At 63.1% G+C, this 113,421-nt stretch carries 103 protein-coding genes and 1 pseudogene (1 of these 104 only partly in view); 51 read left to right on the forward strand and 53 right to left on the reverse strand.

What is annotated here, in order from left to right:
* Positions 1–398: 398 nt before the first annotated feature.
* Positions 399–1,739: a Rieske 2Fe-2S domain-containing protein gene (locus tag JQ558_RS06200; protein WP_212293119.1), complete on the forward strand. Its 1,341-nt coding sequence runs from the start codon at positions 399–401 to the stop codon at positions 1,737–1,739.
* Positions 1,740–1,907: 168 nt separating this feature from the next.
* On the opposite strand, the gene JQ558_RS06205 is transcribed toward JQ558_RS06200, so the two are convergent.
* On the reverse strand, positions 1,908–3,515 hold the full coding sequence (locus JQ558_RS06205) for a Na+/H+ antiporter (RefSeq protein WP_212293120.1): 1,608 nt from the start codon (positions 3,513–3,515) through the stop codon (positions 1,908–1,910).
* A 69-nt stretch (positions 3,516–3,584) separates the two neighbouring features.
* The gene (locus JQ558_RS06210; protein WP_211998201.1) at positions 3,585–3,959 is read right to left on the reverse strand and encodes a nuclear transport factor 2 family protein; all 375 of its coding nucleotides are present in this window, start codon (positions 3,957–3,959) and stop codon (positions 3,585–3,587) included.
* A 101-nt stretch (positions 3,960–4,060) separates the two neighbouring features.
* Between JQ558_RS06210 and JQ558_RS06215 the strand changes: the two genes are divergently transcribed.
* Together JQ558_RS06215 and JQ558_RS06220 are read left to right on the forward strand one after the other, a co-directional pair.
* Complete coding sequence (locus tag JQ558_RS06215) at positions 4,061–4,501, forward strand: GFA family protein (protein WP_212293121.1); 441 nt, start codon at positions 4,061–4,063, stop codon at positions 4,499–4,501.
* A gap of 206 nt (positions 4,502–4,707) precedes the next feature.
* Entirely contained in the window at positions 4,708–6,516 is a 1,809-nt protein-coding gene (locus JQ558_RS06220) for a caspase family protein (protein ID WP_212293122.1), read from the forward strand.
* 67 nt (positions 6,517–6,583) lie between these two features.
* Here JQ558_RS06220 and JQ558_RS06225 read toward each other — a convergent pair whose 3' ends face one another.
* A complete protein-coding gene (locus tag JQ558_RS06225) occupies positions 6,584–7,270 on the reverse strand; it encodes a DUF1345 domain-containing protein (protein ID WP_212293123.1) in 687 nt (228 codons plus the stop codon).
* Position 7,271: 1 nt separating this feature from the next.
* Positions 7,272–8,192, reverse strand: coding sequence for a polyprenyl synthetase family protein (locus tag JQ558_RS06230; protein ID WP_192736443.1), 921 nt, complete (start codon positions 8,190–8,192; stop codon positions 7,272–7,274).
* 199 nt (positions 8,193–8,391) lie between these two features.
* Here JQ558_RS06230 and mtgA point away from each other — a divergent pair, with 199 nt between their 5' ends.
* From mtgA to JQ558_RS06245, 3 genes are all read left to right on the forward strand, one after another.
* A complete protein-coding gene (mtgA, locus tag JQ558_RS06235; RefSeq protein WP_212293124.1) occupies positions 8,392–9,069 on the forward strand; it encodes a monofunctional biosynthetic peptidoglycan transglycosylase in 678 nt (225 codons plus the stop codon).
* Positions 9,070–9,226: 157 nt separating this feature from the next.
* The gene (gene rpmF, locus JQ558_RS06240; protein ID WP_027540899.1) at positions 9,227–9,412 is read left to right on the forward strand and encodes a 50S ribosomal protein L32; all 186 of its coding nucleotides are present in this window, start codon (positions 9,227–9,229) and stop codon (positions 9,410–9,412) included.
* A gap of 144 nt (positions 9,413–9,556) precedes the next feature.
* Positions 9,557–10,207, forward strand: a complete 651-nt coding sequence (locus tag JQ558_RS06245) for a hypothetical protein (protein WP_212274331.1) — start codon at positions 9,557–9,559, stop codon at positions 10,205–10,207.
* Positions 10,208–10,232: 25 nt separating this feature from the next.
* On the opposite strand, the gene JQ558_RS06250 is transcribed toward JQ558_RS06245, so the two are convergent.
* Positions 10,233–10,520: a hypothetical protein gene (locus JQ558_RS06250; RefSeq protein WP_249128095.1), complete on the reverse strand. Its 288-nt coding sequence runs from the start codon at positions 10,518–10,520 to the stop codon at positions 10,233–10,235.
* 254 nt (positions 10,521–10,774) lie between these two features.
* Between JQ558_RS06250 and JQ558_RS06255 the strand changes: the two genes are divergently transcribed.
* Positions 10,775–12,466, forward strand: coding sequence for a bifunctional diguanylate cyclase/phosphodiesterase (locus JQ558_RS06255; protein ID WP_212293125.1), 1,692 nt, complete (start codon positions 10,775–10,777; stop codon positions 12,464–12,466).
* Positions 12,467–12,658: 192 nt separating this feature from the next.
* Here JQ558_RS06255 and phaR read toward each other — a convergent pair whose 3' ends face one another.
* Positions 12,659–13,258, reverse strand: coding sequence for a polyhydroxyalkanoate synthesis repressor PhaR (gene phaR / locus JQ558_RS06260; RefSeq protein WP_212213804.1), 600 nt, complete (start codon positions 13,256–13,258; stop codon positions 12,659–12,661).
* Between the two features lie 314 nt (positions 13,259–13,572).
* Between phaR and JQ558_RS06265 the strand changes: the two genes are divergently transcribed.
* From JQ558_RS06265 to JQ558_RS06275, 3 genes are all read left to right on the forward strand, one after another.
* Complete coding sequence (locus JQ558_RS06265; protein ID WP_212213806.1) at positions 13,573–14,751, forward strand: acetyl-CoA C-acetyltransferase; 1,179 nt, start codon at positions 13,573–13,575, stop codon at positions 14,749–14,751.
* A 265-nt stretch (positions 14,752–15,016) separates the two neighbouring features.
* Complete coding sequence (phbB, locus tag JQ558_RS06270; protein ID WP_192736448.1) at positions 15,017–15,742, forward strand: acetoacetyl-CoA reductase; 726 nt, start codon at positions 15,017–15,019, stop codon at positions 15,740–15,742.
* Between the two features lie 162 nt (positions 15,743–15,904).
* Entirely contained in the window at positions 15,905–16,780 is an 876-nt protein-coding gene (locus JQ558_RS06275) for a DMT family transporter (RefSeq protein ID WP_212213808.1), read from the forward strand.
* A 76-nt stretch (positions 16,781–16,856) separates the two neighbouring features.
* On the opposite strand, the gene JQ558_RS06280 is transcribed toward JQ558_RS06275, so the two are convergent.
* Together JQ558_RS06280 and gloB are read right to left on the reverse strand one after the other, a co-directional pair.
* Complete coding sequence (locus JQ558_RS06280; RefSeq protein WP_212213810.1) at positions 16,857–17,306, reverse strand: cupin domain-containing protein; 450 nt, start codon at positions 17,304–17,306, stop codon at positions 16,857–16,859.
* Positions 17,306–18,073 (reverse strand): hydroxyacylglutathione hydrolase, encoded by a 768-nt coding sequence (gene gloB / locus JQ558_RS06285; protein ID WP_212274254.1) that lies wholly within the window; start codon positions 18,071–18,073, stop codon positions 17,306–17,308. The genes JQ558_RS06280 and gloB overlap by 1 nt, the downstream gene beginning before the upstream one ends.
* Before the next feature lie 209 nt (positions 18,074–18,282).
* Here gloB and JQ558_RS06290 point away from each other — a divergent pair, with 209 nt between their 5' ends.
* Entirely contained in the window at positions 18,283–19,026 is a 744-nt protein-coding gene (locus tag JQ558_RS06290) for a methyltransferase domain-containing protein (protein ID WP_212213815.1), read from the forward strand.
* Positions 19,027–19,089: 63 nt separating this feature from the next.
* On the opposite strand, the gene JQ558_RS06295 is transcribed toward JQ558_RS06290, so the two are convergent.
* The 5 genes from JQ558_RS06295 to JQ558_RS06315 form a co-directional block, all read right to left on the reverse strand.
* Positions 19,090–19,851, reverse strand: coding sequence for a DUF4167 domain-containing protein (locus tag JQ558_RS06295; protein ID WP_211998217.1), 762 nt, complete (start codon positions 19,849–19,851; stop codon positions 19,090–19,092).
* 530 nt (positions 19,852–20,381) lie between these two features.
* The gene (gene prmC / locus JQ558_RS06300) at positions 20,382–21,266 is read right to left on the reverse strand and encodes a peptide chain release factor N(5)-glutamine methyltransferase (RefSeq protein WP_312014963.1); all 885 of its coding nucleotides are present in this window, start codon (positions 21,264–21,266) and stop codon (positions 20,382–20,384) included.
* Positions 21,267–21,486: 220 nt separating this feature from the next.
* Positions 21,487–22,566: a peptide chain release factor 1 gene (prfA, locus tag JQ558_RS06305; RefSeq protein ID WP_212293127.1), complete on the reverse strand. Its 1,080-nt coding sequence runs from the start codon at positions 22,564–22,566 to the stop codon at positions 21,487–21,489.
* A gap of 53 nt (positions 22,567–22,619) precedes the next feature.
* The gene (gene ptsP / locus JQ558_RS06310) at positions 22,620–24,887 is read right to left on the reverse strand and encodes a phosphoenolpyruvate--protein phosphotransferase (protein ID WP_212213828.1); all 2,268 of its coding nucleotides are present in this window, start codon (positions 24,885–24,887) and stop codon (positions 22,620–22,622) included.
* A gap of 498 nt (positions 24,888–25,385) precedes the next feature.
* The gene (locus tag JQ558_RS06315) at positions 25,386–26,639 is read right to left on the reverse strand and encodes an aspartate kinase (protein WP_212274251.1); all 1,254 of its coding nucleotides are present in this window, start codon (positions 26,637–26,639) and stop codon (positions 25,386–25,388) included.
* Positions 26,640–26,827: 188 nt separating this feature from the next.
* Here JQ558_RS06315 and JQ558_RS06320 point away from each other — a divergent pair, with 188 nt between their 5' ends.
* The 3 genes from JQ558_RS06320 (at position 26,828) to JQ558_RS06330 (ending at position 29,190) form a co-directional block, all read left to right on the forward strand.
* Positions 26,828–27,295: a PH domain-containing protein gene (locus JQ558_RS06320; protein ID WP_212213834.1), complete on the forward strand. Its 468-nt coding sequence runs from the start codon at positions 26,828–26,830 to the stop codon at positions 27,293–27,295.
* 16 nt (positions 27,296–27,311) lie between these two features.
* On the forward strand, positions 27,312–28,070 hold the full coding sequence (ubiG, locus tag JQ558_RS06325; RefSeq protein ID WP_212213837.1) for a bifunctional 2-polyprenyl-6-hydroxyphenol methylase/3-demethylubiquinol 3-O-methyltransferase UbiG: 759 nt from the start codon (positions 27,312–27,314) through the stop codon (positions 28,068–28,070).
* 220 nt (positions 28,071–28,290) lie between these two features.
* Entirely contained in the window at positions 28,291–29,190 is a 900-nt protein-coding gene (locus JQ558_RS06330; RefSeq protein ID WP_212274250.1) for a DMT family transporter, read from the forward strand.
* A gap of 104 nt (positions 29,191–29,294) precedes the next feature.
* Here the strand turns inward: JQ558_RS06330 and JQ558_RS06335 are convergent, their stop codons facing one another.
* From JQ558_RS06335 to JQ558_RS06350, 4 genes are read right to left on the reverse strand one after another with little or no spacing between them, the layout of a single operon-like run.
* Complete coding sequence (locus JQ558_RS06335) at positions 29,295–29,774, reverse strand: DUF1178 family protein (protein ID WP_212274249.1); 480 nt, start codon at positions 29,772–29,774, stop codon at positions 29,295–29,297.
* The gene (locus JQ558_RS06340; protein WP_212213846.1) at positions 29,771–30,649 is read right to left on the reverse strand and encodes a carbon-nitrogen hydrolase family protein; all 879 of its coding nucleotides are present in this window, start codon (positions 30,647–30,649) and stop codon (positions 29,771–29,773) included. Before JQ558_RS06340 ends, JQ558_RS06335 begins: the two co-directional genes overlap by 4 nt.
* Positions 30,646–30,921 carry a glutaredoxin 3 gene (gene grxC, locus JQ558_RS06345; RefSeq protein WP_212293128.1) on the reverse strand — a complete coding sequence of 92 codons (276 nt, stop codon included), beginning with the start codon at positions 30,919–30,921 and terminating at the stop codon, positions 30,646–30,648. The genes JQ558_RS06340 and grxC overlap by 4 nt, the downstream gene beginning before the upstream one ends.
* A 59-nt stretch (positions 30,922–30,980) precedes the next feature.
* Positions 30,981–31,790, reverse strand: a complete 810-nt coding sequence (locus tag JQ558_RS06350; RefSeq protein WP_212213852.1) for a ComF family protein — start codon at positions 31,788–31,790, stop codon at positions 30,981–30,983.
* A gap of 78 nt (positions 31,791–31,868) precedes the next feature.
* Here JQ558_RS06350 and JQ558_RS06355 point away from each other — a divergent pair, with 78 nt between their 5' ends.
* On the forward strand, positions 31,869–32,711 hold the full coding sequence (locus JQ558_RS06355) for a methyltransferase domain-containing protein (protein WP_212274329.1): 843 nt from the start codon (positions 31,869–31,871) through the stop codon (positions 32,709–32,711).
* A gap of 24 nt (positions 32,712–32,735) precedes the next feature.
* On the opposite strand, the gene JQ558_RS06360 is transcribed toward JQ558_RS06355, so the two are convergent.
* Positions 32,736–33,275, reverse strand: coding sequence for an ester cyclase (locus tag JQ558_RS06360; RefSeq protein WP_212293129.1), 540 nt, complete (start codon positions 33,273–33,275; stop codon positions 32,736–32,738).
* Between the two features lie 48 nt (positions 33,276–33,323).
* Here JQ558_RS06360 and JQ558_RS06365 point away from each other — a divergent pair, with 48 nt between their 5' ends.
* Positions 33,324–33,791, forward strand: coding sequence for a MarR family winged helix-turn-helix transcriptional regulator (locus JQ558_RS06365; protein WP_249142378.1), 468 nt, complete (start codon positions 33,324–33,326; stop codon positions 33,789–33,791).
* A 102-nt stretch (positions 33,792–33,893) separates the two neighbouring features.
* Here JQ558_RS06365 and JQ558_RS06370 read toward each other — a convergent pair whose 3' ends face one another.
* From JQ558_RS06370 to JQ558_RS06385, 4 genes are read right to left on the reverse strand one after another with little or no spacing between them, the layout of a single operon-like run.
* Positions 33,894–34,889 carry a nitrilase-related carbon-nitrogen hydrolase gene (locus JQ558_RS06370; RefSeq protein ID WP_212293131.1) on the reverse strand — a complete coding sequence of 332 codons (996 nt, stop codon included), beginning with the start codon at positions 34,887–34,889 and terminating at the stop codon, positions 33,894–33,896.
* A 34-nt stretch (positions 34,890–34,923) separates the two neighbouring features.
* The gene (locus JQ558_RS06375) at positions 34,924–35,391 is read right to left on the reverse strand and encodes a carboxymuconolactone decarboxylase family protein (RefSeq protein WP_212293132.1); all 468 of its coding nucleotides are present in this window, start codon (positions 35,389–35,391) and stop codon (positions 34,924–34,926) included.
* 30 nt (positions 35,392–35,421) lie between these two features.
* Complete coding sequence (locus JQ558_RS06380) at positions 35,422–35,949, reverse strand: YkgB family protein (protein WP_212293133.1); 528 nt, start codon at positions 35,947–35,949, stop codon at positions 35,422–35,424.
* Positions 35,950–36,008: 59 nt separating this feature from the next.
* Entirely contained in the window at positions 36,009–36,830 is an 822-nt protein-coding gene (locus JQ558_RS06385; RefSeq protein ID WP_212293134.1) for an SDR family oxidoreductase, read from the reverse strand.
* A gap of 123 nt (positions 36,831–36,953) precedes the next feature.
* Here JQ558_RS06385 and JQ558_RS06390 point away from each other — a divergent pair, with 123 nt between their 5' ends.
* Positions 36,954–37,913 carry a LysR family transcriptional regulator gene (locus JQ558_RS06390; protein WP_212293135.1) on the forward strand — a complete coding sequence of 320 codons (960 nt, stop codon included), beginning with the start codon at positions 36,954–36,956 and terminating at the stop codon, positions 37,911–37,913.
* A 199-nt stretch (positions 37,914–38,112) separates the two neighbouring features.
* On the opposite strand, the gene JQ558_RS06395 is transcribed toward JQ558_RS06390, so the two are convergent.
* From JQ558_RS06395 to JQ558_RS06410, 4 genes are all read right to left on the reverse strand, one after another.
* The gene (locus tag JQ558_RS06395) at positions 38,113–39,390 is read right to left on the reverse strand and encodes a glycoside hydrolase family 130 protein (RefSeq protein WP_212293136.1); all 1,278 of its coding nucleotides are present in this window, start codon (positions 39,388–39,390) and stop codon (positions 38,113–38,115) included.
* A 50-nt stretch (positions 39,391–39,440) separates the two neighbouring features.
* Complete coding sequence (locus JQ558_RS06400) at positions 39,441–41,723, reverse strand: glycosyltransferase family 4 protein (RefSeq protein ID WP_212293137.1); 2,283 nt, start codon at positions 41,721–41,723, stop codon at positions 39,441–39,443.
* Entirely contained in the window at positions 41,720–42,655 is a 936-nt protein-coding gene (locus JQ558_RS06405) for a class I mannose-6-phosphate isomerase (protein WP_212293138.1), read from the reverse strand. Before JQ558_RS06405 ends, JQ558_RS06400 begins: the two co-directional genes overlap by 4 nt.
* Before the next feature lie 1,845 nt (positions 42,656–44,500).
* The gene (locus tag JQ558_RS06410; protein WP_212035802.1) at positions 44,501–44,911 is read right to left on the reverse strand and encodes a (deoxy)nucleoside triphosphate pyrophosphohydrolase; all 411 of its coding nucleotides are present in this window, start codon (positions 44,909–44,911) and stop codon (positions 44,501–44,503) included.
* 170 nt (positions 44,912–45,081) lie between these two features.
* Here JQ558_RS06410 and JQ558_RS06415 point away from each other — a divergent pair, with 170 nt between their 5' ends.
* Positions 45,082–46,407, forward strand: coding sequence for a TadE/TadG family type IV pilus assembly protein (locus tag JQ558_RS06415; protein WP_212293139.1), 1,326 nt, complete (start codon positions 45,082–45,084; stop codon positions 46,405–46,407).
* A gap of 141 nt (positions 46,408–46,548) precedes the next feature.
* Here the strand turns inward: JQ558_RS06415 and argJ are convergent, their stop codons facing one another.
* On the reverse strand, positions 46,549–47,808 hold the full coding sequence (argJ, locus tag JQ558_RS06420; RefSeq protein WP_212293140.1) for a bifunctional glutamate N-acetyltransferase/amino-acid acetyltransferase ArgJ: 1,260 nt from the start codon (positions 47,806–47,808) through the stop codon (positions 46,549–46,551).
* A 173-nt stretch (positions 47,809–47,981) separates the two neighbouring features.
* Positions 47,982–48,896, reverse strand: coding sequence for a peptidylprolyl isomerase (locus JQ558_RS06425; protein WP_212213893.1), 915 nt, complete (start codon positions 48,894–48,896; stop codon positions 47,982–47,984).
* A 364-nt stretch (positions 48,897–49,260) separates the two neighbouring features.
* On the opposite strand from JQ558_RS06425, the gene secA reads away from it, so the two are divergent.
* On the forward strand, positions 49,261–52,098 hold the full coding sequence (secA, locus tag JQ558_RS06430; protein ID WP_212213909.1) for a preprotein translocase subunit SecA: 2,838 nt from the start codon (positions 49,261–49,263) through the stop codon (positions 52,096–52,098).
* Positions 52,099–52,256: 158 nt separating this feature from the next.
* Here secA and JQ558_RS06435 read toward each other — a convergent pair whose 3' ends face one another.
* From JQ558_RS06435 to JQ558_RS06455, 5 genes are all read right to left on the reverse strand, one after another.
* Entirely contained in the window at positions 52,257–53,771 is a 1,515-nt protein-coding gene (locus JQ558_RS06435; protein WP_212215218.1) for a murein L,D-transpeptidase family protein, read from the reverse strand.
* Between the two features lie 289 nt (positions 53,772–54,060).
* Complete coding sequence (locus JQ558_RS06440; protein ID WP_192736474.1) at positions 54,061–55,023, reverse strand: acetyl-CoA carboxylase carboxyltransferase subunit alpha; 963 nt, start codon at positions 55,021–55,023, stop codon at positions 54,061–54,063.
* A 187-nt stretch (positions 55,024–55,210) separates the two neighbouring features.
* Positions 55,211–56,167 carry a site-specific tyrosine recombinase XerD gene (gene xerD, locus JQ558_RS06445; RefSeq protein ID WP_212293141.1) on the reverse strand — a complete coding sequence of 319 codons (957 nt, stop codon included), beginning with the start codon at positions 56,165–56,167 and terminating at the stop codon, positions 55,211–55,213.
* Positions 56,168–56,210: 43 nt separating this feature from the next.
* A complete protein-coding gene (locus JQ558_RS06450; RefSeq protein WP_212274232.1) occupies positions 56,211–56,621 on the reverse strand; it encodes a nuclear transport factor 2 family protein in 411 nt (136 codons plus the stop codon).
* A gap of 31 nt (positions 56,622–56,652) precedes the next feature.
* On the reverse strand, positions 56,653–57,693 hold the full coding sequence (locus tag JQ558_RS06455; RefSeq protein ID WP_249142362.1) for an SDR family oxidoreductase: 1,041 nt from the start codon (positions 57,691–57,693) through the stop codon (positions 56,653–56,655).
* A 112-nt stretch (positions 57,694–57,805) separates the two neighbouring features.
* Between JQ558_RS06455 and JQ558_RS06460 the strand changes: the two genes are divergently transcribed.
* Positions 57,806–58,381 carry a TetR/AcrR family transcriptional regulator gene (locus JQ558_RS06460; RefSeq protein ID WP_212215214.1) on the forward strand — a complete coding sequence of 192 codons (576 nt, stop codon included), beginning with the start codon at positions 57,806–57,808 and terminating at the stop codon, positions 58,379–58,381.
* Here JQ558_RS06460 and JQ558_RS06465 read toward each other — a convergent pair.
* Entirely contained in the window at positions 58,371–58,517 is a 147-nt protein-coding gene (locus JQ558_RS06465; protein WP_212215212.1) for a histidine kinase, read from the reverse strand. The two genes, JQ558_RS06460 and JQ558_RS06465, sit on opposite strands and share 11 nt — an antisense overlap.
* A gap of 191 nt (positions 58,518–58,708) precedes the next feature.
* On the opposite strand from JQ558_RS06465, the gene JQ558_RS06470 reads away from it, so the two are divergent.
* The 3 genes from JQ558_RS06470 (at position 58,709) to JQ558_RS06480 (ending at position 61,933) form a co-directional block, all read left to right on the forward strand.
* Positions 58,709–59,383: a shikimate kinase gene (locus JQ558_RS06470; RefSeq protein WP_212293142.1), complete on the forward strand. Its 675-nt coding sequence runs from the start codon at positions 58,709–58,711 to the stop codon at positions 59,381–59,383.
* A complete protein-coding gene (gene aroB / locus JQ558_RS06475; protein WP_212215209.1) occupies positions 59,380–60,522 on the forward strand; it encodes a 3-dehydroquinate synthase in 1,143 nt (380 codons plus the stop codon). The genes JQ558_RS06470 and aroB overlap by 4 nt, the downstream gene beginning before the upstream one ends.
* A gap of 64 nt (positions 60,523–60,586) precedes the next feature.
* Positions 60,587–61,933, forward strand: coding sequence for a hemolysin family protein (locus JQ558_RS06480; RefSeq protein WP_212215207.1), 1,347 nt, complete (start codon positions 60,587–60,589; stop codon positions 61,931–61,933).
* 59 nt (positions 61,934–61,992) lie between these two features.
* Here the strand turns inward: JQ558_RS06480 and JQ558_RS06485 are convergent.
* The 4 genes and pseudogenes from JQ558_RS06485 to JQ558_RS06500 all read right to left on the reverse strand — a co-directional run bounded on the left by JQ558_RS06485 (position 61,993) and on the right by JQ558_RS06500 (position 64,611).
* Positions 61,993–63,107: pseudogene (locus JQ558_RS06485) on the reverse strand (IS630 family transposase).
* A gap of 87 nt (positions 63,108–63,194) precedes the next feature.
* The gene (locus JQ558_RS06490; RefSeq protein ID WP_249142363.1) at positions 63,195–63,638 is read right to left on the reverse strand and encodes a hypothetical protein; all 444 of its coding nucleotides are present in this window, start codon (positions 63,636–63,638) and stop codon (positions 63,195–63,197) included.
* Positions 63,639–63,783: 145 nt separating this feature from the next.
* On the reverse strand, positions 63,784–64,299 hold the full coding sequence (locus tag JQ558_RS06495; RefSeq protein WP_212293143.1) for an ATP-binding protein: 516 nt from the start codon (positions 64,297–64,299) through the stop codon (positions 63,784–63,786).
* Positions 64,300–64,332: 33 nt separating this feature from the next.
* Positions 64,333–64,611 (reverse strand): BolA family transcriptional regulator, encoded by a 279-nt coding sequence (locus tag JQ558_RS06500; protein ID WP_212209772.1) that lies wholly within the window; start codon positions 64,609–64,611, stop codon positions 64,333–64,335.
* A 108-nt stretch (positions 64,612–64,719) separates the two neighbouring features.
* Between JQ558_RS06500 and JQ558_RS06505 the strand changes: the two genes are divergently transcribed.
* The gene (locus JQ558_RS06505) at positions 64,720–65,376 is read left to right on the forward strand and encodes a J domain-containing protein (protein ID WP_212037041.1); all 657 of its coding nucleotides are present in this window, start codon (positions 64,720–64,722) and stop codon (positions 65,374–65,376) included.
* Between the two features lie 172 nt (positions 65,377–65,548).
* Here the strand turns inward: JQ558_RS06505 and JQ558_RS06510 are convergent, their stop codons facing one another.
* Positions 65,549–66,640, reverse strand: a complete 1,092-nt coding sequence (locus JQ558_RS06510) for a citrate synthase/methylcitrate synthase (protein ID WP_212293144.1) — start codon at positions 66,638–66,640, stop codon at positions 65,549–65,551.
* 74 nt (positions 66,641–66,714) lie between these two features.
* Between JQ558_RS06510 and JQ558_RS06515 the strand changes: the two genes are divergently transcribed.
* Positions 66,715–67,929 (forward strand): citrate synthase family protein, encoded by a 1,215-nt coding sequence (locus tag JQ558_RS06515; protein WP_212293145.1) that lies wholly within the window; start codon positions 66,715–66,717, stop codon positions 67,927–67,929.
* On the opposite strand, the gene JQ558_RS06520 is transcribed toward JQ558_RS06515, so the two are convergent.
* A complete protein-coding gene (locus JQ558_RS06520) occupies positions 67,922–68,578 on the reverse strand; it encodes a DedA family protein (RefSeq protein WP_212293146.1) in 657 nt (218 codons plus the stop codon). The genes JQ558_RS06515 and JQ558_RS06520 overlap by 8 nt on opposite strands.
* Positions 68,579–68,891: 313 nt before the next feature.
* On the opposite strand from JQ558_RS06520, the gene cobS reads away from it, so the two are divergent.
* The 6 genes from cobS to JQ558_RS06550 all read left to right on the forward strand — a co-directional run bounded on the left by cobS (position 68,892) and on the right by JQ558_RS06550 (position 75,779).
* A complete protein-coding gene (gene cobS / locus JQ558_RS06525) occupies positions 68,892–69,890 on the forward strand; it encodes a cobaltochelatase subunit CobS (protein ID WP_212209768.1) in 999 nt (332 codons plus the stop codon).
* A gap of 3 nt (positions 69,891–69,893) precedes the next feature.
* The gene (locus JQ558_RS06530) at positions 69,894–70,304 is read left to right on the forward strand and encodes a GNAT family N-acetyltransferase (RefSeq protein WP_212293147.1); all 411 of its coding nucleotides are present in this window, start codon (positions 69,894–69,896) and stop codon (positions 70,302–70,304) included.
* Positions 70,301–72,202, forward strand: coding sequence for a cobaltochelatase subunit CobT (gene cobT / locus JQ558_RS06535; protein WP_212209766.1), 1,902 nt, complete (start codon positions 70,301–70,303; stop codon positions 72,200–72,202). The genes JQ558_RS06530 and cobT overlap by 4 nt, the downstream gene beginning before the upstream one ends.
* A 4-nt stretch (positions 72,203–72,206) precedes the next feature.
* Entirely contained in the window at positions 72,207–73,277 is a 1,071-nt protein-coding gene (locus JQ558_RS06540; protein WP_212293148.1) for an esterase-like activity of phytase family protein, read from the forward strand.
* 156 nt (positions 73,278–73,433) lie between these two features.
* On the forward strand, positions 73,434–74,546 hold the full coding sequence (locus tag JQ558_RS06545; protein WP_212293149.1) for an NADH:flavin oxidoreductase/NADH oxidase: 1,113 nt from the start codon (positions 73,434–73,436) through the stop codon (positions 74,544–74,546).
* 132 nt (positions 74,547–74,678) lie between these two features.
* A complete protein-coding gene (locus JQ558_RS06550; RefSeq protein ID WP_212293150.1) occupies positions 74,679–75,779 on the forward strand; it encodes an LLM class flavin-dependent oxidoreductase in 1,101 nt (366 codons plus the stop codon).
* 180 nt (positions 75,780–75,959) lie between these two features.
* On the opposite strand, the gene JQ558_RS06555 is transcribed toward JQ558_RS06550, so the two are convergent.
* The 4 genes from JQ558_RS06555 to rpmB form a co-directional block, all read right to left on the reverse strand.
* Entirely contained in the window at positions 75,960–77,084 is a 1,125-nt protein-coding gene (locus JQ558_RS06555; protein ID WP_212293151.1) for a DUF2336 domain-containing protein, read from the reverse strand.
* Positions 77,085–78,089: 1,005 nt separating this feature from the next.
* A complete protein-coding gene (locus tag JQ558_RS06560) occupies positions 78,090–79,370 on the reverse strand; it encodes a DUF2235 domain-containing protein (protein WP_212293152.1) in 1,281 nt (426 codons plus the stop codon).
* 146 nt (positions 79,371–79,516) lie between these two features.
* Positions 79,517–83,950 carry a hypothetical protein gene (locus tag JQ558_RS06565; RefSeq protein WP_212293153.1) on the reverse strand — a complete coding sequence of 1,478 codons (4,434 nt, stop codon included), beginning with the start codon at positions 83,948–83,950 and terminating at the stop codon, positions 79,517–79,519.
* A gap of 220 nt (positions 83,951–84,170) precedes the next feature.
* Positions 84,171–84,479: a 50S ribosomal protein L28 gene (gene rpmB / locus JQ558_RS06570; RefSeq protein WP_192736494.1), complete on the reverse strand. Its 309-nt coding sequence runs from the start codon at positions 84,477–84,479 to the stop codon at positions 84,171–84,173.
* 391 nt (positions 84,480–84,870) lie between these two features.
* On the opposite strand from rpmB, the gene JQ558_RS06575 reads away from it, so the two are divergent.
* The 8 genes from JQ558_RS06575 to JQ558_RS06610 all read left to right on the forward strand — a co-directional run bounded on the left by JQ558_RS06575 (position 84,871) and on the right by JQ558_RS06610 (position 93,628).
* Complete coding sequence (locus tag JQ558_RS06575) at positions 84,871–85,686, forward strand: DUF3108 domain-containing protein (protein ID WP_212293329.1); 816 nt, start codon at positions 84,871–84,873, stop codon at positions 85,684–85,686.
* 463 nt (positions 85,687–86,149) lie between these two features.
* A complete protein-coding gene (locus tag JQ558_RS06580) occupies positions 86,150–89,737 on the forward strand; it encodes a helicase-related protein (RefSeq protein ID WP_212293154.1) in 3,588 nt (1,195 codons plus the stop codon).
* An 18-nt stretch (positions 89,738–89,755) separates the two neighbouring features.
* Positions 89,756–90,025 carry an RNA-binding S4 domain-containing protein gene (locus JQ558_RS06585; protein ID WP_212209758.1) on the forward strand — a complete coding sequence of 90 codons (270 nt, stop codon included), beginning with the start codon at positions 89,756–89,758 and terminating at the stop codon, positions 90,023–90,025.
* Positions 90,026–90,172: 147 nt separating this feature from the next.
* Positions 90,173–90,511 (forward strand): ferredoxin FdxA, encoded by a 339-nt coding sequence (fdxA, locus tag JQ558_RS06590; protein ID WP_192736497.1) that lies wholly within the window; start codon positions 90,173–90,175, stop codon positions 90,509–90,511.
* Between the two features lie 440 nt (positions 90,512–90,951).
* On the forward strand, positions 90,952–91,734 hold the full coding sequence (locus tag JQ558_RS06595) for a CarD family transcriptional regulator (RefSeq protein WP_212209757.1): 783 nt from the start codon (positions 90,952–90,954) through the stop codon (positions 91,732–91,734).
* Positions 91,735–92,045: 311 nt separating this feature from the next.
* On the forward strand, positions 92,046–92,579 hold the full coding sequence (locus JQ558_RS06600) for a host attachment family protein (protein WP_312014964.1): 534 nt from the start codon (positions 92,046–92,048) through the stop codon (positions 92,577–92,579).
* Positions 92,580–92,861: 282 nt separating this feature from the next.
* Positions 92,862–93,296 (forward strand): CBS domain-containing protein, encoded by a 435-nt coding sequence (locus JQ558_RS06605; protein WP_212209755.1) that lies wholly within the window; start codon positions 92,862–92,864, stop codon positions 93,294–93,296.
* 38 nt (positions 93,297–93,334) lie between these two features.
* On the forward strand, positions 93,335–93,628 hold the full coding sequence (locus tag JQ558_RS06610; RefSeq protein WP_212209754.1) for a hypothetical protein: 294 nt from the start codon (positions 93,335–93,337) through the stop codon (positions 93,626–93,628).
* 125 nt (positions 93,629–93,753) lie between these two features.
* On the opposite strand, the gene JQ558_RS06615 is transcribed toward JQ558_RS06610, so the two are convergent.
* From JQ558_RS06615 to JQ558_RS37810, 3 genes are all read right to left on the reverse strand, one after another.
* The gene (locus tag JQ558_RS06615) at positions 93,754–95,250 is read right to left on the reverse strand and encodes a M48 family metalloprotease (RefSeq protein ID WP_312014965.1); all 1,497 of its coding nucleotides are present in this window, start codon (positions 95,248–95,250) and stop codon (positions 93,754–93,756) included.
* A 28-nt stretch (positions 95,251–95,278) separates the two neighbouring features.
* Entirely contained in the window at positions 95,279–96,007 is a 729-nt protein-coding gene (locus JQ558_RS06620; RefSeq protein WP_409410489.1) for a thermonuclease family protein, read from the reverse strand.
* Between the two features lie 226 nt (positions 96,008–96,233).
* Positions 96,234–96,362, reverse strand: coding sequence for a hypothetical protein (locus JQ558_RS37810; protein ID WP_283814155.1), 129 nt, complete (start codon positions 96,360–96,362; stop codon positions 96,234–96,236).
* Between the two features lie 157 nt (positions 96,363–96,519).
* Here JQ558_RS37810 and JQ558_RS06625 point away from each other — a divergent pair, with 157 nt between their 5' ends.
* The 4 genes from JQ558_RS06625 (at position 96,520) to JQ558_RS06640 (ending at position 101,687) form a co-directional block, all read left to right on the forward strand.
* A complete protein-coding gene (locus JQ558_RS06625; RefSeq protein WP_212293157.1) occupies positions 96,520–97,737 on the forward strand; it encodes an ABC transporter substrate-binding protein in 1,218 nt (405 codons plus the stop codon).
* A 138-nt stretch (positions 97,738–97,875) separates the two neighbouring features.
* Entirely contained in the window at positions 97,876–98,670 is a 795-nt protein-coding gene (locus tag JQ558_RS06630; protein ID WP_212293158.1) for an enoyl-CoA hydratase, read from the forward strand.
* Between the two features lie 9 nt (positions 98,671–98,679).
* The gene (locus JQ558_RS06635) at positions 98,680–99,444 is read left to right on the forward strand and encodes a hypothetical protein (protein WP_212209750.1); all 765 of its coding nucleotides are present in this window, start codon (positions 98,680–98,682) and stop codon (positions 99,442–99,444) included.
* Positions 99,445–99,572: 128 nt separating this feature from the next.
* The gene (locus JQ558_RS06640) at positions 99,573–101,687 is read left to right on the forward strand and encodes an acetate--CoA ligase family protein (RefSeq protein ID WP_212293159.1); all 2,115 of its coding nucleotides are present in this window, start codon (positions 99,573–99,575) and stop codon (positions 101,685–101,687) included.
* A gap of 178 nt (positions 101,688–101,865) precedes the next feature.
* On the opposite strand, the gene JQ558_RS06645 is transcribed toward JQ558_RS06640, so the two are convergent.
* From JQ558_RS06645 to JQ558_RS06655, 3 genes are read right to left on the reverse strand one after another with little or no spacing between them, the layout of a single operon-like run.
* Positions 101,866–102,684 carry an enoyl-CoA hydratase/isomerase family protein gene (locus JQ558_RS06645; RefSeq protein WP_212209748.1) on the reverse strand — a complete coding sequence of 273 codons (819 nt, stop codon included), beginning with the start codon at positions 102,682–102,684 and terminating at the stop codon, positions 101,866–101,868.
* A gap of 39 nt (positions 102,685–102,723) precedes the next feature.
* Positions 102,724–103,884, reverse strand: coding sequence for an acyl-CoA dehydrogenase family protein (locus JQ558_RS06650; protein ID WP_212209747.1), 1,161 nt, complete (start codon positions 103,882–103,884; stop codon positions 102,724–102,726).
* 34 nt (positions 103,885–103,918) lie between these two features.
* Entirely contained in the window at positions 103,919–104,983 is a 1,065-nt protein-coding gene (locus JQ558_RS06655) for an acyl-CoA dehydrogenase family protein (protein ID WP_212293331.1), read from the reverse strand.
* 277 nt (positions 104,984–105,260) lie between these two features.
* Between JQ558_RS06655 and JQ558_RS06660 the strand changes: the two genes are divergently transcribed.
* The gene (locus JQ558_RS06660) at positions 105,261–106,043 is read left to right on the forward strand and encodes an SDR family NAD(P)-dependent oxidoreductase (RefSeq protein WP_212276860.1); all 783 of its coding nucleotides are present in this window, start codon (positions 105,261–105,263) and stop codon (positions 106,041–106,043) included.
* Between the two features lie 51 nt (positions 106,044–106,094).
* Here JQ558_RS06660 and JQ558_RS06665 read toward each other — a convergent pair whose 3' ends face one another.
* Positions 106,095–106,373, reverse strand: coding sequence for a GlsB/YeaQ/YmgE family stress response membrane protein (locus tag JQ558_RS06665; protein WP_212209745.1), 279 nt, complete (start codon positions 106,371–106,373; stop codon positions 106,095–106,097).
* Positions 106,374–106,433: 60 nt separating this feature from the next.
* Positions 106,434–107,036, reverse strand: a complete 603-nt coding sequence (locus JQ558_RS06670) for a YidB family protein (RefSeq protein ID WP_212275304.1) — start codon at positions 107,034–107,036, stop codon at positions 106,434–106,436.
* Positions 107,037–107,186: 150 nt separating this feature from the next.
* On the opposite strand from JQ558_RS06670, the gene JQ558_RS06675 reads away from it, so the two are divergent.
* On the forward strand, positions 107,187–108,188 hold the full coding sequence (locus JQ558_RS06675; protein WP_212293160.1) for a 2-dehydropantoate 2-reductase: 1,002 nt from the start codon (positions 107,187–107,189) through the stop codon (positions 108,186–108,188).
* Positions 108,189–108,260: 72 nt separating this feature from the next.
* Positions 108,261–108,467 (forward strand): hypothetical protein, encoded by a 207-nt coding sequence (locus JQ558_RS06680; RefSeq protein ID WP_249142365.1) that lies wholly within the window; start codon positions 108,261–108,263, stop codon positions 108,465–108,467.
* Positions 108,468–108,638: 171 nt separating this feature from the next.
* Here JQ558_RS06680 and JQ558_RS06685 read toward each other — a convergent pair whose 3' ends face one another.
* Positions 108,639–109,256, reverse strand: a complete 618-nt coding sequence (locus JQ558_RS06685; protein WP_212293161.1) for a hypothetical protein — start codon at positions 109,254–109,256, stop codon at positions 108,639–108,641.
* A 528-nt stretch (positions 109,257–109,784) separates the two neighbouring features.
* Here JQ558_RS06685 and JQ558_RS06690 point away from each other — a divergent pair.
* The 5 genes from JQ558_RS06690 to JQ558_RS06710 form a co-directional block, all read left to right on the forward strand.
* Positions 109,785–110,423, forward strand: a complete 639-nt coding sequence (locus JQ558_RS06690) for an RraA family protein (protein ID WP_212293162.1) — start codon at positions 109,785–109,787, stop codon at positions 110,421–110,423.
* Positions 110,424–110,469: 46 nt separating this feature from the next.
* Entirely contained in the window at positions 110,470–110,841 is a 372-nt protein-coding gene (locus JQ558_RS06695; RefSeq protein WP_212209740.1) for a cupin domain-containing protein, read from the forward strand.
* A gap of 46 nt (positions 110,842–110,887) precedes the next feature.
* A complete protein-coding gene (locus JQ558_RS06700; protein WP_212209739.1) occupies positions 110,888–111,856 on the forward strand; it encodes a tripartite tricarboxylate transporter substrate binding protein in 969 nt (322 codons plus the stop codon).
* A 219-nt stretch (positions 111,857–112,075) separates the two neighbouring features.
* Positions 112,076–112,345 carry a hypothetical protein gene (locus JQ558_RS06705; protein WP_212275313.1) on the forward strand — a complete coding sequence of 90 codons (270 nt, stop codon included), beginning with the start codon at positions 112,076–112,078 and terminating at the stop codon, positions 112,343–112,345.
* Positions 112,346–112,534: 189 nt separating this feature from the next.
* Positions 112,535–113,421: the 5' portion of a heme peroxidase family protein gene (locus tag JQ558_RS06710; protein ID WP_212209737.1), read on the forward strand. Its footprint extends 667 nt past the window's final position; only the first 887 of its 1,554 coding nucleotides appear in the window; the start codon lies at positions 112,535–112,537; its stop codon lies beyond the right edge, outside the window.

Below are 113,421 nucleotides of genomic sequence, written 5' to 3' on the forward strand. Positions count from 1 at the left end.
TAAGCCGTAAAGCCATTGCGCAGGGAAGGCCGGGTGTTCTCCGCTGCCCTGTATGCTCGTGTGCAGCTTTTTTAGTGCAAATCGCACACGAGACCGCGGGTGCAGCGCGCACCCGGTCTTCCCTGCGCCCTCTCATTTCGGGGCAAGGAATTTCTGACAAAGCTCGGGCGCAATGCGTCGCGAGAAGGTAAACACACATTCAGCTGTCATCACCCGCGCATGCGGGTGATCCAGTATTCCAGAGGCGCTGATGATAGAACCGAGAAGCCGCGGCGTACTGGATCCCCGCCTGCGCGGGGATGACGACCGTTGTACCCACTCAATACCCACGTTGACGCCTCGTTTGACCTGCGCCAATCTCTGTCAAAAGCAATAAACAAAACTCCGGAGGTCACGCCATGCTCCGCGCCGAAGACAACAGGTTCCTGACCGAAAGCGGTGCGGGAACGGGAATGGGCGAGTTGCTTCGCCGGTTCTGGATGCCGGTGCTGCTGTCGGCGGAACTGCCTGATGCCGATGGCACCCCGAAGAAGATCATGGTCATGGGCGAGGAGCTGCTCGCCTTCCGCGACTCCAGAGGCGTCGTCGGCGTTATCGATCAGTATTGTCCGCACCGCGGCGCCAATCTCTGGCTCGGCCGCAACGAGGAGTGCGGCATCCGCTGCGTCTATCACGGCTGGAAGTTCGACACCGATGGCAACTGCGTCGACATGCCGACCTCCTATCCCGATCTGAATGCCAAGGACCTGATCAGGATCAAATCCTATCCGGTGCGCGAATGGGGCGAGATGATCTGGGCCTATATGGGCCCGGCGGATCAGATGCCGGAACTGCCCGCGCTGGAAATGGCGCTGGTGCCGGCCTCGCACCGCTACGTCACCAAGAAATGGCAGGACTGCAACTGGGTGCAGGCGCTCGAAGGCTCCATCGACACCGCGCATTTCACCTTCGCGCACCTCAGCTTCGAGAAAGAAGAGAACGAGATCCTCGACATCAAGAAGCATTTTGTGAACCCGCTGACGCGCGTTGCGACCGACCACATGCGCTGGATCGCCGAGGACCCGCGCCCGGTGATCAAGATCAGCCCGCACGCGGCCGGACTGACCGTCGCCGGCGGGCGGCTCACCGGGTCCGACAACATCTATTGGCGCATCGCCCAGTTCCTGATGCCGGTGCATGCCTATGCGCCGAGCTCGATGCCGGGCGAGAACATTTTTGGCCAAAGCTTCGTTCCGGTGACCGACACCAGTTGCTGGATCTACACTTACGCGTGGAATCCCGAGCGTCCGTTGACGCAGGCCGAGCGCGACGGCTACGATCGCGGCAACGGCGTGATGTCGGAAGTCGACGAGAACTACATTCCGCTGCGCAACAAGGCCAACGACTATCTGATCGACCGCAAGCTGCAGAAGACCAAAAGCTACACCGGCATCAAGGGCGTCTCCGAACAGGACGCCGCGGTGCAGGACAGCCAGGGCCCGATTGCCGACCGGACGCGAGAACATCTCGGCCCGACTGATTTGGGCATCATGCATTTCCGCAAACTGGTGATGGAGGCCGCCCGCGCCCTGCAGCAGGGCGAGGCGCCGCCGCATGCCCGGCATCAGGACCGCTACACGGTGCGCTCCGGCGCCTGCGTCACCAGCAAGACGAAAGACCTCACCGCCGTGATGATCGAGCGCTTCGGCGATCCGGCGGGGTTCGTCGGTGGCTCGGGGCGGAATGTTGCGGCGGAGTGACGTGTCGTCCCGGCCTTGAGCTCAGATGCGCAATTGCGCATCGGGGGACCCATCCGCCGCGGCCGGCGTTGTGAGCAAAGGAAGACAACGATCAGCGTGTAAAACAATGATCGCCGGTGGTTATGGGTCCCGGCTCAAGGCCGGGACGACGTGTGGATGGATGCGGGCCTACAACGGAATCCTTCGATACTCCCGGTTGCTCAAACTCGCTTCCTCCAGATCGAGGTCGCGCTCGATCCGGCGCCGGGTCTCGTCGGTGATCTTGCCGTCGCGCAGCAAGGCGTGAATGAATTTCCGTTCCGTCGCGATCAATTCGCGCGTCAGTTCGGTGCCGGCCGCCGAGGCGTCGTCCACATCGGGATTGAACGAATCGGGCAGCTGGTTGGTGCGGGACTCGTGCCGTGCGCGGAGCAGCTTGACGACTTCGTCGGTCAATTCGCGGTCGTTGGTGATGGCATCGAGCGATTTGAGCGCGGCATCGAGCGCCTCGCGCCGCGCCGCGATTTCGGCTTCGTGCTCGGCGATGTGTTCGTCGCGGCCGGCCTGCGTCAGCCCGAGCCAGCGCACCACCAGCGGCAGGCCCGACCCCAGTCCGACCAGGGTGATGAAAATGACGCCGAAGGACACGAACAGGATCAGGTCGCGATGCGGGAACGCGTCGCCATTCGGCAGTGCAAGCGGCAGTGCCAGCGCCGCGGCAAGCGACACCGCGCCGCGCACGCCGGTGAAGGCGATCACGAAGGTGTTTCGCCAGGGAGGACTGGGATCGCGCGCCCGCAGGCGCGGGTTCAAGAGGCGCGGCAGATAGATGGCGGGAAAGACCCAGGCGAACCGCGCGACGATCACGATCACCGTGACCAGCGCGGTGGCGAACAAGATCTCGTCCAGCGGAAACGCCTTCGACTTCTCGTACAGCGAGCGCATCTGGAAGCCGGTGAGCAGGAACAGAAGGCCCTCGACCAGATAGATCACGAGGTCCCAGAAGAAGATGCCCTGCAGGCGGGTGGCCGATGAGATCAGCAGCGGCCCGTTCCAGCTCATATAAAGCCCGCACGCGACGGTCGCGATCACGCCGGAACCGCCGAGATGGTGCGGAATCCAGAAGGCGAGGTAGGGCGTGATCAGCGACAGCGTGATCTCGACCTGCGGATCGCGGGCGCGGTGGCGCATGCGCAGGCTGAGCCAGCCCACCGCAAGACCGAACAGCAACTCGCCGACGACGATGACAGCAAACGTGCCGGTCGCTTTCGGCAGCGAGAACATGCCGGTGAGGATCGCCGCGACCGCGAAGCGATAGAGGATCAACGCGGTCGCATCGTTGACCAGGCCCTCGCCCTCGAGCACGACCAGGATCCGGCGCGGCATGCCGAGCTTGCGGGCAATCGCCAGCGGCGCCACCACGTCCGGCGGTGCGACGATGGCACCCAGCAGGAAACCGACGGTCCATGGCAGCCCGATCAGATAATGCGTGGCGGCGGCGACCGCGAAAGCGGTGAAGATCACGCAGCCGACCGCCAGCAGCGTGATTGGGCGGAGGTTGAATTTGAACTCGCGCCAGCTCATGGCGACGCTGGCCGAATAGATCAGCGGCGGCAGCACCACCACCAGCACCAGTTCCGGCGGCAGTTCGATCGACGGCATGCCCGGCACGAAGGCGAGCGCGATACCGACGAGCATCATCAGGATCGCCGACGCGACATTGACCCGCCGCGCCAGCAGGGCGGTACCGGCCAGCACGGCGAGCAGGATCAAAAAGATCTGAAATTTGGTCTCCATGATCTCCCCAATTCGCAGGGAAACCCCTCGGACGTCAATCCGTTCAGATCGACCCGCGGACGGAGACGGCTACTCGCGCAGATCGTAGCGGTAGGATTTTGAGACGATCTTCCAGCCGTCCGAGAGCTTCATCGCCACCAGATAGTCGGTGAAGTAACGCGGCGGCAACTGGCAGCGCACCTTGATGAAGGCGGTGGACTCGTCCGAGCGGTCGATGGTGACGATGAAGTCCTCGCGCGGCTTGCCTTCCGCCTTCGCCGACGGGCGCTTGCGCACGCGGTCCAGCCAGTCCGGCACGGTCAGCACCTGCAATTCGCCCTTCTCCACCCAGCGCAAATCGGCGGTGGGATCGAAGATCGCGCCGAGCTTGTCGGCATTGCCTTCATACAGGCCGTCGAAATAATTCTGGACGACGGCTTCGACGCTCGATCGGTCTTCGCTCACAATAGTCCTCCCCAGGATGCAGGATTGTTCGAATTGAAGTAAGCCACGAACAGATGCATTGCGCTATGGATGAGTTCAAGACCGCAGCAGGGAATTGAATCATGACGGGTTCAGCGAATTCGAATGCTCGCATTCTGGCCGGAGAATGCTTCTGCGGCGCGGTGCATTACGCCGTGGCCGATTCATTCGAATATGCCTTCAATTGCCATTGTTCGAATTGCCGGCGGACCACCGGTTCGGCGTTCAAGCCGTTTGCCGGAATCGCGCGCGACAGGCTCAGTATCACCGCGGGTGACGATATCGTGATGATCCATGGCGACGATGCCGGTCACAACGCGCACTGCCGGCGATGCGGCTCGTTGCTCTATTCGGTGGTGCGCGATGGCGCCTTCGTCCATGTCGCGATGGGGACGCTGGTCGATGCTCCCTTGATCCGCCCGTCCGCCCACATCTTCGTGGGTTCCAAGGCGCCCTGGTTCTCCATCACCGACGATTTGCCGCAGTACCAGGGTCACGTTGTCCGGGCTGAACGCCCGGAATAGGCGTAGCAATTGGCGGGACGAGGCCGGCCGGACGAGCCTGGCTCAAACACGACCGGCCAACGGGCGGACCCGTGGCCTGTTTGCCGGATTGGCGGTAAAATGCCGGCGCGATCCGGGTCGATGCGGTTCGTGACCCAACTCACAAAGCCGGCCCTATGCCCATGATAGGTATACCCGGTGCGAAAGAGCGAGGCTCCGGAAGCGTCATGATCAGGTCTGGATCTCTAAAATTGCATCGATGGGTGCTTGCCGCCGCGGCGCTGCTGGCGGTGTGCCAGCCGGCGTTTGCCGAGAAGCGCGTCGCCCTGGTGCTTGGCAACTCCGCCTACAGGAATGTCCCGCAGCTTGCCAATCCGGTTAACGACAGCGCCAAGATCGCCGCGACACTGAAGGAGGCCGGCTTCGATGTCGTCGATTCCCGCCGCGATCTGCCCGCGGCCGAAACCCGGCGCGCGCTGCGCGACTTCGCCGACCGTGCCCGGGACGCCGACATCGCCGTCGTCTATTACGCCGGCCATGGCATCGAGGTGGACGGCTCGAATTATCTGATTCCGGTGGATGCAAAACTGGAACGCGATACGGACGTTTACGACGAGGCCCTGTCGCTGGATCGCGTGCTGATCGCGATCGAGCCGGCCAAGAAATTGCGGCTCGTCATTCTCGATGCCTGCCGGGACAATCCGTTTGCCAAGACCATGAAGCGGACGGTTGCCTCGCGCGCGATCGGGCAGGGCCTGGCCAAGGTGGAGCCGAGCAGCCCGAACGTGCTGATCGCCTATTCGGCCAAGGCCGGATTCACCGCGGCCGATGGCGATGGCCAGAACAGCCCGTTCACGGCAGCGCTGTCGCGCCATATCGCGACGCCGGGGCTCGACGTGCGCCGCGCGTTCGGATTTGTCCGCGACGAAGTGCTCAAGACCACCGGCAACCGGCAGGAGCCGTTTGTCTATGGTTCGCTGGGCGGCGAAGACGTGCCGCTGGTGCCGGCCCCTGCCAAACCGGCGCCCGCCGCAGCGGCGCCAGCGCCCGCACTCAGCGCGCAGGCCGAAGCCCGCCGCGATTACGAACTGGCGCTTCAGCTCGGCAACAAGAACGCGCTCGATGCCTTCCTCAAGCAGTATCCTGACGGCTTCTACGCCAGCCTCGCCAAGCTGCAGCTCGACAAGATCGCCGCCGAGGAAATCCGCATCGCTGCCACCGAGAAGGCGCGGCTGGCCGAGCAGGAGCGGGCGCGGCTCGTCGCCGAAGGCGCCCAGCGATCGGAGCAGTCGAAGGCCGAGGCCGATGTCAGGGCGGCCGAGCAGGCGCGCATCGCCGCCGAAAAGGCCAAGCAGATTGCGCAGGACCAGGCCACGGCGGCCGAACAGAAACGCCTCGCGGCTGAAGCACCCGCGCCCGCCAAGGAACAACCTGTCAAGGAAAAGGCCGTCAATCTCGCGGCCCTGCCCCCCGCATCGGCCCCGGCCGACGTCACCAAATCGGTGCAGGCCGAACTGCGCCGTGTCGGCTGCCTGACCGGCGCTGCCGATGGCGACTGGAACGCGGCTTCGCAGCGCTCGCTGACGCTGTTCAACCGCTACGCCGGGACCAGGCTTGATGCCAAAGTGGCCAGCGTCGACGCGCTGGATGCGATCAAGCTGAAACCGTCACGCGTCTGTCCGCTGGTCTGCGAACATGGTTTCAGGGCCGATGGCGACCGCTGCAGCAGGATCACTTGCGCCCAGGGTTCGGTGCTCAACGACGACAATGAATGCGAAAAGCGCCGCGGCAACAAGCCGGTGGCCAAACGCGATACCGATGATCGCCCGGAGCGTCCGGTGCGGGAACGGCCGCGGCCCGAGGTCAGCGCGCCCAGGCCTCAAGGATCGCCTCAGGCATCCGGCCGGGCATCTGGCCAGCTCGTATGCGATCAGTCCGGCTGCCGTTCCGCGAGCGCCGGTTGCCGCGTCGAGTTCAGGACGTTTGAGGCGGGCGGCCCATATCCAAGCGGCGGCAATATCCAGGTGTGCCGCTGACGCGACATAGCGTTTTCGAGCGAAGTGGATACCGGTTCGCGTGAAGAAAACGCGTCAAAACAAGAGTCTAGATCGCGCTCGCGGCGATATTGACCATCAGCGCGACCAGCGCGGTATTGAACACGAACGCGATGATGCCGTGCACGGTAGCGGTGCGGCGGATGATCTTGTCGGTGATCCCGACATCGGAAACCTGCGCGGTCATCCCGATCACGAACGAGAAGTAGACGAAATCCCAGTAATCGGCGTCCTCATGCCGGTCGCCGCTTGGAAACTGCAGGCCGCCGGGTTTGCCGCCGCGGTAATATTCATGCGCGTAGTGCAGCGAGAACGCGGTGTGTACCGCCGCCCATGACAAAACGATGGTCACCGTCGCCAGCACCAGTCCCGGCGCGCTGCGGTTGGAGGCACCGAGTTCGAACACGATGGCCGCGATGCTGGCAAACGCGCCGAGCGCCGTCAGCAGCAGGATCAGGAAGCGGCCGTCGTCCTGCAGCGCCGCGTTGCGGCGGATGTGCGCCATGCCGCTGCGAAACACCATGGTGAAAACCAGCACCAGATACAACGCGACGAAAATATCCCAGCTGACCAGCAACCGCGTTACCAGCCTTAGCGAGCCCGGCAGCGAGAAGAACGCAACGATACCGACTGCGATCGCGATGAAGGTGCGTGGCCGCCCATAGACCACACGGAGCAGAACCGGCTTTTTCCTGAACCGGTCGACGAGCTCGTCGAGTTCCTTCTGCGATGGCACGTCAGCTCTTGCGATCGGCGACGAAGCGCGACGCGGCCTTCAGCACGTCACCCTTGGCGCCGAAGATCGACAGCGCGGAATCCGCGCGCGCCAGCAGATCGCGCACGCGCTGTTTGGCGCCGTCGATGCCGAGCTGGGTGACGAAGGTGGTCTTGCCGAGCGCCGCATCGGCGCCGGCCGGCTTGCCGAGCGCGGCGGCGTCGCCCTCGACGTCGAGCAGATCGTCGGCGATCTGGAACGCCTCGCCGAGCGCGCGGCCGTAATCGTCGAGCGCCTGATATTCCTGTTGCGTGGACTGGCCGAGGATCGCGCCCGCGATGCAGCCATAGCGCAGCAGCGCGCCGGTCTTCATCTGCTGCAGCCGCGCCACGTCGACCGGCTCGCGGTCGCCGAATCGGCCTTCGCCGGCGAGGTCGAGTATTTGTCCACCGACCATGCCGCCGATCCCCGAGGCGCGAGCGAGCGCACGGGTCAGCAGCAGGCGCACGGTGGGATCCGAATGAATCTCGTCGCGGGTCACGATGTCGAACGCCAGCGTCAGCAAACCGTCGCCGGCGAGGATCGCGGTGGCGTCGTCGGTCTTCTTGTGCAGCGTCGGCCGGCCGCGGCGCAGGTCGCTGTTGTCCATCGCCGGCAGATCGTCATGGATCAGTGAATAGCAGTGGATGCATTCGAGCGCGGCGCCGGCGAGCAGCGCCGCGTCGCGCGGAACCCCGAACACGGCCGAGCTCTCGACCACCAGAAACGGCCGCAGGCGCTTGCCGCCGCCGAGGCTTGAATAGCGCATCGCATCCATCAGCCGCTTCGGCCGCGCGATCTCGTCTGATAACAGCGTATCCGACAGCAGCTTGGCCAGCAGGGCCTCGGTATCTTCGGCGGTCTGATCCAATCGTTTGGTAAAATCGGCAGTGGCGGTCGTCATTTAAGAATGGCTCCAGGTCAATTTCGTCGTCAATTTTGCCGGACAATCGTTGATGGCACGGCGTCAGTCAATTCCGCCTCCCGGCTTGAGACGCCTTAAAAGCGCTGGAAAACCCACGAAATATCATGGTGATGTCACCTATTAAGGGGTCTCTTGACCGATCCTCGACCCGGCTGGGCTGAACCGGAAGCATTCGAATTTGCGCTTTGTCCGAATCTTATTGCTGATTTTGCTGGCGCTGCTGCTGTTGCCGTATCTGGTGACGCCGTTCTATCGCACCGGCCATCCGGTCTCGACGCTGATGGCCTGGCGCTGGCTCAAGGGCGCGCCGGTGTCGCGGCAATGGATCGATTTCAAGGCGATTTCGCCGGCGCTGCCGCGTTCGGTGGTGGGCTCCGAGGACGCCAAATTCTGCGGCCATCGCGGGGTCGATTGGAGCGCGCTGCAGGATGCGATCGAGGATCACGAGGAAGGCGAGGTGTCGGGTGGCGGCTCCACCATCACCCAGCAGGTGGCCAAGAACCTGTTCCTGTGGCCGGGCCGCAGCGTGGTCCGCAAAGCGCTGGAGCTGCCGCTGGCGATGTGGATCGACCTGGTGCTGTCCAAGCAGCGGATTCTCGAGATCTACCTCAATATCGCCGAACTCGGCCCCTCCGGGCAGTTCGGCGCCGAGGCAGGGTCCCAATACGCGTTCGGTCGTTCGGCTGCGACCCTGTCGCCGCGCGAGGCGGCCCTGCTGGCGGCGATCCTGCCCAATCCGGTCAGACGCAGCGCCCGGAATCCCGGGCCCGGGGTGCGGCGTCTGGCCGGCACCTACATGGCCCGGGCGAATGCCGCGGCCTTGCAGCGCTGCTGGAGCGAAAATCGTGCATTTTGAGCCAATTTTCGGCCGATTTAACCCTGGCAAAGCCTAGCTTTACGTCATCCCTTCCTCTATAAGCGCGGCCTTATCGGCATCGCAGCCCGTGCTTTGAAGCGCTGGGCGGTCCGCTACCTAGCACGATGCCCTCCGACAACACCCCTAGAGGACCGTTATGGCCGTTCCCAGAAGAAAAACATCGCCCTCGCGGCGTGGCATGCGCCGCTCGGCGGACGCCCTGAAGAAGCCGACCTATGCCGAAGACAAGGATTCGGGCGAATTGCGCCGTCCGCACCACCTCGACCTGAAGACCGGCATGTACAAGGGCCGGCAGGTTCTGAAGGCCAAGAAGGAATCCTGATCGGGCCCAGGCTTGGCGCGGCGGTTCAGCCGTGCCTGCCTGAATTCGGCCAACGGATGGGGTAAGACGGTTCCCGGTGGCGAAGCGTGAAGCTTCGCCTTAGGAGCGTTCAAGTTTCCTTTAGTTAAGGCCTTGCCGATGTCCATGGTCGGATTTCCGCTACTCCTGATTCCGCTCGCGATCTACAACATCATCGCCTTCCTGATGCCGGAAGTCGCTTTCGGCACGCCGCTGCTGAAGCTGATGCTGATGTCGGGCGTGGAATGGCAGGTGACGCTGAGCGACGTTCTGGTCGCGGTCGGCATCTTCCTGTTGATGTTCGAAGTCATCAAAGGCGCGCGTCCCGGCGCGAAATATCTCACCGACCATCTGCTGTCGCTGATCGTGTTCGGCGCGGCCGCTGCCGAATTCGTGCTGTGGCCGAAGTTCGGCACCTCAACCTATTTCCTGCTGACGTCGCTTGCGCTGGTCGACTTCCTGTCCGGCCTTGCCTTGCGCACGCGGCGGCGTGCGGTCGTGGCGCCTGCGGTGTCCGCCAAGGGCACCAGAAGAGCTGAACCGGAGGCCGAGCCGCCAGTGGCCGAGCCGAAGCCAGAGCCTGCGCCGGCAAAAGCGCCAGCGCCGCCCGCGGCATCGGTCGCTGAATCAGTGCTGCTGGATCGCCCGGAACCGGCACCCGCACCTGCGGTCGCGCCCCATGCGGCTTCGCCGGAGGTCCCCTCGCCGGAAGTCCCCTCGCCGGGGATACAGCCGGGTAGCGGTACGACTCCGTCCCCGGACAAGCCGCCGCGCTGACCGGTCGTCGGATCAGGTTTCTTGCTCAGATGACCTGCCGGGTCCGCCGTGCCACGCTGCGGCGTTCCTGTGGGTGTGCGCCATAGGCCGCCTGCGCATCCTCGATCGAGGCACGTCGCATGCAGCGCGTTTGTGGGGCCTGGTCGGCGGTCGCGATCAGTTGAGTCAGAAAGGTCGGGTCGGGTCGCGCCATGGTCGCTTTCCGCGACCAGTGCACCGGTTGGGTCACCGGCACGAGCGCGACACAGGCCGGCGCGTCGGCGTCGGAGACGTCTACGTCCAGGATATCTTCTGATCGTTCGGTATCCAGCATCGCACACCGCAACCGGCTAAAACTGTCACGTTTTGGGACGTGAAACCCTACTTCGATCTGCTCCTCGCAAGGCCTATGCCGATACGTGGCGGTTGGTTCCCGAAGGTTTGCGACAGCCGCAAAACGTGGTTTCCAGATTATTTATCAACTTTGCCTAGCGTCAGATTCGATAGAACCACTATCCTCAGGCTAGCCAGAATCACCTTGCTTGTCTTTGGCCTGTCTTTGGGCTGTCCCGAATCGAGGCGACTTTGATGTCCGCTGTCCCGCAAGCCTCCAGCATCCTCGCTTCGCTCGGGCAGGCCAGTTTCGTCTGGGATCTCGCCGCCGACAGCATCGTCTGGAGCGATAACGCCGCCTCCGTCTTTACCGACATCGCCCCGGAAGCGCTGGCCAGCGGCGCCGCGTTCGCCAAGCTGATCGAGCCGAAAGGGTCGATCCGGTCAGACGCGCTGGGTCACACGGCCCCGGCACGCGGCGGCGAGGGCACAGCCTACCGGATCGAATATGGCGTGCGGGCCTCGACCTCCGCGCCCGTGATCTGGATCGAGGAAACCGGCTGCTGGTTCGCCGGCGCCGACGGCAAGCCGGCGCGCGCGCAAGGCGTCGTCCGCGTCGACAATGAGCGCCGCGCCCGCGATGAGCAGCTCGTGCGGCTCTCGCGGCACGACCCGCTGACCGGCGAACTCAATCGCACCCATTTGATCGCGGCGCTCGCCGAGGCGATTGAGGAAGCCGCGCGCTTCCGCTCGTCCTGCACCTTCATGCTGATTGGCATCGACCATCTGGCGCGCGTCAACGATGCTTTCGGCTTCGATGTCGCCGATGGCGTGATCGCGGAAGTCGGAAAACGCATTCGTGCGCGGCTGCGCGGCGGCGACGTGCTCGGGCGATTCTCCGGCAACAAATTCGGGCTGATCCTGCGTAACTGCACCGTCGACGACACCAATGTCGCGGCCGAGCGGTTTCTGGCCGGCATTCGCGACGAGGTGGTGCCGACCGTGTCCGGCCCGGTGTCGGTGACCGCGTCGATCGGCGCGATCAGCATCCCACGTTACGCCCGCAGCGCCGATGAGGCCGTCACCCGCGCCCAGGAAACGCTGGACGGCGCCAAGAGCCGCCGCGCCGGATCATTTTCGCTGTGGAAGCCCAATGTGGAGCGCGACGCCCAGCGCCGCGTCAACATCCGCGTCACCGACGAAATCGTCACCGCGCTGAACGAGCGCCGGATCGTGACCGCGTTCGAGCCGGTGGTCGAAGCGCGCTCGCGCCAGCCGACGTTCTACGAATGCCTGGTGCGGATGGAGCAGGCCAACGGCCAGGCGTTGCTGGCACCGGATATCGTCCCCGTCGCGGAACGACTTGGCCTGATCCGGCTGGTCGATCACCGCGTGCTGGAGCTCGCGGTCGCCGAACTCGCGGCGTCACCGAACGTGCAGCTCAGCCTCAACATCTCACCCGACACCACGATGGATCCGGACTGGTCGGCCTCGATCGAATCCCTGATGCGTGCGCATCCGGGCGTGGCCGAACGGCTGATCGTGGAAATCACCGAGACCGTGGCGATCCAGGATATCGACGACATCAGGGGCTTCGTCACCCGCTTGAAGAATTTCGGCAGCCGGATCGCGATCGACGATTTCGGCGCCGGCTACACCTCGTTCCGGAATCTGCGCAAGCTCGGCGTCGACATCGTCAAGATCGACGGCGCCTTCGTGCAGAACATCGCGCGCTCGGCCGATGACCGCGCCTTCGTACAGACGCTGATCGACCTGGCGCGGCGGCTGCAGATCAAGACGGTGGCGGAATGGGTGCAGGACGAAGAGTCCGCGGTCATGCTGCGCGAATGGGGTTGCGATTACATCCAGGGCCGACTGATCGGCCTCGCCTCGCCGGAGCGGCCGTGGGCCGTGCCGGCCGGGACGGTGTTGCCGGCGGCGAGTTGAAATTTCTTGCGCTGAACTATCAGCCGTCGTCCCGGACAAGCGAAGCGCGATCTCAGATGCGCAATGCGCATCGGGGGACCCATACGCCGCGGCGCTGATGGTTATCGAAGGTATCTAACGCCAACGTGCTCACCGATGGGCCGCGGCGTATGGGTCCCGGTCAAGCCCGGGACGACGTGGAGAGAGCGTACGCTACTCTTCCTTCTTCGGCTCTTTCGACATGCGCTCGAGGCGGTCCTGCATGTCTTTCATCTGACGGCGAAGGTCGTCGATGTTGTCTTCGGTGGCCGCCGGCTCCGGCGCTTTCTCGGGTTCGGCTGGCGTCACGCCGCCGCGCGGCGGCACGAACGGCTTGAACATCGAGAACGTCTGCTGAAACAGTTCCATGTTGCGGCGGACGTGTTCTTCGAGCGGCGCGAACGGCGTTCCCGAGAATGTGTTGGTGAGCTGCTTGCGGAACTTTTCCTGTTCGCGCGTCAGCGTGTCGATCGATTGTTCCAGATATTTCGGAACCACCATCTGCATGCTGTCGCCGTAGAAGCGGATCAGCTGGCGCAGGAACGTGGTCGGCAGCAGATTCTGCCCCGCCTTGTTTTCCTGCTCGAAGATGATCTGCGCCAGCACCGAGCGGGTGATGTCGTCACCGGTCTTGGCGTCATAGACGAGAAAATCCTCGCCATCCTTCACCATCGCTGCGAGATCCTCGAGCGTCACATAGGTGCTGGTGCCGGTATTATAGAGCCGCCGGTTAGCGTATTTCTTGATCGTGGTGGGTTGGTCTGACTTGGCCATGGCCATGGGGCTCACACATCCATACCGAGAGCGGGGAACCCGACGGGCATCACCGGCGGGCAGACGAGCAACGCAACGCAACAAAGTAAGCATTTTCAATGCGGCTCGGCTACCGTTTTGTGCGGCACGGTTAATTCCAAGGCATGGAGACTGCTTCGGAAACTGCCAGGGACGCTACTTTGAATGCGCCGCGGCGTGATTTTCCCCTCTGGCCGATTGACACAAGATGCCTAGGTTAACAGGATGGTCCCAAGAGACAGGCCCGCCATCCGGCCGCCCGCCGTCGAGAAACCTCAAGCCCACAGGAGATGTCCATGTCAGACGATGTCGTCATCGTCAGCGCCGCCCGCACCCCGGTCGGCAGCTTCAACGGCGCGTTCGCCACCACCCCGGCCCATGATCTCGGCGCCATCGCCATCAAGGCCGCGCTGGAGCGGGCTGGCATCGAGCCGGGCCGCGTGTCCGAAGTCATCATGGGCCAGATCCTGACCGCGGCGCAGGGCCAGAACCCCGCCCGCCAGGCCTCGATCGCGGCCGGCATCCCGGTGGAAAGCCCGGCCTGGGGCGTCAACCAGCTCTGCGGCTCGGGCCTGCGCACCGTTGCGCTCGGCTATCAGGCGCTGCTCAACGGCGATTCGGAAATCGTCGTCGCCGGCGGCCAGGAATCCATGAGCATGGCCCCGCACGCGCAATATCTGCGTGGCGGCGTCAAGATGGGCGGCCTCGAACTGGTCGACACCATGATCAAGGACGGCCTGTGGGACGCCTTCAACGGCTACCACATGGGCAACACCGCCGAGAACGTCGCGCGGCAGTACCAGATCACCCGCGCGCAGCAGGACGAGTTCGCGGTTCATTCGCAGAACAAGGCCGAGGCTGCGCAGAAGGCCGGCAAGTTCAATGACGAGATCACCCCCGTCACCATCAAGTCCCGCAAGGGCGACATCATCGTCAGCGCCGACGAATATCCGCGCCATGGCGCCACCGTCGACGCGATGGCCAAGCTGAAGCCTGCCTTCGAGAAGGACGGCACGGTCACCGCCGGCAGCGCCTCCGGCATCAATGACGGCGCCGCCGCTGTGGTGCTGATGACCGCCAAGCAGGCGGCCAAGGAAGGCAAGAAGGTTCTCGGCCGCATCGTCTCCTGGGGCCAGGCCGGCGTCGATCCCAAGATCATGGGCACCGGCCCGATCCCGGCTTCCCGCGCCGCGCTGAAGAGGGCCGGCTGGAACATCGCTGATCTGGACCTGATCGAGGCCAATGAAGCGTTCGCGGCACAGGCCTGCGCGGTCAACAAGGACCTCGGCTGGGATACCTCCAAGGTCAATGTCAATGGCGGCGCGATCGCGATCGGTCATCCCGTCGGCGCTTCCGGCGCCCGCGTGCTGGTGACGCTGCTGCACGAAATGCAGAAGCGCGATGCCAAGAAGGGCCTTGCCACACTGTGCATCGGCGGCGGCATGGGCATTGCCATGTGCATCGCACGCGACTGAACCATAGTGTTTTCAAGCGAAGTGGGTACCGGTTCGCGTCAAGAAAACGCGTACAGATAAAAGGCAGTTGGGATGCGTTGTTGATGAAAACTTCATCTGTCAACCACGGTTCAAATCGATAAAACTGAAATGCCCGGTCTTGCGCCGGGCATTTTCATCTCTGGTACGTTGTCGAGTGAGAGAACGCGCCGCACTTTGAAGAGCAGGCTTCGTCAATGACCGGGACAATTCCGGCTCGTAAAAAGACCACCAAGGAGGACTACGCATGGCACGTGTTGCATTGGTTACGGGGGGCACGAGGGGCATTGGCGCTGCGATCAGCAAATCGCTGAAGGCGGCGGGCTACAAGGTTGCGGCGAGCTATGCCGGCAATGACGCCGCGGCGGAGAAATTCAAATCGGAGACCGGCATTCCCGTTTACAAATGGGACGTCAGCTCGTTCGACGCCTGTGCGGCCGGCGTCAAGCAGGTCGAGGCCGATCTCGGCCCGGTCGACGTGCTGATCAACAATGCCGGCATCACCAAGGACGGCGCCTTCCACAAGATGACGCTCGAGCAGTGGAACGCGGTCATCAACACCAATCTCGGCTCGCTGTTCAACATGACCCGCCAGGTGATCGAAGGCATGCGCGCCCGCAAGTTCGGCCGCGTCATCAACATCTCCTCGATCAACGGCCAGAAGGGACAGTTCGGCCAGGTCAATTACTCGGCGGCCAAGGCCGGCGACATCGGCTTCACCAAGGCGCTGGCGCTGGAGAACGCCAAGGGCGGCATCACCGTGAACGCGATCTGCCCCGGCTACATCAACACCGAAATGGTGCAGGCGGTGCCGAAGGACGTGCTGGAGAAGAGCATCCTGCCGCTGATCCCGGTCAATCGCCTCGGCGAGCCCGAAGAAATCGCCCGCGCGGTGGTCTTCCTCGCCGCCGACGAGGCCGGCGCCATCACCGGCTCGACGCTGACGATCAACGGCGGGCAGTACATGGTGTGACTGCTGGGGTCCCACCGGATCGCTCGCAGCCACAATCTATCAAGAAGTCGTCATGCCCGGCCTTGTGCCGGGCATCCACGTCTTTACAACGACGTTAGAAAAACTTGGATGGCCGGGACAAGCCCGGCCATGACGGAAAAATTTCGCACCGTTGCCGGCCTCATGACCCCCCGTACCGCCACACTTATCGGACTGACCGCGATCCTGATGTGGTCGCTGCTGTCGGTCCTGACGGTTGCGACCGGGAAAATTCCGGCGTTTCAGCTCGCGGCGATGACGTTCGCGATCGGGGCGGCGGTCGCTTTCATCAGCTTCATCTGGCGGCCCGCGGCCTTCGCCGCGTTACGGCAATCGCCGACCGCGTGGGTGGTCGGCGTCGGCGGGCTGTTCGGCTATCACGCGCTGTATTTCCTGGCGCTGCGCTTTGCACCGCCGGCCGAAGCCGGTCTCTTGAATTATCTCTGGCCGCTTTTGATCGTGCTGTTCTCCTCGCTGCTGCCGGGCGAGCGGCTGGCGGCGCATCACATCGTCGGCGCGCTGCTCGGTCTCGCCGGCACGGTGTTGCTGTTGTCAGGCAACAGCGGCGGCGGCTTTGCGCCGGCGCAGATTCCGGGACTGGCGGCGGCCTTCGTCGCCGCCTTTGTGTGGGCGGCCTATTCGGTGATGTCGCGCAAGCTCAAGGCGGTGCCGACCGATGCGGTGGCCGGATTCTGCCTCGCCACCGCACTGCTCGCGGCTCTCGTCCACCGCATGGTCGAGACCACGGTCTGGCCGGAAACGTCAGGGCAATGGCTTGCCATTATCGCACTCGGCGTCGGCCCGGTCGGCGCCGCGTTCTTTACCTGGGACATCGGCATGAAGCGCGGCGACATCCGCGTGCTCGGCGCTGCGTCTTACGCAACACCGTTACTGTCGACCGCGTTTTTGATCCTCGCAGGCTTTGCCACGGCGAGTGCTACGATTGCGATTGCCGCGATCCTGATCGCCGGCGGCGGCCTGATCGCGGCAAAGGATATGGTGTGGAGGAAAGGACCGTAGGATGGGTGGAGCGCAGCGATACCCATCATCTCACCGCACGGACGCAATTGATGGGTATCGCTTCGCTCCACCCATCCTACGAAGAAGGCTCCCAATCCTTCGGCGCCATCTCGAATGTCGCAAAATCGAATCCCGGCGCCACCGTGCAGCCGACCAATGTCCAGTCGCCGGTGCTCTCGGCGGCTTGCCAGGTGTCGGGCGGCACGATCGCCTGCGGCTGTTCGCCGGCGGCTAGATTCGGGCCGAGCCTGAAACTCCATTGCCCGTCATCGTCGGCGATTTTCAACGTCAGCGCGCTGCCGGCATAGTAATGCCAGACCTCGACGGCATCGATGCGATGCCAGTGCGAGCGCTCGCCGCGCGCCAGCAGGAAATAGATCGCGGTGGATCGCGAACGGCCGCTCGCATCGGTGCGGGAATCGCGAAACGTCTCGCGATAATGCCCGCCTTCCGGATGCGGCTTCAGGTCGAGCCGCGCGATGATCTCGGCGGCACTTGTCTCGGCAGTACCTGCCGGGAGCGTCATCAGGACTTGTTCTTGCGTTCGCGCAACTCGCCGAACACGTCGGCGGCGTTGGCGCCCTTCATGTGCAGCTTGGCGGCGACCGACGGCTCGTCGGCGCGCAGGAACACGTTGGCCTTCTTTTCCTCGCCAAGCAGCGTCGGAATCGTCGGCTTGTTCTCCGCGCGCAACTTCGTCACTTCCGCGGCCCGCGCGACCAGCGCGGCATTGTCGGGCTCGACCGTGAGCGCGAATTTGACGTTGGAGGCGGTATATTCGTGGCCGCAATAGAGTTTGAAATCATCCGGCAGCGCGCGCAGCTTGAGCAGCGAATCCCACATCATGGGATAGTCGCCTTCGAACACGCGGCCGCATCCGATCGAGAACAGCGTGTCGGCGGCGAATAGCGCTTTTTCGCTGTCGAACACATAGGAGATGTGGTCGAGCGTGTGGCCGGGCGTTTCCAGCACGCGCACCAGGAGGCTGCCTACCTTGATGACGTCGCCATGGGCGGCGCGCAGATCGACATTGGCGATCGCTGCGGATTTGTCGTGCGGGGCGACGACGCGGCAATTGTACTTCTGCTTCAGCTCACTGACGCCGCCGACATGGTCGTGGTGGTGATGGGTGATCAGAATATCCGTCAGCGTCCAGCCCTCGCGTTCCAGCGCCTTGAGGATGGGGCCTGCTTCCGGCGCGTCGATCGAGGCGGTCGCTTTGGTCGCGGGATCGTGGATCAGATAGCCGAAATTGTCGTTGAGGCAGGTAAAGGTGCGAATTTCCGAAGCCATGGTATCTCCACGAACAGTATGAGTGATTTCTTGCTTGAGCATGATCTCTTCGGAAAACCGGGGCCCGTCCCGCCATCGAAGTGCGGGGCGCGCCTTTCCCGATCAAGCTCTAACACGCCACATATGGGCAGGAAATATGGCGTTAACGCTCCTGCGGCAATGCAAATTTCCGCACCCCGCGGGGAACAGCGGCGTGATAGATTGAACCCATGACCATCGACGTCATCGACCTCCGCGATTTCTATTCGCGCCGCCTCGGCATCGTGGCCCGGCAGCTGATCAATCGCGGCATCCGGGCGCGATGGCCTGATGCGGATGGGCTGCGCGTGCTCGGGCTGGGTTATCCCACGCCCTATCTCGGCCTGTTTCGCGAAGATTCCGAACGCTGCATCGCGTTCATGCCGGCGGCGCAGGGCGTGCTGAAATGGCCGACGGCGCGGCCGGCGCTGGCGACCCTGATCGATGAATTCTCGATGCCGTTGCCGGACGCCGCCGTCGATCGCATCCTGCTGGTGCATGCGCTGGAAATGTCCGACGATCCGGAACGTTTGCTGCGCGAAGTGTGGCGTGTGCTGGCGCCGTCGGGGCGTTTGATTGCAGTGATTCCCAATCGCCGCGGCGTGTGGACCCGCACCGACAACACGCCGTTCGGCCATGGCCGGCCCTATTCGCGCGCGCAGATCACGCAATTGCTGCGGCAGACCTGGTTCACGCCGACGGCGTGGGGCGAGGCGCTGTTCCTGCCGCCGGTCGGCAAAGGCTGGTTCCTGCGTTCGGCGATGGCGTGGGAGCGCGTCGGCGCGGCGCTGTCGCTGCCGTTCGCCGGCGTGCACATCGTGGAGGCGACCAAGCAGGTCTACCGTGCGATTCCCGCGCACCGCGAACGCACGCGACTGATTCCGTCGCTGCAGCCGGTGCTGGTGCCATCCTCGACAACAGCAACGCGGGCATGAAAAAGGGCAGGCACGCTTGCGCGATGCCCACCCTTCGAAAACAGCAGATTGCGCTGACGCTAGCTACTCATTCCCCGGATTGAAATCTTCGCTCGGGACCGGCGCGGCGGCTGCGTTGTCGGGACGCGGGCCGTGCGGCCGGCGGCGCCGGCGCGGGAAGCGTTCACCGCCACCATTGCCTTCGAAGGCGCCGGGCGCGGCGTTCACCTGCGGCTGCGGCCCGGTGATGAAAGACGGCAGACGGTCGACGCCGCCGGTATCGGCAATCACCGGCTGCGGCTGGGGCTGCGGCTGATATTGCGGCTGCGGACGATGTTCGCGTTGCTCGCGATGATGCTCACGCGGCTGCTGGTCGCGGTCGCGCTGGAAGGGTTGCCCCTCACGCGGCTGGAAATCGCGCTGCTGATTGTTCTCGCGCGGCACGAACGGCTGTTGCTGCTGCGGCACGAAGCCCGGCTCCTGGCCGAAATGGTTGAAGTTCTCGCCCTCGTCTTCGTGCTCCTCGGGCGGCATTTCGTTTTCGGTGCGCGGCTGCGGCTGGTTCTGCCGGAATTGCTCCTGGGCTGCCGCGATCAGGCGGAAATAATGCTCGGCGTGCTGGTAGTAATTCTCGGCCGCAACCGGGTCGCCGGATGAGCGCGCATCACGCGCCAGCTGGACGTATTTCTCCGCAACGTGGGAGGCGGTGCCGCGAATCTTGATGTCGGGTCCGTTCGATTCGAACACCCGGGTCATCGGGTTTTGACCGCGCCGGTTATTATTATTGTTGTTATTATTGTTGTTATTCCGGTTACGCATCCGCTTGTTGTTCTGACCGTTTCTCATGTCTTGCCTTTATTCCAGCCCTGAAGTTGCCGTTGCCGTCGTAGCCTCACCGGACCGGGCGCACGACTGTGCGCACCGATTCACGGTGTCGTTCAAATTCATGACGTCGATTTCGCCAACCCTCGCGTTCAACAAGGACGCGTTCCCCAACCGCCGGCGTTCACAGCCAGCCGGACCAAATTACTTAGCCTGCCAAAACCAGCCCAACAGAAACACGCCCGACCGAAACAAGCTCAACAGCCGCTGGAGCACAGGCTCTACGTAACTGTTTTGCGTGACTGTTTCTTGCGTAGGTCTTCAAGCGCAATATCAGGCTTTCGTTCGCTTTGCGGTCGAGAGCAGCACAGCTCAGGCTATTGCGCTCGATTGGACCTGCGTTTTGGAACCTTTCACTCGGCGGGCTCTCGTTTCGAGAATTCAGGCCCCCACCCGTTATTACGGGGGGCGGCAACCCTGGACCGATGTTGTGAGCGGAACGTAGTCGCTCCCGGGCAATATTCCAAGAGGTTTTTTTGCGTTCCAATAGGGCCTTATCGGGGCATTTTGCCGCCCGCGACCGCCCGCGGAATGCCCGCCAGATCGGCTTTGGGGACGCCTGCCGGGATTAGCCCCGCCGCCGCCATCAAGGCCTGGATTTGCCCGCTTTGGCCCTCTCCGGCCTCCACAACCAGGGCCGCGCCCGGCGCCAGAAGGGATGCGGCCTGCGGGATCAGCGCGCGGTAGGCATCCAGCCCGTCGGCGCCGCCATCGAGCGCCGCCGGCGGGTCGTATTCCCGGACATCGATGGCGAGACCGGCGATATCCACTGAGCGGATATAGGGCGGGTTGGACACGATCAGGTCGAACGCCCCGGTCAATCCGGACGCGTAATCGCAGGCGATGAACGTCGTCCGATCAGAGAGCCCTGCCGACGCGGCATTCGCATCGGCGGTCTGCAGGGCGGCTGACGAAATGTCGGTGCCGAACCCATGCGCGTTCGGCAGCTCCGACAACAACGCCAGCAAGATCGCCCCGGAGCCGGTGCCGAGGTCGGCGATACGCAATTTGCGGCTGAGCGCGCCGCCGGCACGCAATAATTCCAGCGCCAGCTCGACCACCGTCTCGGTGTCGGGCCGCGGCACCAGTGTCGCGGCCGAGAGCTTTAGCGGCAGCCCCCAGAATTCCTTGTGGCCGAGAATACGCGCGACCGGCTCGCCGAGCAGGCGGCGATGCGCGAAATCTTCCAGCCGCAGTGATTGGTCTGCCGTAAGTTGCTGCTGCGCGGCCGTGATCAGGCCGGTGAGATCAAGGTCAAGCACCGCGCCGACAAGCAACCGCGCGTCGAGTTCGCCGGATTCGATCGCATTGGATTTGAAGCGTGCAGTGAGCGTGCGCCGCGCGGTCTCGACGGTTTGTCCGGCGAAGGAATCTGTCACCTGACGACCTCGCAAAAATCTATCCATCCGTCGTCCCTGCGAACGCAGGGACCCCCAGCGTGAGCGCAATTGCGCTCATCGCGGCGCCGCGGCTTCTCGGTGTGGGCGGTAAAAGTTGATATCTCGCGCAACAACCAAGGCCGGTGGTTATCGGTCTCTGCTTTCGCAGGGACGACAGCGAGATTGTAGGAGCGACTCAGCAAGAGCCGGAGCAGGGCACTCACGCCGCGGCGCCCTGGGCGGCGAGTTGGGCGGCCTGATGCTCGGTCGTCAGTGCGTCGATCAGTTCGCCCAGCGCTTCGCCCGCGATCACCTGCGGCAATTTATAGAGTGTCAGGTTGATGCGGTGATCGGTGACGCGGCCTTGCGGGAAATTATAGGTGCGGATGCGCTCGGAGCGGTCACCCGAGCCGACTTTTTCGCGGCGGTCGGCCGAGCGCGCCGCATTGATGCGCTGCTGTTCGGCATCATAGATGCGCGAGCGCAGGATGTTCATCGCCGAGGCGCGATTCTTGTGCTGCGAGCGGCTGTCCTGCATCATGACCACGATGCCGGTCGGGATGTGGGTGATGCGGATCGCGGATTCGGTCTTGTTGACGTGCTGGCCGCCGGCGCCCTGTGCGCGCATGGTCTCGATCCGCAAGTCCTCGTTCTTGATGTCGACATCGACATCCTCGACCTCGGGCAAGACAGCAACGGTTGCCGCCGAGGTGTGGATGCGGCCCTGCGTCTCGGTGTCGGGCACGCGCTGCACGCGGTGCGCGCCGGATTCGAATTTCAGTTTGGCGAACGCGCCGCGGCCCTGCACTTCGGCGATGATTTCCTTGTAGCCGCCCATGGTGCCCTCGCTGGCGGAGATCACCTCGACCTTCCAGCCCTGCAGCGCGGCAAAACGCTCATACATCCGGAACAGGTCGCCGGCGAACAGCGAGGCTTCGTCGCCGCCGGTGCCGGCGCGGATTTCCAGCATCACGTTGCGGTCGTCCATCGCGTCTTTCGGCAACAGCGCGACGCGGATCTTCTGCTCGAGTTCGCCAACGCGCGTCTGCAGCGTTTCGAGCTCGGCTTCCGCCATGCCGCGCATGTCAGGATCGGCGGCGGAATCCGCCAGCAACGTCTCGGTGTCCGTTATCTCGGCGCGCGCCGCGCGATAGGCCTTGACGGCATCGATCAGCGGATTGAGCTCGGCGAGCTCGCGCGTGATCTGGACGTATTTCTCCGAGCTCAATTGGCCGAGCAGCTCCGCCTCGAGCGAGGCGTGATGGGCGAGCAGGATATCGAGTTTGGCTTCGGGTAACATGTCGGAGTTCTCATTGGCGCAAAGGGACGGGGCGTTGCCGGGGCAGAGCCTCGCTACAACGACAACCCCTCGGCTTCGGCGAATTCCGTCAGCTTCTGCCGGATCGAGACGCTGCCGGCCGGCGCTTCGAGCAGCGGCATCATGACGGCCTCGGCCTTCCTGGCATCGAGATCGAGGATCAGCGCTTTCACCGGGCCATGCGCGGTCGCCGACAGCGAAAGCGAGCGGTAACCAAGCGCGATCAGCGCCAGCGCGCCGAGCGGTTTTGACGCCATCTCGCCGCACAGCGAGGCGCTTTTCTTTGCCGCATCGGCCTTGCGCACGATGTCGCGCAAGGCCCGCAAGATCGGCGCCGACATGGTGTCGAACCGTTCGGAGACCTTGGCATTGCCGCGGTCGACCGCGAACATGAACTGGAACAGGTCGTTCGATCCGATCGAGATGAAATCGACCTTCTTCAGGAGTTCGTCCATCTGGTAAAGCAGCGCCGGCACTTCGACCATGGTGCCGACGTCGATGCGTTCCGGCAGCGCGTGGCCGTGCTGACGCAGATAGGTCAGCTCGCGCTCGACGATGGCCTTGGCCTGATCGAACTCCGCGACTTCCGAAATCATCGGGAACATGATCTTCAGCGCGCGGCCGCCGCCGGCGCGCAATAGCGCGCGAATCTGGCCGCGCAAAAGGCCGGGCCGGTCGAGCCCGAGCCGGATCGCGCGCCAGCCGAGCGCGGGATTTTCCTCGATCACGGTTTCCATATAGGGCAGCGCCTTGTCGCCGCCGATGTCGAGCGTGCGGAACGTGACCGGTTTCGATCCCGCGGCGTCCAGCACGGTGCGATACAGCGCGAGCTGGTCAGAGGTGCGCGGCAGGCTTTGGCCGACCATGAACTGCAGCTCGGTGCGGAAGAGGCCGATGCCGGCGCTGCCGGTGTCGTCGATATGCGGCAGGTCGATGACGAGGCCGGCATTGATCATCAGCTCGATCTTCTGGCCGTCCCTGGTCACGCAGGGTTTGTCGCGCAGCGCCGAATATTGCGCCTGCCGCCGCGCGCGGAATCTTACCCGCTCGGCATAGGCCGATTCGATCTCGGCCGAAGGGCGCACATAGATCGAGCCCGAGGTGCCATCGACGATGATGGCGTCGCCGGGATCGGCGAGCCCCGGCGCGTTGGGGATTTCGCCGACCGCGGGAATGCCGAGCGCGCGCGCCACGATCGAGACGTGCGAATTGGCGGTGCCTTCCTCCAGCACGAGGCCGCGCAGGCGCTTGCGGTCATAGTCGAGCAGGGCGGCCGGGCCCATCGCGCGCGCGATCAGGATCGCATTGTCGGGCAGCTGTTCGCGTGACGGCGCGTGGTCCTGGCCGACCAATTGCCGCATCAGGCGGTGGCCGAGGTCCTCGAGGTCGTGCAGGCGATCGCGCAAATAGGGATCGGTCGAGCGCAGCATGCGCGCGCGGGTGTCGGACTGGACGCGCTCGACGGCGGCTTCCGCGGTGAGGCCGGTGGCGACCGCCTCGTGCAGCTTGTGCGACCAGCCATGGTCGTTGGCGAACATGCGGTAGGCTTCCAGTACCTCGCGGTGCTCGCCGCCCTCGGCGACGTCGCCGCGCTCCAGCATGCGGTCGAGATCGGCGCGCAGCTTGGTCAGCGCCGCGTCCAGCTTCTTGATTTCCTTCGGCAGGTCTTCGGCAATGTAATTGGTGATGACGACGCGCGGCTCGTGCAGCACGACGTGGCCGAGCGCGATGCCGTCGGACAGGATCGCGCCGGCCTTGTGCATGGAATGCCGCGCCGCGGGTTCCGCGCCGGGCTGCGCCAGCGCCGCCAGCTCGCCGGAGGCGATCATCTCGGCGAGCACCATCGCGGTGGTCTGCAGCGCCTCGACCTCTTCCTCGACGTAAGTACGCTTGGCGCGGTTCTGCACGACCAGCACGCCGAGCGTGTTGCCGGCGCGCAGGATCGGCACGCCGAGGAACGAATGATAGATTTCTTCGCCGGTTTCCGGGCGGAACGAGAACGCCGGGTGGGTTTGCGCGTCGGAGAGGTTGAGCGGGGTGGCCTCGCTGGCGACCAGGCCGACCAGGCCCTCATGCGCGCTCAGAACCGTTCTATGGACGGCGTCGCGGTTCAGACCCTCGGTGGCGTAGAGCTCGAGCGTGTTATCGACGCGCAGCACGTAGGTCGAGCACACCTCGGCCACCATGTTGGCCGCGATCAGGACCACGATCTTGTCCAGCCGCTCCTGAGCGGAGACCTGCTCCGCCATGGTTTCGCGGAGCCGTCTCAACAAGACGCGGGGGCCTCCCGACGTGCTCCGCATCTGCCAAAATCCTCCCCCGCGAGGCCAGCGTGCCGGGTGGCCGGGCACTGGCGTGAAACTCAACAATAGCAACAATTTTATTCATTCGGCGCCGCCGCAAGCCGCCACCAAAACCATCGTTCCCGGCCGAATCGGGATCGCCAAACTGTGGCACAGTTTGCGGCAGCGCACCTGTCAGGCCGTATAACCAATCGAGGCTTGCTTTGCCAAGCAAAACGCCTGCCAGTAGCAATAACGTCTGTGTCAGGCCAATGCTGCGGCAGCTAAGAGAAAATCTAACTCCGCACGGTGGCTGCTTGAGCGGGACCGTTCCGATCACGATTCGCGCTCTATCCCCGCGTCGTTCCGGGGTGCGCCCTCTTGGCGCGAGCCCGGAATCCGTTGGGCAGCGGACCTCGTGGTGAGATGGATTCCGGGCTCGTGCTACGCACGCCCTCAGGTGCGCAATTGCGCACCTGAGAATGACGAGGAAGGGTCATCCGCCGCCGTAACGTCGCCCTACGCCTGGTCGAGCCCATAGAGCGTGTGCAGCGTGCGCACCGCAAGCTCGGTATAGGCGGCGTCGATCAGCACCGAGAACTTGATCTCGGAGGTGGTGATGGCGCGGATATTGATGTTTCGCGCGGCAAGTGCGGTGAACGCCTGGGCGGCGACGCCGGCATGGCTGCGCATGCCGCTGCCGATCACCGACACCTTGGCGACGTCGGTGGCACTGTCCAGCCGCTTGTAGCCGATCTTGTCCTTGGCCGCGGTGATGGTGTCCCTGGCGCGGGTATAGTCGGAGGCCGGCACCGTGAAGGTCAGGTCGGTGGTCTTGCCGTCCTCGGAGACGTTCTGCACGATCATGTCGACATTGATGTTGGCGTCCGCGAGCGGTCCGAAGATCGCGGCGGCAACGCCCGGCTTGTCCTCGATCTGGCGCACGGAAATCTGGGCTTCGTCCTTGGAGAAGGCGATGCCGGTGACGACGTGGTTTTCCATGATTTCCTCCTCGCTGCAGATCAGCGTGCCCGGCGGCGTGGCGTGCGGGTCGATATCCTCGGGCTTGTCGAAGCTGGAACGGACGAAAACCGGCATACTATGCACCATGCCGAGTTCCACCGAGCGCACCTGCAGGACCTTGGCGCCTTGGGAGGCCAGTTCCAGCATGTCCTCGAAGGCGATCTTGTCGAGCCGCCGCGCCTTGGGAACCACGCGCGGGTCGGTGGTATAGACGCCGTCGACGTCGGTGTAGATGTCGCAGCGGTCGGCATGGATGGCGGCGGCGATCGCCACCGCCGAGGTGTCCGAACCGCCGCGCCCCAGCGTGGTGATTCGGCCCGTCTGCGGGTTGATGCCCTGGAAGCCGGCGATGACGGCGACTTCCTTGCGGTCCTTGAAACGGTTGATGATCTCGGTGCCGTCGATGTCGAGGATCCGCGCCGAGGCGTGCGCGTCCGAGGTCCGGATCGGGATTTGCCAGCCCTGCCAAGAGCGGGCCTGAATGCCGAGCGCCTGCAGCGCGATCGCCAGCAGTCCGGACGTGACCTGTTCGCCGGAGGCGACCACCGCGTCATATTCGCGGGCGTCGTGCATCGGCGAGGCGTCGCGGCACCAGTCCACCAGTTCGTTGGTCTTGCCGGACATCGCCGACACCACCACGGCGACGTCGTGTCCGGCATCGACTTCGCGCTTGACGTGACGCGCGACGTTGCGGATTCGGTCGATATTGGCGACGGATGTACCGCCGAATTTCATCACGAGGCGGCCCATGACGACGCGTGCATTCCCTGTGAGGATAAGTATGGTGGCCCGCACGAAAATGGAGCGTCCGGGCCGAAAGCGGCGTATACATAGCGGCGCGTCCCGGGGCAAGCATCCGGGTGCATTTTCGGTCTAAAATGGCGCAAAATGCTGTGGTAGCGGGTTAATTCAGGTCAGGCGCAATTTAGGTCAGGTGGATGGGGCGTTATATCGACGATATCCTGCAGCCCGATGAGAAGGTGCTGTATTCCAGCAATGCGCACTGGATTTTCTTCCTGCCGGCGATTGTGGGCTGGGTCGTGGCGATTGCGCTCTTCGTGGCCTCGGGTCTGGTCCCGCCGGGACCCCTGGCGCTGGTCTGCATGTCGCTCGCGGCGATCGTCGCGATTTTCGCGGCGTACAAGACCGTGACCGCCTGGTTCCACCGCTGGATCACCGAGATCGACGTCACCAATCTGCGCGTCGTCCACAAGACCGGATTCATCCAGCGGAAGACGTTCGAGATGAGTCTCGACAAGGTCGAGAGCGTCGACGTCAACCAGAGCATCCTTGGCCGCCTGTTCAACTACGGCGACGTGGAGATCTTCGGCGTCGGAGAAGGCGGCAAGATCATCAAAATGATTGCCTCGCCGCTGGAATTCCGCAATGCCATCACCGCGCGATAGGAGCGGCGCGCCATCCATGGCCATGCAAACAAATCACGCCGGCGCATCGGGGAGCACGGTCGACCCGGCCGAAGTCGCAAAATTCTCAAAACTGTCGGACGAGTGGTGGGACCCCAAGGGCAAGATGGCCCCGCTGCACAAGATCAATCCGCTGCGGCTGACCTATATCCGCGACGCCGCCTGCCGCAAGTTCGAGCGCAATGTCAAAAGCCTGAATTGCCTGGGCGGCCTGCGCATCCTCGATATCGGCTGCGGCGCCGGCCTCTTGTGCGAGCCGTTCACGCGGCTGGGCGCGCAGGTGATCGGGATCGATCCCTCCGCGACCAACATCGCCGCCGCCAAGCTGCACGCCGACAAGGGCCATCTGTCGATCGACTACCGCTGCACCACGGCCGAGGAGATGGACGTGCGCGAGCGCTTCGACATCGTGCTGGCGATGGAAGTGGTCGAGCACGTCACTGACGTGGGCGTCTTCCTCGACCGCTGCGCGGCGATGCTCAAGCCGGGCGGGATGATGGTGCTCTCGACGCTGAACCGCAACTGGAAGAGCTTCGCGCTGGCGATCGTCGGCGCCGAATATGTGCTGCGCTGGCTGCCGCGCGGCACCCATGAGTGGAACAAGTTCGTCACCCCCGACGAACTCGCGCAGCACCTCGCCAACAACCGCCTCGCCATCACCGAACAGGCCGGCGTGGTCTATAGTCCGCTCGCCGACAAATGGAGCATCTCGTCCGACATGGACGTGAACTACATGGTGGTCGCCGAGGAGATGTAGATGCGCGTCATTGCCGGGCTTGACCCGGCAATCCATACTCTTCGAAGATGATGGATACGCGGGTCAAGCCCGCGTATGACAACCGAATTTGTTGGCCCCTTACTCAACTCTCCCGCAGCGCAGCTAAGACTCGGATCACACGCAATCCTGTCATGCGCCGTTTCGGTTGACCCCGTGCGCCGCGACCGGCACGGTGCGGCACCCTTCCGCCGGTATTTTCATGTTCACGATTGCCTCGCTCTGGATTCCCTTCACCATCATTGCAGCCCTCGGCCAGGTCGCGCGCAATGCGATGCAGCGGTCGCTGACGGGGCCGCTCGGGACCTGGGGCGCGACCAATATCCGTTTCCTGTTCGGCTTCCCGTTCTCGATCATCTTCTTCACGGTCGTGATCGCCGTGACCGGCGACCCCATCCCGTGGCCGACCGCCGCGTTCTGGCCGTGGCTGTTGCTCGGCGCGCTCAGCCAAATTGTCGCTACGGGCCTGATGTTGCTGGCGATGAACGACCGCTCGTTCGTGGTGACGACGGCGTACCTCAAGACCGAGGCGATCCAGACCGCGATCTTCGGCTTCATCTTCCTCAGCGATCATCTCACCGTGCTGAAAGTGGTCGCGATCCTGATCGCGACCATCGGCGTTGTCATCACCGCGCTGCGGCCGGGTGGTGAAAAGGGCTTTGCCGAGTTAAAGCCGACCATCATCGGCCTGGTCGCCGCCGGCTGCTTTGCGCTGTCGGCGATCGGCTTTCGCGGCGCCATCATCACGGTGCCTGACGTTTCCTTCGTCACGGCGGCGTCCTACACGCTGGTGTTCGGCCTGTTCGTGCAAACGCTGGTGCTGACGGTCTATCTGCTGTTCCGCGCGCCCGACGTGCTCCGAAAGATCCTGGGCTTATGGAGGCCCTCGATGCTGGCGGGCTTCATGGGCGCATTCGCGTCGCAATTCTGGTTTCTGGCGTTTGCGCTGACGGCGGCCGCCAATGTCCGCACGCTGGCGCTGGTCGAGGTGCTGTTCGCGCAAGCCGTGGCGTATTATTCGTTCAAGCAGCCTATGTCGGCGCGGGAATTGTCGGGGATTGTTTTGATCGTGGCGGGGGTGGCGCTGCTGGTGGCGGCGTAGCTACCGTCATTGCGAGCGAAGCGAAGCAATCCATCGAGCAGCGAAGTAAGTGTGGATTGCTTCGCTACGCTCGCAATGACGGAAAAATAGTTACAGAAAGCGCGTCAATTCCGATCGTCCGGCAGCACCGGCAGCGGCGAGACCTCGACGCCTTCGTCGATCAGGGCGCGGGCTTCGTCGGGTGACGCCTCGCCATAGATCGGGCGGTGCTCGATATCGCCGTAATGCATCTTGCGCGCTTCGTTGGGAAAGCGCTCGCCGACATTATCGGCGTTCTTGGTGATGTGATCGCGCAATTCCTTGATCTTGGCGCGCAGCTCGAGCTCCTGCGCCATCAACAGCGGCGTGGCCTCGGTGGGCGCACCTTCCGGGCCTGCGACTTCCGCAGCGGGCACGCGACGCGAATCTTCACGGCCCTTCTTGCTGACGACCTGCGGGGCCATGATGGCGCGCTCGACCTTGACCGAGCCGCACGACGGACAGCTCACCAGCCTGCGCTTTTCCTGGCTCTCATAGGCCGTCGAGCTCTGAAACCAGCTTTCGAAAGCATGGCCCCGCTCGCAGCGCAGGTTGTAGCGGATCATGCCGAGCCCCGGACCAGATGCAGATGTTCCGGGCCGGCCTTGGGATCGGCGATGCCGAAGCGCCGGCCGTGCTGCAGCGACGGCACGGTTTTGCGTGCGGTCTCGACCCTTGAGGTGTCAATTTCGGCCAGGAACACGCCGGGCTCGGCGCCGCCCTCGGCGAGGATCTCGCCCCAGGGCGCGATGATCAGTGAGTGTCCGTAGGTCTCGCGCTTATTCTCATGCATGCCGCATTGCGCGGCGGCGAACACGAAGCAGCCGGTCTCGATGGCGCGGGCGCGCAGCAGGATATGCCAATGCGCCTCGCCGGTCTTTTTGGTGAAGGCGGACGGCACTGACAGGAACGACGCGCCGCTTTCGGCGAGCGCACGGTAGAGCGCCGGAAAGCGCACGTCGTAGCAGATCGTGAGCCCGATCCGGCCCCACGGCAGGTCCGAGATCACGGCGGTTTCGCCCGGCTGGTAATTGGCGGACTCGCGGTAGCTCTCGCCGCCGGGCAGGTCGATGTCGAACATATGGATCTTGTCGTAGCTGGCGAGCAGATTGCCGTCAGGCCCGATCAGGAACGAGCGGTTGACCGCGCGCTCCGGCGAGAAGCGCAGCGCGAGCGAGCCGACATGCAGATGGATCTTCAGCTCCGCCGCCAGCGCGCGATAAGCCTTCAGCGACTTGTCGTCCTCTTCGCTGGCCAGATGCTCGAACAGCGCCTTGCGGTTCAGCTGCATCATGTTGCTCACCTCGGGGGTTTGCACATAATCAGCGCCCTGCGCCACAGCTTCCCGGATCAGCTTCATGCCCTGCTCGAGGCTCGGCTCCGGCAGCAGGGAGGTGCGCATCTGCACCATCGCGGCGGTGAAGGTCGTGGCAGCGCTCATGACGAGGCCTTTTCTCCCGCCAGCAATGCATCGAGCCTGCCCGCGCGGTCCAGCGCGTAAAGCTCGTCGCAGCCACCGACATGGTTTGCGCCGATGAAGATTTGCGGAAACGTCGCGCCGGCGCCGGCCCGATCGTACATCTGTTCGCGATAGGAAGGGTCGTTGGATACGCTGAGTTCGGTAAACGCGGCATTCTTGCGCGTCAGCAGCGATTTGGCCGCGGTGCAGTAACCGCAGCCCGGGCGGGTGTAGATTTCAACGGCAGCGGTCATGGAGCGCTCTGGTTCGCAAGTTCCGGAAATGGCAAGTCTTTGGATTACAAGTCTTTGAATTATATGGGAGCCCGGTGGGTGTCCACAACCCGCGCGAATACCAGCACGTCGACCTGCGCGGCCTTGGCGCGCAATAAGGCACGGGCGCAGGCGTCGGTCGTGGCGCCGGAGGTCAGGACGTCGTCGATCAGGACCACGCGGCGGCCCTGGATGTCGGCGCTGCGGTCGGGGGCGACCTTGAACGCGCCCTGCACGTTGCTGGCCCGCTGCGAGCGCGACAGCCCGATCTGCTGTTCGGTTGCCCGGACCCGCCGGAGTGCCTCGCAGGCCAGTTTGACCCCGGTTTGACGCGAAATCACCCGCGCCAGCGCACCGGACTGGTTGTAGCGGCGGCTCCAGCCACGCCGCCAATGCAGGGGAACCGGGACCAGCGCGTCGGCCTCGTCGAGCAATTCCTGGCCCGCGCGGGCCATCCAGCGCCCCATCGCGGGCGCCAGATCGGTGCGGTCCTGATATTTCAGCGAATGGACCAGCGTGCGCGCGACATCGTCGTAGCGCACGGCAGCGCGGGCGCGCTGGTAGGCCGGCGGATTGGCAATCGCCTCCATCGACAGCAAATCGGGCCCGGGGTCGTACACAAAGGGAATGCCGAGCCGCGGGCAGTAGGGCGGTTCGATGAACGACAATTTGGCCCAGCATTCGGCGCAGACACCCTCGCCATCGACCGGCTCGCGGCAGGACACGCACAGCGATGGCAGCGCAATGTCGAGCGCCAGCCTTGGAATATGCGCGAACACCGCGCGGCACGCGCTCAACGCGCCGCGCAAATGGCCGGAAATGGAGCGTGGTGGTGATGCCTCGGCGTCCATGGGGTGAGGCTAGCGCTGCTGAACAAACTGCTCAAGCACCGGATTGCCAGAGACTGGGCGATCGGCGTACCAACCGGCATGTCCTCGCACCCGACCACCGCACCCATCCTGTTCGACCGCGCGCTGTTGCGCGCCCGGCAGGATCGTGCGCAGCGCCTTGGGCCAGCGACGTTCCTGCTCGATCGCGTCACCGAGGACATGGAAGAGCGGCTGGCGGCGGTGATGCGAAATTTCTCCGACGCCACCGAAATCTGGACGCCGTGCGAGCTGCTGCGCAAGCCGCTGGCCGATCGTTTCAAATCCATCACCCGGATCGATCCGGATGAAACGGAAACGCTGCGGCTCGCGCCGGAATCGCTTGATCTCGCGGTGTCCGCGCTGGCCTTTCAATTCGTCAACGATCTACCTGGCGTGCTGGCGCAAATCAGGCGCGCGCTGCGGCCGGATGGATTGCTGCTGGCGACGATGATCGGCGGCGATACGCTGACCGAACTCCGGCAATCCTTTGCGGCGGCGGAGGCCGAATGCGAGGGCGGGGTGTCGCCGCGCGTCGCACCCTTTGCCGATCTGCGCGATGTCGGCGCGCTGCTGCAGCGCGCGGGCTTTGCGCTGCCGGTCACCGACGTCGATCGCCTCATAGTGCGCTACGACAGCGCGTTGGCGCTGATGGCCGATCTGAGAAGGATGGGCGCGACCAACATCCTGGTCGAGCGGCGGCGGGTGCCGACCCGCCGCGCCACGCTGCTGCGGATGGCAGAGATCTACGGCGAACGCTTTGCCGATTCGGACGGCCGCATCCGCGCCACCTTCGACGTGATCTGGCTGTCCGGCTGGGCGCCGCATGAGAGCCAGCCCAAACCGCTGCGGCCGGGTTCGGCGAAAGCGAGCCTGGAGGCGGCGGTGAAGGGGAAGACGAAGTAGAATTGTGATTCGTGGTCCGTCTGGTCAGGCTGCGATGGAGGACAGCATCAGCGTCGAAATCACCCCCGCAAGCAGGCCGACGCCCGCCGCAAACCACACACGGTATCCGGCAAGCCACATCAGCATGAGATGCCTGGCAGGAAATGCGCCGATCTGGGTCAGGATCGTCAGCATGTCGGAGCAGATCCATTCCTCGGCGATCTTGCCATCGGCAATGCGGTACAGTTCGTAGCTTTGGTAATCGACGCGCTTTCCGGTCGGCTGATTTCCCAGGAACTCGCCGGTGTGCGTTCCGGTAAAGCGAAGACGCACCGCCACCTTGTCGTCGGCCGCAAACATGTCCTGCGTTTCGATCTGAATGTCGGGAAAAGAGTTGAAGAAGGCTTCCGAATTCCTGCGCCATGTGCGCCGGCCGCGCATTTGATGCGGCACCCCGGCCAAGTTAATGATGAAGTCCGGCGACAGGAACTCGGCGGCAGCCGCAATGTCCCTGCGGCTCAAGGCGGCGAAGGCGTTACGCATCAATGCGATATTTCCCTGGGAAGCGGTATTGGTGGCGAGCACGACAGGACTCCAAATGACAATCGAATTGGTATAGAGCATATCGTGAATATGGTACACAATGTAGATAATGCATCACTTTGCCGCGACGTGCTGTCGCAGCTGTTTCTGGTCACAACGCTCATGTCGGCGGATATGCAGCGTGGCCTGGCCGAGCGCGGCCTGACGCAAACAAGGGCGCAAGTGTTGTGGGTGCTGGGTGGGGCCGAGCGGATGACGCAGGCGGAATTGGCCGCGGAACTGAAGGTCACGCCGCGTAACGTAACCACGCTCATCGATGCGCTTGAGGAGACCGGTTTTGTCCGTCGCACGGCACACCCGACGGATCGGCGCGCTGCCGTCATTGTTCTGTCGGCGAAAGGGCAAAAATCCTTCGCAAGATTGCAATCGGAGACGACCGAGTTTGCCAAACTGCTGTTCGGCAACCTGTCCGAACGCGATCTGAAGACATTCCAGGGGATACTTCACGACGTCGGTACGAAGCTGACCGAACTGGCGAAGGAAACTGGCGGCCGCTAGCGCCACCAATCGCTGCGGCCGGGCTCTGCGAAAGCGAGTCTGGAGGCGGCGGTGAAGCGGACGCCAAATGTCCGCCCTCGGCGCCAGGTGGCAAACCGGTCCTCATGCGGCGTCGGAGATACTTTCTTTCCCGCCAACGGCGCGCGATCCCTCGATCTTCGGGTGTCCCGCGCGCTCGTGAGCGTGGGCCGTCGGCGTCCGGTCGATCAGCAGGCTAAGCAGTTCAGGACGGCTGTAGTGGCCGCGCGCGTCCATCAGTCGCTTGCGGGCGTCGATCTGCGCGAAGTCCAGATCCGCGATCACCGCGCCTTCGCCGGCCTTGAGCGGTTCGCCGATGATCTGACCATCGGGGCCGATGATCGCCGTGAAGCAGCCGCCGGAAATCGGCCCGACAGGACCGCCGGTATCTTTTGCAATCTGCGCCTGCTGCTCGGCATCGAGCCACCCTGTGGCGCTGACAACGAAGCAGCCCGATTCGAGCGCGTGCTGGCGAACATTGATTTCGGTCTGCTGCGCGAACAGGGGACCGAAGATCGACCCGGGATACATCGCCGAGTGGATCTGCTCGCCGTCGGCCATCAGCGCATAACGCGCCAAGGGAAGATAGTGCTCCCAGCAGGCGAGCTGTCCGATGCGCCCGACGGCGCTGTCGACGGCGCGCAGCCCCGAGCCGTCGCCCTGGCCCCAGATCATCCGCTCGTGATAGGTCGGCGTGATCTTGCGGCGGCGCTGGACCAGCGTGCCGTCGGCGTCGAACAGCAGCTGGGTGTTGTAGATCGTGCCGCCGTCGCGTTCATTGACGCCGATCGAGACCACCATGCCAGCCTCTCGCGCCGCCTCGCCGATCGCATCGGTCTCGGCGGACGGGATCGTCACCGACTGCTCGAGCAGACGCTGATGCTCCTTGCCGAGGGCATAGGCCGGCTGCACGAAGGAGAAATACGGGTAATAGGGAATGATGGTTTCGGGGAAGGTCGCGAACCGGACACCCTGCTTGCCGAGTTCGCGGATCTTCCTGATGACCTTCTCCACGGTCCCTTCGCGGCTGTACAACACGGGGCTGATCTGCACGGCGGCGGCTCTGACGATGACGCTCATGTTGCTGGTCCTTCTGTTCTGACTTGTTCGCGGACTATGCCGCCTTCAAACTCTCGATTGCTACCTGCGGCGTGTTGCGAAAGCTGATGGCGAGGCGGTTGTAGGCGTTCATCAGGCCGATCGCGATCGTGAGGTCGACGAGCTCCCGCTCCTCGAACACGGCGCGGGCGGCCTGATACGCGTCATCCGGCACGCCGGTATCGGCGACACGGGTCACGGTCTCGGCCCATGCCAGGGCGGCGCGTTCGCGCGCATCGAACAGATTGCCGGCTTCCGCCCAGGCCTGCAGCAGCGCGAGCTTCTCGATCTTCTGCCCCTTCTTGAGCAGGTCGCGCGTGTGCATGTCCAGGCAATAGGCGCAGTTGTTGATCTGGGAAATCCGCAAGTAGACCAGGTCGACCAGCGTGGAGGAAAGGCCACTCTGCATGACGTAGCCATAGACGCCGCCCAGCGCTTTCACGCCTGCCGGTGCAATCTGATTGTAGTCCAATCGCTTGCTCATGTTCGTGCTCCTTCTGTCCGGAATGGCAGATCAATTGCGAATGATGGTCTTCAGCGAGTCGACGAGCACCCAGAAGGAGGCGGCGAACAGGCCGACATCTTTCAGGAGGAACTGACCCGGCGCGACCGAGATCGCGGGGAAGCCGAGCTCGGGCACGACGACGCCGGGCGTCGAGATCATGAAGCTCAGGGTCGTGACGAAGAGCCCGGCCGAGAGCAGGCCGCCGGCCGCGGAAAAGATCGGGCTCGCCAATCTGAGGGCGATCAAGAGCCCGATGCTGAGCTCGACAAAACCGAGGAAGGTGGAGAAACCGCGGACCGAAAGCAGGGCATAGAACCAGCCGACGAGCGGACTGTTCTCTACCAGCGGCACCAGCCCGTTGGCCTCGTATTCGGTAAACTTCATCCCGCCGAACCAGGCGTAGATGACCGCGAGCGAAACATAGAGCCCGGCGCGGCTGACCGGCTCGGCGTAGGCGAGCAGGTGTTCGGCATGATCACGCCAGCGGACAAATGGGCTTAGTGCCGGGGTCGGAAGCTGAGTTGCAATGTATGACATGGTGAACTCCGTTGTCAGGGTGCTGCTGGTTTCAATTCAATGTTCGGCTGAATTTGTTGCTAGGCGCTGATGCGCTCGTGGTTGCGCAGGTTGTAGCGGGGGGCCGCGATGGCGCTCGAAATCTTGTCCGACATCGCGCGGCGCGCCGCCTCATAACGATCCCATTCCGCCTGGTTGGGCAGCGACGGGATGGTCACGGTCTCGCCAAGGTCGAGGCCCGCGAGGGCGGCGTCGACCAGGTCGTTGGCCGACATCACCATCTGCTGCGGCAAATGATGAACCGGCATGCCGGCGACATCCCAGAATTCGGTGGCCGTCGCGCCCGGCAGCACCGCCTGCACGCGGACGCCCTTGCCCGTGAGCTCGTGAACCAGCGAGTGGTTGAACGCGAGCACGAACGCTTTCGTGCCGCCGTAGACACCGTTCAGCACCTCCGGCGCGATCGCGACGATCGATGAAATGTTGATGATCGTGCCGTTGCCGCGGGCAACAAATCCCGGCGCCGCCGCATAGGTCAGCCGCGTCAGCGCGGTGACGTTCAGGCTGATCATGTCCTCCATCTTGTCGATGTCGGAGGAGACCAGCGGCCCCGTGGCGCCGACGCCGGCATTGTTGACGAGCATGGAGATGCCGGCGTTGGTCCGCAGGATGTCCCCGACGCGCCCAAGATCCGCAGCGACGGTGAGATCGGCTTCGACCGTCTCGACGTTGCGGCCGGTATCGCCGGCGATCCGGCGCGCCAGGGAGGCGAGCCGGTCCTTGTTGCGGGCGACCAGAATAAGGTCGTGGCCGCGCTTGGCCAGCCGGTCGGCGTAGATGGCGCCGATGCCCGTCGATGCGCCGGTGATGAAGGCGATGCCTTTGGATTGGATCGAGGTCATGTCGGTCTCCTGGAATTCGGGTTGGGGCCAGTCCGTTGCTGTGCGTCCGTAACTAGACCCTTCCGAAAACGATGGGTATCTGGTAAAATCGAGAAAGACCCTTCCACAAAATGGAAACATCCAATGGACCGCTTCGAAGCCATGTCGGTGGTGCTGGCGGTTGCCGAGGCCGGCAGTTTGTCGGCGGCGGCGCGCCGGCAGAAAACGCCGCTCGCAACGGTCAGCCGGAAAGTCTCCGAGCTCGAAGCGCACCTGGAGACCAAGCTGTTCAACCGCTCGAGCCGTGCGCTCGTGCCGACGGATGCGGGACGCTCCTACATCGCCGCAGCGAAGCGGATTCTCGCCGATGTGGCGGAAGCCGAACGCGCCGCCTCCGGCGAGTACACGACGCCGCGCGGCGATCTCTGCGTATCGGCGCCGGTCGCCCTCGGCCGCATGTATCTACAACCGGTCCTGGCGGAGTTTCTGGCGACATTTCCGGAGGTCGACGTCCAGCTCTCGTTGCAGGACCGCGCGGCCAATCTGCTGGAGGAGCACGTCGATGTTGCCCTCCGCATCGGCGCCCTTCACGGCACCTTTGCCGACAGCAGTCTGATCGCAGTGCGGATCGGAGAAATTCGGCGCGTGATGTGCGCGAGCCCCGCCTACCTGAAATCTCGCGGGACGCCCAGATCGCCCGAAGACCTGTCGAGGCACGACTGCATCAGCTATCCGCCGCTTCAATCGCCATCGTCGTGGAGATTTAGCCGGGACAAGGCTGAATACGTCGTGCCCGTGCGGTCGCGGCTCGTCGTAAGCAACCTCGAGTCGGCCTGCGATGCCGCGCGTGCCGGCATTGGAATCACCGAAGCGTTTTCCTACCACGTCGCCGAAGCGATCAAATCGGGAGATCTCACGCCGCTGCTTCAGGATTTTCAGCCGCCACCGCAGCCCGTTGGCTTTGTCTACTCGCCAAATCGCTTCATGCCGGTCAAATTGCGCGCTTTCCTTGACTTCATGATACCGCGCCTCAGGGCGCGGCTCGGCGACCCGCCGAAACGCGCCGCGCCGCGCGGGCGAACGGGGTCAGCGCCAGCGGGTTGAGGAGAGTTCAATCTTCGTTGCCGCGAGTGTTTGGCCAATCCCGACGGCCGGATCCAGGCCGCCTTCGACGTGATCGGGCTGTCCGGCTGGGCACCGCATGAAATCCAGTCAAAACCGAGCTAGGCCCGGCGGAAGCCTCGAGGCAGCGGTAAAGTGGACGTCGAAGCAGGCCTGCCGTACGAATAGCTCTGCCGCGCCATCAGGACATTGCTTGCAGCAGGGCTGCGATCTTGATGGTCGCAAAGTTGGAGTAGGTGTCGGAGATGGCGTAGGGCAAAATGATCTGGTCATTGTGGCGCATCGCGCCGCAGGTATAGACCACGTTGGGAACATAGCCCTCACGCTCGGACGCCTCCGGATGCAGCAAAGGTTCGCTTGCGCGCGCCAGCACCCGGGATGGATCATTCTTGTCGAGCAGGGCCGCGCCGATCGAATATTTCCGGACCGGCCCGACGCCGTGGGTGAGCAACAACCACCCTTCATCCAGTTCGATCGGTGACCCGCAGTTTCCGATCTGCACGAACTCCCAGGGAAATTGCGGCTTCAGGATCGCCTGACCGCCGTCCCACCGGTGCAAATCGTCCGAATAGATCAGATAAAGATTCTCGTTGTCCTGGCGCGCGATCATGGCGTATTTGCCCTCGATCCTGCGCGGGAACAGCGCCATGCCCTTGTTGTGCGCGGCCGTCCCTTGCAGCGGCGACATTCGAAAGGACTGAAAGTCACTGGTCTCGATCAACTCGGATCGGATCGCCCTGCCGCTATAGGCGGTATAGGTGGCATAGTAGGTTTTCCGGCCGCCATCGCTGAACTCGACAAACCGGGCGTCTTCAATACCGTTCGACTGGGAATCCGTGATCGGAAAGATGACACGCTCGCTGAGTTCCTCGTGCGGATTGAACGTCAATTCTACCTCGTCGCCATGTGGGCTGGCTGCGCGGAGCTTGATCCGGGGGCTGGAAGCGAGACGGACCGTTGGATCGACAGTCAGGCTGCCATCGGCTGCGACCGTGCCGGTGCGAAACGTCAGTGACGATACATGGCCCTCGCCGACGGCGCGCAGGCTGAGAACAAAGCGCAAGCCGCCGGTCGGGGCGTCCGATTGGTCAGGGTGCGGCACGATGCTGGGATTGAACAGCGCCGAGGCTTCGAACGAATATTCGTTCAGAAAATAAGCGCCGATCAACTGGCGCTGAATCTTGGAAAACGCGCCGTGAGCCGCCAGCGCCTGTTCCATGACGTCGGCTCGGGCCTCGAACGTCTCCAGCAGGTTGCGATGCCGGCCCTGAAAATTTTCCAGCACGTCGGCCAGCACATGGGCTGCGACCTTCGGGTCGAGTGCAAGGACGCGCTCGACGATATGATTGGCGCGGGTCTTGTCGGTCGGGTTGAGATCGCGTGGCTCAGTCGCGGGCTTGAACGGGCGTACAATCACGCGCGCGGGGTCGGGGCGCAGATAGAGCGCCTGCCGATTCATGAAGGAGGCTTGCGACAAGATGTCCTCGGTTCGCTGGAGGGAAAATGTACTCAGGCGCCGATGGCGCGAAGCGCCGCGGGCGGTGTCACGCTGACGTTGACGCGCGCCAGCTGACGAATATCGGCAAGACCGAGCAGATAGGACACGACCGACTCGCCGCCGCGGTTTTCGTTGGCGCGGTCGGGATGCAGGCCATCCCGGCAACTGCCGGTCTCGGGATCGACCAGCGCGATCGATAAATCGTTGCGGCCGAGAAACCAGGCGAAAACGTTGCTTGCGATTGTCTTCCATTCCGCGTCGCCCTCCGCGCGCCACGCGGTCAGGCAGGCCGCGATCGTCGCCGCTGCCTCTACCGGCTGCTGGTCGAACGCGCGCGGCGGTTGGCGCCGTTCGCCAAAGCCGGTGGTGCCGACGGGACGGAAATGTCCCGTCGAAGCCGTTTGTTGTGTCATCAGCCAACGCAGGGATCGCAATCCGGCAGCGAGGTAATCGGGACTTTGCGTGGCCATGCCTGTCAGCATCAAGGCTTGCGGCAGGCGCGCGTTGTCATACGCCAGGCCTTCCTCGAACCAGGTCCAGTCCGGCGTCTCGACCGACGCGAGCCCCGCCATCAACCTGTCGGCGAGAAAATGTCGGATTTCCCGGGCGCGCGCATCATCGCGAACAACGGCGCAATAGCCGTCCAGACCCAGCAGGGTGAAAGCCAATGCGCGCGGCGAACTGAAGGCCTCGACGGCCGGCAATGCCTCGGCAAACAAGGCGGCGGCCCATCGGCGTCGCGACGGGCTTGCGTCCCTGCGCGCGCACTCACCCAGCGCCCATAATGTTCGCCCATGACTGTCTTCGGAGCCGCGATCTTCGAGCCAGGTTCGATTGAAGCCCATGAAATTGCGAAAGCGTTTGGTGTCCGGATTCCACGCATGCTGCACGAAGGCGGCAAACCGGGCCGTCAAAACTTCGGACAAGCGCGTTTCGCCCGGATTGTTAAGGGCGCACGCCAGCAGCAAGGCGCGGGCATTGTCATCCACGCAATAGCCGTGGGCGCGATCGGGCACCGAATGCACCGCATGCTGGAACAGGCCGGTATCGTCGCACATGGAAAGAAAATGATCCAATTGCATGTCCGACGCCGCAGGGCTGTGCGCGATCGCGACCGGCCCGGTACGCGCCACCACCTTGAGCCAGTCACCATGGCGCGCATGTTCGAAGGTGGCCATGTAACGTTCGGCCGTACGTTCCCATGTCATCGATCGGCTGATGGTGTAGGCACGCTCGCGCATTGCCTGCCGACGCGGGGCATTGGTGAGCAATTGCGCAATTTCCTTGCCGATCGCGACCGCGTTGCCGAAGGGAACGATGACGCCACGGCCGTCATCCAGCAGCTCCAGCGCGTGCCAATACGGCGTCGACACCACCGGCTTGCCCAATCCGAAGCTGTAGGCCAGCGTCCCCGACGTCATCTGCGCCTCGTTGAGATAGGGCGTGACGTAGACATCGCACATCGAAATGAACTCTAACAATGTTGCCTGATCGACGAACTGGTCGAGGAAGACGACATGGTTCTCGACGCCAAGTTCGCGCACGCGCGTCATCAGGCTCTCGCGATAGGCTTCGCCCTGGTCGCGCACCAGATTTGGATGCGTCGCGCCGAGCACGACATAGACTGCGTCCGCGCGACGTTCCAGGATCAAGGGCATGGCGTCGATCATGACCTCGATGCCCTTGCTGGGGGAGAGCAGGCCGAACGTCAGAATGACGGAGCGGTCGCTGAATCCGAGTTTGGCCTTTGCCGCGTCGGGCTCGACAAACGGAAAGTCGGGAATGCCGTGCGCGATCACCTCGATCTTGTTGTCCGGTACGCGATAAACGCTGCGCAGCATCTCGCGGCCCTTGTTGGCCATCACGATGATCTTCGAAGAAGCATCGACGATGCGCTCCATGACCGCACGCTGGGCGGCGGTCGGCTTGGCCAGCACCGTGTGCAGCGTGGTGATGACAGGCATGCTGAGGCGTGAAAGCAGCTCGAGGATGTGGCCGCCGGCTTCGCCGCCGAAGATTCCGAATTCATGTTGCAGGCAGACGACGTCGAACCGGCCGGCATTCAGGAACGCCGCGGCACGCACATAGTCTTCAATGGTGTCATCCTTGATCTGCAAGGCAACCGAAGCGGGATAGTCATAGGCTTGTCCGTGGTCGTTCATTGCGACAATGCTGACCTCCAGATCCGGCCGTGAACTGGAAAGCGCGCGTTCCAGATCGGTCGTGAAGGTGGCGATACCGCAGCGGCGGGGCAGCGAATTGCCGATGACGGCGATGCGGCGAAGCGGCGTCATGTTCGCGGCTCCTTGGCGCCTTCAAACTGCGGAACAGCAGGAGCAGTCGGATTGGCAGCATTGCCCGGCGTTTCACCAAGCCGTTGCAACAGGGAATCGATCGGCCGGCTCGCCGGATACGCGATCAAGGCACTCAATCCATGGCTGCCGACCTCGATGCTGGTGCGTCCGCCGGCAACGAAGACGGCTTCCCCGATCGAGGCCGCGGCCAGTCCAATGGCGGCGTGACCGCTGAGAACGAGAATCCAGGTTTCCGGTTCGGCAACCAGCGCCCAGCTTGAACCCTCGGGGAGTTCAGCGCGCTCGAGAACGAAATGCCGGCTGGCGACGAGGACCGTTCGGTCCGCGGTAAGGCGGGTCGGATTGCAGGGCATTCGAAGCGGCCATGGGTGAGCGACCGCGACCCCGTCGTCTTCGTGCAATTCGCGCTGCCGGCCATAGTCGAACAGGCGGAATGTCGCGTCACTGCGCTGCTGAATTTCTGCGAGCACAATACCGGCGCCGATGGCGTGGATGGTGCCGGCCGGGATGTAGATGACGTCGTCTTTCGCAACCGGTCGCCAGTGCATCAGTTCGGCGATCGAACCGTCCTGGATGGACGCACGCAATTGCTGTGGCGTTATTTGGTGCTTTAGTCCCGCGCCGATCTGCGCATCGGGCTGAGCCGAGAGGATATACCACGCCTCGCTCTTGCCGTTCGGCATCCCCATCGCGCGTGCGAAAGTGTCGTCCGGATGGACCTGGATCGACAAGGGTTCGCTGGTGAATAGCAGCTTGAGGAGCAAGGCCGGGGCAGGCGCATCCTTGGCCGCCCGCTCGAACCACAGCTCGCCGATGGCGTCACCAGACCCGTCAATAGTGCTCCAGGGGTGCAGATCACGGGCCCCCCAGGGCTTGTGGACGACCCGCACGGCGGCATGTTCGGTAGGCATAGGATGTCCTGACCCATGACGCGCACGTCAGGGCGACGTGCCGTTGGCCGCTATCGTCGTTAGGATTTGGCATGGCTAAGGCGTCGCGTATCCGGACTTAATGCGGATCGGACGCTGCGTGTTCCTTAGGTGGCTACTTCATCACGCGATTACAACCTGCCGCGGCCTGTTTACTCTCCTTCTCCTCAACCGGGGGCGGTCGCGAAACGCAGCATCGATTGCCGAAAGACGCTGTCAATGCGTCTAACAAGGGAACCGGCACCGTTAGGATTGGTCGAGTGTCGATGGGGCGCCAGACTTCGGTCCCCAGGAGGGACGAGGTCCGGTCCATGCCGGGAGAGCATCCCATTCGGCCCATCGCATGCGACGCTCCTCATTTCCAACCCTGACAAAAACGAAGGCAGCGTCATCGCTGCCTGTTTTTGATCCGGCGAACATGGCCGGCACGCCATACGCGTTCCTGACAGTTGCTTTGTTGGCCATTGCGACTTTCTGACGGGTTTTGTTCTGCGGTCTCGCGTGGACGGATCAAACTTGAAAAATGACCGCGGCGGCGATCAGCATGACGAAAAAGTTCGGCAGCAGCACCGGAGGCACCAGCCACTCACGGAAGTCGGATGTTGGAGAATTTGACAATGGACCGCCTGCTTGGTTGAGGCGGGAGCGCAACGCTCTCAGTCATCGATAACTGCCGGGGGCGCGCGATGATGTTCCACATATAGTCTCATTTTCCCAAATAGCGAGATGACAACCGGTGTATTTCAACATTTGTTTGGACGATGCCTGCGGCGCCGTCGGATATTCGTTAACTGCATGTGCTTACAGTTTCTGCACATGGCCACGATTTGTGTTCGTGAACGGATTGGCGGGATACGTGCAGCAGATCGAAACCAATGACCCCACCGAGGCCCGACGCAGCCGCTACGCCCAGTATCGAGGACTCTACCTCATTGGCTTGAGGAAGGACCAATCCTCGTTTCGGCTGCAACGGCGCTTTCGCTTGCTATGACCGTGATCGGCAGGCCTTCGTAGGGCGGGTTCGCTTTAACCCGCCGGCTTGATTGCGGGATGGCGGGTTAAAGAGAACCCGCCCTACGGACTACGCGTGTCGGAATTGCTTAGCTGGATTGCCAACGCCAACTGCGTTGCCTCGCCCGCAAGCGCAATCTTGCGGTCCGGGTGCGGCAAATCAACCCGACGGGCAAATCACTTACGATTTGCAGAAATCGTGTCAAGTCCAAAATTTCCGTAAATCAAAAATATTTCTGTTGTCGTCCGGCCCAAATCAGTGCGCATCTATCGCCATCCCGTCCCATTCAGAGGGGCGTTGGCCATCGTCACGACGAGGGGCGGGTTGCGGTGGACGTAACAGTTGCGATTGACGGTCGCGGCTGAAGCGTACGGCGAAAGCGTGTGGTCCTGGCGCCCGTAACGGCGTCAAGTCCTGCGGGAGCCAACGCTTCCGGGGGCGACGGTGGCAATAGAGGCCGTCTCACCGGGGAGAGCGCGTCATAAGCCGTAAAGCCACTGCGCAGGGAAGGCCGGGTGTTCTCCGCTGCCCTGTATGCTCGTGTGCAGCTTCTTTAGCACAGAACGCACGCGAGACCGCGGGTGCAGCGCGCACCCGGTCTTCCCTGCGCCCTCTGATTTCGAGGGCAAGGAATTTCTGGCAAAGCTCGGGCGCAATGCGTCGCGAGAATGCTAACGCACATTCAACTGTCATCGCCCGGCTTGACCGGGCGACCCAGTATTCCAGAGGCCGCAATGGTTGAATCGAGAGACCGCGGCGTACTGGGTCCCCCGCTTTCGCGGAGGACGACAGCTGTGGGTGACCGCGCGCTCACCTCACAACAGCAAATCCAGCAGATGCGGGATCAGCGGAATGTCCGCGGGCGGCATCGGGTAGTCGCGCAGTTTGCCCGCGCGCACCCAGGCCAGTTGCTGGCCTTCGCGGGCGATCACCTGGCCTTCCCAGCGCCGGCAGATATAGAGCGGCATCAGGAGATGGAAGGTCTCGTAGGCGTGGCTGGCAAAGGTCAGCGGCGCCAGGCATGGCTCGCTGACGTCGATGCCGATCTCTTCATGCAGTTCGCGGATCAGCGTCTGCTCGGGTCGTTCGCCGGGCTCGACCTTGCCGCCGGGAAATTCCCACAGGCCCGCGAGCGCCTTGCCTTCCGGACGCTGCGCCAGCAGCACCCGTTTGTCGGCGTCGACCAGCGCGCAGGCGACGACGAGGGTGAGTTTGATGTCAGCCATGCACAAGAACTAATCAGAAAACCGCGGGGGTGCCGCACGCCATTCATTAACCAGCAATCGTCGCGAGGCCAAACGGTTTGTTCAGCGTAGCGAAGGATAGATGCTTATAAGTTATAAGTTAATCTCTCGATGGCAAGATGTGCGCAAGACCGGCCCAGAACAGGCATCCTATGCGCGCTTTCACTTCTCTGCTCAACCGCTTTCGTTGCGACCGCTCCGGCAATATCGCCGTAATATTTGCGATTGCGTCGCTGCCCATCATATCGGCGGTCGGATGTGCGGTCGACTATTCGCGGGCCACCCAGCTGCGCAGCAAATTGCAGGCGGCGATCGACGCGGCCAGCGTCGGCTCGGTCGCCAAGAGCGCGCCCGGCTTCATCGCCGCGGGATCGATGACCTCGGATGGGCCGATCCCGGCCGGCGTCACCGACGCCACCAATATCTTCAACGCCAACATGAACGGCGTGGTCGGCTACACACTCACCAGCATGACGCCGGCAATGACGAAGGCCGGGAACATCATCACCTCGAAGGTTCAGTTCTCCGCCACGGTCCCGATGATGTTTCTCGGCGTGATCGGCAAGACCAGTGTCACCGTAACCGGCTCGTCGACCGCCACCACGAGCATGCCGCTCTATATCGATTTCTATCTGCTGATGGACAATTCGCCGTCGATGGGCGTCGGCGCGACGCCGGCCGACGTCAGCAAGATGGTCAACAATACCTCGGACAAGTGTGCGTTTGCCTGTCACGATCTCAATAACAAAAATAACTACTACAAGCTTGCCAAAACCCTCGGCGTGACCACGCGGATCGACGTGCTGCGCAGCGCGACCGAGCAGCTGATGGACACGGCGGCCGCGACCCAGACCTATTCGAGCCAGTTCCGGATGGCGATCTACGATTTCGGCGCATCGGCGGGCTCGGCCGGGCTAAGAGCCCTGTTTTCGCTGTCGTCCAGCCTGTCGAGCGCCAAGAGCGCGGCCGGCAACATCGACCTGATGACCGTCAAGGGCCAGAATGAGAACAACGACCAGGATACCCAGTTCACCAATATCATGCCCGCGATCAACAGCGTGATCAGCGCGCCCGGCGCCGGCACGTCCTCGGCGCCGCTGAAGTATCTGTTTTTCGTGTCGGATGGCGTCGCCGACGAGTACAATCCGGGAGGATGCATCAAGCCGACCACCAGCAGCGGGCGCTGCCAGTCGCCGCTCAACGCGGCGCTCTGCACGGCGATCAAGGCTCGCGGCATCAAGATCGCCGTGCTCTACACCACCTATCTCGCGCTGCCGACCAACGCCTGGTACAATACGTGGATCGCGCCGTTCAATGCCGGGCCCTACGGGCCGTCGCCGAACAGCCAGATCGCGCAGAACATGCAGAGCTGCGCCTCGACCGGATTGTACTTCGAGGTCAGCCCGACGCAGGGCATTGCGGAAGCGATGAACGCGTTGTTCAAAAAAGCGATCGCCGACGCGCGGATCAGCAGCTGACGCGGGCTCGACTGGTCAATCCGTCATTGCGAGCGAAGCGAAGCAATCCATGGTGCGGCGTAACGGATAGATGGATTGCTTCGTCGCTTACGCTCCCTTGCGCAAACGCTTCGCGTTGGTCGCAGGCAATGACGGCAATGTCTACGACCGGTAATCGCCGTTGATGGCGACGTATTCCTTGGTGAGGTCGCAGGTCAGCACGCGGTCGCGGCCCTTACCGAGGCCGAGCGCGACCTTGATCTGAATCTTCGGAGCCTTCATCGCCTCGGAAACCTCCGCCTCGTTGTAGGACGGATCGCGCGCGCCGCTTTTGGCGACGCGGATGCCGTTGAACGAGATCGACAGCTTGTCGCGGTTGGCGGGCTCGCCGGCCTTGCCGACCGCCATCACCACGCGGCCCCAATTGGCGTCCTCGCCGGCGATCGCGGTCTTGACCAGCGGCGAATTCGCAATCGACATCGCGATCCGGCGCGCGGAGATGTTGGTGGTCGCGCCCTCGACGATGACCTCGACCAGTTTTCGCGCGCCTTCGCCGTCGCGGGCGACTTGCTCGGCAAGATCGGCGAGCACCGCGCGGAACGCCTTGGTGAAGGCCTTCAGCCTCGGGTCGCCGGCGCGGGTGATTTTGGGCGCGCCGGCGGCGGCGGCCGTCCCGGTTGCAAACGCCAGCAGCGTGTCCGATGTCGAGGTGTCGCTGTCGATGGTCAGCGCATTGAAGGTATCCTGGACGCCGCTCTTGAGTAGCGCTTGCAGCACGGCCGACGACAGCGGCGCGTCGGTGAACACGAAGGACAGCATGGTCGCCATGTCGGGCGCGATCATGCCGGCGCCCTTGGCCATGCCGTTGATGGTGACCTTGGCCTTGCCGAGTTTCACGGTCGCGGTCGCGACCTTCGGAAAGGTGTCGGTGGTCATGATCGCCCGGGCCGCGCCCATCCAGTCCGCAGGCGCAGCGCTGTCGGCCAGCGTGCCCAGCACGCCGTCGAATTTGCTGGCGTCAAGCGGCTCGCCGATCACGCCGGTGGAGGCGAGAAACACCTCATTTGGTTTGCACCCCACAGCCTTGGCGGCAATCGACGCCGTCAAGGTCGTGGCCTGCCGTCCGGTCTTGCCGGTGAAGGCATTGGCATTGCCGGAATTCACCACCAGCGCGCGCGCAAGTCCTCCCTTGGAAGAACCTGCGCCTTTGAGCTGGGCGCGGCACCATTCCACCGGGGCGCTTGGGCATTTCGATTGGGTGAAGACACCGGCCGCATTCGTCCCCTTGTCCATGATCGCGAGCAGCACGTCGGTGCGCCCCTTGTAGCGGATGCCGGCGGCGGCCGTGGCAAGCCGCACGCCCCCGATCACGGGCATGTCGGGGACTTCGGTTGGTGCGAGGGGGGAAACGGCTGATGACATGGGGGCGCCTTATCGACAGGAAGATTGGAAGCGATGGGGCCGGATCCAGCAGGATTCGCGGCCAGCCACGTCTTCAGCATCCGTTGATGAAGGCCCTAAGACATGGATGCCCGGCACACCTGAGTGGGCCGGGCATGATGCCTAAATACTGAAGTCGGGCGGCGAAGTCGATTTTATTTCTTCGCCGGCGCCATCTTGGAGGCGTCGGGCTTAGCAGCCTCGGCCGGCTTCGCCGCCGGCTCGGCCGGCTTGTCCATGCGCTCGACCTTGGCGGCCTCGCGCAGCTTGGCCACGTAATCGGCCTGCGCCTTGCGCGTCACGTAGGTTTCGATCTGGGGCTTGACCTGCTCGAAGTCGGGCGCCTTGCGGTTGCGCTTTTCCTCGACCTTGATGATGTGCCAGCCGAACTGCGACTTGACGGGATCGGAGATCTTGCCGGGCTCGAGCACGAACGCCACGGCCGAGAATTCCGGCACCATCTGCTCCTTGGTGAAGAAGCCGAGGTCGCCGCCGTCGGAGGCGCCGGGGTCCTTGGACTTTTTCTTGGCGAGATCGGCGAAATCGGCGCCCTTTTTCAGCTCTTCCGCGATCGCCTTGGCCTCGTCCTCGGTCTCGACCAGGATGTGCCGGGCGCGAACCTCGGCTTCGCCGGTGATCTGCTTGGAGGCCTCCTCATAGACCTTTTTCATGGCCTCTTCGGTGGTTGCCGCCTTACCTTCGGTGGCCAGCAGGCTGTCCATCAACAGACGGCTGCGCGTGAACGCCATGCGCCGCTTGAAGTCCTCGGAATTCTCGACCTTTTTGTCCTCGGCGGCCTTGGCGACGATCTTGAGGTCGATCAGGAAGGCCAGCACGTTGTCCTTCTTGGTCGCCGGGTCCATCTGGGCGAGGCTCGGGCCAAGTTCCTCTTCGGCCAGCGCGACGTCGCTCTGACGGATCTCCACGCCGTTAACCTTCGCCAGAACGGGGTTGTCCTGGGCGCGGGCCGGCACGCCGGCGGCCAGAACCGCAGCCAGGCAGGTCGTCAGGGCCAGGGAGGCCAAGCCGAAGCGCAGGCCGGTTTTCGTTTCCGGGAACGGGGAGGTCATGCAAAATCCTTGTCTTGAAGATGGGAATGCCAAAAGGCGGCGGGACACTCGCCCAATCATGGCACCTTGGCAACGCGAAAAGTCTGTCAAAATGATGAATTCCTTGACATCTTGGCGGCGTTGACAAGGCTCAAGCCCAGCCATATCTCTGCCGGAACCAATCGATGGCGATAGCGCTTATTTTACTGGGCTTTTTGCCGTTGAACCTTAGCTTGCCTGAATCCCACTCACTTGGCGGATGACCCCCGGATCGGGGCGTTTGCCGCGACGCGTCACGGTGAGTTGATAGGCAATCTGGTGGATCACGTCACGGCCGCAACGCAAGACACGGCATAGCAAGACACGGCACAGACAGGAACTCGGCATGATCGGCGCGCTCGCCCGCAAGTTTTTCGGCTCCGCAAACGACCGGCGGGTGAAGGGATACCAGTCCCGCGTCAACGCCATCAACGCGCTCGAGCCCACGCTCACCGCGCTGTCGGACGAGGCGCTGAAGGCCCGCACCGCCGAATTCCGCGAGCAGATCGCCAACGGCAAGACGCTCGACGACCTCCTGGTTCCGGCCTTTGCCACCGTGCGCGAGGCGGCCAAGCGCACCCTCGGCCAGCGCCATTTCGACGTCCAGCTGATTGGCGGCATGGTGCTGCACGAGGGCGACATCGCCGAGATGAAGACCGGCGAAGGCAAGACGCTGGTCGCGACGCTTGCGGTCTATCTCAACGCGCTGGCCGGCAAAGGCGTCCACGTCGTCACCGTCAACGACTACCTCGCCCGCCGCGACTCCGAATGGATGGGGCAGATCTATAATTTCCTCGGCCTTTCCGTCGGCGTGATCGTCCACGGCCTCGACGATGCCGAGCGCAAGGAAGCCTATTCGCGCGACATCACCTACGGCACCAACAATGAATACGGTTTCGACTATCTGCGCGACAACATGAAGTACCGGCTCGAGGACATGGTCCAGCGCAGCCACTTCTACGCCATCGTCGACGAAGTCGACTCGATCCTGATCGACGAGGCGCGCACGCCCCTGATCATCTCCGGCCCGCTCGACGACCGGTCGGAGTTCTACAACACCATCGACACCTTCCTGCCCAAGCTCGACAAGACCGATTACGACGTCGACGAGAAGCAGCGCACGGTGACGCTGACCGAAGCCGGCATGGAGAAGATCGAAACCCTGCTGCGTGACGCCGGCCAGCTCAAGGGCGAGTCGCTCTACGACGTCGAGAACGTCTCGGTGGTCCATCACATCAATCAGGCGCTGCGCGCCCATTCGCTGTTCAACCGCGACAAGGACTACATCGTCCGCGACGGGGAGGTCATCATCATCGACGAATTCACCGGCCGCATGATGCAGGGCCGGCGCTATTCCGAAGGCCTGCACCAGGCGCTGGAAGCCAAGGAGCATGTCCAGGTCCAGCCGGAAAACCAGACGCTGGCCTCGATCACCTTCCAGAACTATTTCCGGATGTACGCCAAGCTCGCCGGCATGACCGGCACCGCGCTGACCGAAGCCGACGAACTGTTCGACATCTACAAGCTCGAGGTCGTTGAAATCCCGACCAACGTGCCGGTGGCGCGTCTCGATGAGGACGACGAGGTCTACCGCACCCAGAACGAGAAATACGCCGCGATCCTGGCCGAGATCGAACGCGCCAATGCGCGGCTGCAGCCGGTGCTGGTCGGCACCGCCTCGATCGAGAAGTCGGAAGTGCTGGCCGACTATTTGAAGAACCACGGCTACAAGCAGATCGATTTCGGTTCTGAATCCGGCATGGAGAAGCTCTATGCCGCGGCGCGCGCGGGCAAGCCTGCGAAACTGTTCGCGGTGCTGAACGCGCGCTTCCACGAACAGGAAGCCTATATCGTTGCGGAAGCCGGCGTCCCCGGCGCGATCACGATCGCGACCAACATGGCCGGCCGTGGTACCGACATCAAGCTCGGCGGTTCGCTCGAGATGCGGATCCTGCAGGAGACCGCGCACATCACGGACGAGGCCGAGAAGGCCGCCAAGATCGAACTCATCAAGGCCGACATCGAGCGTTTCCGCGAGATCGTGCTGAAGGCCGAAGACGTCGTCGAAATCGAACCTGCCAAGGGTTCGAAGCCGGCCAAGACCATCACCAAGCCCGGCGGGCTCTACATCATGGGTTCGGAACGCCATGAATCGCGACGCATCGACAACCAGCTGCGCGGCCGCTCCGGCCGTCAGGGCGACCCCGGACGCTCGAAATTCTTCCTGTCGCTGGAAGACGACCTGATGCGGATCTTCGGGTCCGACCGGCTCGATACCATGCTGACGCGGCTCGGCCTCAAAGAGGGTGAGGCGATCATCCATCCCTGGATCAACAAGGCGCTGGAGAAGGCGCAGCAGAAGGTCGAGGCCCGCAACTTCGACATCCGGAAGAATTTGCTCAAATTCGACAACGTCCAGAACGACCAGCGCAAGGTGATCTTCGACCAGCGCGTCGACCTGATGAAGGACGACAGTGTCGCCGAGACCGTCGCCGACATGCGCCATGCCTTCGTCGACGATGTCGTCGCCAAGCATGTGCCCGAGCATGCCTATGCCGAGCAGTGGGACGTTACCGGCCTCAAGGACGAATTGAAGCGCGTGCTCGACGTCGACCTTCCGGTCGATGAATGGGCCAAGGAAGAGGGCATCGCCGACGAGGAATTGCTGGCGCGCATCGAGAAGTATGTCGACGAGCGCATGGCGGCCAAGGTCGCGCAATGGGGCCCCGACGTGATGCGTTACGTCGAAAAGACCATTCTGCTGCAGACGCTGGATCATCTCTGGCGCGAGCATCTCGTGATGCTCGACCATCTGCGCCAGGTCATCGGCCTGCGCGGCTACGGCCAGCGCGATCCGTTGCAGGAATACAAGTCGGAAGCCTTCAGCCTGTTCGAGGCGATGATCGCGCATCTGCGCGAGGCGGTGACGGCGCAGTTGATGCGCGTCGAGATCGTTCCGCCGGAAGAGCAGCAGCCGGCATTGCCGGTGATGGAAGCGCACAAGCTCAATCCGGATACCGGCGAAGACGAGATGGCGTTCGCCAATGCGTCCCTGGTGCCTTCGGTCGCCGCCGCCGACCGCGATCCCAAAAATCCCGCCACCTGGGGCAAGGTCGGCCGCAACGAGGATTGTCCTTGCGGCTCCGGCAAGAAGTTCAAGCACTGCCACGGCAAATACGGCTGAGCTGCTTGTGATCGTGCGCTGACATCCGTGAAGGCGGTGTCGTAGGGTGGGCAAAGGCGCGATGGCGCCGTGCCCACCATCTTCTCTCCCGATAAGTTCAGCTTGATTGGCGGGCACGCTTTCGCTTTGCCCACCCTGCGCTTCAGCGTGACGAAAGCTTACTTCATCGCCCCGAAACGGCTGTCGAACGAGTTCGACGAGATGATCGGCGCCGATCCGGCGACCTGCGCGGGAGCGGCCGGAGCAGCTGGCGCCGCGGTATCGGTCACCGACGGTTTCAGCGGCGGCCGGGCTGCGGCCTGCTTGGGTTCGGCCTTCGGGGCTGACGTCTTGGGTGCCGCGGCTTCGTGACGCGGTGGCTCGGTTCGCTTGGCCTCGATCACCTTCGGCTTCGCCGACGCGGGCGGCGGTGTGCTTGAGGTGCTCGCGGTCGCATCGCCGCCGCCAATGCCGACCTTGCGGGCCAGGCTGGAGAACCATCCGTCGGATTGTGCGGCCGGCGCGGCGTTGGCGACCCGTGTCGGGGCCGGGGTCGAGGCTGTCGGTCCGGCTGTCGGCGCGCTGGCGACCGCAGCAAGCTTCGGCTCCTGCGGCGCGCCGAGCAGGAGATTGTCGGAGGGCGCGCGCGGCGGGTTGACGTGGGAGGGGATGGTGCCGGGCGCGCGGGCCAGCGAGAGCGCCGCCAGTCCCTGGCTGTCGCCGCCTTCCGACAGCCCGGTGCTGGCTTCAGGAACGCGTGCGGCGAATATTTTGTGCATGCCGCCGTCGATACCGGTGTTGAGCCGCGCGACCGGCGTGCCCTTCGAAATCAGCTTGGCGGTTTCAGCGGCCTCGGCCTGCTGCTTCTCGCGTACGGCGTCGGCGACTTCATCGGGAATCGCATAGGCCGGGCATTTGCCCGACGCGTCGAACACCGGGTCGCGCGTGGCGTTGGGCGCCCTGATGGCGTCGAACACGTATTTCTTCTCGCAGAAATCGACCTTCGGCTCGTGCTTCGTCACCTCGAAATGATCGTAGCCCTGCTTGATCATTCGCCAGAACGGCATGTTCGGATTGTTGCGATGCTTCGCCATGTTGATTGGCGTCATCTTGAACGGATAGGCCTGTAGCTGGAACGACTTCTGGCCACCGAAGAAGGACTCGCGGCCCAGCGAATAAATTTCCGCGATCTGCTCGTCGGTCATCGCGTAGCAGCCGCGCGAGGAGCAGTCGCCATGCACCATCAGCTGCGATCCGGTGCGGCCGAGCGCCTTGTCGAATGCGTTGGGGTAGCCGGTGTTGAACGACAGATAATAGGCCGACTGCGGATTCATCTGCGCCGGCGAGATCGAATAGAAGCCTTCCGGCGCCTGGCGGTCGCCCTCTTTGACCTTCGGTCCGAGATCGCCCGACCAGCGGCAGATCGGATAGGTCTTCAGCAGCGCAAAACGCCCGGCGCGATCCTGCTTCCAGATTTCGAGTTCGGCTTCCTGCTTGAAGATCCGGACCAGAATCGGCGAGTTCAGGTCCATGTCCTTTTCGACCATGGCCTGGATCAGCTTCGGCGGGACCGGCTGGTTGGCCTTGGCATTGTTGGCCAGCGAAATCTCGTCGCTGTTGCAGCCAGTCAACAAAACGCCGGCCGCGAGGGCAGCCGACGTGATGAGCGCGCGTACCAGCGTGCGATAAATCAAAAGCTAAGCTCCACACCCATCGGGCAATTTTCGCACCCCAACCACAGCGTCATGCCCTGAAGCCGATGTATAAAATCTTACCCTTTAGGCCGATTTGTCGCAACTCGAACCCGCCGCGCAAGCCGGTACCTTGGCGGGCATGGTCAACAGACCATAAAGAACGAGGTCGGGGCATAATTGCGGCTAAATTCAACGATTTGGCGAAAAATCGGCGATTTTGCGATGGGGCTGCGGCTTTCGTGGCTCGCAGCCCCTCGATCTCCCCCAAAAGGCGAGGAATCGAAGCCGTTCAGCCCAGTTTGCGGCCGATATCGAGGAATTTCTGCCGCCGCTGCTTGCGCACCGCATCCGCATCGAGATTGCGGAAGTCGTTGAAGGCCTGGGCGATGGCATCGCCGGTGGAGGCGATGATGGCGGCGGGGTCGCGATGGGCGCCGCCGGGAGGCTCTTTCAGGATCTGGTCGATGACGCCGAATCGCAGCATGTCCTGGGCGGTGATCTTCATGCTGGTGGCGGCTTCCTGGGCCTTCGTGCCGTCCCGCCACAGGATCGAGGACGCCGCTTCAGGCGAGATCACACTGTAGATCGCGTGCTCGAACATCAGCACGCGGTTGGCGGTGGTGATCGCAATCGCCCCGCCGGACATGCCCTCGCCGGTGATGATCGCGACATTGGGCACGCCGAGCGACAGGCAGGCATCGGTGGACCGCGCGATGGCTTCCGCCTGTCCGCGTTCCTCGGCGCCGATGCCGGGATAGGCGCCGGCCGAATCAACGATCGACAGCACGGGGATGCCGAACCGGTCGGCCAGCTCCATCAGGCGAACGGCTTTGCGATAGCCTTCCGGGCGCGCCATGCCGAAATTGTGCTTGATACGGCTTTCGGTGGTGGCGCCCTTTTCCTGGCCGACCACGCAGATGGCTTCGCCGCGGAAGCGGCCGAAGCCGCCCATCAGCGCTTCGTCCTCGCCGAACTTGCGGTCGCCCGCCATCGGCGTGAATTCTGTGATCAGTGTGTTGATGAAATCGGTGAAGTGCGGCCGCTGCGGATGGCGCGCCACCAGCGTCTTCTGCCACGGCGTCAGGCTGGCATAGAGGTCGGTCAGCGCCTGCGACGCCTTGTCCTCGATTCGCGCAATCTCATCGCCGATGTCGCTGCCGGTCGCAGCCAGCGCGCGCAACTCGTCGACCTTGGCCTCGAGTTCGGCGACGGGTTTTTCGAAGTCGAGGTAGCTGCGCATCTGATCCGGCATCAAACCAATATAGGGAGGAACTTAGCTGCGGGCGAAGTGGTTTCGTCTTTGATAAAGAAGATTAGTCTCTTCAACGATTTAGCTGACGGTCGGGGCGGAGGCCCATGGCGGGTAGCGATCGAGTGAGGCTGTTTCGGGGGAGAAGGCGTCGAAGTCAAGGCGGCATACTTGCTGGATACGCGGAAGTCTACTTCTCCGCCAGCGGATGCAGGTCGCGCACCAGGCTCTTGAGCCGCTCCTCGACCACATGGGTATAGATCTGCGTGGTCGAAATATCGGTGTGGCCAAGCAGGGTTTGCACGATGCGCAGGTCGGCGCCGTTGTGCAGGAGGTGACTGGCGAAGGCGTGGCGCAGCACATGCGGCGAGACCAGCCGCGGCGCCAGCCCCGACGCGGATGCAAGCTCTTTGAGGTCGCGCGCGAAATGCTGTCGCGTCAGATGTCCGCTTTCGCCGAAGGAGGGAAACAGCCATTTCGAGGCGGGGACGTTTTTCTTCTTCTCGGGCTTCAGCGCTTCCATCGCGGCGAGGTAATCGGCCATCGCCTGCCGCGACGCCTCGTTCAGCGGCACCAGCCGTTCCTTGTTGCCCTTGCCGCGCACCACGATCATCCGGGCGTCGCGGCGCGCCGCCGACAGCGGCAACGCCACCAGTTCGGAAACGCGCAAGCCCGTGGCGTAGAGCACTTCGAGCAGACAATGCAGCCGCAGCGCGCGAAGCCGCTGCTGAGGTGTGGCGTCGGTTTCGGTGAGCTCCTTCGACCGGGTCAGCATGCGATCGACATCCGCGATCGAAAGCACCTTGGGCAGGCCGCGGCCGCGCTTCGGACCGGACAGGATCGCGGCGGGATCGTCGGTTCGCATCCGTTCGTTGAGCAGAAACCGGAACAGATGGCGCAGCGCAGAGAGACGCCGCGCAACGGTCGTGGACTTGAAGCCGCGGCAATCGAGATCTTCAAGGTAATCGCGCAGCAACTGGGTGTTGGCAGCGATGAAGCCGGATTTCGCCCGGCCGGCGAACTCCGAAAAATCCTCGAGATCGCGGCGATAGGCGTCTAGGGTGTTATCGCCGGCGCCCTGTTCCGCCGCCAGCATGTCGAGGAACAGGCTGACGAGCTTCGCGTCGGAGGTATTGTTGGTGACCATACCGAATCATATCCGATGATCCAGGCAGCGGCAGTTGTTTTTGTCAGGCGAGCGCGCTGATCGCGGTCGCTTGCGACCACACCACCATCCATTGCCGGTCGCGACATTCATAGGCGTCGGTGTGCCAGTAATCGCCCGGCGGCACCTTGTGACCTCCGAATACGACCTCGAGCCGGGCGCGATAGCGAATCAGCGTGCTGGCTGCGTACAGGCGGACAGCGATGTCACCCGGCTCCCATAGCAGATACCTGATCTGCCCGCTGGCCACCGCGCCGAGATATTCGGCTTTCGACAGCGTCGCGCCGATCGGCGTGATCAGTTGAAAGTCCGGCGCGTGCAGTGGTTCTGCCGCAATCATGTCGGCGTTGACGAGGGCACGAAGTCGTGCGCGCTCGATGTCCCGAATATGCTCCGCGTCAAGGCGGTCGCTCGAATGGGCGACGGATGAGTTCATGGCTGATTCCGCTGTTGATGGTTACGAAGGTTCAGGAGGCTGCGATCAGGCCGTGGTCGATCAGGCTTTGCGCGCTGGCGCAGATCGCTTCCTTTTCGGGTCGTGGTTGCCAGCCCAACACCCGCGTCGCCTTGGCGGCACAGACGCTGAGATCACGGTCGAGTTCATGGACGATCATGCGCGAACGTGCGCTGAACGGCGCCATCATGCGGACGACCCAGTTCGGCACTTCGCCAGAGGGCAATTGGGAGGCATAGTCCGGAAACGAGTTGGCTAGCGCGGCGGCCATGTCTCGCATCCAGAAGAACTTTCCGGCAGCGATGAAGCGCTCACCCGACGCTTCCGGATGTGTCATCGCCCGGATATGGGCGTCAGCTGCATCGCGGACGTCGACGACAGCAACGCCGAACCTCGGCACCCGCTTGAGCTTGCCGCTCATCATCTGCTGGATCAGTCCGACTGATGTTCCATAGTCCGGACCTAGCAATGGTCCGAAGATGATGCCGGGATTGATGACGACAAGATCAAGTCCGGTTTCGTCGGCGAAGGCCCATGCGGCTCGTTCGGCCAGCGTCTTCGACTTGTAGTAAGGCGTTGCCCGAAGGCTGGTCGGATCGGTCCAATCGTCCTCCGTATAGGGCGCTTGACCGTTGCCGTGGTTGGTTGCCGCGATCGAGGAAGTCATCACGACGCGCATCGTGCCAGCCTGCTGCGCTGCCCGCAGCACCCGCAAGGCGCCCTCCCGCGCGGGCCGGATCACGTCATCCTCATCCTTGGGCAGGGTTGACGGAAAGGGGGAGGCGGAGTGGATCACATAGCGGCATCCGGCGACCGCGGCATCCCATCCGGCATCGGAGCGAAGATCGGCTTCGATGAAGCTGATTCGGTGCCCGTCGGCCGCCACGTCAGGGCAGACCTGGTCCCTGATCTTGTCGCAATGCCCCATGCGGCGAACGCTGCCGCGAACATAGTACCCTTGGGCCAGTAATTGCCGGGCGATATGCCCGCCGAGAAAGCCGCCGATTCCAGTCACCAGAATGGTGACTACGCCATTTTCTAATTGCGAACCCATGTTCAGTCCTCTTTCGCATGCCTCCACAGCAGATGCGTTGATGGACGATTAGACATTAATCGTCCATTTGTCTTTTGACGTATCGGACAAGAACTGTCAATCTGTCCAAACGATGGAACTTGATGCCAAATCCAACCACATCCTTGATGCGGCACTGCCGGTGTTCGTACGTCACGGCTTTCGCAAGGCTTCGATGGCGGACATCGCACGGGCGGCGAACATTTCCCGGGCGTCCCTCTATCTGAGCTTCGGCAGCAAGGAGGAGTTGTTCCGGGCCGGATCGACGCGGGCCCATGCCAGGACGATGCGGCAAGTCGAGGCGGCGCTCGGTGGCAATGGTGATGTTTTTAGCCGGATCGAAAGCGCCATCGCCGCCTTTCATCACGGCTTGATCGCGCCATTCGCTTCCAGTTCGGACGCAGTCGAACTGTTCGAGGTCAACATGGCCTTGGCCAAGGACATCACGCTGGTTGCCCGTGCTACGCTCGTGGATCTGCTGGCGCAGGCGTTGGCCGATGCGGAAGCCGCGCGCGTCGTCGCTTTGGACCGAGTGAATTCTAAGCCGGTCGATATCGCCAACGTGGTCGTCGCAGCCATGGACGGGATCAAGCACGCGCCCGGCGACGAGGCAAAACTCCAAGCGGCGATGCAGCTTTTTATGCGCCTGCTGCGCGCCGCTATCTCTTGAGGAACTTATCCGGAGGGATGGTCACGGTCATTTCCCGTGGCTTCGGATTGACGAAATTCGCCAGCGCGAAGACCACGCCATAGCCGATGCCGGCAATAATGCCGACGACCGTCAAAAAGCGGAACAGACTGGGCATCAGGGCGCCTTGAGGGCGGGCTTGAAAGTGATCTTGGGTCGCGAATTAACCATTGAAATCATCGGGGTTTGCCGCGCCTGACTACCTACATGTTCCCCTTGGCGTTGCAAGAGTCTCTGGCATGGGTATCGGCGGGGGTAGTATAGGTGGCGCTGAAACGCGCAAAATCCGCGCAGCTGACAGAGTTTGGGATGCCCGAGCCCGCCATACCGGCACAAGCAAGCACCCCCCAGGAGGCCGAAATCGCGGCGGCACTGGGGCGGCGTTCGATCGTGCTTGTCGGTATGATGGGCGTCGGCAAATCCACCATTGGCCGCCGGCTGGCGGCGCGGCTGCGGTTGCCGTTTTTCGACGCCGATATCGAGATCGAGATTGCCCATGACGGGGTGACGATTCCCGAAATCTTTTCGAAATATGGCGAGCCTTATTTTCGTGACGGCGAGGCGCGCGTGATCGCCCGGCTGCTCGATGGCGGTCCCGCGGTGCTTGCCACCGGAGGCGGCGCCTTCATGCGCGAGGAAACCCGCAAGCGAATCGCCGACAAGGCGGTGTCGGTCTGGCTCAAGGCGGACATCGACGTCATCATGAAGCGCGTCAAGCGTCGCGCAGACCGGCCGCTGCTGCAGACCGAGGATCCGGTTGCGACGGTCGCCCGGCTGCTCGAAGCCCGCGAGCCGGTCTATCAGGGGGCTGATCTCACGATCCTGTCGCGCGACGTGCCGCATGACCGGATTGTCGATGAATGCCTGGACGCCCTGCGCGGCAGGTTGTGTGGCGCCGTCGCGCCGCCGGCCCAGGAGTCAACGACTAAAGAGTCAACGACGACGGCAACGGCTACAACGGACGGGATACGCGCGACCTCATGACGGCACCCCTGAAACACTCCGATCCCATCACCGTCGATGTTGCGCTCGGCGACCGCGCCTATGACATCGTCATCGGCCGCGACGTGCTGCAGACTCTTGGCGCGCGCGTCGCCGCGCTGCGGCCGGGCGTACGCACCGCCATCGTCACCGACCGCACCGTTGCCAAGCATTGGCTCGAACCGGCGCAAGCGTCGCTGGCCGCGGCCGGCATCCCGACATCGCATGTCATCGTCGAGGAAGGCGAGGGGTCGAAAACCTACGCCGGACTGGAGAAGGTCTCCGAGGCTCTGATCGCAGCCAAAATCGAGCGCAACGACCTCGTGATCGCGCTCGGCGGCGGCGTGGTCGGCGATCTCGCCGGCTTCGCGGCGGCGATCCTGCGCCGCGGGGTCGATTTCGTGCAGGTGCCGACCTCGCTGCTGGCGCAGGTGGATTCCTCCGTCGGTGGCAAGACCGGCATCAACTCGCCGCAGGGAAAAAATCTGCTCGGCGCGTTTCATCAGCCGGTGCTTGTCATTGCCGATACATCGGTGCTGGACTCGCTCTCGCCGCGCCAGTTCCGCTCCGGCTATGCCGAAGTCGCCAAATATGGCGTGCTCGGCGATGAAGCCTTCTTCGCCTGGCTCGAGACCAATCATTCCGGCATCTTTTCCGGCAGCGCGGCGCGCGAGCATGCGATCGCTACCTCGTGCCGCGCCAAGGCCGCGATCGTGTCGCGCGACGAGCGCGAAACCGGTGAACGCGCGCTGCTCAATCTCGGCCACACCTTTGGCCATGCGCTGGAGGCCGCAACCGGTTTCTCCGATCGCCTGTTCCACGGCGAGGGCGTTGCGGTCGGCATGGTGCTGGCGGCGGAATTTTCCGCTGGGCTCGGCATGATCTCGCCAGCCGACGCCGCACGCGTCGAGCGTCATCTGGCTTCGGTCGGCTTGCCGACAAGGTTGCAGGACATCGCCGGCTTCGCCCAGGAAGGGCTCGCGGATGCCGATACGCTAATGGCGCTGATGGCGCAGGACAAGAAGGTCAAGCGCGGCAAGCTCACCTTTATCCTGCTGGAAACTGTCGGCCGCGCGGTGATCGCAAACGACGTCGAACCGGCATCGGTTCGCGCCTTCCTGCAACAGAAACTGTCGGAATGAGAGTGGGACTATCAGGGCACATCATGGAGTCGTCGCGCGGGCCTGGTGCCGTCGCGAGGCAGGCATGAGCTCGACCGCGTTCAATCTGCTGCTTGCGTTCCTGCTGCTCGCCGCCAACGCGTTCTACGTGGCGGCCGAGTTCGCGCTGGTGAAGAGCCGCGGGTTTCGCATCAGGGCGATGGTCGAGCAGGACCGGTTCGGCGCGCGCCTGCTGCACAGCATGATGGGCAACATCGAGGCCTATCTCGCGTGCTGCCAGCTCGGCATTACCATGGCCTCGCTCGGTCTCGGCTGGGTCGGCGAGCCCACCGTTGCGGCGCTGCTCGAGCCGTTGCTGATCCCGCTCGGAATGTCGCAAGCCACGTTGCACTTCGTGTCGTTCCTCGCCGGGTTCCTGGTGTTCTCCTCGCTGCATATCGTGATCGGCGAACAGGTGCCGAAGACGCTGGCGATCAGGCAGCCGATGCCGGTTTCGCAATGGATCGCGTATCCGCTCTACTTGTCCTATCTGGTTTTCTGGCCGCTGAACTGGCTCCTCAACACCGCGTCGCGCGGAATCTTGCGGATGCTCGGCGTGGAGGAATCCTCACAGCATGAAATCCTCACCGACTCCGAGATCGAGGGGCTGGTGGAGGAATCGGCCGTGCACGGCGGCATCGAAAGCGGCGAGGCCGAATACCTTCAAAATGTCTTCCGCTTTGGCGACTTGGCCGTGTCCGACGTCATGGTTCATCGCACGGCGATGGTGATGATCAATGCCGACCTGCCGCCGGATGAGCTGGTGCGCGAGGTGCTGGCCACCGAATACACCCGCATCCCGTTGTGGCGCGACAAGCCGGAGAACATCATCGGCGTGCTGCACGCCAAGGATCTGCTGCGCGCGATCCGGGCTTCCGAAGGCGATACCTCGCACATCGATGTTTCGGCCATCATGCTGCCGCCATGGTTCGTGCCGGAGATGCGGCCTTTGTCCGAACAGCTCAAGGCGTTCCGCCGCCGCAAGACTCATTTCGCGCTCGTCGTCGACGAATATGGCGAAGTCGAAGGCATGGTGACGCTGGAAGACGTTCTGGAAGAAATCGTCGGCGACATTTCCGATGAACATGACGTGGTGGTGGCCGGCGTTCGCGCGCAGGCCGACGGCTCGGTGGTGGTCGATGGTTCGGTGCCGATCCGCGATCTCAACCGCGCCATGAACTGGCATCTGCCCGACGAAGAGGCGACCACGATCGCGGGTCTGGTGATTCACGAGGCGCGTTCGATCCCCGAGCGCGGCCAGAGTTTTACGTTCCACGGCTTCCGCTTCCGCGTGCTGCGCCGCGAGCGCAATCGCATCACCGCCTTGCGGATCGGGCCGGTGCCGCGCGAAGCCGAAGAACAGAAGCCGAGGCGGGCCGGTACGGCGTTCTAAAGCGTTTTCCAGCGAAGTGAACACCGGTTCGCGTCAAGAAAACGCGTCAAAACAAGAATCTAGTGTCCTGAGCCAAAAGTTCGTGGCATTTCAGGCCTTCGCAAGCGAGTTGTAAGCGCAGAAGCGTTCGATTGAGCGGAGAATGTCGTCGGCTGATTTGGTCCACTGGAACGGCCTTGGGTCTGCGTTGTGATGTTCGATGAAGGACGTAATCTCGGCACGTAGCGCCGCCACGCTGCGATAGATGCCGCGCCTGATTTTGCGCTCTGTGATGAGGGCAAAGAAGCGTTCGACCTGATTTGAGCCAGGACGAACTTGTTGGCGTCAGATGCACGTGCCAGCGCGGCCTCTTTGCCAGCCAGTTGCGGATCAGCAGAGTCTTGTGGGTTGCGTAATTATCCATGACGAGATGAACGTCCAGATCGTCCGGAACAACGGCTTCGATCTCATCGAGAAATTTGCGGAACTCTTTAGCGCGATGGCGTCCATAGCACTTGCCGATGACCCGGCCTGTTGCGATGTCGAGGGCGGCAAATAGCGAGGTGACGCCATGTCGCTTGTAGTCGTGACTGCGGCGCGCCGCCTGACCAGGTCGCATCGGGAACATGGGTTGGCTGCGGTCCAGCGCCTGGATCTGCGACTTCTCGTCGACGCACAGCACGATGGCATGCTCGGGTGGAGCCACGTAGAGGCCGACGACGTCACGCACCTTGGCGACGAAGTCGCGGTCGGTTGAGAGTTTGAAGGTCTCCAACCGATGCGGCTGCAGGCCGAAGGCGCGCCATATCCGCTGGACTGTCGAGACTGATAGCCCACTGGCCCGTGCCATACCCCGCGAACTCCAGTGGGTGGCGTCGGGCGGCTTCGTCTTAAGGGTGCGGACAATTACCTCTTCGATCCGGGCATCCTCGATCGTGCGCGGCGTTCCCGATCGCGGCTCATCCCAAAGACCTTCAAGCCGATGCTCGGCGAAGCGCCGGCGCCATTTGCCGACCGTGTCCTGATCAATACCCAAGTGGGCCGCAACCACCTTGCTCTGCTCGCCTTCAGCGCAGGCCAGGATGATCCGAGCCCGCAGCGCCAAGCCTTGGGCCGTGCTTCGGCGCGAGGCCAATGACCTCAACTCAGCGAGTTCAACCTCATTCAGTTCCAGCGGAGCAAAGCGTCGACCCATAGCCAACCCTCCCCAAAATGCGGAGGGTCCGCCATCTTCGAGTCGATTTCGAGTCCGCTGAACTTCAGATTCGGGACACTAGCGGTACTATTCAATATCGATCGCAACGCCGCTGAGCTTCCACGTCCCTTCCGATTCGATGAAGCCAAGCTGGTATTTGACCTGCTTGGGCGCCGTCTGGAAACGGCCTTTCAGTTTCAACACGCCCTGTTCGTCGATCCTGGCGTCCTCGTCGACAATCATTTTTTGCGCCACCACGGCGTCGAACACCGCGTGCTTCTCGACCAGGTCCTTGAACACGGCCCGCAGCTTTTCCGGCGGGAACTGCTCGCGAAACGGTTTTGAGATCTTGGCGTGGAGGACGGTGAAATTGTCGGATCCGACCGCGTCGTTCAGCGTCACCAGGATGCTTTTCACCAGCACCTCCTGAGCGGCCGGGCCGGGCATGTCGAGCGCGAAGGTCTTGATGGGACACGCGGCCATCAACGCCATAACGGCCGCAGCCAACCCCTGATGTGCCCATCGACGCATCGGACGACCTCATCTGCCGGCGATGGCATCAGTGTCGGCCCGACCCCGCGTTCTCTCGAACCGAACCATCGCGCGTCCGATTGTCTCACAAAGATGAAGGCGCTGCCACCGTCCCTGGCCGATCTTTGCACGGCATGGCGTACGCTCAGGCCAGATAGCGGATCGCTTCCGCGAGCAACCGATCCGCCGGCTCCGCCGAGGTGTCCAGCGTCAACCTTGCATCGGTCCACGCCTCATATTCGGCGCGCCGTTGTTCGACCCTGGCCCAGTCGATCTCGGCCATCCCCTCGATATTGCGGATACGGGCGTCGATACGGCGGCGGTGGATCGCCTGGTCGACGCAGATGCATTCGATGATCTTCAAATCCGCGCGATATTTTGCCGCAAGCTTTCGCCACGCCGCGCGCGGGGCCTCGACCGGATTGACCGCGTCGATCAGGACGGAATGATTGAGCCGCAATTGTTCTGCTGCCAGGGCTTGTGCGACCTCATAGGCCGCGATCCCCGTTTGATCCCGCAAGAGGCCGCCGCGCCACATCGCCGCCTCGATCGGATCGATCGACAATAGCGGCAATGAAAAATGCCGGGAAAGCCCTTCCGCCAGCGTGCTCTTCCCGGAACCGGGAAGTCCGGCCATCACAATGAGCTTCAGCGTGGTCATCGGACGCTTACATCCGTGGCAGGGGTGATATAGTCAGCGGCCCGTAGTTTCCCCGGGTGCCTGCGCCTTGATCGCCAGCGCGTGCACGGACCCCTTGAGTTCCGCGTCGAGCGTCGCATTGACCATGCGATGGCGTTCGATCCGGCTCTTCCCTTCGAAGGCCGGCGACACAATATATACCCGGAAGTGTGTCTCGCCGCCCGGCCTGTGGCCGGCATGGCCCTCATGCAGATGTGATTCGTCTGTTACGTCGAGGCTTTCGGGTACGAAAGCTTCACGCAACTTGTTTATGATATCGTCCTTGGTGCTCATGACGGCGGCATTACGTCCGGGACCGTTTTTCGTCAATGCCAGATCGGAACAGAGGTATTCGCAATGTCAAGACTTGAAGCCTTGGGCATTGCGTAGTCAAAGTCAGCCATGCCAATCGATTCATCCAAATTCTTCGACTCCATTCGCATCAAGCCCAACAAGCTGAGCGCGAAGCAGCAGGCTGCGGCGCGCGAAGAATCCGCCATGTGCGAATGGCCGGAGTGCAAGAACAAGGGCCCGCACCGCGCGCCCAAGGGCCGTGAGAACTCGAAAGAGTACTGGCACTTCTGTCTCAACCACGTCCGCGAATACAACCAGGGCTACAATTTCTTCCAGGGCATGAGCGCCGACTCCGTCGCGCGCTACCAGAAGGATGCGCTGACCGGCCACCGCCCGACCTGGAAGATGGGCGCCAACGGCGGCAAGAAGGGCAAGGCCGGCGCCGAGCCCGATATCGACGCCGCTTCCGATCCGTTCAGCATGTTCTCGGAGCTCAACGGCCGCGGCCGTTGGCGGCCTGGTCCGGGAGGCGCTGCCGGCGAGACCAAGCCCGAAACCCGAAAAGTGATGAACGCCGAGCGCAAGGCACTGCAGGTGATGGGACTCGGGCCCGATGCGACGCTGGAAACGGTGAAGGCAAAATACAAGCTGCTGGTGAAGCAGCACCATCCCGACGCCAATGGCGGCGACCGCTCCACCGAGGACCGCCTGATCGAGATCATCAAGGCGTATAATTACCTTAAGACGGTAGTGCGCGGGGCGTAATTGTTTGTCGTCCCGGCCTAGTGCGCAATTGCGCACGGGGGGCCGGGACCCATAGCCACCGTCGGTCTTTGTCTTACACGCCGGTCGTGATCTTCCTTTTTCAACAATACAGGCTGCGGCGTATGGGCCCCGGCTCAAGGCCGGGGCGACACGCGCAGATATCTGCGTAGAGTCACTTAGGCATCGGGCCGATATACGCCGAGCTCGGCCGGATCAGCCGCCCCGTGCGCTGCTGTTCGCGGGCGTGTGCGGTCCAGCCGGCGGCGCGCGCCACCGCAAAGATTGGCGTAAATGCCTGGCGCGGGATTTTCAGCGCGTCGAGCAGGATCGCGGTGAAGAATTCCACATTGGTGTCGAGCGGCCGGTCCGGATTTTTCCGCTTCAAGGCGTCGCGGATATAGGCCTCGACTTCGCCCGCGAACGGCAGATCCATGCCGCCGCCGGCGAGTCGCTCGATCGCGCCCTTGAGCACGTCGGCGCGGGGGTCGCGCACCCGATAGACGCGGTGGCCAAAGCCCATCAGCCGCTCGCCGCGCGCCAGTGCGCTGTCGACCCAGGGCTTGATGCGTTCGCTCGATCCGATGGCGTCGAGCATTTCCAGCACCGGCTCCGGCGCGCCGCCATGCAGCGGCCCCGTCAGCGCGCAATAGCCGCCCGTCACCGCCGCAAACAGATCGGCATGGGTCGAGGCAATGACGCGCGTCGTGAAGGTCGAGGCGTTCATGCCGTGGTCGCACACCGTGACGAAATAGGCGTCGAGCGCCGCCGCTTCGCGCCCGTCGGGCTTGCGGCTGAGCATCATCGAGAGCGTGTCGGCGGCATGGCTCGCGGTCGGATCGGGCGGCACTGGATCGCTGCCCTTGGCGCGCTGCGCCAGCGCGCCTGCGATGACAGGAAATGCGCCGACAATGGTGGCCTCGTGCGTCAGTCCCGCTTCCGCGCGCAGCCCCGCGATCGCCGCGCGAAAACCATCGACGATCGACAGACCTCGCGTGCTTCCCAACAGTTCCGGCAGCCGGGCGAAGGCGCGTTCGCGCCCGGCGCCAAGCGCGGCGCGCACCGCGGCCTCGCCGACCGGCTGGCCGGTGCCGCCGCTCCATAGGCGGGCGGTAACTCCCTCGAACCCGGTCTTGCGCGCCAGTTCGCCGACGCGCTCGCCGGCAATGATCAATTCGCCGCGCTCGCCGTCGACATGGCTCAGCACGGTTTCCGCGGCGGGGACGCCGTCGAGGCCGATCGGGGTCTTTGAAAGCTGCATGTTCATGGTCGGATCTCCTTTGTGCACCGCAAAGGTCGGCCCTCTCGACAGATTGATCAATCTTGATTATGTAAATCAATATGAAAAAATCCGCCGGCCTTTATCTATCGGCCCGCGAGGCATCCGCCGAACTCGCGATCTCGCAGGCGACGCTCTACGCCTATGTCAGCCGCGGCCTGATCCGCTCCGAGCCGTCGGCCGATTCGCGCAGCCACCGCTACCGGGCCGAGGACGTCCGCACGCTGAAGGAGCGGCGGGCGCCGGCGCCGGAGCCGCGCGGGATGCGCAGTTTCGATGCGGATTTGCCGGTGATGGATTCGGCGATCGCGACCATCACCGAGGACGGCCCGATCTATCGCGGTGTCAACTGCGTCGATCTCGCCGAGCGCGATACGCTCGAACATGCGGCCACGCTGCTGTGGGACGTCACCGGCGTCGACCCGTTTGCATCAGATAATTGCCCGTCGATCTCGGATGAAATGCGCGCGGTGGCCGAGGCCGCCCGCGGCGCCAACGCGATCGATCGCGCCATTGCGGTGCTGGCGCTCGCGGCCGTTGCCGATCCGCGCGCCTTTACCCGCGCGCCCGAGGGACGCGCGATGGTCGGCGGCCGCATCCTGCGTCTGGTGGTCGCGACCATGCTGAACGCGAAGACCTCGCCGCAGCCGCTGCACCTGCAGATCGCCAGGGCCTGGGCGCCCGATCACAAGCACGCCGCCGATCTGATACGCCGCGCGCTGGTGCTGCTGGCGGATCATGAATTGAACGCTTCGACCTTCACCGTGCGCTGCGCGGCGTCGACCGGCCTGAACCTCTATGACGCGATGATCGCGGGCCTCGTCGCCCTGAAAGGTCCCAGGCATGGCGGCGCCGGCGTGCTGGCGGCGCAGCTGCTCAAGACGCTCGCGAAGGGCGACGTCGCGCCCCTGATTCGCGAACGGGTGGCGCTGGGCGAGCGTTTCGCGGGCTTCGGCCACGGCGTCTACAAGCTCGGGGATCCCCGCGCGCAGGCCTTGCTGGAGGCTTTGGCGCGCTCCGGCGCAGAGCGCAAACTGACCCACGAAATCCCGGAACGCATTGCGGAAGCGACCGGCGAATTCGTCAATATCGACTATGCGCTGGCGGTGCTCGTGCACACGCTGGGCCTGCCGCCGGGCCATGAACTGGTGCTGTTTTCGATGGCCCGCACGGTCGGATGGATCGCGCATGCGAGCGAGCAACTGCGCCAGGAGCGGCTGATTCGCCCGCGGGCGCGCTATGTTGGCCCTGCGCCTGGACGCGCCCGGCTTACTTGACCGGCCTGGCCGGCTCGATCACACCGCCGCCCTGGCGGCGGCGGATGATCCAGATCGCAAGCGCCGCAACCAGCGCACCGATCAGCACCGCGAGCACCCAGAGATGCTTGGCCGTGCCGTGATGATGCCCGAAATATTCGTGCAGCACGGAGATTGCGAATACGCCCGGCAGCACATGGGCCATCGCCCAGAGCAGGATGGCCGGAATATTCACGCCGTAAAACCGCAGCGGCGGCATGCCCAGCGCGCCCGCCGTGATCGGCACGAAGGCGCGGATCGGCGGCACGAAACGCGCAAAAAACACCGCAAGCGCGCCCCGGCTTTGGAAGAAGGCTTCGCTCTGCGCCACCACGGCAGGATAGTTCTTCAGCGGCCAGACGCTGAGAATCTCGCGCTGCGAGCGATGGCCAACCCAGAACGCGGTGCCGTCGCCGAGTGCGGCCCCGGCAATCGCCGCCGCCAGCACCGCCCACAATTTCAGTTCGCCGCCCGGCACCAGCGCACTCAAGGCGAGGATGATGGTCGATCCCGGCACCAGCGAGCCGACCACCGGAACGGCTTCCAGCAGGGCGGCGAGGAACAGCGTCAGGTAGGCAAGCCACGGATGGGCCGAGACAAAAGCGATCAGAGGATCGAGGAAGGAGGCCACAAAATTCCCGTTGCGGTCGCGTGGTTTGCCTGATGACCCCAGACCTAACAACTCGCCAAGGGGCGGGGAAGAGCCGTCCCGAGGCGCCGGTTCCGGGGCGGCTGGCCCGGCCACCCGGCAAAAGTACGGCGTGATTCGCAGGGCTGCCCTCCAAAAATCGAGTTCAGTGCCTATCTCAATGATAAGGCAGCGGAACTTTCATTGCGCGGCGGGCTTCTTCCGGCCGTTGCTCTCTGCTAGGTTCGCAGCCAGCACCCATCCGCAGCCATTCAACAAATCTGGTTTCGGGAACGCCCGGGACCTCGGAGGATTGATGACGACCGCCGCCATGAGCAAGAATACGGAACCCGTCGGTCTACCCGATATGAAGGTGTCGGTCCGGCAGGTCTTTGGAATCGATAGTGATCTCGAAGTGCCCGCCTATTCCGAAGTCGACCCGCACGTGCCGGAAGTCGATTCGGATTACCGCTTCGACCGCGCCACCACGCTTGCGATCCTCGCCGGTTTTGCCAAGAACCGCCGCGTCATGGTCACCGGCTATCACGGCACCGGTAAATCGACCCATATCGAGCAGGTCGCAGCGCGGCTTAACTGGCCCTGCGTGCGCGTCAACCTCGACAGCCATATCAGCCGTATCGACCTGGTCGGCAAGGACTCCATCGTCGTGCGGGACGGCAAGCAGGTCACGGAATTCCGCGACGGTATTCTGCCCTGGGCGCTGCAGCACAACATCGCGCTGGTGTTCGACGAATACGACGCCGGCCGCCCCGACGTGATGTTCGTGATCCAGCGCGTGCTGGAAGTCTCCGGCCGCCTCACGCTGCTCGACCAGAACAAGGTGATCAAGCCGCACCCGTCGTTCCGCCTGTTCTCGACCGCCAACACGGTCGGTCTCGGCGATACGTCGGGCCTCTATCACGGCACCCAGCAAATCAATCAGGGCCAGATGGACCGCTGGTCGATCGTCACCACGCTGAATTATCTGGCGCATGACGAGGAAGTCGAAATCGTGCTCGCCAAGGCGAAGCACTATCGCACGCAGGAAGGCCGCGACATCGTCAACAAGATGGTGCGGCTTGCCGATCTCACCCGAAACGCGTTCGCCAATGGCGACCTCTCGACGGTGATGAGCCCGCGTACGGTGATCACCTGGGCGGAGAACGCCGATATCTTCTCCGATATCGGCTTTGCGTTCCGCGTCACCTTCCTCAACAAGTGTGACGAGCTGGAACGGCCTCTGGTGGCTGAATTCTATCAGCGCTGCTTCAACGCGGAGCTGGCCGAGAGTTCGGTCAACGTGGCGCTCAGCTAGCCCATGCCAAAAATTTCCGTCGAGCGCACCATTGGAAAGACCAAGAAGGCGGTGCTCGGCGGATTGATCGGCTACAACACCGAGAAGATGGGGAAGCAGAAATACAAGCGCCTCGCCATCTCCTTGCGTGAAGGCGACAAGATCGTCGGCGGGATTGTCGGTGAGGTCTGGACCACGGTGCTGTTCATACAGTTGTTCTGGATGGAGCAGAAACTTCGCGGCAAGGATTTTGGAACAAAGCTGATCAAGGCGATTGAAGACGAAGCGAGACGGTTTGGGGCTACGCGGTCCTATCTCGATAAGATGAGTTTTCAGGCGCCGGGTTTCTACCGCGCCTGCGGCTATGAGGAATTCGGTTCGATCGACGGTTATCCTGAAGGCGTGACGCGCCATTGGTTCACGAAAGCGCTATGAGCACATCCAACTCCAAATTCCGCACCGGATCCAAGGAAGCGCCGACCGAGCCGTTCAAGCGCGCGGTGACGTCGTGCCTGCGCGCGATCGCAAAAGCCCCCGAGCTCGAAGTGACGTTCGCGGCCGAACGTCCGGGTCTCGCGCCGGGCAAGGCCCGGCTGCCCGAACCTGCGCGCAAGATGACGAAACGCGATGCCGCGATCGTGCGCGGCCATGCCGACTCGATCGCGCTGAAACTCGCCTGTCACGATCCAAAAGTTCACCGCAAGCTGATGCCGGGCAATCCGCAGGCGCGCGGCGTGTTCGAGGCGGTCGAGCAGGCGCGCGTCGAAGCGATCGGCTCGCGGCGGATGGCCGGTGTCGCGAAAAACCTCACCGCGATGCTCGACGATCATTTCCATCGCGGCAAATTCGACGAGATCACCGACCGCGCCGACGCGCCGCTGTCGGATGCGCTGGCGATGCTGGTGCGCGAACGGCTGACCGGCATGGCGCCGCCGGCGGCGGCGAAGAAGATGGTCGACCTCTGGCGTCCGGTGCTGGAAGACAGGATCGGCGCGCGCCTCGATCAATTGAGCCGCGTTACCGAAGACCAGGCCAAGTTCGGCGACCTCGTGCATGATCTGCTGTCGGCGCTCGACCTTGGCGACGACCGCAACGCCGATGCCGACGACGACGAGAACAACGAGGAGAATCAGGACGGCGAGAATGATCAGTCCGGCGCCGAAGGCTCGCCCGACTCTGACGCCGCACAGGAAATGAGCGCCGATCAGGCCCAGGCCTCGACCGACGAGATGTCGGAGAGCGCGATGGAAAGCGCGCAGGCTTCCACGTCAGACACCTTCGATGATGGCGAACTCGGCGACGACGAGACCCCCGGCGAGGCGACACGGCCGAATTCGCGCGGCGCCAACGAACCGCGCGGGCCGGAATATCACGCCTTTGCGCCGAAGTTCGACGAGGTGATCGCGGCCGAAGATCTCTGCGATCATGACGAGCTGGAGCGGCTGCGCAGCTATCTCGACAAGCAGCTCGCGCATCTGCAGGGCATCGTCGCCCGGCTCGCCAACCGTCTGCAGCGCCGCCTGATGGCGCAGCAGAACCGCGCCTGGGAGTTCGATCTCGAGGAAGGCATCCTTGATCCGGCGCGGCTGTCGCGCGTGGTCACCGATCCCTATCATCCGCTTTCGTTCATGCACGAGAAGGAAGCGACCTTCCGCGACACCGTGGTGACGTTGCTGCTCGACAATTCCGGTTCGATGCGCGGCCGTCCCATTACGGTGGCGGCGACCTGTGCGGACATTCTGGCGCGCACGCTGGAGCGTTGCGGCGTCAAGGTCGAGATCCTCGGCTTCACCACGCGCGCCTGGAAGGGCGGTCAGTCCCGCGAGGCGTGGCTTGCCGCCGGCAAGCCGGCCAATCCCGGCCGGCTGAACGACCTGCGCCACATCATCTACAAGTCCGCCGACGCCCCCTGGCGCCGCGCGCGGAAAAATCTCGGGCTGATGATGCGCGAGGGGCTTTTGAAGGAAAACATCGACGGCGAGGCGCTGGATTGGGCGCACAAGCGCCTGCTCGGACGTCCTGAGCAGCGCAAGATCCTGATGATGATTTCCGACGGCGCGCCGGTCGACGATTCCACCCTGTCGGTCAACCCGGGCAATTACCTCGAGCGGCATCTGCGCCACATCATCGAGGAGATCGAGACCCGTTCGCCGGTCGAACTGATCGCGATCGGCATCGGTCACGACGTGACGCGGTATTATCGCCGTGCGGTTACCATCGTCGATGCCGAGGAACTCGGCGGCGCCATCACCGAAAAGCTTGCCGAGCTCTTCAGCGAGACCCACGGCGCCGCACCCACGACAACACGCCGGCCACGCCGTCTGCATTCCTGAGAGTATGCGCGCACCGGTAAGCCGCCGTCGCTTCCTGAAAACTGCAGCGGCGGGGTTCTCGGCCGTGGCGCTGCCCGCCATCGCGCATGCGCAGACTGCGGTTCAGCGGCCGCCGAAGCCGGCTCCCCCGGATGAATATGCCGTCACCGCGCCGGTCTCGATCGAGGTCAATGCTAGGCCGCTGCCGTCGTTCGATACCCGCGACCGCTCCCACGTGCGGTTTGGCTCGCTGGAATATCGCAGCGGGTTGATCCTGACCTCCAGGTTTCGCGGCTTCGGCGGCCTGTCGGGGCTGCGGCTCGATGCCAAGGGCGAGCGCTTCATCGCCATCAGCGACAAGGGCGGCTGGTTCACCGGCCGCATCGTTTGCAAGGGCCGCGAGATGACCGGCCTCGACGATGTCGAGGCGTCGCCGATTCTCGGTCCCGATGGCAAGCCGATCACCGCGCGCGGCTGGTACGATACCGAGGCGATCGCACTCGATGGTTCTTACGTTTATGTCAGCCTGGAACGCGTCAATCAGATATTGCGGTTCGATTTCGCCAAGGGCTTTACGCGTTCGCTCGGCGAGGTGATGCCGTTGCCGCCGGCGGCGCGCAAGCTGCCGTTCAACAAGGGGCTCGAAGCGCTGGTGATAATGCCGAAGGGCTTTGCCTTGGCGGGGACGCTGGTCGCGATCTCCGAACGCGGGTTAGATGCCGGCGGCAACATCATCGGCTTTCTGATCGGCGGCAAGACGCCCGGTCAGTTCGGCATCCGCCGCACCGAGAATTTCGATGTCAGCGACGCGGTGTTGCTGCCTTCCGGTCAATTGCTGTTGCTGGAGCGCAAGTTTTCCATGCTCGGCGGCATCGGCGTCCGGATCCGGCGCATCGCGCCCAACTCGATCGCCCCCGGCGCCGTGATCGACGGTCCCACGATCTTCACCGCCGATCTCGGCAGCGAGATCGACAATCTGGAAGGCATCGACGCCCATGTGACCGACGAGGGCGATACGGTGCTGACGCTGATCTCCGACGACAATTTCTCGATGATCCAGCGCAACCTGCTGCTGCAGTTCACGCTGGTGGATTGAGGCTGCTTTCCTCCAGCCCATGCCGCCTGGCATCGCGCCGGTATCAAACGGTAGGAGGAGGGTTGCGCTGGCGGCGGGTTGAGAGGAAAGGGGCGGCTCGCTACAGAGGAGGCCAGCGTCCTTCCATTCGGTCCGGAAATTCCCCAGGAATCCCACATGAGCAACCTGTTTTCTCCGATCCAGCTGCGCGGCCTGAAACTCGCCAACCGCATCATGGTGGCGCCGATGTGCCAATATTCTTCGGTCGATGGCGACGCCAATGACTGGCACTTCACGCACATCAACTCGCTGGCGCTGTCGGGCGCATCGATCTTCTGCATCGAGGCAACGGCGGTCGAGGCGATCGGCCGGATCACGCCGGGCTGCCTCGGCCTCTACAACGACGCCAACGAGGCCGCGTTGAAGCCGATCCTGGCCTCGGTGCGCAAGCGCTCCAAGGCGGCCGTGATGATCCAGCTCGCCCATGCCGGCCGCAAGGCGTCGAGCCACACGCCATGGGACGGCGGCCAGCTGATCCCGGTTTCCGAAGGCGGCTGGCGGCCGGAAGGGCCGTCGGCGATTGCGCACAAGGAGAGCGAGACGCCGCCACTGGCGTTCGACGCGGCGGGGCTTGTCCGGGTGCGCGATGCGTTCGTCGCGGCCACCAGGCGCGCCGAGCGGCTCGGCATCGACGCCATCGAGGTGCACAGCGCCCATGGCTATCTGCTGCATCAATTCCTGTCGCCGATCTCCAACCAGCGCACCGATCAATATGGCGGGTCGCTGGAGAATCGCATGCGCTTTCCGCTCGAAGTGTTCGACGCAGTGCGCGCGGCGTTTCCGCACGACAAGCCGGTGGGCTTGCGGCTCTCCTCGACCGACTGGGTCGAGGGCGGGTGGGATCTGGCGCAGACCATCGAATACGCCAAGGCGCTGAAGCAGCGCGGCGTCGACTGGATCGACGCATCGTCGGGCGGCGTTTCGCCATTGCAAAAGATTCCGCTCGGGCCCGGCTATCAGGTGCAATTTGCGCAAGCGATCAAGCAGGCGACCGGCCTTACGACGATTGCGGTCGGCCTGATCACCGAAGCCAGGCAGGCCGAGGAGATCGTGGCCTCCGGCAAGGCCGACATGGTCGCGCTGGCCCGCGGCATGCTCTACGACCCGCGCTGGGGTTGGCACGCCGCCGCCGAACTCGGCGGCGAAGTGTTTGCACCGCCGCAATATTGGCGCTCGCAACCCTCGACGCAGAAGGCGCTGTTCGGCGCCACCACGTTCGGCACGCGGTAGCGGGAAATTTCGCGCGCCGCCGCGCGAATTTCTGCCCATTGGTTTCGTCATATCTCGGCCACACGCCCGGCGTGCTATGCTCTCGCTTGCGCGCGACAGACGCGTTTTGAAAAAACAGCGAGAGGACGCCCCATGGAGATCGGATATTTCACGATGCCGTCCCATCCGCCGGAGTGCGGGTTGAAGGAGGGTCACGACTGGGACTTGCAGACGCTGCGATGGCTCGATGAACTCGGCTATCAGGAAGCCTGGATCGGCGAACACCACACCGCCCCCTGGGAGCCGCACCCCTCGCCGGACCTGATCCTCGCGCAGGCGTTTCTGCAGACCAAAAATATCCGCCTCGGCCCCGGCGGCTTTTTGCTGCCCTATCACCACCCCGCCGAACTCGCCAACCGCGTCGCGATGCTCGACCATCTCTCCGGCGGCAGGCTGAATTTCGGCGTCGCGGCGTCGGGCCTGCCGAGCGACTGGGCGATGTTCAACGTCGACGGGATGAGTGGCCAGAACCGCGACATGACGCGCGAGGCGCTGGAGATCATCCTGAAAATGTGGACCGAGGACGCGCCGTGGTCGTACCAAGGCAAGTTCTGGACGGTGAACAAGCCCGACGTGATGTTCGACTTCCTCAAGCCGCACCTCAAGCCGCTCCAGGCGCCGCATCCGCCGATCGGCGTCGCCGGCCTTTCCAAGGGATCGGATACGCTCAAGCTCGCGGGCGAGCGCGGCTACATTCCGATGAGCCTCAACCTCAACCCGGCCTATGTCGGCAGCCACTGGGAATCGGTGGAGATCGGCGCCGCCAAGACCGGCCGCAAGCCGAACCGCCAGGACTGGCGGCTGGTGCGCGAGGTCTTCATCGCCGACACCGACGAGGAAGCCTGGCGGCTGTCGGTCGGCGACATGATGGGCCGGATGATGACCGAGTATTTTCTCCCCCTGCTCGGGCATTTCGGTTTCAAGGACTACCTCAAGCACGCGCCCGACGTGCCCGACTCGGATGTCACCGCCGACTATTGCGCCAGGCGCAACTGGATCGTCGGCTCGCCATCGACCTGCGCCGAGAAGATCGAGAAGATCTATCACGAGGTCGGCGGCTTCGGCACGCTGTTGGTGTTTGGCTTCGACTACAAGCACAAGCCCGAAGCGTGGCACCATTCGCTGCGGCTCCTGAAGCAGGAAGTGATGCCGCGGCTGAAGCATCTCGACGCGAGTTTGATCCGCGCGGCGTGATTGTTTCCCTCTCCACTTGTGGGAGAGGGTGGATCGACGGCGCGCAGCGACGGCGAGACGGGTGAGGGGTTCTATCCGCGGGCACTGAGTTCGCGGAGACACACCCCTCATCCGGCGCTTCGCGCCACCTTCTCCCACAAGGGGAGAAGGGAATTAAGTGCACCGCATCTCGTAACGTCGTCAATTCACCCCCGGCGGTGCATCCGTCGCCTTCACCTGCCAGAACCGCAGCATGCGCTGAGCGTTGTCCAGCGTCAGCCTGCTGTATTGCGCCTTGGCCTGCGCCAGTTCGTGCGGGCCGAGATGGCCTGAGGTGAAGCGGCTGTCGAGCACGGCGGCCACCGTGTCCCAGCGCAGGCCGGCGACGCGGCAGGGAACCAGCAGGCCTTCATCGCGCAGGCTCTGCATCAGCGGGCGGATGACGTCGATGCCGGAGCGCGACAGTTCGGCGAGCGCCGCCACCGTCTCCTCGTATTTGCGCTGTTTGGCAAAACTGAGCAGCGCGGCTTCGTTGAGCTGGCCGTTTTTCGCGAGCAGCGTCACGTAGCGCTTGGCGGCGGCAAAATCGCGCACGCGCGACATTTCGCGGCTGGCGCCGTCGGCGGCGGCCGCGATGGCGCCGCGGATTTCCTCGAACAGATGCGGCGGCGCGCGCGACAACAGCCGCGTGCGCACCGCTTCAGTGGCGTCGCGCAGCAATTGCCGCCTGAGCTCCGCCGGCAGGTCGATGCGGATGCCGGTCTCGATCGCCAGCTCCGGATCGTGCTCGGCCTGCGCCAGCAGCACCGCAAAACCGTTCGTCGAAACCTTGGCGCCGGGATTGGCGACCAGCTTGCGGCTGACGCTCGGATAATGCCGCGCCAGCAGCGCGTCGGTGACGATTTCGGCGAGCCACCAGCGGCCGGATATTGCGAGGAGATGCGCCTCGCTCTTGCTCTGCGCGAGCTCGACCAGATCCTCGGCCGATAGCCGCGCGGATTCGGTCAGCACGGGCGCTGCGACCGAAATATCCTCGTTGTGGGCGAGGCGGCGGATCACGGCATGCGGCGCCTGTTTCACCGACGCGAGCTGGCTGCTCATTTCGGCGAGCGCGATACGCGCGCTGACGTCGGCGATGGCGCGCAGCTCGATGGTCCTGATCAGGCGTTCGAGCACGTCGCCGAACAGCTCGATTTGTTCGCCCTTGAAGCCGTCGGCCGAGGTCAGGAACAGGTCCGTGACGCGGCGGAAGGTCTCGAGGTGTTTTTGCGCCGAGCCGGCCTTGACAGCCGCCTCGACCTCATCGGCGATGGATTGTTCTAGCATCGCTCGTCCTGAGCGTTCGAAGCCAATTCTGGCACAGGGGAAAAGGGTATGGGGAATAGCTGAACAGTCGGTAAAATTCGGGGTGTGTGTCGGGCCTCTCACCGTCATTGCGAGCGAAGCGAAGCAATCCATTGGGCGAGCTACTCAGTGAAACTACGGAGATTTGGGGTGCCGCGTTTGGCGACGCGCTGATGGGGAAGGTGGATTGGAGTGATTGAATCGCAGTTGCTCCCTTGATCACCCTCCAGGGGAGGGTAAGAAACACACACCTCCGCATTCCCGCGGCACGTTTCGCCCGGGTTGTTCAAATCGTTTGCCCCCAAAATCCAGAGGGCGCAGGGAATGCCGGATGCGCGCTGCACCCGCGGTCTCATGTGCGTTCTGTGCTAAAAAAGCTGCACATGAGCATACAGGGCAGCGGAGAACATCCGACATTCCCTGCGCGATGGCTTTACGGCTTATAACGCGCTCTCCCCGGTGAGACGGCCTCTATTGCCACCGTCACCCCTCGGAAGCGTTAGCTTCTTCAGAGCTTGACGCCGTTACGGGCGCCAGGACCACACGCTTTCACCGTACGCCTTTGCCGCGACCGTCAATCGCAACATCAGCGTCCACCGCATCCCCGCCCCTCGTTGTGACGATGGCCAACGCCCTCTGAGTGGGACGGGATGGCTATTGATGTGCAGGTGATTTGGGGTGGAAGGGAAGGGAAATATTTTTGATTTACGGAAATTTAGGGCTTGACATGGATTCTGAAAAACGGAAGTCGCGGTTTCGGCTTGTTTGCGAGAAGCGAGCCGCCCGAACGGTCGCTCCCTCCCCCCTTTGCGGGGGAGGGCGGGGGAGAGGGGTGGCGTCATCGGCGGTGTGTGAAGGGATCGTCTCGTCACCGCGTGCGCGGATCGGGCAACGGTTACACCGGCAGTCCCGCTGCCGCCACCCCTCTCCCTAGCCCTCCCCCGCAAGGGGGGAGGGAACGCACCGTTCGCTTGGTGCGCGCTTGCCTCACACCTCCGCCGGCATCTCCACCTGCTCCGCCTTCACCGGCATCGGCCACATCTCATACTTCTCCGGCAGATTCACCGGGCGATAATCCTTCACCTCAGCCATCCGCTTCACCACGGACTCATGAATGACCGCGCCTTCCGGAATCACCCTTGGCTCCGCATCCGGAATGTAAAACCCAAAATACACCTGCCGCTTCGGCCACTCCCGGTACTTCGCGCTCTTCGGCAGGAATTCGAGAATCCACCACGCGCCAACAAGCGAATTATGCACCTCGCCGCGCACATCAGGCGCGACATAGGAGAACGGGCTGTTCTTGCGCGGAATGCCCCAGGCGAGCTGGTTGACGTTGGCGTGGTTGAACTTGAGGCCGGATTTTTCGGCCTCGTCGATCATCCAAAGCAGCGGATATTTAGAGAGGCCGGATTGCTTTTCCGGATAGCCGCCGCCGATATCGGCGTGCACGCCTGAAAACCACACCTGCAGGATATCCTGCGGCGCGTCCTTGATGTCGTTGAAGCGGACGGGCTTGTAGGTCTGCGGCGCGTCCCACTTCTTCAGGCGGAACATGCAGCGCCGCTCGTCGATCGAGATCGCCTGGCGGAAAATCTGCACGCTCGGGTTCTGCAGCGTCCAGGCCAGTTCCTCCAGACTCGGCCAATAGAACCGGTCGGGCCGCGGCACGATCACGCTCGCCACCGTATCCCAGACGCCGACGAAGCGGATGACGGGCCAGCGCGCTGACGTGATGCGCGCGAACTGCGCGGCGTTGTCGAACGGCGAGGGCGGCTCGGCATCCTCGGCGGCGGCGGCGTCGACGCGCCCCCTGAATTTTTCGCGCAGCTTCGGCGCCTCGTCGCTGGAGAACGCCTTGTAGGCGATCAGGCCGCTGCCCGCGAGATTGGCCTGCTCCTCCGTGATCAGGCCGATCTTGTGGATCAGCCCCGCTAGCACTCGCACGGTGTAGGCGCCGCGGGAAAAGCCGAATAGGTAGATCTGGTCGCCCTCGCGCCAGTTCTGCACCAGGAAGCAATAGGCCGCCAGCACGTTGTCATCGAGCCCATAGCCGGTGGCCAGCCCCAGGATGGCGTTGAAATTCTGCCTGAACCGGTGCCACGTGTTCGGCCGCGCCAGCGTGCCGACGCCGGGATCGTAAAACACCAGCTGCCGCGGCTCGGTCTTCTCGGTCTTGCGCAGGCAGCGATAGAGCTTCAGCACATTGGAGATGTTTTCGGAAATCTCGTTGCCGGTGCCGTCGCAGCAGATGACGATGTTTCGCATGCGGTCTCGCCCGAGAATCGGATATGCTACTTCAACGAAGCATAACATAAGATTGCGTGAGGAACTCGTGGTGCTAAGGGTAGCGGGGTCGTTTGTCCGGCCGCGAAGTTGCGCGATCAGATTAGGTGCGGTGACGCCCCGATTGGTTAAATTTGGTGCCGTTTTCGCCGGCTTTTAGCTTGTTTTCTTGGCAACTTCATCTTGCGCTTAGCCGAGTTTGTTTTCTTGGTTTTGACTGGAGTTCGCTTGGCGGGCCGCTTGTGAGCAACGCCACTAGTTACGAATCGCGTCACATCTATCGCCGCGATTTCGGGCTGCGGCGCATCCACGGCGGAACCACAAATATTGATCGCCTTCTTCTTGAGATGGGCCACTACGGCCGCGAACGTTAACTTAGTGCCAGTGCGGCTTGTCCAGCCGCGTACCTTCGGCTTTTGGTGCACAAGCAGCAAAACGCCGAAGCGTGATTCGCGCGCTCGCAAATACTTGTCACAAAGTTGCGTCTCCAAAGCGTCTTCGAGCTCGCCCAGCGTCCATGATTCAGCGATCTTTATCTCGATAGGAACACTTGCGTCAGTTGCTTTCGCGCGGAAGCGTACATCCGGCTCCTTCTCGTCGGCGACGTGAACCTCGCGCTCAACCGAATAAGATTGCCCCTGCTTCAAGCGCAAACGATCGGCAATGAACTTTTGCACTTTCTTCTCGCTGTCAAGCACAGACAACGTTTCGCCCTGCTGGAAGTCATCATGTATCAGGTCATACTGCAGGTCAGTGAGCCGACGAAGTCCGATCACTTGCAGTTCGCGCGGCGTTCGCGGTTGCGTCTCGGCAGTCTTCTCAAACGCAACAACCTGATCCGGTGTCCAGGGGGATAATTCTGAATCCTTGGCTGCACGTTCCTTTGCGAACACGAGCAGGCGTGCCTTGGGGATTGGAAAGCCTCGCACCTTCGTTAGTCGCATAATGGCATCGAAACCCGCGCGACCAGGCGTATTCAGCAGCTGACCGAACGCCTTCCCGCGCGCGCTTTCAGCGTCGTCCCGTTCGTCTGGGGAATATACGACTCCACTCGGGTGGACATTATCGTCTTCAAGGCGAATTTCGTTGAACGCGAGCCGAAGCATCCGTTCAAGGCTTCGAAGCGGAAGCTTGTGGATAGAGGAGTTATCATCCGAAGAGTGGCGACCGAAAATACTAGGCAGAGCACGTAGGATGAAGGTTGGTCGATCCTTTGGTCTCAGCTTCTTCAACCTAGTTAAAATCGCTTTGGTGCCCAACTCGCCATCAACAGAAAATAGAGATGCTAAGTATAGATTGCTGCTCGCTGGAGCAGTCGCGACATCGAATCGGTTCCGGAGTAGTGTGGTGAGCCGCGCATGTTGTGAAGCAGGTCCGCGTCCGACGATGTCAAGAATGCGGGCCAGCACTCCAGGAGAAAGATTTGACCGACCTTCGAGTTCTGTCAGGATCGCCGGCGCGATAAGCTCGGCGAGAAAGGCGTCGGCGCGCGCTAGCGCCTGTATCACCCAGAGTCGGGGAGCATCGCTTGGGAGATTGAGTTCTGCGCGTGCCTCGCACAATAGAACGTCCCTGACAACGGCAGGCTTTGCATGGGCAAGCTTTGCCAACCAGCTCGGAAACCCATTCAGTTCTAAAGTTGCATACTCCGCTGCTTTACGCGCGTCATCGTCACCCAGTTCATTCGCCCAGTTCGGGTTGGCGGTTGCCTCCAGCATGATGCCTGCGAGACCCATACTGTCCAATGAGCGGACTTGATTCTGTTCGTCCTTGCTCCGTTTGCTGTGAATCCATGGTGTCCAAGCGCGCCAGTGAGCAATGAGACCAAGACGAAAGCCCTCGGTCGCTTCGGCTCCAATCATCGGCTCCAGCGCGGCAACTTTAGATATTGAATAGTGTCGGACGGTGCCGACTGTCTGGCTAAGCAATAACCAAAGGTGAAAAAGCCTCGCATCGCAACCTGCTGACGTGGTTGGTCGCAAACTTCGCATTTCTGCTGGATTTTCTCTAATCCTTGCAGCGAATGTGATCCACGACTCGTCCTTCCGCGCGCGCTCGATTGCATTTCGATGTTGGGACTCTTTGAGTCGGTGTTCGCGTTCGATTAATGCAGGGGGTTTTTCGCGCGGTTCAAGCCAGCTCTTGACTGCTCTGCTCATCGCTGCGTCGGTCCCAGCCGCGGCGCGAATGCGGTCGAGTGAGGTGCTCGGCAAATTGTTCTCACGCGCGATTTCTATAGAAGCGCTAATTCCTAGTTCTCGTTCACTCTCCACCCTTCGTGTTGGTGCGTCCGCCAACAGCCAGTCGATGTCCTCTGTTCCCAGCGTGACAGCCCATCCAAGCATTCGAAGATCCCATAACGAGTCTATAGGACGACCCTGAAGGAGCCTATGTCCGGCGAAACGTTCAGCGAAGCGCCAGAACGAGAAACGGCGACGCGGCAAGGAGGCTTCCAGTCGAGCGATTACATCTGGCTTCCGCTCTCGAGCACTGTGCGAAGTTCGTATGCTTTCACCGAGACGAATGGCTGTATCGACGGCAGCGAGAGGCACTTCGTCTAAAGAACTCAGTTCGAGTAGGTGATTCGCGCCGGCCGCGATTACCGGGAAATATGCTTCCTCATGTGGGGTTGCCTCACGATCGTCGCTTGATGTGGTGCCCCCTAATTGGGCCAAGAGAGCTTCCAGAGTCCTTTCGAGATCGGCCTTCGAAGAAATCTTCGTGATAAGTCTTGGACCGAACCATTCCAAACCAAGCTCGCCGGGTCTTGCCGCGACACTCATCTTGCCGATTAAGTCGATCAGGTCGTCCACCGAGAGAAACTTAGGGAAGAGCCCTTCCGCGGCATTCCAAACTACTCTAGGAGACAAATTCGCTGCATGATCTGTAATGAACCTTGCATATTCTTCCATTGTCTTAGCGTCGGCGATAGTTAACAGCGCACCTCCAGCAAAGGTCGCTTCGCGCTGAGCACTAGACGAATCCAAAGCGATTTTAGTCGCAAGATCGGCGCAGTCACGGATTTCGCCAAGCCAGATGACCCGAAGCAACAAGCGACGAATTTCCTGATGCTTCGAATGCTTTTTCCATAGCCCGCGAACCGTAGCTGCTAGGTCGGGTTGGCAAAAGCGTTTCAAGTTGTCGGCGTCGAGTGGAGGGATTTCCTCACCGGAGGCTATGCGCTCTACCACCTGCGTCAGCAGGGCTTGCCTCGTTGTCGTTGCAAGCGAGGAGGGATCGCCCGTGTCCAGTAATAGGAACGGTTCACGTTTCATTACTTCCCGAGCAACAGACGCATCTCGGAGGGACAACCAAGCGGCGACCCTCAGCATCGATGGCCTTACAACGGGAATGCCATATTCGTCGCTAAAGAGTAGGTCGAACAGTGTCTGTTGCGAGAGGTCGTTCTGCCTCAGCCTGTGTAACCAGCGCGCTGCGAGGTAGCTTCTGACCGTACCCTGATTGTCATTGTGGATGCGAACTCTGCCCAAAGTGGCGGGATCGAAAACCGCTCGCGTCAGCAGACGCTCGCGCTCCAGCGCTGACCAATCGGGGAGCACGTCTGCAAGATCGATTAGCGACGCGCTATCCGTGAGATCAATCTCAGAATCGGGCACTGCAATTGTGTCTCGATATCCGAGCACCATCGCAGCGCCTGTACGCTCAACAGCGTGATATGCGCGTGTGGTATTTAGATTATCTTGCCGGGCGCGATCACGGTTTGACTCTTGGACACGCTCAGAAATGCATATCTCCAACATTTCGGCCAGCGCACCGAGACGCTTGTGGCTGTGCCAAAATTGAACTAGCCAGTCCAGGTCGAGTGGCCGTCGCGCAAATTGCCAAAGGTCAGCCGCGTCAAGCCGCGCTATGAACGTATCTAGGTTTTCTACGCCTTTCTCGGTTGCGAACTGTCGCACTCGCGTTGCATCGAGGCCGGCCATAACGACAACGATGGGTTGCTCCGGAGCTGGTGAGGACTCGACTCGTTCGTGATGGAGAGCGCCAACAATAAGTTCATCGGGCGTGGGTGGGGGAGGCAAAGCCTTGTCCAGAGGCAAGGCTAGTTGTTCGCTTAGTTCTGTGAGATCGCGCCTGAACTCCCAATCGGTGTAGCGTCCGGAGAGGAACACATGCGCACGTCGCTCCGCTCCGAAAATGGCCACGGCAAGTGCTCGCAGTGCTGCGGCTAAGCGAATGCCGCTTTGCTTAGCTTCGTCGACTGAATCAACAAAGAGCCAGCCGGCGTTTTCCGATGACCGCCAATCGGCGAAGCGAGCACGATCGGGAGCGTTCATCGATTCGAGAAGCCCTATTCTGCCGACATCTTGTACGGTTACGTAGAACGAGTACCTGCCTGCTTCGGATTGCTGTCGCGCTCGGGCTTTCATCTCCGTGGTCTTGCCGCTTCCAGCTTCTGCCAAAAGCACAACACGTCGTCGGGCAAGGAGGTCGGTCCACGTAAGGGCGCCCACGCTTTCACCAAAATCTGCAACCGTATCCAGATCAGATTCTTGGTTCTCGTGAAGCTCTACAAATTGTCGGTCAAGCTCGATGGACATTCGAGATACATCTTCTGTTTGCGTATGCCGCGTCCTCGGATAGCCAATCGCGCAGCACGCAGAGTAGGTATATGCCTATGGTTGCAGACTTGAAGTGCCACCACAACAATGCCTGAGATCGGCGCGGCTAGAGATTGTGGAAGTCGCAAAAAAAACGGCCGGGTCCTTCGACCCAGCCGTTCAAAACTCTAAAGCCCGCCAATGAAGCGGAGCTAAACCTTTAGCTCGCCTTCTTCACGTATTCCGGCTTGCCGACCTTCTTCTGGATCGCGCGCTTGAGATCGAGCGCGCGGGGCGACAGCACGTCGGCCTTGGCCTTGAGAAGGTAGCCGTCGAGGCCGCCATTGTGGTCGACGCTCTTCAGCGCATTGGTCGAGACGCGCAGGCGCACGTTGCGGCCGAGCGCGTCCGAGATGAAGGTGACATTGACCAGGTTCGGCAGGAAGCGCCGCTTGGTCTTGATGTTCGAGTGGCTCACCTTGTTACCCACCAGCGGGCCCTTGGCCGTCAGTTCGCAGCGCCGAGACATCGCACAAAATCCTCTTCCATCCCCGCAACCTGGCAGCGCATCATGGCGCCGCGCGGGGGTCCAAAATCATGTCCATTTTCAGGAACCGCGGACGTATAGGGCGACAGGCCCTAGGCGTCAAGGTTTTGCGGGGTTTCGCTTAAGATTTTGCGTACTCCCGGGAAGGCGGCATTGCCGGTTTGGAAGCCATTACAAGGGTTTAAGGATATCAAGACGTTAGGACCATATAAAGGGCGCAATCCCCGCCGACATCTCTGTTCCCCGCGGATTGAGCCACCGCAAGGGACCGCCACGCGTTGATTGCCGGATATTTCTGATTACATAAACAAGAGCTCGCGCCAGCAGGACCGTCAGTTACGTGACCACACGTGCTATTTCGCATCGTTTCGGCCTGTTGGGCAGTCTTGCGGCCGGCGCGCTGCTGTGGCTGGCACCGCTGGAAGCCTCCGCGCAGGGCCGGCTCGATGCCCATTACGAGGCGTCGCTGGCGGGCATTCCGGTCGGCAAGGGCACCTGGACCATCGAAATCGGCGATGATGCGTTTTCCGCCTCCGCGCAGGGCGGTTCCACCGGCTTGCTGCAGGCGTTTTCGGGCGGCAAGGGTTCCGGCGCCTCGCAGGGCCGCGTCGTGGGTGGCGCGCTGGTCGCCAACGCCTATACCGCGACCACCACGAGTTCGAAGAAATCCGAGACCATCCGCCTTTCGATCGCGAACGGGGGCGTGAAGGATTTTACCATCGATCCGGAACCGCCTGTCGATCCCGACCGCATCGTCGTGACCGAAGCGCATCGGAAAAACGTGCTCGATCCGATGACAGGCGCGATGATCCGCGTGCCTGGAACCGGCGATCCGCTGTCGCCGGAGGCCTGCCGCACCGGCACCGGCATCTTCGACGGCCGGCTGCGCTATGACCTCAAGCTCGATTACAAGCGCATCGAAACGGTGAAAGCCGAGCGCGGCTATCATGGGCCGGCCGTGGTCTGCGCGGTCTATTTCACGCCGATCGCGGGCTATATCCCCGATCGTCCCGTGATCAAGCACCTCGCCGCCCAGCGCAACATCGAGATCGCCTTCGTGCCGATCGCGGGCACCCGGATCCTGGTTCCATTCCGCATGACGATCCCGACCCCGTTCGGCCCCGCGATGCTGGAAGCCACCAGTTTTGTCACCACAGCCGCGCCGCCAAGGGTGGCGAAGACGCAGTGATATAGCAACGCGCTCTATCGCTCCCTCCCCCCTTGCGGGGGAGGGTCGGGGAGAGGGGTTCTCACGGGCAGTCTCGCTTGTGGCTACCCCTCTCCCCCGCCCTCCCCCGCAAGGGGGGAGGGAGCGCACTGTCGCTCGCGGCGCGATCGATGCAACTCATGAAGATGAATCCCATTGACTCTTCCGCGCTTCTGATTCGACTCCGAGCGCTCTCAATTTTAAGGAAACTCACCTGAAATCACCGCCTTGTGGAGCCCCGGCAAACTTGATCTAGTGCCGCATCATGAGCGCTAACGCTGGATGTTGCGGTGAACGAAGCCAGTTTAAGTAAGAGTCAGCGATTCCTTCGCGATTCGTTCTAGACTCGTTCCAGAGCTTAAGCCGCGACCGCATCACCGTCGCAAAGTGACACACATAACAAACCGTGCGGCGCCGCTGAGAATCAAAGAAACACCTGCAAATTATGGCTTTCTCCTACTCGTCCACGTTTGGACATGAACGCGCTCCCGGCGCCGGCGTTACCGCGGTGCTGGGGCCGACCAACACCGGCAAGACGCATCTGGCGATCGAGCGGATGCTGGGGCATTCGTCCGGGATCATCGGCCTGCCGCTGCGGCTGCTCGCGCGCGAGGTCTACAACAAGATCGCCGCGCGCGCGGGCACTGAGGCCGTCGCGCTGATCACCGGCGAGGAGAAGATCAAGCCGAAGAACCCGCGCTACTGGGTGTCGACGGTGGAAGCGATGCCGCGCGACATCGACGTGTCGTTCCTCGCGGTCGATGAAATCCAGATCGCGGCGGATCTCGAACGCGGGCATGTGTTCACCGATCGCATCCTGCACCGCCGCGGCCGCGACGAGACGCTGCTGCTGGGCGCCGCGACGATGCGGCCCATCATCGAGCGGCTGCTGCCGGGCGCGTCGATCGTCACGCGGCCCAGATTGTCGCAGCTCGAATTCGCCGGCGACCGCAAGATCACGCGCCAACCGCGGCGCACCGCGATCGTCGCGTTCTCGGCCGATGAAGTCTACGCCATCGCCGAATTGATCCGCCGCCAGCATGGCGGCGCGGCAGTGGTGCTGGGCTCGCTGTCACCGCGCACGCGCAATGCGCAGGTCGAGATGTTCCAGAACGGCGACGTCGATTATCTCGTCGCGACCGACGCGGTGGGGATGGGCCTCAACCTCGACGTCGATCACGTCGCGTTCGCCTCCGACCGCAAATACGACGGCTACCAGTTCCGCCGCCTGAATCCGTCCGAGTTTGCGCAGATCGCGGGCCGCGCCGGCCGCGCCACGCGCAATGGCACCTTCGGCACCACGGGCCGCTGCGCGCCGTTCGAGCCGGAACTGGTGAACGCGCTGCAGAACCACACTTTTGATAGCGTCAAAATGCTGCAGTGGCGCAATTCCAAGCTGGATTTCGCCTCGCTCGGCAGCCTGCAGGTCTCGCTGGCGCTCTCGCCGCAGCACGAAGTGCTGACCCGCGCGCCGATTGCCGAGGATTTGCGCGTGCTCGATCATGCGGCCCGCGACGGCGATGTGCGGGAAATGGCCCATGGGCCGGCGGCCGTGGAACGGCTGTGGGACGCCTGCCAGATCCCGGATTACCGGCGCCTGGCGCCGGCCGCCCATGCGGAATTGGTAACCACGCTGTACGGATTCCTGATGAAAAAGGGCCGGATTCCCGACGAATGGTTCGCCGCCCAGGTCGACCAGGCCGACCGCGTCACCGGCGATATCGACACGCTGTCGGGCCGGATCGCGCAAATTCGCACCTGGACCTTCGTCGCCAACCGGCCGGACTGGCTGGGTGACCCCGATCACTGGCAGGGGATCACGCGCGAGGTCGAAAATAAATTGTCCGATGCGCTGCATGAACGGCTAACGGAGCGTTTCGTTGACCGCCGTACCAGTGTATTGATGCGCCGCCTGCGGGAGAACAGTGTTTTGAATACGGAAATCGGCAAGACCGGCGAAGTGATCGTTGAAGGCCATGTGATCGGCCGCCTCGACGGATTCACCTTTGCACCAGATGCGGCGGAGGCCGGAAGCGACGCCAAGGCGTTGCAGGCGGCAGCACAGCAGGTGCTGGCCGGCGAGATCGACACGCGCGCCGAAAAGCTTGCGGCTGCGCCCGACGACGCCTTCGTGCTGACGTCAGATGGCACCATCCGCTGGACCGGCGATGCGGTGGCGAAGCTGGTCGCCGCCGACGACGCGCTGCATCCGCGGCTGCGCATCATTTCCGACGATCGCCTCAATGGCGCGGCGCGCGAAGCCGTGCAGACGCGGCTCGATCTGTGGCTCAAAACGCATATCGAAAAGCTGCTGGGCCCGCTGTTCGGGCTTGCCAAGGCCGAGGACATCACCGGCATTGCGCGCGGCATCGCGTTCCAGTTGATCGAGGCGCTCGGCGTGCTCGAGCGTTCGAAGATTACCGCCGAGATGAAGGATCTCGACCAGCCCTCGCGCGCGACGCTGCGCAAATACGGCGTGCGCTTCGGCGCCTATCACATCTATTTCCCGGGCCTGTTGAAGCCTGCGGCGCGTTCTCTCGCCTCGCTGCTGTGGGCCGAGAAGCAGGACAATGTCGATATGTCGGCGCTGTCAGGCGCGCAGCATCTGGCCTCGAGCGGCCGGACCTCGTTCGCGGTCGACAAGGCGCTGGCGCGCGATGCCTATCGCGTGCTCGGCTATCGCCAGTGCGGCGAGCGCGCGGTGCGCGTCGATATCCTGGAGCGTCTTGCCGATCTGATCCGCCCCGCTTTGGCGTGGCGCGAAAGTTCGCCGGGCGAAAAGCCCGCCGGCGCGTTCGATGGCCGCAGCTTTGTGGTGACGCAGGCGATGACCTCGCTGACGGGATCGGCCGGCGAGGATTTCGCCTCGATCCTGCGCGCGCTCGGCTATCGCTCCGAGCGCCGGGCGCCGCTGCCGCCGAAGCCGGTCGCGGCGACTGAGCCGGTGGTGGTGGAAGCCGCGCCGGTTGAGGGCACGGATGCTGTGACCGATGCGGCCGCGCCGACCGAAGTCGCGGCAGACGCGCCGGTGGAAGCCGCGGCTGAAGCGTCGGCAGAAGCGCCCGCGCAAACCGCTGACGAGACCGTGGCCCAGCCGGTCTCCGGCGATCCCGCGCCATCGGCCGCCTTGCTGCCCGAGGTCACCCTGGCGCCGGCGCCGGTGGAAGAGCCCGCGGTGGAAGCCGCGCCGGAGGTGGTCGAAGCCGAGGCCGTGGAGACACCGGTCGAGGAAGCCCAGGTGCTGACCGCATCGGAGGAGCCGGCCGCGCCTGACGTGACTGCCGCTGTTGAGGCGGCCACGGCTCCCGACGCGGTTGCTGTTGAAGCAACGACCGAAACCGTCGCCAGCGACGCCGCCCCGGCGGACGCTGCACCAACAGAAGCCGCCACTGAGGCCAAGCCCGACGCGCCTGTCGTGCCCGAAATGGTGGAAGTCTGGCGGCCCGGTGGCCGTTCGGAAGAACGCCGTCCGCACCACGACCGCAACCGCCAGCGTCGTCACGGCCATCAGCACGATCGCGCGCAGGCCTCGCAGGACGGTGCTGCGCCCGCGGCCGCTGCCGGCGAAGGTGGCGAGGCTGCGGGACGCGAGCAGCGTCATCGCCGCGGCCGTCGCCACAACGAGTTCCGCAAGCCGCGCGAGGGCGCGCCTGTTGACGCCAACGCCACGCCGCCCGCCGAGGGCGCACCGCAGGAGGCGCGTGCCGACAACCGTCCGCCGCGCGAGCGCTTCGAAGGCAAGGGCCGCGACAATGACAACCGCCGCGACAACAAGGGCGGTGGTCGTCCGGAGAAATTCGGCGGCGATCGCAACAAGGGTGACCGCAGCAAGGGTGGCGGGCGCGATAAAGGCGGCCGCGATTTCGGCGGGCGTGACAAGGGCGGCCGTGACAAGCGCGACTCCGGTCCGTCGCATCGGCAATACGCCACCAGCGCCGCGCCGCGCGAGCGTGACCGGCCAATCGATCCCAATTCGCCATTCGCCAAACTCGCGGCGCTGAAGGAACAGCTCGCCGGCAACAAGGATCGCTGATCCCTAAAAGGGTCCTCATTGGATCGACAGCGTCTCGATAAATGGCTGTGGCATGCGCGGGTGGTGAAGGCCCGCACAAGTGCCGCCGCATTGGTCGAGGCCGGCCACGTCCGCATCAACGGCGTGCGCGAGAAAGCGCCGGGACATGCCGTGAAGCTCGGCGACGTCGTCACCATCGGGCTCGACAATTCGGTGCGGGTGCTGAAAGTCGCAGGCTTCTCCGAGCGGCGGGGCGATGCCGCGGCCGCGCGCGTAACCTACGAGGATTTGCAGAACCGCAGGGAATGACTATCTGCAAACGAGCCCGTCAGGCGCTTGAAGACCCAAGCTTTCCGGCGCTGTGGCCTGCGTGTTGTTGCCTTGCTCTTCCCTTGCGGCTGCGCAGTTCATGCGCTACGCAAACCCCGGAAAAAGTTGACCGTTTCGGAGCCCTGGATGACTTACGTCGTCACTGATGCCTGCATCAAATGCAAATATACCGACTGCGTTGAAGTCTGCCCCGTGGACTGCTTCTACGAGGGCGAGAACATGCTGGTCATCCATCCCGACGAGTGCATCGACTGCGGCGTCTGTGAACCCGAATGTCCCGCCGACGCCATCAAGCCGGACACCGAGCCGGGTCTGGAGAAGTGGCTCGAGGTCAATACCGAATACGCCAAGGCCTGGCCCAACATCACCCAGAAGAAGGACCAGCCGCCCGACGCGAAAGAATTCGAGGGTGTGGAAGGCAAGTTCGAGAAATATTTTTCCAAGGAACCCGGTAGCGGGGACTGATTCGCCGGATCGCCCTTTCCAGACCAGTTGAGACCGCTCCGGACCTAATTTGAACCTAATTCGGAGCCACCAGACCCATACACAGCCTGCCGATTTAACCTTGTTGACGGACTTATGACCGAAAGGTCCCTGCAAAGGTCCGAAACGGGGCGTAAATCATTGATTTTTGCGGAAAATGTGCTATATTGGGCACATTACAAGCCGGATCCGGCCTTGCGTAACCTTGGCCCTCCCGGTGGTTCCGTAAAAAACATCGAACAGGGGCGTGGCAGTTCCGCGCGCAGGCTGTGTCACAGAAAACGCGTAAAAAGAGTGTTTCAAAGACTTCGAAAAAAGCCGCCGCGGCCAGCCGCAGCGCAACCAAAGGCCGTGCCAAGGCGTCCGTAAAGGAAGCCAAGAAGGCTGCAGCCACAAAGTCCTCGAAAAACAAAAGAAGCTCAATGCCTGACAAGACTGCAAAAACTGCCGCGAAAGCGACGGCTTCGAAGACCACTGCTTCGAAGGCCGCTCCGAAGACTGCCCCTAAAGCCGCTGTTGCTCCGAAGGCTGCCGTTGCTGCGCCCAAGGCCGCTGTCGTGGCGCCGAAGGCTGCCGCCCCGCGCGTGGAGGAGCCGAAGAAGGTCGTGACCCAGCGTCAGGGCTTCAAGGCCAATGAATTCGTGGTCTATCCCGCTCACGGTGTCGGCCAGATCCTGGCGATCGAGGAGCAGGAGATCGCGGGCGCCAAGCTTGAGCTGTTCGTGATCAATTTCATGAAGGACAAGATGACGCTGCGGGTGCCGACCGCCAAGGTCGCCAATGTCGGCATGCGCAAGCTGTCCGATCCGGCGCTGGTCAAGAAGGCCCTCGAGACGCTCAAAGGCCGCGCGCGCGTCAAACGCACGATGTGGTCGCGCCGGGCGCAGGAATACGAAGCAAAGATCAATTCGGGCGACATCGTTGCGATCGCCGAAGTGGTGCGCGATCTCTATCGCTCGGAATCGCAGCCCGAACAGTCCTACAGCGAACGCCAGCTCTATGAAGCGGCGCTCGATCGCCTGTCGCGCGAAATCGCCGTCGTCCAGCATTCGACGGAGACCGAAGCGGTCAAGGAAATCGAAAGCCAGCTCGCCAAGAGCCCGCGCCGCGGCGCCAAGGCCGAAGCCGGTAGCGAAGCCGACGGTGAAGGCGATGACGCCGACGCCGACGGTGACGATGCGGCCGTTGCGGACGAGGCGGCGTAAGCTGCTGCTTCACAGATTGAATTGCGAAAGGCCCGGTCGAGAGACCGGGCTTTTTTTTGTGATTGGTCGAAAATCCATCAACACGTCGTCCCGGACAAGCGAAGCGCGATCCGGGACCCATAACCACGAGTCTGCGTGGCCGCCGCGCTGGAGCTACAGCGTCGAGCAGACAATCGGTATCGGTGGCTATGGGTCCCCCGATGCGCAATTACGCATCTGAGATCGCACTCGCTACGCTCGCTTGTCCGGGACGACGGAGATTATGCAGTCAGCGGAGCAAATCTATTACGTGCGCATTTGACGCGATGTGGATGCCGACGCCGGCCTCTCTTTGCGGAAACCTATCTTGGCTCCGGCGTTGTCAATCAACGCAACTGATTGGAGCAAGAATGGCCACGGAACCCGCAACCTATGTTCCCCATAACGCGCTTATCCTCGTCGGCGATGGTCAAAAGGCGCTCTTCCTGCGCAACAAAGGCACCGCGCATCGGGTCCAGCTTGTTGTCGAACGCATTATCGAGCGCGACAATCCGCCGACCCGCGAGCAGGGTACCGATCGTCCGGGGCGATCCATTGCAAGTGTTGGTGCGGCCCGGAGCGCCATGGAAGAAACAGACTGGCACCACATTGCCGAGGAGCGATTTGCCGGCGAGCTTGCCGACGCGCTGTATCGCCATGCCCATGCCAATCATTTCGAGAAGCTTGTCATTATCGCACCGCCGAAAGTGCTGGGCAATCTTCGCAAGGCCCTCCACGCCGAGGTCATCGCATGTGTGACCGCGGAGATTCCAAAGGAACTGACGTCGCATCCGGTTGCCGAAATCGAGCGGCTTGTCGCGGCTTGAGCCGCTGGTCCGGATTTTTCGCAAACCCGACTCACGGCGAAACGAGCGCCGCGCCGGGTCCGATCGAAGCCAGATAAAGTTTACCGCGATGATCGGGAACGTTTCCTGAGCGCAATCATTCGGAGCATGTGGTGGCCGCAATGCAGTGGCCGGCAAGCAGGGCTCCGGCTGCATCAATCCATGATTGGTGGTTGGCTTTTGCCACCGGATCCGCTTGCCACAAATGCGGCAACGGACAAACCCTCTAGCAAGAACGGTTCAACAAGCACGGAAGGTGTGTCGATGAGAGTGAGCGAAGCAATGACGCGCGACGTCTACGTCGCCAGTCCGGACGAAACCATCCAGCAGGCAGCGATCGCCATGGCGGGGCTTGATTCGGGAGTCCTGCCCGTCGGTGACGCCGACCGGCTCATTGGCATGGTTACCGATCGTGACATCGCCATTCGCGGTGTTGCAGACGGCAAGGGCCCGGATGCGAGAGTCCGTGACGTCATGACGACGGACGTCAAATACTGCTTTGACGACCAGGATATCGGAGAGGTGACCCTCAATATGGGTGAGATCCAGGTCCGGCGCATGCCGGTCCTCGATCGCGACAAGCGTCTCGTCGGCATTCTGTCGCTGGGAGACGTCGCCGTTGTCGACGGCGATGGCGTGGCCGGGGAAGCGTTGAGCCTGGTTTCGCGTCCGGGAGGCGAGCACACGCAGACCGGCTAGCACCGAAGACGTGCTTAACATCGAAAGTGGAGCAGATCATGAAGCTGAATTCGACACAGGTTAAACAAACCCTGAGCCAGTTCCAGGCCGAGGTTCTTCCCGACGATCATCCGGCGGTCGCCCAACTGAACAATCTGTTCGGCAACCACACGTTCTTTCTGGATACCCGCGGCCTCAAGGTTCTCGAACCTACCGGGGCGCCGGAGACGGAAGCCCAAAGCGGCGAAGTCGTCAGTCTCGCCGACTGGAGCGATGCGACGCTCACAAGCCTGAGGCCGCATGAACCGGAAATGACGGGTGTAGTCGTGGTGCTTGAGCCGAGCAGGCATTGATCTGCATCGTCATTGCGAGGAGCGAAGCGACGAAGCAATCCATGCTTGCTTTGCGGCTATGGATTGCTGCGCTTCGCTCGCAATGACGGTGGCTGATCGCCCCTCCGCCCAAGCAATTTCGCGCGTCAATCCACCACGATCTTGACGCGGTCGCGGGTCTTGACCTGGGCGTTGGCGTCGAGACCGTTGAGGATGCGGAAGCGCTGGGCCGGGCGGTCGACGCCGGACATGCGGTGCGAGAGCGATTCCACGGTGTCGCCGGGCTGCACGGTGATGACTTTTATGCGCAACGGACGTGCCGCCTGAATCTCCTCGAGCGTCAGGCGGCGGAACGAGTTGACGGTCTCGCGCGCGTTGCGCTCGCTTTCGGTGGTCTTCTGCTTGGCGGCAAAAATGAAGCGGTAGACGTCGCTGCCGAAGCGCAGCGCGTAGACCTTGAACTGCCACTGGTCGCCACTCGCCGAGGCCGACGCCGCCGGGAAGCCGTTGATGGTGAGGTCCTCGGTCGAGGCCTTCTCGACGCCTTCCATCCAGCCGGAGTTGAGGTAGTCGCCGAGCGTCTGCTCGGCCGGCACCCGTACCACGTCGAAGCGCATCGCCTGCGTGCCGCCTTCGCGGACGCCGATCACGGCCTGCGCGGTGTTGTCGAGCGTGAACGTGTCGGGGGCGGCAAACGTGAAACCGAGCTTCGGATGCAGGAAGCGTCGGCCGCGCACAAAGCCTTCGCTGGGGTCTTCGCCATAGACAATGTTGTCGATCGCGGCGAGATAAGTCTCGCGGTCGCGCTCGCCGCCCTCCGGCGAAGCGAACTGCCGGGCCGAGTTCTGCGCATTCTGCACGCGCTCCGGGGTTGCCGGGTGCGACGACAGAAAGTCCTGCGCGCGGGGATCAAGCGAGGTCTTGCCGGCCTTCAGCGCCGCGTTGCGCTCCATCGCGCTCAGGAAGCGCGAGGCGCCATAGGGATCGAAATGCGCGCGCGCCGAAATACCGACGCCGATGCCGTCGGCCTCGAATTCCTGGGCGCGCGAGAAGCTCGCCATCGTCAGTTTTGTTTTCGCAAGCGCCAGCGCGGTCAGATCCGGATCGTTGCTCATATCGGTGACGACGCGGGTGACGACAGCCGCCTGCCTTGCCTTGTCGTCGCGGATCGAGGCGTGCTTGGCCAGCACATGCGCCATTTCGTGGCTCAGCACCGAAGACAATTCCGAGGTGTCGCTGGCGAGCGCGATCAGGCCGCGCGTCACATAGAGCTGGCCGGTCGGCAGTGCGAACGCGTTGACCGCGCCGGAATTCAGGATTGTCACCCGATAGGCCTGGTCGGGACGGTCGGAGGCCGCGACCAGCCGGTCGACGGTCTTGCCGATCAGCGCCTCCAGCTTCGGATCGTCATAGGCGCCGCCATAGGAGGAGAGGATGCGCTCATGCTCGCGCTCGCTCGCCGGCGTCTGCGCCACGGTGCGGTTCGGTTTGGCGGGCGAAGTGGCCGTCGTCGGCGCTGCGGTCTCGAACCGGCCGCCGACACTGCCGCAGGCCGACAGCGTCAAAGCAGCGCACAGCACGGCCGGCACAGCCAAAAGGCGGCGGCCTGTACTTCCCTCGCGCCGTCCTGAACGCTTCGTCACGTCAGCCCACTCTTCTCTTCCGAACGAGCTAATTCCCGCCGAGTACTTCAATCTGTCCCACCCGAAGCACGTCGATCCGTGGCCCACCCCGCGCCTCGACATAGCCGCGGACACGAATCCGTCGATTTTCGAAGGACTTAGGCGACAGCCCGGCCGCCTCGAACGCCGGTATCATGCGCCTTGAAATAGTCACAGCAAAGTCCCGTGTCCAGTTCCGGCCAAAATTCAGATAGGTCGTTGCCCCTGCCTGCCGCACGGACAAAACCCTGCCCTCGACCACCGTAAAGCGCCCAATCCCGGCCAAAATATCGCCGGGACTTTCCGCGTTTTTTATGGCCGCCGGATCAGCCCAGGTTCCCCTTTTGGCCCGGCGCGCCTCGGCCTCGGCGGCCGCCAGTTCCGCGGCGCAGTCCTTGTCGGCCATTTCGGTCGAAACCAGCGCCTCCCCGCGGCGCAGCAGCTCGCTTTGTACCGGCGTCTCGGAACCCGGCAGGAACACGAAGGCGGACTGGCGGCCATAACGGTCCGGCGCGTCGTCGTCGCCGTGCAGTGTCACATCGCGCCCGGTAACGATCGAAGACAGGGCTGCCGCGCCCGCCGTTTTGGTTTTGTCCGAGGCGGCGGACACGATGCCGGCGAGACGGACTTCGCGGCCGTCATCGAGGCGAAAACTGCGCGCGTCGATCACGGCGGCGACGCGGCCTTCGCCTTGCGGTTCGAAGATGCAGCCGGCGGCGTTGGCGGGAGTGGTGGCCATGACGGCCGAGCCACATATCAGCATGACCGTGATGTGCGAACTGTGACGGTTGTGGTCCACGCGTCTCATATCGTTGGTGTCTGCTCCTTGTGATATCATCATACCGCATCATCAATCCTCATGGTGAGGAGGCGCGCATGCGCCGTCTCGAACCATGAGGCCTCCGGTGATCCTCTCTGGCTTCGTCCTTCGAGACGCTTGCTTTGTAAGCCCCTCAGAGTCTCTCTCAAAAAGAGATCCATGAAATAGCGCCTTGGTACCGAACGTCGTCATGCCCGGCCTTGTGCCGGGCATCCACGTCTTCTTTCTTTAGAGCGAGAAGGAAGACGTGGATGGCCGGAACAAATCCGGCCATGACGAACTCTACATGAGGCGCCATTCCGCTTAACGGAAAAACGCATGCGAGACGCGCTCCGCGCGCGCCTTGCCGCTGTGGGAGCCATGCGGCATGATCGCGCCGAGTGAAATTCGAAGCCGCTGGCAATGCGGCAGCCAAGAAAAGGGAGGCCTTCATGAAACGGTTTGTCACGGGCATTTTCGCCGCTGTCTCGGCGATCAGCCTGGCGATGTCGAGCACGGCTGCGCTGGCGCAGGCCAAACCGCCGCTCAAGCTCGGCGGCATCCTCGACATGTCGAGCCTGTATGCTGACATTACCGGCCCCGGCAGCGAGTATGCGGCCAAGATGGCGGTGGAGGATTTCGGCGGCGAGGTGCTCGGCCGCAAGATCGAGATCATCGCGGCCGATCATCAGAACAAGGCCGACCTTTCGGCCAACATCGCCCGCGACATGTTCGACAATCAGGGCGTCGAAATGCTGTTCGACGTCGCGGCGTCCGCCACCGCGCTGGCCGCCGGCGAGATCGCCAAGGCGCGCAACAAGATCGTGATCTTCAACGGCCCCGGCTCGATCCGCCTCACCAACGAAGCCTGCGGTCCCCTGACTGTCCATTACGTGTTCGACACCTACGGCCAGGCCAATGTGACCGGCCTGGCTTCCGTCAAGCAGGGTCTGGACAGCTGGTACTTCCTGACCGCGGACTATGCGTTCGGACATGATCTGGAAAAGGATACCGCCAATGTGGTGGCGAAGTCCGGCGGCAAGGTGCTCGGCAGCGTGCGGCATCCGCTCAACACGTCCGACTTCTCCTCGTTCCTGCTGCAGGCGCAGTCTTCCAAAGCCAAGGTGATCGGCCTCGCCAATGCCGGCGGCGACACCATCAACGCCATCAAGCAGGCAGCCGAGTTTGGATTGATGAAGAGCGGCCAGAAGGTCGCGCCGCTGCTCGCCTTCGTCACCGATATCGACAGCATCGGGCTGGAGACCGCGCAGGGCCTCCTGCTCGCCGAAGCGTTTTACTGGGACCTCAACGACGATACCCGCGCGTTCTCAAAACGCTTCATGGATCGCATCAAGCGCGTGCCGACGTCGGCGCAGGCCGGCGTCTATTCCTCCGTCACGCATTATCTGAAGGCGGTCAAGGCCGCGGGCACCACCGATTCGGCGGCCGTCATGAAAATCATGAAGGAGACGCCGATCAACGACATGTTCGCCAAGAACGGCAAGATCCGTGAAGACGGCCGCATGGTGCACGACATGTACCTGTTCGAAGTCAAGAAGCCGTCGGAATCGAAAGGCCGCTGGGACGACTACAAGCTGCTGGCGACCATTCCCGGTAACGAGGCGTTCCAGTCGCTGGAATTGTCGCGCTGCCCGCTGGTGAAGAAATAGAAATTGGGACCTCGTCATTGCGAGCGAAGCGAAGCAATCCATAGCGCGGCAAGAAGATAGAATGGATTGCTTCGTCGCTACGCTCCTCGCAATGACGTTGAGAGATTCAACCAACAATAACCACGAAAGAACCCGCACATGAGCCAGAACGAAATGGTCCTCCAGCAGCTCGACCAGGGCTTGCTCACCATCATCATGAACCGTCCCGACCGGCGCAACGCGCTCAATCCGGACATGACGCGTGGTCTTGTCGAGGCGGCGCGGCGCGCGACCGAGGATCACGAGGTGCGCGCGGTGCTGCTGAAGGGCGCCGGCGGCACGTTCTGCGTCGGCGGCGACGTCAAGTCGATGGCGGAGGGGCGGGCGCCGCTGTCGTTCGAAGCCAAGATGGTCAATCTCCGCCGCGGCATGGAAGTCTCGCGCATCCTGCACCAGATGCAAAAGCCCGTGGTGGCGCAGGTCGATGGCGCCGCGGCCGGCGCCGGGCTCTCGATCGCGCTCGCCTGCGATCTGCGGATCGCCAGCGCGTCCTGCAAGATCACGACGGCGTTTGCAAAGGTCGGACTGTCCGGCGACTACGGCGGCACGTATTTTCTCACCCAAATGCTCGGCAGCGCCAAGGCGCGCGAATTGTACCTGACCTCGCCGGTGCTCAGCGCGCAGGAGGCCTACAATCTCGGCATGGTGACCAAGGTGGTGCCCGACGCGGAAGTCGAGGCGGTCGCGTATGACCTGGCGCTGTCGCTGGCGCAGGGCCCGTCGATCACGCTCGGCTACATCAAGCGCAACATCAACAACGCCGAGACGATGTCGCTGGAAGAATGTTTTGACGCCGAGGCGATCCACCATTCGCGCTCCGGCGAGACCCTCGATCACAAGGAAGCGGCAAAGGCGTTCGTCGAGAAGCGCAAGCCCGTGTTCCAGAACCATTGAGGTAGTGACATGGCCGGGTATATGAGGCTGCGGCAGATCTGCCTGGTGGCGCCGAAGCTGGAGCCCGTGATCTCGGACATTGCCGCGATCATGGGGCTGAACGAGTGCTTCCGTGACGGCAACGTCGCCAAATACGGCCTGGAGAACGCGCTGCTGCCGGTCGACACCATCCTGCTCGAAGTGGTAGCGCCGTTCCAGCCGGGCACCGCGGCGGGGCGCTTCATCGACAAGAATGGCGGCCGCGGCGGTTATATGGCGATCTTCTGCTGCGATGACCCGGATGCCTACGGCAGGCGCGCCAACGAGATGGGCGTGCGCACCGCGAACGTGATCACGCACGCGCCCTATCACGGCGTGCAACTGCACCCGCGCGATTGCCGCGCCGCCTTCATCGAGTTCAACCACACCGAAGGCAGCGACGACATTCTGGGACCCTATCCGCCGGCCGGCCCCGACTGGCAGAAGTCGATCGCCAAGGATGTAACGCTGGCGCTGACCGACGTCGAGATGGAAAGCCCGGAACCGGAGGTGCTGGCCGCGCATTGGGGCCAGATCATCGGCGTCGCCGTGAGCAAGAACGCGAAGGGCGAGCCGGAGCTGAAACTGCCCAATGCCAGCTTCCATTTCGTCAAGGGTCCGGCCGATCTGATGAGCGGGCTGACGTTCAAGGTTGCCGATATCGCCAAGGTGCGGGATGCGGCCAGGGCGAAGGGCTGCAAGGTGACCGGGGACGGGTTTGATCTGTGCGGGGTGAGGTTTAATCTCACGGCGTGATTGACGCGCGTTCACCCAGTCGTCATGCCCGGGCTTGTCCCGGGCATCCACGTCTTTAAAGTCCAGCGCAAAGCAAGACGTGGATGGCCGGGTCAAGCCCGGCCATGACGGAGATAGGCGCATCCCCCATGCCGCATCCGCTCGACAGTTTCTTCGCGCCCGACAGCATCGCGCTGATCGGCGCCTCGCGCGATCATGAGAAGATTCCGGGGCGGCTGCTGTCGATGCTGCGCAAGAACGAGTATCCGGGCAGGATCTATCCGATCAATCCGAACTATCCCGATATCGACGGGCTGCGATGCTACAAGACAATCGCCGAGGTCGGCGCGCCGGTCGATCTCGCCATCATCATCATTCCCGCCCCCGCCGTGGTGGGCGCGCTGGAGCAGTGTGCCGCGGTCGGCGTCAAGAATGCCGTCATCATTTCCTCCGGCTTTGCGGAGGAAGGCGGCGACAGCGTTGTCATGCAGGACAAGATCGTCGCGATTGCGAAGCGCACCGGCATGCGGATTTCAGGTCCCAATGCCGAAGGTTTCCTGAGCGAAGTGCAGAAGGTCGCGGCGACCTTCAGCCCGACTGTCGACGTCAAGCCGGGTCATGTGCCTGTTGTCGCGACCACACGGCGGATCGCCATTGTCGCGCAAAGCGGCGGCATCGGTTTTGCCATCAAGCATCGCGCCAAGGCGCTCGGCGTTGCGATCAGCTATTGCGTCAGCGCCGGCAATGAAAGCGATCTCGGCGCAGGCGAATTTCTGGATTACATGGTGCAGGATGCTTCCACCGACGTCATCCTGCTGTTCATCGAGGGCATCCGCGACGTCGACAAATTTCTCGCCGCTGCGCGCCGCGCCGCGGAGATGCGAAAACCCGTCATCGTGACAAAAGTCGGCCGTTCCGGCGCGGGCGAGCGTGCGGCGGCCTCGCACACCGCCAGCATGGCCGGATGGTCGGCGGCCTATGACGCGGTGTTCGCCAAGTATGGCTTTATCGTCTCCAACGATCTCGACGAAGCGGTGACGATCGCCGCGGTGCTGACGACGAACCCGCTGCCGAAGGGCGACCGTGTCGCGGTGCTGACCGTGTCCGGTGGCGGCGGGATCTGGGGCGCCGACACCGTCTCAATGCAGGGGCTGAAGGTTCCGGAACTGTCGCAGGCCGTCCAGAATCAGATCAAGCAGTGGATGCCGTCCTATGGCGCCGCGGGCAATCCGATCGATGTTACCGCACAAGGCGTCAGCAGCGGCGGCCTGCAGAAGACCATCGATCTGCTCGCCGTCTCCGACGAAGTCGACGCCATCCTGGTGGTGCTGTCGCTGTCGAGCGAGGTGCGGATGTGGTTCAAGGAGGCCGAGCTGAAGCCGGTGATCTCGGCGCAGAACAAGCCGATCGTGTTCTATTCCTACACGCTGCCGTCGGCATTCGCGCGCGGAGAACTCGCAAAATCCGGCGTCGTGGTGCTGTCGGGCCTCACGCATGTCGGCGTCGCGATGCGGGCTCTGGTGGAGTATTCCAATTTCAAGCTGGCGGCGCTTGCGGATATGGCGACAGTGCCGTCACGCGATCTATCCGCGCATCTGACATCACCGGCGCTGTCGGAGTTCGACAGCAAGTCGCTGCTGCGGGATGCCGGCATTGCATTGCCGGACGAGATGCTGGTGACCGAGCGGGGCGAACTTGATGCCGCGATCGCCCGCGCGGGCTTTCCGCTGGTCATGAAGATCCAGTCGCGCGACATCCCGCACAAGAGCGAGGTCGGCGGCGTCCGCGTCAACATCACGACCAAGGGCGAGGCGTTTACTGCCTACGGCATGCTGCTCGACAGCGCGCAAAAACACCGGCCGGATGCCGCGATCCAGGGCGTGCTGGTCGGGCCGATGGCCAAGAAGGGCGTCGAGATCATCGTCGGCACGCTGACGGACAAGATTTTCGGGCCGGTCATCATGGTCGGCCTCGGCGGCATCACCACGGAATTGTTTCGCGACGTGATCTACCGGCCGGCGCCGGTGAGTGCGGAAGAGGCGACGGTGATGCTGGGGGTTCTGAAGGCAGCGCCGCTGCTGAACGGGTTTCGTGGCGCTGCTAAGGCCGATGTGGCTGCATTGTCGCGGTTGATTTCAGAGCTGTCGGTGCTGGCGGCGCAACATGCGAGTGAGATTTCGGAGATCGAGATCAATCCGGTGCTGGTGCACCCGGAGGGGCAGGGCGTGACGGTTGTCGATGCGTTAGTCGTACGCAAGAACTAACAGCATCGTCGTCCCTGCGCTTGCTTCCCTCTCCCCTTGTGGGAGAGGGTGGACGCGATGCGCAGCATCGCGGACGGGTGAGGGGTTCTCTCCTCACGGTAAGATGCGGGTGAGGATAGAGACCCCTCATCCGGCGCTTCGCGCCACCTTCTCCCACAAGGGGAGAAGGAAGAAGAGATCACCGCCCCTTGAAGTTCGCGACCCTTCGCTCGGCCGTGGCCTTGACGCCTTCCTTGAAGTCTTCGGTGGCGCGCAGGCGGGATTGTTCGGCGAGTTCGTGGTTGGTCGCGGCCAGCACGCGGTCGGCGAGGCCGGCGCGCATGGTGGCGCGGGTCGAGAGCAGGCCGAGCGGTGAGCATTCGGCGATTTCAGCTGCGAGCTTCATGGCCTCAGTGCGCACCTGATCCTGCGGCACGCAGAGGTTGGCGAGGCCCATTTTGGTGGCCTCCTCGCCGGTGATGCGGCGGCTGGTGTAGAAGATCAGTTCCGCGTTGTTCTTGCCGACGAGTTCGGGAAGCGTCGTGGTCAGCCCGAAGCCCGGATGAAAACCGAGTTTGGTGAAGTTGGCGGCAAAGCGCGCCTCCGGGCAGGTGACGCGGAAGTCAGCCGATACCGCAAGACCAAGGCCGCCACCGATGGCTGCGCCCTGGACCGCCGCGACGACCGGCTTCTTGGCGCGGAAGATGCGCACCGCGTGCAGATAAAGACTGTTGATCGAACCGAGGCTGTCGGCGGGATCGCCCTTTTTGGCTGCTGCCGCCTCGGCGGCTTCCTGCTCCTGCCGCTTTGGATCGCTGAAATTGGCGCCGGCGCAGAACGCCTTGCCCTGGGCGGCAAGAACCGACGCGCGGATCTCGATATCCTGATCGAATTCCTCCAGCGCATCCGCGATCTGGTTGATCAGCGAAATGTCGAAGAAGTTCAGCGGCGGCCGCTGGATTTCGATCAGGCCGACATGGCCGTGCTTCTCGACGCCGATATCCGTGTATTTTGCCATTTTGTTTCCTCGTTGAATGAACGCAAGCCAGGCCGCGCGCTAGCGCAAACCAAGCCCGCGGGCGATGATGCCGCGCAGCACTTCGGTGGTGCCGCCCTGGATCGTCAGTTTCGGTGCGGTCTTGATCGCGAACGAGAGCTGGTTTTCCAGCGTCTCGCGGTTGGTGGCGGTTTCCTCGACGAATGCTGCGAGGTCGCGCACCCGGTGCGGCAGCGCCTGTTCCCACACCGTGCCGATGTCTTTGACGATGGAGGCTTCCACCACCGGCTCCTTGCCGGCCTGCAGCATGCCGGCCACCGACACCGACATGCGCCGCATCGTGTGCAACTGCGCCACCAGGCGGCCGATGCCTTCGGCGCTGCGGGTATCCGGGTTGTTGCCGACGGCGCGGACCAGTTCGGTCAGCACGTAATAGGTTTCCAGAAAACGTTCGGGGCCGGATCGTTCATAGGCGAGCTCCGAGGTTGCCTGCTTCCAGGCACCGTCGACTTCGCCGAGCACGTGATCTTCGGGGACGAAGAAGTCGGTGAAAACAACCTCGTTGAACTCGTACTGGCCGGTGATCTGCTGGATCGGGTTCACCTCGATGCCCGGCTGCTTCATCTTGACCAGAAACTGCGTCAGGCCGTGGCGGCGGTTTTCTTTCGTGGGCGGTGACGTCCGAAAGATCGCGATCATGTAGTCGGCGATATGCGCCGACGAGGTCCAGATCTTGGTGCCGTTGATCAGGTAGCCGCCGTCGGTTTTGGTGGCGCGGGTTTTGGCCGCGAACAAATCGGAGCCGGAGTTGGGCTCGCTCATGCCGATGGCAAAGCAGACCTCGCCGCGGCAGATGCGCGGCAGGATGTCCATCTTGATGTTCTCGGGCGCGTATTTCAGCAACACCGGGCCGCTCTGACGGTCGGCAACGAAGAAGCGCCGCGTCGGCGCGTTGGCGACGCGCATCTCTTCGGTGACCACATAGCGTTCGAGGAACGAGCGCTCATGGCCGCCATATTTCTTCGGCCAGGTCATGCCGAGCCAGCCCTTGGCGCCGACCCGGCGGGAGAATTCCGGCGCGTCGGTGTCTTCGCGGTTGGGCTGGTGCGGATCGAAGGTGCCGGCGGCGATCTCCTCGGCGAGAAAGGCGCGCACTTCCTTGCGAAGCTGTTCGCATTCGGGCGGCAGGCGGATCGGATCGAAACGGAGGGCTGCGGTCATGGTGCGTCTCTATGCAGGCAAACGGTTGAGAAAATCAGCGCGAGGCCACCAGCGGCCACAATTCATCGGCGCCGCGGTTGGCCACCAGTCTGCCAAGCTCGACCGCCCAGTAGCTTTCCGAGCCGAAATCGTCGCGCCATCCCAGCGCCCGCAGCGAGTAGCGATGCAGAATGTGCTCGCTGGTGAAGCCGATCGCGCCATGCACCTGATGGGCAATGCCGCCGCCCTTTTCAGCTGCTTCCGAGCAGCGGATTTTGGCCGATACCGCTTCGAGGAACACTTCGTCGTTGAATGAAGCGGCGTTGGCGATGGCATCTGCGGCCGAAGTCGCTGCAGCCAGCGCCGCGGCCGACTCGCCCGCGAGCCGCGCCAAATTGTGCTGCACCGCCTGGAATTTCGAAATCTTCTTCTCGAAGGCGACACGCTCGTTGGAATAGCGGACGGAAATTTCCAGCATCGATTCCAGCGCGCCGGCGATCTGCAGGGAGCGGGCGACGCCGCCCATCAGCATCAGATGGGTCTGCTCAAAACCTTTCGGCGCCGGCTTGGTCGTCACCGGCTGCACCTTGTCGAAGGTCACGGTGTCGCTGTGATCGCCACCGAGGCCGAGGCCGGAATCGATCCGGCACTTGGCGGCTTCAACGAGCGCGATCGAGAGACCCTTGGCATCGCCGGCGACAACCGCGATGTGCTTGGCGGCTTTCGCAAACGGCACGCCGCGGGCCTTGCCCGACAGGCTGCCATCGGCATTGAGCGTGATGCGGTCCTTCGGGCTTGCGGGCGCGACCGTCATTTCGCCGTCGGGCGAGGAGATTTTCGCCTGCGCCAGCAGCCATCCCGCCAGCATGGTTTCGGCCAGCGGTACCGCGACCGCAAAACGTCCGGCGGCGCTGAGAACGGAAAAGCCTTCGGCAAGGCTCGCGCCCGAACCGCCGCAATCCTCCGGCACCCAGGACAGCGGCAGGCCGGATTCGCTCAGCGCCTGCCAGAGCGGGGCCTTCCACGCGCCGTTCTTGTCGCGATTGATGGTTTGGGCGTCGGCGAGATCGGCGAAGATCTTCTCCGCGGTCTCGGCAACGATGTTCTCACTCTCCGCCACAGCGTTCCTCATCTTGATTGGCTCAGTCTATTGGCACTGGGCCCGGCTGTTCCGCCGGCTTCAGGTGCGGTCTTTTCTTGCGCTTTATGATGCGGAAAAGCCATAGCCCTGACAAGCGCTGCCCGCAGGGCCGCCTGCGGCGGCGGCATACAGAGCGACAGGCGAAGAATAAATTCCGCGCGACGGATTTCCTCGATTTGCAGGGACTTTGCCGCGCGATATGGTAGACGCGGAAATAGGCTCGAACAAAGTTTCAAAACAAAAAGAGGAAATGCGGATGTCGAAGGATGGTTTGTGCGCGATCGTAACGGGTTCGGCATCCGGCCTTGGGGCTGCGACCGCGGCCATTCTGGCCAAGGGCGGTGCGCGTATCGTCGTCAATTACTCCAACAGCAAGACCGAGGCCGAAGCGACCGCTGACCTCTGCCGCACGGCGGGCGCCGAAGTCATCGTGGTGCAGGGCGACGTCTCGCGCGACGAGGACTGCAAGAAGATCGCCGCGGCTGCCGCATCCTGGGGACGGCTTGACGTCCTCGTCAATAATGCCGGCACCACCAAGCATGTGCCGCACGACAAGATGGATGATCTGACGGCGGAAGATTTCCAGCGCATCTATGCCGTCAACACCATCGGCCCGTTCCAGATGATCCGCGCCGCGCGCGCGCAGCTCGAAGCGGGCGCCAAGGCCGCCGGGCGGGCGTCCGCCGTGGTCAACGTGTCGTCGGTGGCCGGCATTTCCGGTGGCGGCTCGTCGGTCGCCTATGCCGCGAGCAAGGGCGCGCTCAACACCATGACGCAATCGCTGGGGCGCGCATTGGCGCCGTTGATCCGCGTCAATACGGTATGCCCGGGCTACATCGATACGCCCTGGTTCACCAAGGGCCGCGGCGAGGCCGGCGCCAAGGCGGTGCGGGATTCGGTGATTGCGAAGGTGCCGCTGAAGACGGCCTCAACGGCCGAGGATATCGCGCAACTGGTCTGCTTCCTCGCCTCGCCGGCGTCGGGACAGATGACCGGCGAATTCGTGCGCATGGACGCGGGGATGCATTTGGTTTTGTGAGGATGCAATCATTTGTCGTCCCGGCCTTCGCCGGGACGACGGATAGTTTTTCTATCTGTTACCCGGATCCGAAATCACGCGGCTGGCGACCAGCCGATTCCAGATGAACAGCACGATCAGCGCGCCGATGGTGGCGGTGACGAAGCCGGCGCCCTGGTTGGCGCTGTAATAGCCCATCGCCTGGCCGATGAAGGTCGCGAGAAACGCGCCGGCGATGCCGAGCACCGTGGTCAGGATGAAGCCGCTCGGGTTGTTGGGGCCGGGCGAAAGCAGGCGCGCGATAATTCCGGCGACAAAGCCGACGACGATGACCCAGATAATGCCACCCATGGCGATGGTCCTTTGCAATGTTCTATGAGGGAGAATGCGGCGCGCGAGCGCGCCGCGGTATCAAAGCCGGCCTGAGATTTCGTTCTCGTCCGGCAGCCTTCCGTCCGGCGTCAGGTGATTGATCACGTCGGGCAGATACTGGCTGAGACCCTGCAGCAGATCATCGCGCGACATGCCGGTCTGCGAGGACAGCGATTCGATCTGATCGGCGCCGAGCGCGCTGGCGAGATCGCCCGGTGCGATCTCCTTGTTGGGGCCGTTGCTGACCCATGAACTCGCCGCGTCGCCCTGGCCCTTCTCCTGAAACTGCTTGAGCAGGTCGCCGAGACCGCCACTGAGGATGCTGCCGGCGGCGCCGCCCGCGAGCAAGCCGCCGAGGCCGCCCTTCATCAGATCGCTGAGGCCGCCTCCGCCCATGGCGTTACCCAGGCCGCCGGGCAGGCCCGCAGTCACGTTACCGGGCAGTTTCGGCGGGGCAGAAGGCGTCGACGGCGCTGCACCGGGCTGACTGCCGCCGAAATGTTTCACGGCTTTCCAGGCCAGCAGGGCCAGGATCGCCATGGTCATCGGCGACATGCCCTCCTTGCTGTCCGATTGCGCGTTCGGGTTGCCGGGGCCGCGCGGGCCGTTCTGCATGCCGTTGAGTATGTCGAGTAAACCCATGGTGGTCTCCTGCAGCGTGGTCAGCCCCCGGGCGAAACATAACGGTGGCCCATGACGGTTACAAGGCGCGCCCGGATAAGCGTTTGCGCCTTCGATAGGCACCGGGTGCCGGTTCTGCTATCGAAGGGCCGGCAATAGAGACAATTGAAGATGAACGCAGGCCGAACGATTGGCGTGGCGGGCGCGGGCAGCATCGGCTGCTTCGTCGGCGGCATGCTGGCGGCCGGCGGCCGTCGTGTCGCCTTGCTGGCACGAGCGCGCGTGATCGCCGAAATCGAGGCCAAAGGCCTGCGGCCGACGAGCTTTGAAGGTTTTGACCGGACGATCGAAGCGACGGCGCTGAAATTGTCGGATGACCCGTCGATCTTTGCGGATGCTGGCGTTGTGCTGGTCACGGTCAAAAGCGCCGATACCGCTGACATGGCGGATATCATCGCACGGCACGCGCCATCAGATGTCATTGTCGTCAGCCTGCAGAACGGTGTCGGCAATGTTGCGGTGCTGCGCAATCGCTTGCCCGGTCGGCGCGTGCTCGGCGGCATGGTGCCGTTCAATGTGATCACCGCGGGCGAGGGGCGGTTTCATCGCGCCACCTCGGGCGACATCGTGATCGAACAGGACGACGCCGGTACCGCCGAAAAGCTTTCAGTGCCCGGATTGAACATGCGCCCGACCGCCAATATCGACGGCGTGCAATGGGGCAAGCTGCTGCTCAATCTCAACAACGCGCTCAATGCGCTGGCCGATCTGCCGCTGCGCCGCCAACTCGCGCAACGGCCCTGGCGGCGATTGTTTGCCGACCAGGTGACGGAAGGATTGGCGGCGATGCGCGCAGAGGGCATCAAGCCGGTTTCGCCGACGCCGCTGCCGGCGGGCTGGATGCCGCCTTTATTGCGTTTGCCGGATATGATCTTCGAAGCCGTGCTGGGGCGGACGATGAAGATCGATCCCGAAGCGCGCTCCTCGATGTGGGAAGATCTGCAACGCGGCCGCCGCACCGAGATCGACTATTTTCAGGGCGTCATCACCGAGATCGCCGAGCGGCGCGGGCTGGACGTGCCGCTGTCGCGCCGGGTCGTCGAACTGATCCGCAAAGCCGAGGCCGCCGGCCAGGGTTCGCCGGGGCTGACACCGGATCAGATCCGCAGATGAAGCGGTTGGTTGCCTTGAAATGGCGCCGATGCGCGCGAGTTTTGCCGGGGAGCGTTCACTGGGAGAAGCGGCATGACACCGACACGAACAGCCTCTCTGACGATCGCCGCTTTTCTTGGCTGGCTATCCGTGCTTCCCGCGTATGCCGTGCCGCCCGTTGCGACGCCGTCGCCGGGCTATGAGGCGCGGCTGCAGGAGCAGCGGGCCGCCGCGGCGCGTGCCCACAGACCGGTCGCGCCAGTGCTAAAGCCGCCGCGCCGGACCAAGCGCGCCCGGTGAACTGATCGTGTTGATGCGAGGGTGATTGCGGATTGATGTTGTCGTCCCGGCGAAGGCCGGGACCCATACGCCGCGGCTCGTGTTATTGGAAAAGGAAGACAATAACCAGCCTGCAAAACAACGATCGCTGGTGGGTATGGGTCCCGGCCTTCGCCGGGACGACGGAATACATCAGCCCCGCTTCGGCTTGGCCGGCGGCGGGTTGCTCGGCGTCGGGTTGAACAGCTTCTTCAGATCGTCGATGCTTTGCGACAGTCGCGGCCATTCGCAGGAGAAGGAATCTTTCTTGCAGTTGGAAGCCTTGATGCGCGCGGCCTGCTTGACCGGGCTTGCCACCGGCACAGGGATTCTTTCGACCTCGGTTCGCAACGCCACCTGCTGCACGGCGCGCTGCGATTCTTGCTCTTGCTGCTGTTGTTGCTTGGCCGTCAAGGCCGCCGCGATGTTGCTGCGGCGCTGGCTTTCGAGATAGGCGGTATATTGCTGGTCGATCTTCTTCTGCTCTTCCGGCGTCGGGTTGGGCCCCGCGATGTCGAAGGTCCGGTCCTGCATGAAGTCGTAATAGGTGTAGCCGCCGCCAGGCTTGCGGCGGCCGGCGAACTTCGCGTTGCATTCGGCAAGCGCTGACGTCCTGTCTTCCTTGGTCTTCGCCTTCTCGGCGGCGTCAGCGCAAGATTCGAAATCGACCGGCGTGCCGCGCCACCACTGCGCATGCGCATGCACCGGGCCCAGCACGACGAGGCCGGCGACGGCTGCGATAGCGGGCAGCGATGATAGTGACGCAATCACGGACGGAGTTTCCTCAACAACGCGAGTTCCAAAGTTGATTTGCGGTCATGGATTAAACGGATTGTCGCCATTTTGACAGGGCTTGTCACCCCCGGAACCCGCTGATTTTCCAGCGCTGATTTCTTGCCTGTGATCGATGGAACCGACCGGCGGTGCGTTGGAATTTATTCTGGAAATTCAACGCGAAAGCGGTTTGGACCGTTGGGCGGAAGCCGGCCGGAGGCGGCTTGCGCCGCAGTCACCCCTGTTGACGCATTGTGGCAGGACTTTGCCATTTATTCCCAGCGCCGGCCCGGCGCGGTTTCGCCGAACATCGTGCACCAATGAAGGGGCGAGTTCACATCTGATGAAAATCCGCTCGACCGGCCGCCCGATTTTCCGGCGATCTCCTGCGATGCCGATTCCGATACAGCCCAATGGAATAGAATTTGGGCATACCAATCTGTGCAAAAAGGTATTTGATTGCCTGAGTTTAGCGCTATCAAAGATGTCCGCGAACAAGAAGAAGCATCAGGGGAAACCAACTGCATGAGCGTCACCATTGCCATGGATAGCGTGCCAAAGCCGGCGTCTGACTTAATCGAGGCATTCAGGAGCGCCTCGACGTCGATCATCAGCGACAACCTTGCCCGGCTGCCGGGCGCCGTGGGGTTGCGGCCGTTCCATCGCAGCAGCAGGCTCGTGGGCGTTGCCTTTACCGTCCGCACCCGGCCGGGCGACAATCTGGCCATTCACAAGGCGCTCGAACTGGTTGGACCCGGCGACGTGATTGTGGTCGATGGCGGCGGCGACGAGAGCCGGGCACTGGTCGGCGAGATCATGAAGAACATCGCTGAGTATCGCGGCGCTGCCGGCTATGTGATCGACGGCGCGATCCGCGACGTTGCCGCGTTCGCCGCGTCCGACTTTCCGTGCTTTGCCCGTTCGGTCATTCATCGCGGCCCCTACAAGAGCGGCCCCGGCGAGATCAACGTGCCGGTCTCGATCGGCGGGTCGGTGATATCGCCGGGTGATATCGTGGTGGGAGACGAGGACGGCGTGGTGTCCTTTCCGGCCGCGATCGCACCTTCGTTGCTCGAGGCGGTGCGCGCCCAGACCAGGCGAGAAGAGGAAACGTTGGTAGCGATCCGCGAAGGGCGCTATCAGGGCTCCTACGGCAAATCATGATCGAGACGCAACGGACATTGGGACAACTGACGTTGAGGAAGCGACGATGAGTCAGAGGGACGAGTTTCACAATCTGGACAACCCGGATGACGGCCTGTTTCGCGATCTCGCGCCGGGCCTCACCACGCGCATCTTCGCCGGCGAGCAGGCCATGCTGTCGGTGGTGACGCTGGCGCCGCATTCGCAAGGCACCCTGCATCATCACCCCGAGGAGCAATGGGGCGTGCTGCTCGAGGGTTCGGCCATCCGCGTACAGGGCGAAGAGGAGATCGCGGTGAAGAAGGGCGATTTCTGGCGCACGCCGGGAAACGTGCCGCACACCATGCGCGCCGGGCCGGACGGTGCCCGCGTGCTCGATATCTTCAGCCCGCCGCGGCCGGAGTACAAAAAGCCGGGATCGGGTTTCGGTAATCAATAGCTCTGCGAAACAAAAAACAAACGCAGCAATAATCAGGGGGAGAGAAATGAAGAAGATCACGAGACGGTCGATGCTGGCGGCGTCGGCCGCATTCACTTTCGCGCCGTCGCTGGCCTTGGCACAATCGGCGAAGAACTTGACGCTGGTGGTGCCATTCCCGCCGGGAGGCTCGACCGACGCGCTGGCGCGGCTGCTGCAGTCTCATTTGCAGACCAAGCTCGGCCGTATCGTGCTGGTGGAGAACAAGTCGGGCGCCGCCGGTTCGCTTGGCGCGACGCAGGTCGCGAAAAGCCCGCCGGACGGATCGTCGTTTCTGGTGACCTTCGATTCGCATGCGGTGATCCCGGCCATCCTCGAAAAGCCGCAGGTCGACGTCGAGCAGGATCTGGTGCCGGTGTTCCTCGTCGGCACCGCGCCCTATGTGATCGCGGCGAACGCGAGCCGGCCGTTCAAGAATTTTGCCGATGTCGTTGCAGCATCGAAGAAAGAACCCGGCTCGATCAAATACGCCTCCGTCGGCATCGGCACCCTCGGCCATCTGGCGATGACGATGCTCGCCAAGCAGGCCGGCGTGGAGATCACGCATGTGCCGTATCGCGGCGGCGGACCGGCCATGAACGACGTGCTCGGCGGACACGTCGACCTGATCGCGGGATCGGCGGCGCTGATCATGGCGCAGTTGGGGACCAATACGCTTCGCCCCATCCTGCAGCTGGGGCGCGAGCGGATGCCATCGCTCCCGGACACGCAGACGGGAATCGAAGCCGGCTACCCCGATTCCGAGACGCTGGCCTGGTGGGGCATTTTTGCGCCCAAGGGTACGCCGCCTGATGTCATCGATGGCCTCGCAAAGCCGGTCCGCGAAATTCTGAGCGAGCCCGCGGTCGCGGCGCAGCTGCGCGAAACGCAGCAAATGACGCTGCTGCTGGCCGACGCCAAGGATTTCGGCACGTTCTTCGCCAAGCAGGTCAGCGCCTGGGGCAAGGTCGTGCGCGAGAACAACATCAAGGCGTAAGGCCCGGTATTCATCTTCCTGATTTTTCGGGACGCGATCCGGCGGCCCGCCTGGCAGGGGCGGCTGCGGCGGCTGCCGCAACGTGCCCGTATGATCCCGGACTATCCCAAAGACGCATAGGAAAAGCGGTCGACTCGTGGCGAAGTTCCGGGAACCGCGCCAACCTTTATGGCTTCCGCGCGTTGTCAGACTACGAAAGTCACCGTTTCGGAGATCGTTGTGAACAGCACACTCACGTTGAAGCCCCGTCCCAGCAATACGGCATTGATCGCCTGGCAGTTCACCGGGCAGCCGCTGTACGAATGGCCGAGCTGGGTGCAGTCGAGCTGCTCGCTTCAACGCGGCGACGACGGACAACTCGAGCTTCGACACGAGCGACGGAGCGGCGCGCAGATCGTCTATCTCGGAGAGTGGCTGGTCCACGATCTCGACGGCGGCATCTGCTTCTACACCGACGCCGAAATCCGCAAAGAGTTCGAAATCACCTGAGCGCTATTGACGCAGCAAACTTCGCGGCGAAGTGTGAACCACGCAACAATCAGCCACAATCTATGGGATTATAGCTGTTGTCACTCACCCAGAGGGGCAATGCTGAAATTTCGAATCGCATTTTAAGGAACTGAGACGACTCAACTGGCGCCCCTCTCCTCGCAGCATTTTCCTGATTGGAGAAACGTGATGGCAACAGAAGTGAATGTCCAGCCCGGCCATGGCAAAGCTGGCCGTCATCCGACAAGGCAATTTCTCGATACGCTTTCCGGGCACGACGATCCCGGCATGTTCGGTCGGATGTTTCCGACCCTCGATCCGCTGGCGGTCGATGACAAGCCGCTGCAGGAACTCGCCGACGCGATGAAAGACCCGAACCCCGGCGACCCCGCCGGGAACAACACCAAGGTGCCGGCCGGCTTCACCTATCTCGGGCAGTTCGTCGATCACGACATCACGCTCGATCTGACCTCGTTCGGCGACAAGGAGGCCGATCCCAATGCGGTGGAAAATTTCCGCACGCCGGCGCTCGATCTGGACAACGTCTATGGTCTCGGTCCAGATGGCAGCCGGCAGCTTTACGCGCGCAATCCCGGCGACCTCGACGGCAAGACGCCGGGTCCAAAACTCCTGATCGGCAAGACGATCAACGTGCCGCTCGGTGGCGTGACCGGCGATCTTCGCAACGATCTGCCGCGCAGTCCCGAAGGCTTTGCGCTGATCGGCGATCACCGCAATGATGAAAACCTCGTCGTCGCGCAGACGCATCTGGCGATGCTGAAATTCCACAACAAGGTGTGCGATCAGCTGGCGGCGAAGGGAACGCCGGTCGGCGAGATCTTTGCCGAGGCACGCCAGATCGTGACCTGGCACTATCAGTGGATGGTGCTGCACGATTTCGTCGAGCGCATCACCGAAAAAGGCATCGTCGCAAAAATCCTCGAGCAGGGCCGCCGCTTCTACCGCTTCAGGAAGACGCCCTACATGCCGGTCGAGTTTTCCGCGGCCGCCTACCGGATCGGCCACAGCATGGTGCGCGAGGTCTACAGCCACAACCGCATCTTCACGCCCGGCGG

The organism is Bradyrhizobium sp. AUGA SZCCT0160 (assembly GCF_018130105.1).
In the GTDB taxonomy this organism is placed as follows: Bacteria; Pseudomonadota; Alphaproteobacteria; order Rhizobiales; family Xanthobacteraceae; genus Bradyrhizobium.

Excerpts from the sequence above, each read along its gene's own strand:
- JQ558_RS06255 (WP_212293125.1), top strand. The coding sequence starts at position 10,775 with ATGTCCGCTGTCCCGCAAGCCTCCAGCATCCTCGCTTCGCTCGGGCAG.
- JQ558_RS06540 (WP_212293148.1), top strand. The coding sequence starts at position 72,207 with ATGCGCGCACCGGTAAGCCGCCGTCGCTTCCTGAAAACTGCAGCGGCG.
- JQ558_RS06425 (WP_212213893.1), bottom strand. The coding sequence starts at position 48,896 with ATGACCTCCCCGTTCCCGGAAACGAAAACCGGCCTGCGCTTCGGCTTG.
- JQ558_RS06580 (WP_212293154.1), top strand. The coding sequence starts at position 86,150 with ATGGCTTTCTCCTACTCGTCCACGTTTGGACATGAACGCGCTCCCGGC.
- JQ558_RS06565 (WP_212293153.1), bottom strand. The coding sequence starts at position 83,950 with ATGTCCATCGAGCTTGACCGACAATTTGTAGAGCTTCACGAGAACCAA.
- rpmF (WP_027540899.1), top strand. The coding sequence starts at position 9,227 with ATGGCCGTTCCCAGAAGAAAAACATCGCCCTCGCGGCGTGGCATGCGC.
- JQ558_RS06505 (WP_212037041.1), top strand. The coding sequence starts at position 64,720 with ATGCCAATCGATTCATCCAAATTCTTCGACTCCATTCGCATCAAGCCC.
- xerD (WP_212293141.1), bottom strand. The coding sequence starts at position 56,167 with ATGGTCACCAACAATACCTCCGACGCGAAGCTCGTCAGCCTGTTCCTC.
- JQ558_RS06395 (WP_212293136.1), bottom strand. The coding sequence starts at position 39,390 with ATGAATCGGCAGGCGCTCTATCTGCGCCCCGACCCCGCGCGCGTGATT.
- JQ558_RS06650 (WP_212209747.1), bottom strand. The coding sequence starts at position 103,884 with ATGACCGCAGCCCTCCGTTTCGATCCGATCCGCCTGCCGCCCGAATGC.
- JQ558_RS06660 (WP_212276860.1), top strand. The coding sequence starts at position 105,261 with ATGTCGAAGGATGGTTTGTGCGCGATCGTAACGGGTTCGGCATCCGGC.
- phaR (WP_212213804.1), bottom strand. The coding sequence starts at position 13,258 with ATGGCCAAGTCAGACCAACCCACCACGATCAAGAAATACGCTAACCGG.
- JQ558_RS06595 (WP_212209757.1), top strand. The coding sequence starts at position 90,952 with ATGCCTGACAAGACTGCAAAAACTGCCGCGAAAGCGACGGCTTCGAAG.
- JQ558_RS06600 (WP_312014964.1), top strand. The coding sequence starts at position 92,046 with ATGCCGACGCCGGCCTCTCTTTGCGGAAACCTATCTTGGCTCCGGCGT.
- JQ558_RS06700 (WP_212209739.1), top strand. The coding sequence starts at position 110,888 with ATGAAGAAGATCACGAGACGGTCGATGCTGGCGGCGTCGGCCGCATTC.
- JQ558_RS06320 (WP_212213834.1), top strand. The coding sequence starts at position 26,828 with ATGGGGCGTTATATCGACGATATCCTGCAGCCCGATGAGAAGGTGCTG.
- JQ558_RS06295 (WP_211998217.1), bottom strand. The coding sequence starts at position 19,851 with ATGAGAAACGGTCAGAACAACAAGCGGATGCGTAACCGGAATAACAAC.
- JQ558_RS06375 (WP_212293132.1), bottom strand. The coding sequence starts at position 35,391 with ATGAGCAAGCGATTGGACTACAATCAGATTGCACCGGCAGGCGTGAAA.
- JQ558_RS06385 (WP_212293134.1), bottom strand. The coding sequence starts at position 36,830 with ATGACCTCGATCCAATCCAAAGGCATCGCCTTCATCACCGGCGCATCG.
- JQ558_RS06630 (WP_212293158.1), top strand. The coding sequence starts at position 97,876 with ATGAGCCAGAACGAAATGGTCCTCCAGCAGCTCGACCAGGGCTTGCTC.
- JQ558_RS06340 (WP_212213846.1), bottom strand. The coding sequence starts at position 30,649 with ATGAGCGCTGCCACGACCTTCACCGCCGCGATGGTGCAGATGCGCACC.
- JQ558_RS06620 (WP_409410489.1), bottom strand. The coding sequence starts at position 96,007 with ATGGCCACCACTCCCGCCAACGCCGCCGGCTGCATCTTCGAACCGCAA.
- JQ558_RS06465 (WP_212215212.1), bottom strand. The coding sequence starts at position 58,517 with ATGCCCAGTCTGTTCCGCTTTTTGACGGTCGTCGGCATTATTGCCGGC.
- JQ558_RS06390 (WP_212293135.1), top strand. The coding sequence starts at position 36,954 with ATGGACCGCTTCGAAGCCATGTCGGTGGTGCTGGCGGTTGCCGAGGCC.
- JQ558_RS06640 (WP_212293159.1), top strand. The coding sequence starts at position 99,573 with ATGCCGCATCCGCTCGACAGTTTCTTCGCGCCCGACAGCATCGCGCTG.
- fdxA (WP_192736497.1), top strand. The coding sequence starts at position 90,173 with ATGACTTACGTCGTCACTGATGCCTGCATCAAATGCAAATATACCGAC.
- JQ558_RS06675 (WP_212293160.1), top strand. The coding sequence starts at position 107,187 with ATGAACGCAGGCCGAACGATTGGCGTGGCGGGCGCGGGCAGCATCGGC.
- phbB (WP_192736448.1), top strand. The coding sequence starts at position 15,017 with ATGGCACGTGTTGCATTGGTTACGGGGGGCACGAGGGGCATTGGCGCT.
- JQ558_RS37810 (WP_283814155.1), bottom strand. The coding sequence starts at position 96,362 with ATGGCCGGATTTGTTCCGGCCATCCACGTCTTCCTTCTCGCTCTAAAG.
- JQ558_RS06205 (WP_212293120.1), bottom strand. The coding sequence starts at position 3,515 with ATGGAGACCAAATTTCAGATCTTTTTGATCCTGCTCGCCGTGCTGGCC.
- JQ558_RS06455 (WP_249142362.1), bottom strand. The coding sequence starts at position 57,693 with ATGGGTTCGCAATTAGAAAATGGCGTAGTCACCATTCTGGTGACTGGA.
- ubiG (WP_212213837.1), top strand. The coding sequence starts at position 27,312 with ATGGCCATGCAAACAAATCACGCCGGCGCATCGGGGAGCACGGTCGAC.
- JQ558_RS06545 (WP_212293149.1), top strand. The coding sequence starts at position 73,434 with ATGAGCAACCTGTTTTCTCCGATCCAGCTGCGCGGCCTGAAACTCGCC.
- aroB (WP_212215209.1), top strand. The coding sequence starts at position 59,380 with ATGACGGCACCCCTGAAACACTCCGATCCCATCACCGTCGATGTTGCG.
- JQ558_RS06245 (WP_212274331.1), top strand. The coding sequence starts at position 9,557 with ATGGTCGGATTTCCGCTACTCCTGATTCCGCTCGCGATCTACAACATC.
- JQ558_RS06680 (WP_249142365.1), top strand. The coding sequence starts at position 108,261 with ATGACACCGACACGAACAGCCTCTCTGACGATCGCCGCTTTTCTTGGC.
- JQ558_RS06470 (WP_212293142.1), top strand. The coding sequence starts at position 58,709 with ATGCCCGAGCCCGCCATACCGGCACAAGCAAGCACCCCCCAGGAGGCC.
- JQ558_RS06280 (WP_212213810.1), bottom strand. The coding sequence starts at position 17,306 with ATGACGCTCCCGGCAGGTACTGCCGAGACAAGTGCCGCCGAGATCATC.
- JQ558_RS06220 (WP_212293122.1), top strand. The coding sequence starts at position 4,708 with ATGATCAGGTCTGGATCTCTAAAATTGCATCGATGGGTGCTTGCCGCC.
- JQ558_RS06530 (WP_212293147.1), top strand. The coding sequence starts at position 69,894 with ATGCCAAAAATTTCCGTCGAGCGCACCATTGGAAAGACCAAGAAGGCG.
- JQ558_RS06560 (WP_212293152.1), bottom strand. The coding sequence starts at position 79,370 with ATGCGAAACATCGTCATCTGCTGCGACGGCACCGGCAACGAGATTTCC.
- JQ558_RS06610 (WP_212209754.1), top strand. The coding sequence starts at position 93,335 with ATGAAGCTGAATTCGACACAGGTTAAACAAACCCTGAGCCAGTTCCAG.
- JQ558_RS06450 (WP_212274232.1), bottom strand. The coding sequence starts at position 56,621 with ATGAACTCATCCGTCGCCCATTCGAGCGACCGCCTTGACGCGGAGCAT.
- JQ558_RS06315 (WP_212274251.1), bottom strand. The coding sequence starts at position 26,639 with ATGGGCCGCCTCGTGATGAAATTCGGCGGTACATCCGTCGCCAATATC.
- rpmB (WP_192736494.1), bottom strand. The coding sequence starts at position 84,479 with ATGTCTCGGCGCTGCGAACTGACGGCCAAGGGCCCGCTGGTGGGTAAC.
- JQ558_RS06365 (WP_249142378.1), top strand. The coding sequence starts at position 33,324 with ATGGTACACAATGTAGATAATGCATCACTTTGCCGCGACGTGCTGTCG.
- JQ558_RS06480 (WP_212215207.1), top strand. The coding sequence starts at position 60,587 with ATGAGCTCGACCGCGTTCAATCTGCTGCTTGCGTTCCTGCTGCTCGCC.
- JQ558_RS06355 (WP_212274329.1), top strand. The coding sequence starts at position 31,869 with ATGTCCTCGCACCCGACCACCGCACCCATCCTGTTCGACCGCGCGCTG.
- JQ558_RS06250 (WP_249128095.1), bottom strand. The coding sequence starts at position 10,520 with ATGCTGGATACCGAACGATCAGAAGATATCCTGGACGTAGACGTCTCC.
- JQ558_RS06550 (WP_212293150.1), top strand. The coding sequence starts at position 74,679 with ATGGAGATCGGATATTTCACGATGCCGTCCCATCCGCCGGAGTGCGGG.
- JQ558_RS06230 (WP_192736443.1), bottom strand. The coding sequence starts at position 8,192 with ATGACGACCGCCACTGCCGATTTTACCAAACGATTGGATCAGACCGCC.
- JQ558_RS06670 (WP_212275304.1), bottom strand. The coding sequence starts at position 107,036 with ATGGGTTTACTCGACATACTCAACGGCATGCAGAACGGCCCGCGCGGC.
- JQ558_RS06415 (WP_212293139.1), top strand. The coding sequence starts at position 45,082 with ATGCGCGCTTTCACTTCTCTGCTCAACCGCTTTCGTTGCGACCGCTCC.
- JQ558_RS06405 (WP_212293138.1), bottom strand. The coding sequence starts at position 42,655 with ATGCCTACCGAACATGCCGCCGTGCGGGTCGTCCACAAGCCCTGGGGG.
- JQ558_RS06605 (WP_212209755.1), top strand. The coding sequence starts at position 92,862 with ATGAGAGTGAGCGAAGCAATGACGCGCGACGTCTACGTCGCCAGTCCG.
- JQ558_RS06290 (WP_212213815.1), top strand. The coding sequence starts at position 18,283 with ATGACCATCGACGTCATCGACCTCCGCGATTTCTATTCGCGCCGCCTC.
- JQ558_RS06690 (WP_212293162.1), top strand. The coding sequence starts at position 109,785 with ATGAGCGTCACCATTGCCATGGATAGCGTGCCAAAGCCGGCGTCTGAC.
- JQ558_RS06665 (WP_212209745.1), bottom strand. The coding sequence starts at position 106,373 with ATGGGTGGCATTATCTGGGTCATCGTCGTCGGCTTTGTCGCCGGAATT.
- JQ558_RS06410 (WP_212035802.1), bottom strand. The coding sequence starts at position 44,911 with ATGGCTGACATCAAACTCACCCTCGTCGTCGCCTGCGCGCTGGTCGAC.
- argJ (WP_212293140.1), bottom strand. The coding sequence starts at position 47,808 with ATGTCATCAGCCGTTTCCCCCCTCGCACCAACCGAAGTCCCCGACATG.
- gloB (WP_212274254.1), bottom strand. The coding sequence starts at position 18,073 with ATGGCTTCGGAAATTCGCACCTTTACCTGCCTCAACGACAATTTCGGC.
- JQ558_RS06510 (WP_212293144.1), bottom strand. The coding sequence starts at position 66,640 with ATGAACATGCAGCTTTCAAAGACCCCGATCGGCCTCGACGGCGTCCCC.
- JQ558_RS06330 (WP_212274250.1), top strand. The coding sequence starts at position 28,291 with ATGTTCACGATTGCCTCGCTCTGGATTCCCTTCACCATCATTGCAGCC.
- cobT (WP_212209766.1), top strand. The coding sequence starts at position 70,301 with ATGAGCACATCCAACTCCAAATTCCGCACCGGATCCAAGGAAGCGCCG.
- prfA (WP_212293127.1), bottom strand. The coding sequence starts at position 22,566 with ATGTTACCCGAAGCCAAACTCGATATCCTGCTCGCCCATCACGCCTCG.
- JQ558_RS06515 (WP_212293145.1), top strand. The coding sequence starts at position 66,715 with ATGAAAAAATCCGCCGGCCTTTATCTATCGGCCCGCGAGGCATCCGCC.
- JQ558_RS06275 (WP_212213808.1), top strand. The coding sequence starts at position 15,905 with ATGACCCCCCGTACCGCCACACTTATCGGACTGACCGCGATCCTGATG.
- JQ558_RS06380 (WP_212293133.1), bottom strand. The coding sequence starts at position 35,949 with ATGTCATACATTGCAACTCAGCTTCCGACCCCGGCACTAAGCCCATTT.
- JQ558_RS06555 (WP_212293151.1), bottom strand. The coding sequence starts at position 77,084 with ATGCTAGAACAATCCATCGCCGATGAGGTCGAGGCGGCTGTCAAGGCC.
- JQ558_RS06635 (WP_212209750.1), top strand. The coding sequence starts at position 98,680 with ATGGCCGGGTATATGAGGCTGCGGCAGATCTGCCTGGTGGCGCCGAAG.
- JQ558_RS06625 (WP_212293157.1), top strand. The coding sequence starts at position 96,520 with ATGAAACGGTTTGTCACGGGCATTTTCGCCGCTGTCTCGGCGATCAGC.
- ptsP (WP_212213828.1), bottom strand. The coding sequence starts at position 24,887 with ATGCGGAGCACGTCGGGAGGCCCCCGCGTCTTGTTGAGACGGCTCCGC.
- JQ558_RS06265 (WP_212213806.1), top strand. The coding sequence starts at position 13,573 with ATGTCAGACGATGTCGTCATCGTCAGCGCCGCCCGCACCCCGGTCGGC.
- JQ558_RS06335 (WP_212274249.1), bottom strand. The coding sequence starts at position 29,774 with ATGATCCGCTACAACCTGCGCTGCGAGCGGGGCCATGCTTTCGAAAGC.
- JQ558_RS06645 (WP_212209748.1), bottom strand. The coding sequence starts at position 102,684 with ATGGCAAAATACACGGATATCGGCGTCGAGAAGCACGGCCATGTCGGC.
- grxC (WP_212293128.1), bottom strand. The coding sequence starts at position 30,921 with ATGACCGCTGCCGTTGAAATCTACACCCGCCCGGGCTGCGGTTACTGC.
- JQ558_RS06460 (WP_212215214.1), top strand. The coding sequence starts at position 57,806 with ATGGAACTTGATGCCAAATCCAACCACATCCTTGATGCGGCACTGCCG.
- JQ558_RS06495 (WP_212293143.1), bottom strand. The coding sequence starts at position 64,299 with ATGACCACGCTGAAGCTCATTGTGATGGCCGGACTTCCCGGTTCCGGG.
- JQ558_RS06200 (WP_212293119.1), top strand. The coding sequence starts at position 399 with ATGCTCCGCGCCGAAGACAACAGGTTCCTGACCGAAAGCGGTGCGGGA.
- secA (WP_212213909.1), top strand. The coding sequence starts at position 49,261 with ATGATCGGCGCGCTCGCCCGCAAGTTTTTCGGCTCCGCAAACGACCGG.
- JQ558_RS06370 (WP_212293131.1), bottom strand. The coding sequence starts at position 34,889 with ATGAGCGTCATCGTCAGAGCCGCCGCCGTGCAGATCAGCCCCGTGTTG.
- JQ558_RS06440 (WP_192736474.1), bottom strand. The coding sequence starts at position 55,023 with ATGCCGGATCAGATGCGCAGCTACCTCGACTTCGAAAAACCCGTCGCC.
- JQ558_RS06400 (WP_212293137.1), bottom strand. The coding sequence starts at position 41,723 with ATGACGCCGCTTCGCCGCATCGCCGTCATCGGCAATTCGCTGCCCCGC.
- JQ558_RS06350 (WP_212213852.1), bottom strand. The coding sequence starts at position 31,790 with ATGGACGCCGAGGCATCACCACCACGCTCCATTTCCGGCCATTTGCGC.
- JQ558_RS06215 (WP_212293121.1), top strand. The coding sequence starts at position 4,061 with ATGACGGGTTCAGCGAATTCGAATGCTCGCATTCTGGCCGGAGAATGC.
- JQ558_RS06500 (WP_212209772.1), bottom strand. The coding sequence starts at position 64,611 with ATGAGCACCAAGGACGATATCATAAACAAGTTGCGTGAAGCTTTCGTA.
- JQ558_RS06695 (WP_212209740.1), top strand. The coding sequence starts at position 110,470 with ATGAGTCAGAGGGACGAGTTTCACAATCTGGACAACCCGGATGACGGC.
- JQ558_RS06490 (WP_249142363.1), bottom strand. The coding sequence starts at position 63,638 with ATGCGTCGATGGGCACATCAGGGGTTGGCTGCGGCCGTTATGGCGTTG.
- cobS (WP_212209768.1), top strand. The coding sequence starts at position 68,892 with ATGACGACCGCCGCCATGAGCAAGAATACGGAACCCGTCGGTCTACCC.